The following is a 112,233-nucleotide window of genomic DNA, read 5'->3' as shown; positions in this document are numbered from 1 at the left end:
GCCGGGCCGCGATGTCCTCGAGTTTCGCCGCGTTCCGCCCGACGAGCACGGGCCGCAGCAGGACGCGTCCGCCGTCCGACAGCGTGACCCCGCCCTGCTCGTTGATCGCCAGCACCGATCGGACCAGGTGCTGCCGGTAGCCCATGCGCCCGGTCACGCCGTTCATGGCGACGCCGAGGGTGTGCATCGGATCCCCTCTCGTTTGGGAAAGCGCTTTCCGCTCATGGACCGTACGGCCGGGGGCGTCGCCGCGTCAACCGGCGGTCGCGGGGGCGCGCTCCCGTTCAGGCGGCCGGGCAGGCCATGATGAGGACCATGGGTGCGGGTTCGAGGGCCGGGCGATGACGGAGGCGCGGCGCGGCGCGGCCACGCTCGAGGACGTGGCGCGCGAGGCGGGCGTGTCCCTCGCCACGGCCTCCCGGGCGGTCAACGGCAGCACGCGCAACGTCAGGCCGGAGATCCGCGAGCGGGTCGAGCGGGCGGCCCGCGCGCTCAACTACACGGCGAACGCGCAGGCCCAGGCCATGGCGCGGGGCCGGACCAACGTGGTCGGGCTCGTCGTGCAGGACATCGAGGACCCCTACTTCTCCTCGATCGCGGCCGGCGCCATGCGGGTGGCCGAGGCGAACCGGCTCATCGTCAGCATCGCCAGCACCCAGCGCCGGCCGGACAAGGAGATCGAGTACGTCGCGTCGCTGCGCGGGCTGCGGGCCGCCGCGATCGTCATCGCCGGGTCGCGCACCGACGACCGGGAGGCGCTCGGACGGCTCGGCGAGGAGCTCGCCGCGTTCGAGCGGTCGGGCGGCCGGGTCGCCCTGATCAGCCAGCGGCGGCTGCCGGTGGACACGGTCGTCGTCGCCAACCGGGCGGGCGCCCGCGATCTGGCGGCCCGGCTGGCCGGGCTCGGCTACCGCAGGTTCGGCGTGCTGGCCGGCCCGCCCGGGCTGCTCACCGCGGCCGACCGCCTGGACGGATTCGCCGAGGGGCTGGCCGCGGCCGGCCTGTCCGTGCCGCCGGACGCGGTCGCCCGCGGGGACTTCAACCGCGACGGCGGGCACGCCGCGATGCTCCGCCTGCTCGACCACGGGCCGCGGGTGGAGTGCGTGTTCGCCGTGAACGACGTGATGGCGGTGGGGGCCATCGCCGCGCTGCGGTCGCGCGGGCTCGACCGCGGCGTGGCCGTCGCGGGCTTCGACGACATCGTCACGCTGCGGGACGTCACGCCCGCGCTGACCACGGTCCGGCTGCCCCTGGTCGAGATCGGGGAGGCCGCGCTGCGCATGGTGCTGTCCGAGCCCGCCGCCCGCCCGCGGTCGCGGCGGATCCAGGGCGAGGTCGTCGTGCGGGAGAGCACGCCCGGCGTCCCCTCCCGCTGACGGCCCGTCTCACATCCGCGCGCCGGCGGGCTCGGCGGGCGAGAGCGTGTGCACCCGGACGGCCTGCCGTACGCGCAGCTCGAGCTCGTCGAGCTCGGCCGCCGTGGGCGCGTCGATGAGGAACGACACGGCGCGGTCGTCGGAGCTGTGCAGCGGTCCCAGCAGGTCGCCGGGGTCCTTGGTGACGAGGACGGCGCGCAGGGCGGGCGGGTCCTCGGGGGCGCCCGGCTCGATCTCCGGCCACAGGCCGCCCTCGCCCACCCACTGGGGGACGATCCCCGGCCAGTCCACGGTGACGTCGGCGAGCAGGCCGGGCTCGTGCTCCAGGTAGACCTGCCGGGCGTACCGCCGGGGCGCGGGGTAGTCTGCGGGCTCCCCGAGCGCGATCCGGACGATCGCGGGTTCGAGCGGGACGCCGGTGGCCAGCAGGTAGAGGATCGACAGCCCGTCGCCGGGAGTGCGGGCGGCCACCTCCATCAGGTACGGCCGGCCGGAGGCGGCCACCCGCCACTCGGCGTGCGCGATGCCGTTCCGGAACGCCAGGGCCTCCAGCATCCGCCGGTTGGCGTCGAGGATCACGTCGTCCACGCCCTCGATGTCGTTGGGGACCGAGTGGGCCAGCTCGACGAAGCAGCGGGTGCCCGACTCGGTCGTCTCCTTGCGGGTCACCGAGGCGAAGAAGAGCCGGCCGTCCTGCACCAGGCTCTCCACGGAGAACTCCTGGCCGGCCACCTTCTCCTCGACCAGCACCGTCTCGTGCGGCAGGTACGAGCCGAACTGGGCGCGCAGCTCCGCCGCGTCGGCCACGGTCTCGACCCCCGAGCTGGAGTGCCGGCCGGTGGGCTTCACGACGACCGGGTACCGGACGGCGTCCGCGTCGAACGACTGCCTGCGGGCCGGCGGGACGACCGTGGAGGCCGGGCTGAACTCGGGCAGGTACCACCGCTGGAGGTACTTGCTGCGGCAGGCCCGGGTCGCCCGCAGGCCGGGTGAGGGCAGCCCCAGGGCGTCGGCGAGCAGCCCGGTCGGCTCCACCAGCGTCTCGCCCACGGCGTAGACGCCCCTGATGGCGTAGCGCTCCCGCCAGTCGCGGACGCTCGAGATCACCCCGGCCGTGAACGAGTTCTCCGTGTTGACGTCGCCGTCGACGAACGCGACCTCCGTGATGGCCGAGGCGGGGTGGTCCGGGTCGGCCGTCTGGACCAGCGCCTGCTCGCGCCAGACGGAGGGGGTGACCACGAGGATCGTGAGCCCCCGGCGGGACAGCTCCTGCAGGTAGAGCGGAGCGCGGCAGATCACCAGGAACGAGCCGGTGAGGACGAACGCGTCGGGCTTCATTTCGACACCGCCACCTTTCACGTGCATTCGCGGCTCCGATTTCGGCGAGCGCCTTTCGCGTTCCCGTGCCGCACCGTTTTACCGACTGGAGGCTACGATTCCCCGCCTCGGCGGGTCAACGGATTCCGGTGCCGTGCGGGCCCTTTCGAGGGCCTACGACCTGCGGTGCAGGGGTCGACTGGGGGTGCGGAGGGGTGGTCCGGTGAATCGGCGGGCCGACGGACGGCGCCCTTTCCGGACGGATTTCCACGGCTATTCATGTGGGGTCGTTAGGGGTTGTGACACCACCTCCCCGCTGCGAATTCTTGAATCGCCGGAACGTGACGGCGATCCATTCGACTCCGTTCATTGGAGGGTTGGTCAGATGGCTGGCAACGGTGCCGGAGACGGCGGCCTGGAGACGCTCCGGGCGACGCTCGACGGAATCGACGAGTCGCTGCTCGACCTGCTGCGCAGGCGCATCGAGTGCTGCGTCGACATCGCGCACGTGAAGCGCGAGCACGGCGTGCCGATGATGCAGCCGCACCGGATCGGCGTGGTCCAGCAGCGGGCGGCGCGGTACGCCGGCGAGCACGGGATCGATCCCGGATTCCTGCGCCGGCTCTACGACCTCATCATCGCCGAGACCTGCCGCGTCGAGGACCTGGTGATCGGCGATGTCACCGCCGTGTAGCGGCGCGCACCCAGCTATCCACCCACGGCATGGAGGGCAGCCAGGAATGAGAACGATCCTGATCGACAATTACGACTCGTTCACCTACAACCTCTACCAGCTTCTGGGGGAGGTGAACGGCCGGCCGCCGGTCGTGGTCCGCAACGACACCGACTGGTCGCAGGTGCCGATCGAGGAGTTCGACAGCGTCGTGATCTCCCCGGGACCGGGCCGGCCCGACCGGGCCCGCGATTTCGGGGTGAGCGCCCGCGCGATCCGCGAGAGCGGGCTCCCGGTGCTCGGCGTCTGCCTCGGCCACCAGGGCATCTGCCACCTGTTCGGGGGGACCGTCACGCACGCCCCGCAGCCGATGCACGGCCGGATCTCCCAGGTGATCCACACCGGTGACGACATCTTCGCCGGCCTGCCCTCGCCGTTCTCCGTGGTGCGCTACCACTCGCTGGCCGCGACCGAGCTGCCCGAGGAGCTGGAGGCGATCGCCTGGACCCAGGACGGCGTGATCATGGGCGTCCGGCACCGCACCGAGCCGATCTGGGGCGTGCAGTTCCACCCCGAGTCGATCAGCAGCGAGCACGGCCGGGAGCTGCTGGCCAACTTCCGCGACCTCGCCTTCGCCCACCGCGCGTCCCGGTCCGCGAGCGGGGCCGCCGCGCAGACGCCGCCCGCGCAGGCCCCCGCGCCGTACCAGGTGCACGTGCGCACGCTGCCGGTCCTGCCGGACGCCGAGCGGGCCTACCGGGAGCTGTTCGCCGGCGGCGAGCACGGCTTCTGGCTCGACAGCAGCGCGGTCATCGACGGGCTGTCCCGCTTCTCCTTCATGGGCGACGGCACCGGCCCCCTCGCCGAGTACATCACGTACCGGGTGGCCGAGGGGGCGGTCCGGGTCCGGCGCTCCGACGGCACCGAGGAGCGGGTCGAGCGGCCGTTCTTCGAGTACCTCGACGAGCAGCTCAGGCGGCGGAACGTCCGGGCGCCCGAGGGCCTGCCGTTCGACTTCAACCTCGGGTACGTCGGCTACCTGGGCTACGAGCTCAAGGCCGAGGCCGGCGGGTCGGACGCGCACACGGCCGAGGAGCCCGACGCGGCCATGCTGTTCGCCGACCGGATGCTCGTCCTCGACGACGTCGAGGGCGTCTCCTACCTGCTGGCGCTGACGGAGGGGCCGGACGCCGGCGAGGCCGTGGCCTGGCTCGACGACACCGCGGCCCGGCTGCTGTCCCTCCCGCCGAGCGAGCCGTCGGAGCCCGCGCCGTTCTCCGGGGTCGGCATGAACGACCCGTCGGTGGCCGGCACGGTGGAACTGCGGCACGACAAGGACGGCTACGTCCAGCGGATCGGGGAGTGCCTGGAGGAGATCTACCACGGCGAGTCGTACGAGATCTGCCTGACCAACGCCGTGACCCTCCAGGCCGTGATCGACCCGCTGCGCACCTACTCCCACCTGCGGCGGATCAGCCCCGTGCCGTACGGCGCGCTGCTGGACTTCCCCGACGTGGCCGTGCTCAGCGCCTCGCCCGAGCGGTTCATGACGATCGGTCCCGACCGGGTCGCCGAGTCCAAGCCGATCAAGGGCACCCGCCCGCGCGGCGCCACGCCGGATGAGGACGAGGCGCTCCGCCACGACCTGCTGAGCCGGGAGAAGGACCGCGCCGAGAACCTGATGATCGTCGACCTGATCCGCAACGACCTCAACACGGTCTGCGAGGTCGGCTCGGTGCACGTCCCGCGGCTGTTCCACGTCGAGACGTACGCGCCGGTGCACCAGCTCGTCTCCACGATCCGCGGGACGCTGCGTCCCGAGGAGTCGGTCGTCACCTGCGTGCGGGCCGCCTTCCCTGGCGGTTCGATGACCGGCGCCCCGAAGATCCGCACGATGGAGATCATCGACCGGCTGGAGGAGGGGCCGCGCGGCGTCTACTCCGGTGCGCTCGGCTGGTTCTCCCTCAGCGGGGCGACCGACCTCAGCATCGTCATCCGCACGCTGGTCGCCACCCGCGACCGGGTCAGCTTCGGCGTCGGGGGCGCGATCGTGGCCCTCTCGGACGCCGAGGAGGAGTTCGAGGAGACGGTCGTCAAGTCCCGCGCCATGGTCACCGCGGTGGTCGCGACCGCCGCCCAGGTCGTGGGGGCCTGACGATGGACGCGCCCGGAGCCCTGAGGCGCTGCGTGGTGGTGGGCGGAGCCGGCGCGGTCGGCGGGCTGTTCGCCGACCGGCTGCTCCGGTCGGGCGCCGACGTGCTCGTCGTCGACGCCGCCGCGCCGCTCCCCGGGCGCCTCCCGGGGGCGCGGTTCCTCAAGGGGGACGTCACCGCCCCGGACGGCGGGCTCGCGGCCGAGTTCGGCCGCGCCGACCTCGTCCTGCTGGCCGTCCCCGAGCCGGTGGCGCTGACGGCGGCCGCCGGGGTGGCGGCGGCCATGCGGCCGGGCGCGCTGCTCGCCGACACGCTGTCGGTGAAGGGCCCGATCGTCCGGGAGGTCCGGGCCCGCGCCGCGGCCGTCGAGGCGGTCGCGCTGAACCCGATGTTCGCCCCCTCTCTCGGGTTCGAGGGCCGTCCGGTCGCGGCGGTCGTGGTCCACGACGGCCCCCGCGCCCGCACGCTGCTGGACCTGGTCGGGTCGTGGGGCGGACGGGTCGTCCTCGTGAGGGAGGACGAGCACGACCGGCTCGCGGCGGCCACCCAGGCCCTCACCCACGCGGCCGTGCTGGCCTTCGGGCTGGCGCTGGACCGGCTCGGGGTCGGGGTGGCGGAGCTGGCCGCCGTCGCCCCTCCGCCGCACGCCACCCTGCTCGCGCTGCTGGCCCGCATCGCGTCCGGGACGCCCGAGGTCTACTGGGACGTCCAGGCCGCGAACCCGCAGGCGCCGGCGGCCCGCGAGGCGCTCGCGGCCGGCGTCCGCGACCTGTCCGCCCTCGTCGAGGGGGAGGGGGAGGAGCGGTTCGCCGCCGCCCTCGGCTCGCTGCGTGAGCTGCTCGGCCCCGATCTCGGCTTCTACCGCGACATGTGCGCCCGGATGTTCGGCGGCATGTCCTCCTACGACCCCGACGCCCTGTCCACACACGTTTCTGAACCGTCAGTAATGACCGAAAGGTGAGAACGATGACCCTGTCCCACGAGACCGTCCTCACTCCGGAGCAGCGCGCCAGGCTGGCCGCCGACCCGGACCTCGGCGGCGGCAACCTGCTGACCAAGGCGATCGAGGCCAACCCGCACCCCGAGCTGCCGTTCATCCACCTGGGCCGCCCGCTGACCGTTCCCAGCGGCGAGCAGCGGACCGAGCTGAGCCTGCTCGACCTCGACGAGCTCGTGCAGAGCTGGTCGGTGTGGTACCTCAAGCAGGGCGTGCGGCCCCGCGACCGGGTGGCCATCTACCTGCACGACTCGTTCGCGTACTCGGTGCACTTCTACGCGCTGGCGCAGATCGGCGCGGTGGCGGTGCTCGTCAACAGCAAGGCCTCCCGGTACATCGCGACCGAGCTGTGCCGGCAAACGAACCCGGTCGGCGTCTACACCGACCTCGACCACCTGGAGATCCTCGGCGAGGAGTTCCACCTGCTGCCGGGCCTGCGGTGGACGCAGGTGGCCGAGGAGCTGCCGGCCCCCCCGCCCGCAAAGCTCCCCCAGGAGGCCCGGTTCCGCCACGTGGACGAGGACCCGGTCTCGATCCTGCACTCGTCCGGCACCACCGGGCGGCCGAAGCCGGTCATCCAGACCCACCGGTCGTGTGTGGCCGGGCCGCGCTTCCGCCTCGTGGACCACCACGAGCAGCCCGGCGCCATCATGATGACCGCGCTGCCGCAGTCGCACCTCGGCTGCATCGCCTACTCCACGTACGCCGTGCTGGGCGGCACCCCGCTCGTCCCCTGGTACGACACGAGCGGCCCGGAGCTCGCCAAGGCCGTGGAGAAGTACCGCCCCACGACGGTCATGGCCTTCGGCCACGCGTACGCCGAGCTGGCGGCGGCCGACCTGCCCGCCGGCGCGATCGACTCGGTCAACGTGTGGATCTCCATCGGCGACGCCGTCCACGAGAAGCACATCAAGACGATCCTCGGCATGCGCAGCGCCGACCGGGCGCCCGCCTCGTTCTTCGACCGGCTCGGCACCACCGAGCTCGGCTGGGGCGTCCTGCTCAAGGTCCGCACGCTGGCCGACGAGCGCAACGACCGCTGCGTGGGCAAGCCCGTCGGCGTCGCCGAGGTGGCCGTCCTGCGCAGGGACGGCACGGAGGCCGACGTCAACGAGGTCGGCCTGCTCGGCGCCAAGGGCCCGGCCATCACCGCGGGCTACTGGAGCGACTCCGACACGACCTACCGCAGCAAGCTGTCGGGCTTCTGGCTCACCGGCGACATGGCCTACCGCGACGAGGCCGGCAACTACTTCCAGGTCGACCGCGCCGTGGACGCCATCGAGACCCCGACGGGCACCGGCTACTCGGTCTTCATGGAGGAGCTCATGCTCAACGAGCTGCCCGAGGTCCTCGACGTCGCCGTCGTCGCCGGCATCCACCGCGGCCGCACGGCCCCGGTGGCGGTCGTCACCTCCAGCGCCGCCAGGCCGGACGCGCAGAAGCTGCTCAACGAGGCGAACGAGGCCCTGCGGGCCGCCGGGCACCCCGAGCTCACCATGCTCGAGGTCGCCAGGAGCGAGGAGGACTTCCCGGTCGGCGTCACCGGCAAGGTCCTCAAGCGCCGTCTCCGCGAGAAGTACAGCTCGCTGTCGACCTACATCCGCGAGGGCGGCGGCAAGTCCATCGGCACGATCCTCAACGACGTGTTCGTGTGATCGCCCGCCCGGGCCCGGCGGCGACGCCGGGCCCGGGTCCCGCCCCCGACAACGACCCGATGCCCTCACACCGATGCGGAGAGGATTCCCATGAGTGACGCCGAGCTGCTGCTCGTGTTCGATTCGAAGGTCGACCGGTCCGGCATCGACGGGTGGACACAGCACTTCGACTCCACCGGTACGACGGCCACGACCTACCGGCTGGGAGCCGTGGACGTGATGGTGGCCCAGGGCCCCGCCACCCTGCTCCCGGCGCCGGAGGACCTGCCGCGGCCCACGCATACGGTCCGCGCGAGCGGCGGCTTCCGGCTGGGCAGGCGCGAGCTGGTCCCGTCGGGGACCCGGGTGTCCATCGGCTCGGCCGTCATCGGGGACGGGGACATCGCCGTCTTCGCCGGCCCGTGCGCGGTGGAGAACCGGGAGCAGATGCTGTCCACGGCCAACGCCGTCGCCGGCCACGGCGCGGTCGGCCTGCGGGGCGGCGCGTTCAAGCCCCGGACCACGCCGTACTCCTTCCAGGGCCTCAAGTGGGCCGGGCTGGAGCTGCTGGCCGAGGCCAGGGAGGAGACCGGGCTGCCGATCCTGACCGAGGTGGTCGACCCCCGGCACGTGGACCGCATGGCCGAGGTGACCGACGCGTTCCAGATCGGCACCCGCAACATGCAGAACTTCTCCCTGCTCAGCGAGGTGGGCCGCACCGGGATGCCGGTCGTGCTCAAGCGCGGCTTCGGCTGCTCGGTCGAGGAGCTGCTGACGGCCGGGGAGTACATCCTGGCCGAGGGCAACGACCAGCTCGTGCTGTGCGAGCGCGGCATCCGGACCTTCGAGGGGTCCACCCGGTTCACCCTCGACCTGTCGGCGGTGGCGCTGCTCAAGCGGCGCACCCACGTGCCCGTGATGGTCGACCCCAGCCACTCTCTCGGCGTGCCCGAGCTCATCGAGCCGCTCACGCTGGCCGCCGTGGCCGCGGGCGCGGACGCCCTCCTCATCGACGTGCACGTGCAGCCGCAGCAGGCCCTCTGCGACGGCAAGCAGGCGCTGCTCCCGGCCGACTTCGGCCGGATCATGGGGCGGCTGGACTCGCTCGCGCTCGGCCTCGGCCGCCGCCTCGGCATCGGCCCGGCCGCCGACTACTCGCAGATCCACGACGTGCTGACCGGCGACGTCGTCTGACCGCCGCAGCACCCCACCGGACCCCGCCTCCGGCTCGGCCTTCACGCCGCGCCGGAGGCCGGTTCGCCCTGTTCGCCCGGCCCCCGCCCGATTTCGCCGGACCGGAGGTGAGTCCGATGCGCACGGCCCCGCTCCCCGTGGTCGCCGCGTCCGCCGCCCGCGACCCCCGCCCCGACAGGTCCATCGACGTCCCCACCGACTCGCACTGCCCGTACTGCGCGCTGCAGTGCGGCATGTCCCTGTCCCCGGCCGGGCGCACCTCGGTCCGGGTACGTCCCCGGGACTTCCCGACGAACGGCGGCGGCCTGTGCCAGAAGGGCTGGACCTCGGCCGCCCTGCTGGGCTCGCCCGCCCGGCTCACCACCCCGCTCGTCCGCTCGGGCGGCGTCCTGCGGCCCGCGAGCTGGGACGAGGCGCTCGGCCTCGTCGCCGGACGGCTGCGGGAGATCGTCGACGAGCGGGGGCCGGACGCCGTCGCGCTCTTCGGCGGCGGCGGGCTCACGAACGAGAAGGCCTACCTGCTCGGCAAGTTCGCCCGGGTGGCCGTGGGCACCTCGCAGGTGGACTACAACGGCAGGTTCTGCATGTCGTCGGCCGCCGCCGCGGCCAACCGGGCCTTCGGGCTCGACCGCGGGCTGCCGTTCCCGGTCACCGACCTGGACGGCGCCGACGTCGTGCTGCTCGCCGGGGCCAACCCGGCCGAGACCATGCCGCCGTTCCTGTCCCACCTGCGCCGGGCGGCCGAGGCCGGCGGCCTGATCGTCGTCGACCCCCGGCGCACCCCGACCGCCGAGCGGGCCGCCCTGCACCTGGCGCCCGCCCCCGGCACCGACCTCGCGCTGGCCCTCGGCATCCTGCACGCCGCCGTCGCGGACGGGCATCTCGACCGCGACTACGTCCGGGACCGCACGGCCGGGTTCGACGACGCGTGGCGGCTCGCCGCGGCCTGGTGGCCCGAGCGCGCCGAGCGGGTGACCGGTGTGGCGGCGGCCGACCAGCGGCGGGCGGCCGCCCTGCTGGCCGGGGCGTCCGGCGCGTACGTGCTGACCGGCCGCGGCGTCGAGCAGCACGCCACCGGCGTCGACACGGCCGGCGCCTGGATCAACCTGGCCCTCGCCCTCGGACTGCCGGGGCGTCCCGGCTCCGGCTGGGGCTGTCTCACCGGGCAGGGCAACGGCCAGGGCGGCCGCGAGCACGGGCAGAAGGCCGACCAGCTGCCCGGCTACCGGCGGATCGACGACCCGGCCGCCCGGGCGCACGTCGCCCGCGTCTGGGGCGTCCACCCGGACGCGCTGCCGGGGCCAGGCCGCTCGGCCTACGAGCTGCTCGACGCGCTCGGCACGCCCGGCGGGCCGTCCGCGCTGCTCGTCTTCGGCAGCAACCCCGTCGTGTCGGCCCCGCACGCGCGTCGCGTGGCCGACCGGCTGGCGGCGCTCGACCTGCTGGTCGTGGCCGACATCGTGCTGTCGGAGACGGCGCTCGCCGCCGACGTGGTGCTGCCGGTGACTCAGTGGGCCGAGGAGGACGGCACGCTCACCAACCTGGAGGGGCGCGTCCTGCTGCGCCGCCGGGCGCTGCCGCCCCCCGCCGGGGCGCGGACCGACCTGGAGGTGCTCCACGGCCTCGCCGTACGGCTGGGGCAGCCGCCGGAGCGGTTCCCCGCCGATCCCGAGGCGGTGTTCGCGGAGCTGCGGGCGGCCTCGGCCGGCGGGCCCGCGGACTACTCGGGCGTGACCTACGACCGGCTGCGCGCGGGGGAGGCCCTGCACTGGCCGGTCCCCGCCGAGGACCATCCCGGGACGCCCCGGCTGTTCCTCGACCGGTTCGCCCACCCCGACGGCCTGGCCCGCTTCGCGGCCGTCGACCACACGGGTCCGGCCGAGCCGCCGGACGCCGAGTTCCCCCTGCACGCCGTCACCGGCCGGGTGCTCCAGCACTACCAGTCCGGCGCGCAGACCCGGCGGGTGGAGGAACTGCGGGCGGCCGTCCCCGAGGGGTACGTCGAGGCGCACCCCGACACGGCCGGCCGGGCCGGGCTCGCCGACGGCGCCCTGGCCGCGGTCACCTCGCGGCGCGGGAAGGTCGTCGTCCGGGTCCGGTGCGTCGACTCGCTGCCGGCCGACGTGGTGTTCCTGCCGTTCCACTTCCCCGGCGACCAGCGGGCCAACCTGCTGACCAACCCGGCGCTCGACCCGGTCAGCCGGATGCCCGAGTTCAAGGTCTGCGCCGTACGGCTCTCGCCCGCGAGGGAGGCCCGGTCATGAGACGGCGAACGGTGCTGATCGCGGGGTACGGCATGGCCGGCGCCCGGCTGGCCGAGGAGATCCGCCGCCGCGACCCGCGGGGGGACCGGCTGGCCGTCGTCGCGGCCGGCCGGGAGCCCCACCTGCCGTACAACCGGGTGCTGCTGTCCGCCGTCCTGGCGGGTGCGATGTCGCCCGCGTCGGTCCGGCTGCAGGACGAGGCGTGGGCGGCCGGGCACGGCGTCGACCTGCGGAGGGGCCGCGACGTGGTCGCGGTCGACCGCGACCGCCGGGAGGCGCTGCTGGACGACGGGACGACGGTCGCCTACGACGTGCTCGTCCTGGCCACCGGGGCCCGCGCGTGGGTGCCGCCGGTGGAGGGGCTGCTCGCCGACGACGGCGCGCCCGCGCCGGGCGTCGAGACGTTCCGCACCCTGGACGACTGCGCGCGGATCGAGGCGGCGGCGCGCGACGGCGCCGAGGTGGCCGTGCTCGGCGGCGGGCTGCTCGGCCTGGAGGCGGCCCGCGGGCTGGCCGGCCGGGGCGTCCCCGTCACCGTGGTCCACCCGGTGGCCCACCTCATGGAACGCCAGCTCGACCGGGGAGCCGGTGACGTGCTCGCGCGCACGCTGCGCGGGCTCGGCGTCCGGGTGCGGCTGAACGCCCGGGCGGTCCGCTACCTCCCCGGCGACGGGCTCAAGCTCGACGACGGCCTGGTGCCCGCCGACCTGGTCGTCGTGTCGGCCGGGGTGCGGCCCGAGACCGGCCTGGCGGAGGCCGCCGGGCTGGAGGTCGACCGGGGCGTCGTCGTGGACGACGAGCTGCGGACGAGCGACCCGGCCATCCGCGCCATCGGCGACTGCGCCCGGCACCCGGGCACGGTCTCCGGGCTCGTCCAGCCGGCCTGGGAGCAGGCGGCGGCGCTCGCGGGGCTGCTGCTCGGCGAGGCCACGCCGTACCGGGGGACGTCGGTGGTGACCCGGCTCAAGGCGAGCGGGGTCGACCTGGCCGCGCTCGGCGACGTGCACACCGCGCCGGACGACCCGGACACCGAGGTGCTCTGCCTCACCGACGCCGCGAGAGGGCGCTACGCCAAGCTCGTGGTCCGCGACGAGCGGGTGGCGGGCGCCATCGCGCTCGGGCTGCCCGACGCCGCCGCCGCGATCACCCGCTTCTACGACGGCGGCATCCCGGTGCCCGCCGACCGGCTCGCGCTGCTGCTCGGCCGGGCCCTCCCCGACGGCGCGGCCGGGGGCGGCGGCGCGGACCCGGCGACGCTGCCGGCGTCGAGCGTGGTCTGCCGGTGCAACTCCGTGAGCAAGGAGCGGCTGGTCGCGGCGTGGCGGGCGGGGGCGGCGGACGTCCCGGCGCTGGCCACGGCGACCCGGGCGACGACCGGCTGCGGCACCTGCCGCGACACGGTGGCGGGCGTCGCCCGATGGCTCGCCGCCCAGCCCGCCACGGCCCGATGAACACCCATGAAGGACTGACGGACCCGACCGACGAGGAGATCGGCATGGACACGACGACGGCGGCCGCCCCGCGCGGCCGGAGGTGGATCGAGCGCTGGGATCCGGAGGACGAGGAGTTCTGGGAGACCACGGGGCGGCGGGTGGCCCGGCGCAACCTGGCCTTCTCGGTCTTCACCGAGCACATCGGCTTCGCCATCTGGGTGCTGTGGTCGGTGGTGGTGCTCAGCCTGCCGGCGGCCGGGCTGCCGATGAGCGTGTCGGAGTCGTTCTGGCTGGTCTCGCTGCCGAACCTGATCGGCGCGGCCATCCGGATCCCCTACACGTTCGCCGTGCCGCGCTTCGGCGGCCGGGCCTGGACGACGGTCTCGGCGGCGATGCTGCTGATCCCGACCTCGCTGCTGGCGTTCGTCGTGCCGAGCGGCTGGCTGGCCGCGCAGCCGCACGGCACCCAGTTCGCCGTGCTGCTCGCCTGCGCGGGGGTGGCCGGGGTCGGCGGCGGCAACTTCTCCTCGTCGATGGCGAACATCTCGTTCTTCTATCCCGAGCGGCGCAAGGGCTTCGCGCTCGGCCTGAACGCCGCCGGGGGCAACCTCGGCGTCGCCGTGGTGCAGCTGCTCGTCCCGCTGGTCGTCATCGTCGGCGTGCCGAAGGCGCTGGTCGGCAAGCAGGTCCACCTGGCCTACGCCGGTCTGATGTGGATGCCGTTCATCGTGGTCGCCGGGGTGTGCGCGTGGCTGTTCATGGACAGCCTGACGGAGGCGAAGGCCGACACCCGGGCGTACGCGTCGGCGCTGCGGCATGGGCAGACGTGGATCGTGTCGGCGCTGTACATCGGCACGTTCGGCTCGTTCATCGGGTTCTCGTTCGCGCTGCCGCTGGTGATCAAGACGACGTTCCCCGAGTTCCTGGCGCAGCACGCGTTCATCCGCGACTACCTCGCGGGGCTCGGCTTCGCCGGGGCGCTGGTCGGCTCGGCCGCCCGGCCGTTCGGCGGCTGGCTGTCCGACCGCTTCGGCGGCGCCCGGGTGACGCTCGCCGTGTTCGCCGGGATGGTGCTGGCCACGATGGCCGCGGCCGCCGGGGTGCAGCGGCACCAGTTCGCCCTGTTCTTCGGGGCGTACATGGTGGTCTTCGCCTGCTCGGGCGTCGGGAACGGTTCGACCTACCGGATGATCCCGGTCATCTTCGGCGAGCTCGGCCGCAAGGAGGCGGCCGCCCGGGGGCTCGACCCGGCCGAGACCGTGACGGCCTTCAAGCGGCGGGCCGCGGCGGTCATCGGCATCGCCGGGGCCATCGGGGCGTTCGGCGGCTTCCTCATCCAGCAGGCGTTCCGCCTGGCCAGCCTCGACGTCGCGGCGGCCATGAAGGGCAAGGCCGGCCCGGTGGCGGCCCGCGTCGCCCAGGAGCACGCGAGCTGGTCGCTGCCCGCTCTGTGGGTGTTCGCCGGGGCGTACGTGCTGCTCGCCGGCGTCACCTGGTGGGTCTACCTGCGCCGCGCCCTGCTGGTCCGGCGCGCGCCGAGCCTCGCGTACGCCGAGGTCTGACCCGCTCAAGGAGGGACTGCGATGACCAGCGGGACGTTCTCCCGGCTCGGCGAGACCCTGCCGGCCCTGCGTGTGGAGCCCGTCGACGACGGCCCGGCCCTGCGCCGGTACCCCGGCCTCGTCACCTGCCGGGACCTCATCGGCGGCACCACCCTGCTGGACGTGCCCTCCCCCGAGGGCGGCGCCCGGATCGTCGCCAAGTGCGAGTTCGAGAACCCGGCCGGGTCGATCAAGGACAGGATCGCGTACGGCCTGCTGTGCCAGGCGATCCGCGACCACGACGAGGACGGGCCGCCGCTGCGGATCCTCGGCTGGTCGTCCGGCAGCCTGGCCCGGGCGTTCGGGTACCTGCGGGCGTTCACCGGCATCCCGATGCGGTTCGCGCTCCCGGCCTCCGTCCCGCCGAGCTGGCTGCGCGCCATCCAGGCGTACGGCGTCCGGGTCGACCTCGTGGACGACGCGGCCGGTGAGGCGGGTCTCGCCGGCCGCGCCCTGGAGATCGCCGCGAAGGAGCCCGGGTGGACGCACATCCACATCCACGACCTCCCCGTCGTGGCGGTCCACCGGTACGGGACGGGGGAGGAGATCCTCCGCGAACTCGGCGGGCGCCGGCCCACCCACTGGGTCGGCGGGCTCGGCTCGGCCGGCGCCCTCGCCGGGGTGGCGCTGGCCCTGCGCCGCCGCTTCCCCGACCTGGCCGTCGTCGCGGTCACCCCCGCCGACATGCCGTACGGGACGGAGGAGGGGCCGGCGCCCCCGGCGGGCGACGGGCGGGGGGACGGCCTCCCGCATCCGTTCGTGGAGGCGTTCGTCCCGGACGCGGTCCACGTCTCGGTCACGGCTGCGGACGCGTTCGCGGCCATGCGGCGCTTCCTGCGCCTCACCGCCATCCGCGTCGGCGGCGCCTCGGCCGCCAGCTGGCTGGCCGCCTGGCGCCTGGCGGCGACGCTGCCGCCCGACGCGCTCGTCGTAACGGTCCTCACCGACAGCGGGCCGCCCGAGGAATGGGAGCGCGCGAACAATTCGTAGCGCTTTCGCATAACGAAAGTTGTAGGCCGGATGTCCCTTCGTTATCCGGGCCGGTCACAAGGGTTACCCGTCATTGTGTGGCATCTCGTCCGTGCTTAATCTGCTGGTCAGAGGGCCAGTATCAGCGGCCGGACGGTAATGGGAAGGACAGTGAAATGGCTCAACAAATAAGGGTGGAAAAGCCCAGGAAGCCGAAGCCGAATTCGCTTGACCTGCGCACTCCGTCCGGCCGCCGGCTTCCTTACTGATGCCGGACAACGGCCCCGGGACGCACCACACCACCACCGGAAGGGAGGGATCCCGGTGAGCAACCTGGTCATGGTCATGCCGTACCGGGCCTTCGTCATCAAGGCCCGGGAGGAGGGGCACCGGATCTGCGCGATCTGGGACCCCACCCTGCAGACGGCCGACTATCTGCACGGCATCGCCGAGCTCGCCGACGCGTTCGTGCTCACGGACTTCTCCGACCCCGTCGTCTTCGACCGGGCCGTGCGGCGGGCCGCGCAGGACTTCGACGCCGACGCGATCTATCACATCGGGGCCGAGGACAGCATGCTCGCGACCTATCGGATCGCCGAGGAGCTGGGCAAGGCCGTCAACCCGAGCCGCTCGATCGAGCTGCTCAACGACAAGCTCGCCATGCGCCGGCTGCTGGCCGAGCACGGCATGTCGCCGGTGCGCTTCGCCACCGCCGACCGGTGGCAGGACGTGCCGGCGCTGCTCGGCGCCTTCGAGCTCCCGGTCGTCGTCAAGCCGACCGAGCTGGCCGGCAGCCGCGGCGTGTACCTGCTCCACCACGCCGGCCAGGTCGAGGAGTGGGGGCGGCTGCTCGACTCCTGCGACTACCGCGGCCCGGTCCTCGTGGAGGAGTACCTGCGCGGGCCCGAGTTCAGCGTCGAGACGCTCAGCGACGGCGGACGCCACCAGGTGGTGGGCGTGACGCGCAAGGTCCTCGGGCCGCCGCCGCTGTTCGTCGAGGCGGGCCACGTCCACCCGGCGCCGGACGGCCCGGACACCCGGGCCATCGGGGAGCTGGCCGTGCGCCTGCTCACGGCCGCCGGCTACCAGACCGGGCCGGCCCACACCGAGGTCATCTGGACCTCGTCCGGCCCCCGCATCGTCGAGTCGCAGGCACGGCTCGGCGGCGACCAGATCCCCCGGCTGGTGCAGCTCAGCACCGGGATCGACATCGAGCGGGCGGTCTTCCGCATCCTCGGCGGCCGCGCCCCGGGCCCCCGCGAGCGGCGGCGCGTCGCCCACATCGCGTACTTCTCCTTCACCCCGGGGCTGGTCAGGTCGGTGCAGGGCGTGGAGGAGGCGCGGGCCCTCGGCTTCGTCGACATGCTGGAGATGCCCTTCCAGCCGGGCGGCCGGGTGCCGGTGACCGTCGACTGGCGCACCCGGCACGGCTTCGTCGTCGTCAGCGGCGACACCGAGGAGCAGGCGCTGGCGCGGGCCCGTCACGTCCAATCCGTCGTCCGCGTCGAGGTCGAGCCGGACGAGGTCGCGGCGCGGGTGCCCGCCGGGGCGGGCGCGCCGTCATGAGGCTCGCCGCGCTCCACCCCAACCTGCGCGTCCGGATCGCCGTCGGCTTCGTCCAGCGGCTGCTCGACAGCATGGTCATGTCGTTCATGGCCGTCTACCTCGCCTTCCAGTACGGCGTGGCGGTCGCGGGCGTCCTGGTCGTGGCCGTCATGGCGCTGGGCGTCGTCGGGACCCTGGCCGGCGGCCACATGTCCGACGCGCACGGCAGGCGGCGGACGCTGCTGCTCGGCGAGCTGGGCGTCTGCCTGACGTTCGGGGTCATGGCGGCGGCCGACGCGTGGCACGCCCCGATGGCCGTCTACGCCGGCTACGTCGTCAACAAGTTCGCCGCGAGCTTCGCCATGCCGGCGAACGACGCGATGATCCTCGACGTCACCGGCCCGGAGAGCCGCAAGCTCGTTTACACGATCAACTACTGGTCCATCAACCTGGCCCTGGCCTTCGGCGCCCTGGTCGGCGGCTTCCTCTACAACGGGCACTTCACCCTGCTGCTGGGCCTCGCCACGGCGGGCACGGTGGGCATCGCGGCCGCCACGTTCGTCCTGATCGCCGAGACCCGCCCCGACACCCCCGTCCAGGAGACCCGGCAGTCGATCCTGCGGGACTTCGCCTCCGGCTACCGGCTGGTCCTCCAGGACCGGGCCTTCGGCCGGCTGCTCGTCGCCGCCACCCTGTTCATGTCGATCGAGCTGCAGCTCATCAACTACATCGGCGTACGGCTGGCCAGGGACCTGCCCCGGCAGGACCTGATACCGGCCGCCCCGTGGACCGTCCGGGTCGACGGCGTCGAGATGCTCGGCATCCTGCGGGCCGAGAACACCGTGCTCGTGGTGGTGCTCGCGCTCGTGGCCCACGTCGTGCTGCGGCGCGTGCCCGACCGCGTGCGGCTCTACGCGGGGGCCGGGCTGTTCACCGCCGGCTACATGGTGCTGGCCGTCAGCGACACGGGCTGGGTGCTGCTGCTGGCCGCGCTCGTCCTCACGATCGGCGAGCTCATGGACGTGCCGGTCCGGCAGACGCTGCTCGCCGACATGGTGCCGGACGGCGCACGCACCCGCTACATGGCCGTCTACAACCTCAACATCCGGATCGCGCTCGTCGTCGCCTCGGCGTGCATCACGGTCGGGTCGGTCGTCCCGCCGTGGGGCATGGCCGCCCTCTACGGCCTGTTCGGCCTGGTGATCATCTCGCAGTACCGCGCGATCCTCGCCCCGTCCGCCACCCGTCCCGCGCTCGCGCGGGCCTGACGGGCGGCGGACCGCCCACCCCGTCCCCGCCCCCGTCCACGACGCCGCCACAGCAAGGGAGAGTCCGATGAACCTGACAAGGCACGCCTCCGGCGCCGTGCTGCGCGCCGCCGAGCTGGGGTACCGGCAGTACGGCGACTGCTGGGTGAGCCGGATGGTAGGCCCGGAGATCGGCGCGACGTTCGCGAGCGTCGACGCCGTCAAGATCCCACCCGGCCGCCAGTGGGCACCCCCGGACGTCCAGGGGGCCGAGCAGGTCGCCGTCGTGCTGTCCGGCTCCGGCGTCGGGACGGTCGACTTCGAGATCTCCCCGATGCGCGGGGCGTCCGCGCTGTACTCGCCCACCGGGAGCACGTACTCGGTCTCGGCGGGCGACCGGGAGATGACGGTCTACGTCTGGACCAGCGTCCTGCCGGAGGGCGCGCGCCGGGGGACCAGGCCCGCCAGGTTCCGCTCGCTGTGGAACAGCGAGACGCGGCTGGCCGGCCTCCCCGGGATCGGCCGCGCGCCCCGGCGCACGGCCGCCACGAACGTCCTGTTCTGGCCGGGGGCGGGCAGCGCCCGGCTCTGCCTGCACTGCGTGATCATGATGCCGGAGGAGACTCTCGCCGTCCACACCCATCCCGGGAGCGACGAGGCGTACTTCGTCTTCGAGGGCAGCGGCCAGTTCTACCTGTACGACCGCTGGGTGGACCTCGGCCCCGGCGACGGCGTCTTCGCCCCGCCGGACGTCCCGCACGGCGCCCGCAACCCGTATTCCGGCCACCGCGCCGACCGGTTCGTGGCGTTCGGCGGCCCGGCCCCGTTCGACCCCGAGCTGTACGGCGTCGCCGGCGTCTCCGCCGAGGTGCGGTGACGCGCGTCGCGCCTTCTGCACTTCATCGCAAGGAGAGTGTGAGATGCCCGTCTCCACTGGTCTGACCGCCTTGAGACAGGGTTCGCTGTCGGACCTGTTGTCCGTCCTGGAGGCCACCGCCTCCGCCGCCGACGAGTACGGCAGGCCGGCCGGGGACGCGCTGGAGGCGCTGCGCGCCTCCGGTGTCCTGGCCGCGGCCGTCCCCGTGCGGTACGGCGGGTTCGGCGGCGACGCCCTGGACACCAACCGGCTGGTGACGCGGGTGGCCCAGGCGGACGCCTCGATGGCCGTCGTGCTGTTCCAGCACTTCGCGGTCACCGCCCGGCTGGCCGAGCACGGGACCCAGGAGCAGCGTGAGCGGCTCCTGCCCGCCCTGGGGACGGGCCGCTGGCTCGCCGCGTCCGCGTGGAGCGAGGTCGGCGCGGACGAGGACGACCCGTCCATGTGGGCCGTCCTCGGGGACGGCGGCGTGTGGGAGCTCGACGGCCTGCAGGCGTACGTGACGGGGGCCGGCCTCGCCGACCTCTACCTGGTCCTCGCCCAGGCCGGCGGCGCGGATGGCGAACCGGCGGCCGGACCCACGTTCTTCCTGGTCGAGGCGGGCAACCCGGGCCTGGCGAGCACCCCGCCGATGGACCTGGTCGGCGTGCGCAGCTCGGCGACCGGCGGCATCGCGCTGCGGCGCTGCCGCGTGGGCGACCGGGACCGGCTCGGCGAGGTCGGGCGGGCCGCCCGCGTCATCGCGGCCGTCCGCGAGTGCGGCGCCACGCTCGGCGCGGTCAGCGCGGGGATCGCCGAGGCCGGCTACGCCCATCTCGTGGCCGGGCTGCGCGCGTCCGGCGGGCTCGGCGACCCGGCCGTCCGCCGCCGGCTGGCCGACCTGGCCACCCGCGTCGAGGCGGTCCGGGCGATCGTCGAGCGGGCCGGCCGGCGGGACGCCCCCGACCCGGGGACGGCCGCCCTGCACAGCAAGCTGTTCGCCTCCGAGGTGTCCGAGAGCGTGCTGGCGGAGGCCGCGCGGCTGCTCGGCGGCGGCGCCTTCCTCCGGTCGCACCCGGTCAACCGGCTCCAGCGGGACGCCAGGGCCGTCGCCCTCATGGGGCCGTCGAACGACCTGTGCCGCGATCTTGTGGGCGCGCAGTGGGCCGGCTGACCTGCCTCGCCACCCCGCACCTGGCGGACCTGCTGATCAGGGACGCCCTGATCGTCACGCCGGACGGTGTGACGCCCGGCGGCGTCCTCGTGCGCGACGGCCGGATCGCCCGCCTCGTGCCGCCGGAGGCGCTGCGGGACGGCTCGCTGCCGCCCACGTGGTCGGTGCTCCACGCCCGCGGCCGGTACGTGCTGCCCGGCCTGGTCGACTCCCACGTGCACATCGGCGGCGGAGGGCCCGGCCACGAGGACTGGCGCCGCGCCGGCCGCGCCGCCGCCGCCGGGGGCGTGACCACGGTGATCGACATGCCGGACACGGTGCCCCCGCCGCTCGACCCGCCGGGCGTGGCGGCCCGGGCCGAGCTGGTCCGCGGGGAGTCGCTCGTCGACTTCCGCTTCCATCTCGGGGTACGGCCGGACCGGGTGGACCTGCTCGCGGACGTGGTCCCGGCCGCCGCAGTGAGCGTCACCGCGTTCCCCGCCGCCGGCGGCCCGGACGCCACCCGCGACGCGGAGGTCTTCGCCGCCTCCGCGAGGGCCGGGCTGCGGCTGCTGCTGCACGTGGAGGACGACCCGGCCGTCCGGTGCGGCGCGCCCCCGTCGTCCCGTACGGACGTGCGCGACCGGCGGCACGGCGACGCCGACGCGGTCGGGCGGATCGTCGAGCTGGTCCGGCGGCACGGCACGGCCGTCCACGTCGTCCACGTCGCCACGGCCGGGGAGGCGGGCCTGCTCGCGGCGGCCGCCGGCCAGGGGCTCCCGGTGACCTTCGAGGTCACGCCGCACCACCTGTCGTTCACGGAGGCCGACGCCGGCCGGCTCGGCCCGCGGGCGCGACCGTGCCGGGCCGTCCGGTCGGAACGGGACCGGGAGCGGCTGTGGGACGCCGTGTGGCGGGGGGAGGCCGCGACCATCGGCGGCGGCGACGCCCCTGACGTCCCGGGGGAGCGGCGCGCCCCCGCCGACGCGCCTCACGGTCCGCCCGGCGTGCGGGAGTTGCTGCCGGCCGTCTACGCCGGCATGCGCGCCCGGCGGCCGGCGGCCGGCCCGGGGGAGCTGCTCCGGCTGATCGCCCGGCTGTGCGCGGACAATCCCGCCCGGCTGTTCGGGCTGGCCGGCCGCAAGGGGCGGATCGCCCCCGGCATGGACGCCGACCTGGTCGTCTTCGACACGGAGGAACGATGGACATCCGGTTCGGCCGAGGCGTACGGCAGGTGCGGCCCGACGGCCAGGGACGGCAGGACGGTCGGCGGGCGTCCCGTGCTGACGCTGCGCCGCGGCCAGGTGATCTGGGACGCCGGGATGGAGGCCTTCGGGCCGCCCGACGGCGTCTTCCCGCCCGCGGAGCGTCCGGCCGACCTGGCCGTCCGGCGGCCCGGCGGACACCCGCCCTTCTCCCGCTCGCCGTCGAGAATCAGCCCTTATATCTCTCCCGGTTTGCCGGATTTGCAGCGCGAACGGTCCTAGAGATAGGGGAATATAGGGGTAGAAAAATACGACTGGCCCAATATACGACTGGTATTGGGGCGAACCGCTACGACCACCTCGTGGACCGTCCGCGATTCCCGTACACCCATTCCCCTCCCTGGTGTTGTGAAGTGATTGAGGAACACGTAATCACCGGTTTGCCGCCCGGGCGCCCCTCCGCCGCGGGGGCGACGACATGCGGCGCGTGACACTGGGCTCCCGGGGGCCCGAGGTCGCGGGCCTCGGGTTCGGCTGCCTGTCGGTCGCCGGGGTGTACGGCGACGCCGATCCCGACGAGTCGCTGCGGGTGGTGCGCAGGGCCCTGGACGCGGGGGTGTCGCTCATCGACGCCACCGACATCCACGGGGACGGGGAGGTCGAGCGCCTGGTGGGGAAGGCGGTCGCGCACCGGCGGGAGGAGGCGGTGATCGCGACCTCGGCGCGTCAGCGGCCAGGCTCGCGCCCCGGCGACCTCGTGAGGTGCTGCGACACCGCGCTGTCGCGGCTCGGCGTCGACCGCATCGACCTGTTCTACGTCAACCCGGCGGCCGGCCGCGCCTCCGTCGAGGAGACGATGGGGGTCGCCGGAGAGCTCCTGGCCGCCGGGAAGATCCGCCATGTCGGGGTCCGCGGCGTGACGGCGGGCCAGCTCCGCCGCGCTCACGAGGCCGTACCCGTGACCGCTCTCGCTGTCGAGTACTCGCTGTGGCGCAGGGAGGCCGAACGCGAGCACCTGCCGGCCGCCCGGGAGCTGGGCGTCGGCGTGGTGGCCTGCCGCCCCCTCGGACGGGGCTTCCTGACCGGCAGGATCACCACCTCCGCCCAGCTCGCGCCCGGCGACGTGCGGCTGCGCGACCCCCGGTTCGCCCCGGAGAGCCTGGCGCTTGAGCTGGGCCGGCTGCGCGAGGCCCAGCGCGCGGCGGCCGACCTCGACGTCGGCGTGGGCAGGCTGGCCATCGCCTGGCTGCTCGCGCAGGGCGACGACGTGGTGCCGGTGCCCAGCACGCGCGACCTGGTCCACCTGGAGATGAACCTCGCCGCGGCCGGCATCGTCCTTTCCGAGGGGGTCAGGGCCCGCCTGGCCGAGACGTTCCCGCTAGGGGAGGGTCCGCTGGCCCTTGGCGACTGACCCGCCCGGACGGGAGCGGGGCGTGGGATGGTCGCGCCGGGGCGTGATCAGCGAGGCCGCCAGCGCCTTGTTGACCGCGTCGATCCGGGACACCGCCCCCAGCTTGGTGAAGATGTTGTGCAGGTGCCGCTTGATCGTCGCCTCGGTGAGCGTGAGCCGGGTGGCGATCTGGTAGTTGCTGAGCGCCTGCGCGGCCAGCTCCAGGATCTCCCGCTCGCGGTCGCTCAGCACCACCGACGACCCGCCCTGCACCTGTGCGAACGAGTCGCGGGAGACGGCCAGCACGAGCCGGTCAGGCTCGGTGCGGACGCTCCGCACGGCCGAGACCAGCTCCTGCCGGTGCACGCTCTTCAGCAGGTAGCCGCGGATGCCCGCCGACAACAGGCGGCTCAGCAGCTGGGGTCCGTCGTACATGCTCAGGATGATGATCTGCGACTCGGGCGAGATGGCCCGCATCCTTGTCACGGTCTGGGTGGCGTCGTCGCCGGGGATCTCGACGTCGAGCAGCACCACGTCGGGGCGCTCCCGCTCGACCAGGGACACCGCTCCCTCGGAGTCGCCGGCCTCGCCCACCACCCGGAAGTCGTCCTGGGCCTCCAGGATCTCGCGCAGCCCCTCGCGGAAGAGCGCGTGATCGTCGACGATGGCGATGCTGATTCCCCCGCCCGCCGCGCTCATGCCTGGCCTCTCGTCATCGCTCAGCCCCTCGTCCGTCCACCGGAACGGCCCTCGCCGCCGTCCCGACGACTCATGTGATGCGCCCGAACGGCACGTACAAGTCCACCCGGGTGCCGTGGCCGGGCCTGCTCGTGATCGTCGTCGTGCCGCCGATGATCGCCGCGCGCTCGCGCATCGACAGCAGCCCCACGCCGTCGGACATGGGCCGGCTCCCGCCGCCCGTCGTCTGGTCGAAGCCGCGGCCGTCGTCGTCCACGGACGCCCGCAGCTCGTGCGGCGCGAAGTCGACCCGGATCAGCACCTTGCTCGGCAGGCCGTGGCTGAGCGCGTTCCGCGTCGCCTCCCGCAGGATCAGGAACGACTCGTCGCGCACCGCGGGCGCCGCCCACGTCTCGTCGCCGCTCACCCGGAGCCGGATGTCGACGTGGTCCATGTCGACGGTCTCCAGGTAGTAGACGAGCGCCTTCTCCAGGCTGTTGAGCGGTTCGTGCGGGTGCAGCTCCGAGGTCACCGCCCGGAGGTTGAGCATCGTCTCCTGGATGGCCTGGTGGGCCGTCTCGACCTTGGCGGTCGCGGTGGCGGGCTTGCCGGTGCGGTGCAGGTCGTACAGCTCGAGCTGGCGGTGGGCGACGCTGAGGCCGTGCCCGATCCGGTCGTGCAGCTCGCGGGCGATGCGCCGGCGCTCCTCGATCTGGGCCTCGTGGACCTTGTTGAGCAGGAAGCTCGAGTAGCTGGCGGCCGACTCCCGGATCCGCGCCGTGATGCTGCGCTCCAGGCCCAGCACGACGAGCGTGAGCAGGCGGACCGACTCGGGGTCCCCCGGCATCCGTTCCATCAGGCAGGTCACCACGGCCTGGAACCACACGGAGGCCGCGCGGAGCGACTCGTCCGGGTGGACCCCGCTCGCGGCCCGGGAGGCGCCCACCTCCCAGGCGATCAGCTTGTGCGACTCCCCCACTCGAACGTTCCCTGCCCGGAGCGTCTCGGCCACGTCGTCGAGGATCTGACCCGCGTTGTCCATCGCCTGGCGGAGGGCTTCGGGGTCATGCGTGATCGGGCTGTCCAGAGCCGCGAGGTTCGTCGCGTACGCTTCCAAAATCTCGGTGCGATGTGCTTCGAGGAAACCCTCGAAGTCCACCGGGGCTGTCCACCCCTGTTCTACATCTCCCGCCAATGGACCCTCCGGGAGGAAGCGGACGAGTGCCTCCATCCTGGACTAAGGTGCACGCCCAGACAATAAGAATTGTGATACTACCGGAAGAAGCACAGCTAAATGTAGGGCGTATTGCGTGGCCATGAACGCTCTGTAGGGACGGCGCCGGCGGGCCCGGGTCCCCCGCGAAAGCGACGTATGGGTGAGAACGACCACGATGACGGCACCCGCCAGCATGGCGAGCGGCGCCCCGCCCACGGGGAGCTCGAATATCCACGTGAGCACGGCGAACGTGAGTGCCAGAGCCGCGGCGACGCCCGACATCATCACCCGTACGGCGAATTCCCCGTGGCTGACGGCCAGTGTGGCGCGTCCGGCGGCCGTGTCGCCCGCGATGTCCGGCAGGTCCTTGGTCAGTGTGCCGACGAGGCCCATCCACAGCGCGGCTGCGACGGCGAACGCGGGCAGGGCGACGCTGCCGCGCGGCGGCAGGCCGTCCCCGTGGACGGCGAAGCCGGCGTAGTAGGTGAGCAGTCCCGCGACGCCCCCCACGACGACCGTCGCGCTCGACCACCGCTTGAGGTACAGCGGGGGGCCCGAATACAGGTAGCCGAGCACGAGTACGGCTGTGACCAGCCAGATCGTCGGCCCGCCGAGGAGCAGGGCGCCGAGCAGGGCGAGGGCGGCCGCGATGACGGAGACGATCAGCGCCACGTCGGCGTCGAGGTCGCCCCGCGCGATCGGCCGGCGTGACCCGTTCACGCGGTCCTCGCGCACGTCCATGACGCCGTTGAACAGGTAGACGAAGAAGATCGCGCACTGCCAGACCAGGGCCCCGAAGGCCAGCCGGAGCGGGTCGGCGGGCTCCGGCCCGGCGTCGAGGGCGGCGCCCGCGACGAATCGCAGGAAAAAGATGGCCAGAACGCTCGGCCGGGCCTCGGTCACGCACATTCCGAGGATTCGGAGGGGCCCAATGGAAATTCGTCCCGCGGTGGCTCGGCTTCTCATCATGATCCGGAGTATGTGCCGGTTTTCAGGGGTCGGTAAGGGGGCCCAACGGGAGGTTGTAGCGGTAATACAACTTTCGATACCCCTACCGATCGTCCGGGTCATCCGGGCAGCACTCTAGTTGCTTCTTCCTTGCCCCCTGACCAGCGCAGTTGTAGCTTCAGCGATGTGCCGGTCAACGAATCACCAGTTTTTGGAACAGCCAGTGAGGGGCGGTTCCCAGGAATTGGCGGGGATCGTGGGGCGGCTCCAAAAATGGCCGGTTGCAAATCCGGACGGGCCATGCCGCGTCACCGCCGAGAAAGGAATTCGTCATCATGGGTGCCACTCCTTCCGTTCAGCGTTACTCGGCCTTCACCCCCGTCCGGCTGCCCGACCGCACCTGGCCGGACCGCACCATCGAGGCCGCCCCGCGCTGGCTGTCCACGGACCTGCGCGACGGGAACCAGTCCCTGGTCAACCCGATGAGCCCCGCCCGCAAGCTCGCCATGTTCGAGCTGCTGGTCCGCATGGGCTACAAGGAGATCGAGGTCGGCTTCCCGGTCGCCAGCCAGGACGACCACGACTTCGTCCGGATGCTCATCGAGGAGGACCGCATCCCCGACGACGTCCGGATCTCCGTCCTCGTGCAGGCCAGGGACGAGCTGATCCGGCGCACGGTCGAGAGCCTCGCCGGCGCGCCGCGGGCCACGATCCACCTCTACAACGCGACCGCCCCGCTGTTCCGCCGCGTGGTGTTCGGCATGACCCGAGAGGAGTGCAAGGACCTCGCCGTCGAGGGCACCCGGCTCATGATGAAGTACGCCGAGGCGACGCTGGCCGGCTGCGACCTCGGCTTCCAGTACTCGCCCGAGCTGTTCAACGAGACCGAGCCCGAGTTCGCGCTCGAGGTCTGCGAGGCCGTCATGGACGTCTGGCAGCCCGAGCCCGGCAGGGAGATCATCCTCAACTTCCCGACCACCGTCGAGCGCTCGCTCCCGCACGTCTTCGCCGACCAGATCGAGTGGCTCGACCGGAACCTGTCCCACCGCGAGAACGTGTGCCTGTCCATCCACCCGCACAACGACCGCGGGACCGGCGTGGCGGCCTCGGAGCTCGCGCTGCTGGCCGGCGCCCAGCGCATCGAGGGCTGCCTGTTCGGCAACGGCGAGCGGGCCGGCAACGTCTGCCTCGTCACGCTCGGGCTGAACATGCTCACCCACGGCGTGGACCCGAAGATCGACTTCTCCGACATCACCGAGATCCGGCGGACTGTCGAGTACTGCAACGAGATGCAGGTCGCCCCCCGCCACCCGTACGGCGGCGACCTCGTCTACACGGCCTTCTCCGGCTCCCACCAGGACGCCATCAAGAAGGGCTTCGACGCCCTGGCCGTCGAGGCGGCCGAGGCGGGCGTGGAGATCGACGACATGCCCTGGCGCATGCCGTACCTGCCGATCGACCCCAAGGACGTGGGCCGCACGTACGAGGCCGTCGTCCGCATCAACAGCCAGTCGGGCAAGGGGGGCGTCGCGTACATCCTGAGCGCCTGGCACGGGCTCAACCTGCCGAAGGGCCTGCAGGCCGACTTCGCCCAGGTGGTGCAGGGCCGGGCCGACGGCTCCGGCGGGGAGATCACCCCCTCGGAGGTGCGCGCCATGTTCGACGACGAGTACCTGTCCAGGACCGAGCCGACCGTCCCCCTCGGCATCGGCGGCCGTCCCATCGCCACCACCCTGTACGTCGACGGGGCGCGCTTCCGCGTCACCGGCGCCCGGGCCGACGCGATCCGCACGCTCGGCGCGCGGCTCGCGGTCTGGAACGTCGACGTCCAGGTGGTCCACCGCACCGGTGTCGAGACGGGGGCCGAGGAGCCCGCGGGCGCCGAGGTGGCCGTCTACGCCGAGTGCTCCATCGAGGGGCGGACCGTCTGGGGCGCCGGGCTCGACGCCGACGTGGTGGCCGCGTCCTTCGCCGCCGTGCGGTCGGCCCTGGCCCGCGCCGGCCAGAGCTCCGTTCGGGAAATAGCGCTCGCGGGCTGACCCTCTGACTTATCTGACTTACTTACTGCAAGTCAAGCGCAATTGTGAGACAAGACCAGGCGGGCGGCCGGGCCGAATCCCGCCACCGCCGGTCGGAATGCCCCATCGAATTCACGGGAGGCTCATTATGGCCCTGGTCGAGCGAGAAGAGGTGTTGGCCTCCCTGGAGGACCTGCTGGCCGACGCCGTGACAGGCAGAGGGAAGATCGCGATCGTCAGCGGCGCGGTCGCGAGCGGCAAGACGGCCTTGCTGAACACTCTGGTCGAGGACGCACTCGAACACGGGGCGCTGGCGCTGACCGCGTCGTGCTCCCAGTCGGAGACGGGCCTGGCCCTGGCCGTGCTCTCCCAGATCCTGCACAACGCGCCGCTCACCCCGGACGAGGAGGAGCGCACCCGCAACCTGCTCCACGAGGGCGCCCGCTGCGCCATGTCGGCCGACCCGCTGGCCGACCACGTGGACCAGGTGGACGCCCACATCGTCCACGCCCTGTGCATGGTCCTGCTCGAACTCGCGGAGCGGCACCCGCTGATGATCGTGGTGGACGACGTCCAGCACGCCGACCGCGCCTCGCTGCTCTGCCTGGCCTACCTCGCCCGCCGGCTGCGCTTCGCCCACATCCTGGCGATCTTCAGCCAGTCGGAGGAGACGTGGAACGCCCCGACGCTGTTCCAGACCGAGCTGCTGCGCCAGCCGCACTGCCGCCGGTTCCAGCTGTCGCCGCTGTCCCGCGAGGGCGTCGAGATCATGACCTCCGACGTCGTGGGCGACGGCCTGGCCCGCCGGCTGGCCTCCGACTGGCACGCGGCCAGCGGCGGCAACCCGCTGCTGGTGAACGCCCTGCTGGAGGACCACACGGCCGCCGCGCGGCCCGATCAGGAGCCCGACGAGATCGCGGTCGGCGACGGCTACCGCCAGGCCGTGCTGTCGTGCCTGCGCCGGGCACACCCCCGGCTGTCGCGGGTCGCCCGCGGGCTCGCCGTGCTGGGGGAGCCCGACTTCCTCGACCGGCTGCTCGACCTCGAGGCCGGCTTCGTCGTCCAGGCCCTCCACTCGCTCCAGGTGGCCGGGCTGGTCGGGACCGACCTGCGGTTCCGGCACGAGGAGGCCCGGGCGGCCGTCCTCGCCGACCTCGACGTCCCCGACCGGGTCGACCTGCACCGCAGGGCCGCCGAGATCGCGTACGGCCAGGGGGCGGCGGCCTCCGTCGTCGCCGAGCACCTGCTGACCGCCTCCCACAACGGCGGCCCCTGGGCCGTGTCGGTGCTGGAGGAGGCCGCCCGCCAGGCGCTCAGCGAGGGCCGGGTGGAGCCGGCCGTCGACTACCTGCGGCTGGCCGACCGGGCCTGCACCGACGACCAGCGGCGGGCCACGATCAAGACCACTCTCGTACGGGCCGAGTGGCGGCTCAACCCGAGCGCCCCGGCGGCGCACCTCGACGCGCTGACCGACGCCATGCACAAGGGACACCTGCGCGGCTCCGACGCCGTGGTGCTGGCCAAGGCGCTGCTCTGGCACGGCCGCTTCGACGACGCCCGCGACGTGCTCGACCACATCGGCAGGATCGGCTCGATCATGGACGCCGAGACGGTGGCCGAGATCCGGGCCGCTCGCCCGTGGCTGCGCTGCTCCTACACGCCGTTCCTCGCGCACATCCCCCGGGTGACCGACGTGAGCATCCAGTCCCCTCCGTCGTCGGCCGTGATCGGTCGGCTGGAGGCCGCCACCGCGCTCGCCGGGGTGCTGACCAAGGGCCCGCGCCCGGAGACGCTGGCCGACGTGGAGCGGATCCTGCGCTCCTCGCGGCTGGACGACATGTCGATGGACGCGGTCGAGTGCGCGCTGCTCGCCCTGATCTACGCCGAGCGCCCGGACAAGGCGGCGCCCTGGTGCGACCTGTTCATCGAGGAGGCCGGCACCCGCCGCGCCCCCAGCCGCCAGGCCCGCCTCGCCGCGCTGCGCGCGGAGATCAGCCTGCGGCAGGGCGACCTCGAGGGCGCCGAGAGCCTGGCCCAGATGGCCCTGCGGCTGATCCCCGCGTCGAGCTGGGGGGTGGCCGTCGGCGGCCCGCTGTCGGTGCTGCTGTCCGCCGTCGTCGCGATGGGCCGGCTCGACGAGGCGGTCCAGGTGGTGGGCCACCCGGTGCCCGAGTCGATGCTCCAGACCCGGTACGGCCTCCACTACCTCAACGCCCGGGGGCGGTACCACCTGGCGACCGGCGACCACGTCATGGCGCTGCGGGACTTCCAGACCTGCGGCGAGCTCATGGGTTCCTGGAGCCTCGACAGCCCCGGGCTCGTGTCCTGGCGGACGGGCGCGGCCGAGGCCCTCGTCGCGCTGGGCCGTCCCGAGCGCGCCCGGCCGCTGCTGGAGGAGCACCTGGCCAAGGCGACCCCCGGGCCGTCCCGGAGCCGTGGCATCGGCACGCGTCTGATGGCGGCGGCGAGCGAACCCCGGCAGCGTCCCCCGCTGCTGCGCCGCGCCGCGGACATGCTGCAGGCGAGCGGCGACCAGTACGAGCTGGCCCGTGCGCTGGTGGACCTAGCCGACGCCTACCAGGCGGTCGGCGAGCTGCGCCGGGCCCGCACCGTGGCCCGTCAGGCCCAGCGGATCGCCGAGGAGTGCGAGGCCGTCCCGCTGGTCCGGGCGCTGTCCCCGGACGAGCAGGCCGAGCCCGCCCAGCCGGCGCGGACGACGGCCGAGGCCGGCGCCGCCCTCAGCGAGGCGGAGCGCCGGGTCGCGGCGCTGGCGGCCGTCGGCTACACCAACCGCGAGATCGCCGACAAGCTGTACATCACGGTCAGCACGGTCGAGCAGCACCTGACCCGGATCTACCGCAAGCTCAACGTCACCCGCCGTTCCGATCTGCCCGCCGGGCTGGAGTTCAGCGTCTCCGGCTGACCGGACGGCGCGGTCGACCTCTGTCAGGCACGTTCCCCCCACCCCTTCCGGAAGGTGAACGCACATGGCACGGACGCACGTCACCCCCGCCGGCCGCCTCACGGTGGCCCAGGGCACCGCCATGTACGTCGGTGCGGTGCTCGGCACGGGCGTCATCGCCCTGCCGGCACTCGCCGCCCAGGCCGCCGGGCCGGCGTCGCTGCTGGCCTGGCTGGGCCTGGTGGTCCTGTCCGCTCCGCTGGCCGCCGCCTTCGCGGCGCTCGGCGCCCGCCACCCGGACGCGGGCGGCGTCTCCACCTACGCCCGCCTCGCGTTCGGGGACCGGGCCGCGACCGTCGTCGGCTGGTGCTTCTACTTCGCCGTCCCGCCCAGCGCCGCCGCGGCGGCGCTGTTCGGGGGCGAGTACGCGGCCTCGGCACTCGGCGGGGGCACCGGCGTCGCCACGCTGACGGCGGCCGGGCTCATGGTGATCGTGACCGTCTCGAACGCGTCGGGGCTGCGGGTCACCGGGCGGGTGCAGCTCGCCCTGGCCGGCCTGCTGGTCGCGCTGCTGGTCGTCGCGGTCGCCCTGTCGCTCCCGCACGCGCGGCTCGACAACCTCCGTCCGTTCGCCCCCCACGGGCTGGGGGCGGTCGGGTCGGCGGCGGCGCTGCTCGTGTGGAGCTTCGCGGGATGGGAGGCCATCACCCACCTCGCCGGCGAGTTCCGCCGGCCGGCCAGGGACCTGCCCCGGGCCACGGCGGCCGCGGTCGTCCTGGTCGGCCTGCTCTACCTGTCGGTGGCGTTCGCGACGGTCGCGGTCCTCGGCCCGGCCGCCGCGGACGCCCGGGCGCCCCTCGGCGACCTGCTCGCCCTGGGGATCGGCGGCAGCGCGCGGCTGCTCGCCGCCGTGGCCGCGCTGCTGCTCACGCTCGGCGCGATGAACGCCTACTGGGCGGGGGCGGCCAAGCTCGGCGCCGCCCTCGGCCGGGACGGCGCCCTCCCCGCGTGGCTCACCCGGGGCAGCGTCGCGGGCGAGGTCCCGCGGCGCAGCCTCGCGGTGGTCGCGGTCCTGTCGTTCCTCGCCCTGGCCGTCGTCTACGTCGTCGGGACCGGCATCCGCCCGCTCGTGCTGATGACGAACGGCTCGTTCGTCGCGGTCTACGCGGTCGGCGTGGCCGCGGCCATCCGCCTGCTGCCGCGCGGGCCGGCCAGGACGGCCGCCCTGCTGGCGCTCGCTGCGGTCGTCCTGCTGGTGGCGGCGTCGGGGGTCTACCTCGTCTGGCCGCTGCTGGTGACCGTCGCCGCGCTCGTGTACGTCCGGCTCGCCCGGCGCAGGGCCGGGCTGGTGCTTCCGGCGGGCGCCGTCTCCGAGCCCTGACCGGCACGACGGCGTGCCCGGCGCGATCGTCGCGCCGGGCACGCCGTCACAGGTCGTCGTCCGTCGTCGGGGTCTGGGAGAGGATGCGGTCGGCGGTCGCGGTGACCACGGCTCCGGCCGCCGAGATCTCCCGCAGATACTCGGCAGGCAGGCCCCGGAGAACCCGCTCCAGCCCCTCCAGATCCGCCTGGAAGGCCGCCCCCATCGCCGCCTGCGCCTTGGCGGTGCGGCCGGCCTGCTGCACCGCCTTCCCGAGGGCGCGGCCCGCCTTCTCGACGGCCGCGCCGAACTCCCGCGCCGCCAGTTCCGCCGCCCTCTCCAGGTTCCTCGCCCAATCGGTCTGATCGTCGCTCATGGCATTCCTCTGCGTGCGCGTTCGGGGGCGCGCTCCCGGCGGCCCGAACGCGGTGGTGGTGGATGGTGTGCACGTCCCCGTACGACGTGTGTCCGATCCGGGGTTAGTGCCCGCCCTGAGCGGCCTACACCTGCCGCGGGTCTCGTTTCGGCGGCCGATTCCGCGGCACGGCGCGCGGCTCCAGGAGCCCGCCGTCCTTGCGGCGCGGCCCGAAGGCGCGGTAACAATGGTCCGAAACGGGTGATTAGCGCGCAAGATATGGGGGCAGGAACGCCGTCGTGGCAGGTGGATGGATCTCCCGCTGGCCGGTGGTGCGCCAGCTCCAAGGAGAGGACGGCAGGCGGGAGGCGGCGCGTTCGCGGCGTACCGACGCCCTGCGGCCGCGCGTCGAGGAGGCCGACACGGTCGCCCGGTCCGTCTGCCCCTACTGCGCGGTCGGCTGCGGCCAGCTCGTCTACGTCAAGGACGGCAAGGTCAGCCAGATCGAGGGCGACCCCGACTCCCCGATCTCCCGCGGGCGTCTGTGCCCCAAGGGCTCGGCGAGCAAGCAGCTGGTCACCCATCCCGGCCGTCAGACGCACGTCCTCTACCGGCGGCCGTACGGCACCGAGTGGGAGCGGCTCGACCTCGAGACCGCCATGGACATGATCGCCGATCGCGTCGTGCGCACGCGCAGGGAGACCTGGGAGCAGACGCACGACGGCAAGGAGGTCAGGCGCACGTTGGGCATCGCCAGCCTGGGCGGGGCGACGCTCGACAACGAAGAGAACTACCTGATGAAGAAGCTGTACACCGCCCTCGGTGCGATCCAGGTCGAGAACCAGGCGCGCATATGACACTCCTCCACCGTCCCCGGTCTGGGGACCAGCTTCGGTCGCGGCGGTGCGACGCAGTACCAGCAGGATCTCGCCAACGCTGACTGCATCGTCATCCAGGGCTCCAACATGGCCGAGTGCCACCCGGTGGGGTACCAGTGGGTGATGGAGGCGCGCGAGCGTGGCGCGAAGGTCTTCCACATCGACCCGCGCTTCAGCCGCACCAGTGCGACCGTCGACCGCTACCTGCAGATCCGCGCGGGCACGGACATCGTCCTGATCGGCGCGCTGATCAACCACGTGCTGACCAACGGGCTCGACTTCCGCGAGTACGTCCTGGCCTACACGAACGCGGCCACGATCGTGTCGGAGGAGTTCCGCGACACCGAGGACCTCGACGGCCTGTTCTCGGGGTACGACCCGGAGAGCGGCCGGTACGACACCACGAGCTGGGCGTACGAGGGGGACACGGGCAAGACCGAGGAGATGAGCGAGGGCGACCCCCGCCACGCCGAGGCGGCCGGGTCCGACTCGTACGGCGCCCGGGGCGCGGGGAGCACGGCCACGCCGCCGACCGACCCGACGCTCAGCCATCCCCGCTGCGTCTACCAGATCCTCAAGCGGCACTTCTCGCGGTACACGCCGGAACGGGTGGCCGAGCTGTGCGGGATCTCCCCGGAGCAGTTCGCCGAGCTGGCCGAGGCGGTCACGGCCAACTCGGGGCGCGAGCGGACGACGGCCTGGGTCTACTCGGTGGGCTGGACGCAGCACTCGGTCGGCGTGCAGTACATCCGGTCGGCCGCGATCCTCCAGCTCCTGCTCGGCAACATGGGCCGGCCGGGCGGCGGCATCATGGCGCTGCGCGGCCACGCGAGCATCCAGGGCTCCACGGACATCCCGACGCTGTTCAACCTGCTGCCCGGCTACATCGCGATGCCGCACGCCCACCGGCACGACGGGCTCGACCACTACCTGGATCGCGAGGGCGGCGACACCGGCTGGTGGGGCAACCGCAGGGCCTACGTGGTCAGCCTCCTCAAGGCGTGGTGGGGCGACGGCGCGACCGAGGAGAACGACTACCGGTTCGACTACCTCCCCCGGCTGACCGGCGACCACGGCCACTACGCCACGGTGATGGGGCAGATCGACGGGAAGGTCAAGGGCTACTTCGTCGTCGGGGAGAACCCGGCCGTCGGCTCCGCCAACGGCAAGGCGCAGCGGCTCGGCCTGGCGAACCTCGACTGGCTCGTCGTCCGCGACCTGATGGTGGTCGAGACGGCGTCGTTCTGGAAGGACGCCCCCGAGATCGAGACCGGGGAGCTCCGCACCGAGGACATCGCCACCGAGGTGTTCTTCATGCCGGCCGCGAGCCACGTGGAGAAGGAGGGCACGTTCACCAACACGCAGCGGCTGCTGCAGTGGCGGGAGAAGGCCCTCGACCCGCCGGACGACTGCCGCAGCGACCTGTGGTTCTACTACCACCTCGGCAAGCTGATCAGGCAGCGCCTGGGCGGCGACGGCATCGACCGTCCGGTGATGGAGCTGACCTGGGACTACCCCGAAGAGGGCAGGCACCGGGACCCGTCGGCCGAGGCCGTCCTGCGGGAGATCGGCGGCGTGGACGCCGACGGCCGCCCGCTGGCGTCGCTGCGCGAGCTGAAGCCGGACGGCTCGACGAGCTGCGGCTGCTGGATCTACTGCGGCGTCTACGCCGACGGCGTCAACCAGGCGGCGCGGCGCAAGCCCCGCGGCGAGCAGGGGCCGGTGGCGCCGGAGTGGGGCTGGGCGTGGCCCGCCAACCGGCGCATCCTCTACAACCGCGCCTCCGCCGACCCCGAGGGCCGGCCCTGGAGCGAGCGGAAGAAGTACGTCTACTGGGACGCCGAGAAGGGCCGGTGGACCGGCCCCGACGTGCCCGACTTCGAGGAGGACAAGCCCCCGTCGTACCGGCCGCCTGAGGGGGCCAAGGCGCAGGACGCGCTCGCCGGCACCGACCCGTTCATCATGCAGTCGGACGGCAAGGGCTGGCTGTACGTGCCGAGCGGCCTGGCCGACGGCCCGCTGCCCGCCCACTACGAGCCGCAGGAGTCGCCCATCCGCAACACCCTGTACGGCCGGCAGTCGAACCCGGCCCGCAGGACGATCGACCGGCCGGAGAACCCGTACAACCCGCCGCTGTCGTCGCGCTTCCCGTACGTGTTCACCACGAGCCGGCTCACCGAGCACCACACGGCGGGCGGCATGAGCAGGCCCCTGCCGTATCTGGCGGAGCTGCAGCCCGCGCTCTTCTGCGAGGTCTCGCCGGAGCTCGCCGCCGAGGTCGGCCTGGAGAACGGCGGCTGGGCGACGGTCGTGACCGAGCGCACGGCCATCGAGATGCGGGTGCTGGTGACCGGCCGGGTCAGGCCGCTGCGCCTCGGCGGCACCACCGTGCACCAGATCGTCATGCCGTACCACTGGGGCTACGGAGGCGGCGGGCTGGTCACCGGCGACGTGGTGAACGACCTGTCGCCGATCGTGCTCGACCCGAACGTCTACATCCAGGAGAGCAAGGCCGGCACGTGCGACATCCTGCCGGGCCGCCGCCCGAGGGGGCAGGCGCTGCTCGCGCTGATCGAGAGGTACCGCCATGGCTGAGCGGATGGGCTTCTTCACCGACACCACGCTCTGCATCGGGTGCAAGGCCTGCGAGGTCGCCTGCAAGGAGTGGAACGACGTGCCCGACGACGGGTTCGTCTTCCGGGCCACCTCCTACGACAACACCGGCGCGCTCGGGGCCGACACCTGGCGGCACGTCGCGTTCATCGAGCAGGACAGTCGCTGGCTCATGTCGTCCGACGTGTGCAAGCACTGCACCCACGCCGCCTGCCTCGACGTCTGCCCGACCGGCGCGCTGTTCCGCACCGAGTTCGACACCGTCGTCGTGCAGTCCGACGTGTGCAACGGCTGCGGCTACTGCGTGCCCGCCTGCCCGTACGGCGTGATCGACCGCCGGGAGCGGGACGGCCGCGCCTGGAAGTGCACGATGTGCTACGACCGGCTGCGCGGCGGGCTGGAGCCGGCCTGCGCGAAGGCGTGCCCGACGAAGTCGATCCAGTTCGGCCCGCTGGAGGAGCTGCGCGTCCGGGCCGAGGAGCGGGTCGAGCGGCTGCACGCGGAGGGCATGACCGAGGCCCGCCTGTACGGCGAGGACCCGGACAACGGGGTCGGCGGCGCCGGCGCGTTCTTCCTGCTGCTCGACGAGCCCGAGACGTACGGACTGCCCCCGGACCCGGTCGTGACGACCCGGGACCTGGGCGAGATGTGGCGCTGGGCCGGCGTCGCCGCGTTCGGCCTGGCCGGCGCGCTGGCCGCCTGCTTCCTGAGGAGGTCCTGATGCCGAGGCGCCGGGACGAGATGGTGCCGGACGCCGAGTTCCGGTCGTACTACGGCCAGCCCGTCATCAAGCCGCCCATCTGGCACGAGCCGCACATGCCCACGTACCTCTATCTCGGCGGCCTCTCGGGTGCGGCGTCCACGATGGCCGCCGTCGCCCGGTTGAGCGGCGACCGCCGGCTGGAGTTCTCCTCGCGGCTGATCGCGTTCGCCGGGGGGACGGCCGGGGCCGCGTTCCTCGTCGCCGAGCTCGGCCGGCCCGAGCGGTTCCTCAACATGCTGCGGGTGTTCAAGACCAGCTCCCCGATGAGCGTCGGCTCGTGGACGCTGGCCGCGCAGGGCGGGCTGACCGCGGTCGGCGCCGCCTCGGCCGTCACCGGCGTGCTGCCCCTCGTGGGCGACGCCGCGTCCCTGGCGAGCGGCGTGACCGGCACGCTCATGGCCACCTACACGGCCGTCCTCCTCGCCGACACCGCCGTGCCGATCTGGCACGAGGGGCGGCGCGAGCTGCCGTTCCTGTTCGCCGGCAGCGCGATGGCGTCGGCGGGCGGGATGGCCATGCTCACCACGCCGCGCGCCCAGGCCGGCCCCGCGCGGGCCGCCACCGTGCTCGGCGCGGCCGTGGAGACGGCCGCCGGCGCGATCATGGAACGGCGGCTCGGCATGCTGAGCGAGCCGTACCACTCCGGGAAGGCGGGCCGGCTGATGCGGGCCTCGCGCGTCCTCACGGCGGGCGGCGGCCTGCTCGCCGCGGTCGCGGGACGCAGCCGCGCGCTCACCGCCCTGTCCGGGCTGGCGGTCACGGCCGGCGCCCTGTGCACCCGGTTCGCCGTCCTGGAGGCCGGCCGGGTCTCCGCCGTCGACCCCAAGTACACGGTCGTCCCCCAGCGCGAGCGTCTCGACGCCGGCCGCCCCGCCTCCGTCCCCGGCCGCTGAGGCCTGTCCGCAGCCGCCACCGGCCGAGCGACTGGAGCGTGCCGGCGGGTCAGCGCGTCGTGGGGAATGCGGTGCGTGGTCCCGATCCGTTGAGGATGAAAGCGACCGCGACCAGGGGCAGGACGCCTATGGCCTGCATCACGGCGTACCACATCGGGCAGATGCCGGGGATCAGGTCGATACCGATGACCGCGATCGGCATGACGGTGGTGACGGTACGCATGCGCTCGAAGCTGCGCCGCGCTCCCTGTGCAGCACGAACGGTCAGCCGGTGGAGCACCGGGGCGACGGCGAGCAGTATCACTGCCCGGACCCATATGAACGTGGTCCCCATGTGTCCGCCGATCGTCACCACGGCGACCGTCGCGAGTGTGATGGTGCAGATCGCACCGTAGAGAGTGACGCACTTCTTCGTCATGTCGAAGGCCTCGTGGGTGCGGGCGTCGCCGATGGTGGTCATGTCCTTCTTCCTCCTCGTCGTGGTCTCGACGCTACGGAGCGGTTGGGCGGCGCGGTATGCGTCTGGACGTACGGAGGGGTGGGGCCAGACCTACTCCGGGGCCGATCAGGTGGGCGCCGGGCTGCGCGCGGTACACAGTGGAACCAGCACGCCGTACCGGCCGGACCGGCGCATCGCTGGACACTTCGAGAAACAAGGGCATGGAACGCGAAGGAAGGATCATGCGGCAACTGGTGTCGTGGGTGGCGAGTGCCGCCGTGGGGTTCGTGCGAGCGTGCGTCGTGCTGGTCGTCAGCATGCTGGTCCCGGCAGTATGGGCCGCCGCCGCGGGTCTGTGGATCTGGTGGTGGGGCGGCAACCCGTGGCCGGGGACAGTGCCGTTGCTGTGGGCGTGCATCGGTACGCTCGCCCTGTCTCGCCCGGTCTGCCGAATGGTCCGCGCTGTCGTCGCCAAATGGACGGGCACCGTCATTCCCGCCGGATATCGGCAGGCCACGCCGGTGGTGCGCATGTCGACCGGATACTGGTGGAACGGATACTCCTACGAGCGCACCAGCCGGGATGCTCACCGGGACCAGAGGATGCGGCTCTGGTGGAGCGATCCCGCCACCTGGTGCGACCTGCGGTTCGTGGTGGTCGCACCTCTCACGATGGGGGCAATCGCGGCGGTCCCGCCGGCCGGAGTCGTGGCGGCGATCGTCGGGTTCGGCCACGCAGGGTTCCTCATGCGTCTCATCGGGGTGCTCGGCGTGGCCGTGGCGATCGGCACCGCCCCGTACGCCTGGCGGCCGGCCGTGCGGGTGGCCGTCCGTTTCCTGCGGCCGTCGCCTGCGATGGCGCTGGCGGACCGGGTGGATGAGCTGACGGCCCAGCGCGCGGACACGACGGTCGCGCAGGCCGCCGAGATCCGCCGCATCGAACGGGACCTGCACGACGGAGCGCAGGCGCGCCTGGTCGCGCTCGGGATGTCCTTGGCGACCGTGGAGAGGCTGATGGAGACCGACCCCGACCGGGCCAAGGGGCTGCTGCGGGACGCGCGAGCCGGGGCCGCCACGTCCCTGACCGAGCTCCGCGACCTGGTCAGGGGAATCAGCCCGCCGGTGCTGACCGAGCGAGGGCTCGTCGACGCCGTTCGCGCTCTCGCCCTGGACAGCTCCCTCGAAGCCGCTGTCAGCGCCGACCTTCGGCTGCGCCTGGATCCGCCGATCGAGTCCGCCCTGTATTTCGGAGTCGCCGAACTGCTCACCAACGCGGCCAAGCACGCCCGCGCCACCCGCGCGCAGATCTCCATCGCCCGCGACGGCACCGGCACCGGCATCGTCGTCGACGTTGAGGACGACGGCAGGGGCGGGGCCGACGTGCGCGCCGGGGGCGGACTCGACGGGCTGCGCCGCCGGCTCGCGGTCTTCGACGGCACTCTGGTGATCACCAGTCCGGCGGGCGGTCCGACCCGCGTGAGAATGGTCGTGCCATGCGAATCGTCGTAGCCGAAGACCTCTACCTCCTGCGCGACGGGATGGTCCGCCTCCTCGAGGCGTACGGGCACCAGGTGGTGGCGACGGCGACCACCGGGCCTGAGACGCTCGACGCGCTGCTGACACACCGGCCGGATGTCGCGGTCGTCGACGTCCGCATGCCGCCGACCCAGTCGGACGAGGGTCTGCGGGCCGCTCTCGACGCCCGCCGCCGGCTGCCCGGACTGCCGATCCTGATCCTTTCCCAGCACGTCGAGCAGCTGTACGCCCGCGAACTCCTGGCCGACGGCACCGGCGGCATCGGCTACTTCCTCAAGGAGAGCGTGTTCGACGCCGATCAGTTCGTCGAAGCTCTGGAACGGATTGCCGGTGGCGGGACCGCCATGGACCCGGCCGTCATCGCCAAGCTGCTGTCCAGCGGGTCGTCGAACCTGCGGCTCGAACGGCTCACGGAACGCGAACACGACGTGCTCGGCCTCATGGCGGAAGGGTTGTCCAATCAGGCCGTCGGCCGGCGGCTCTTCCTCAGTGAGAGCGCCATCAGCAAGTACACGACCTCCATCTTCGGCAAGCTCGGCATCACCGACGACGGCGACAACAACCGCCGGGTCCTCGCCGTCCTCACCTATCTGAACAAACCCTGACGTGCTCCTTCAGGCCGGCCGGGGGCGGGCGTTGCGGAGGCGGATGCCGCTCCAGCCCAGGGAACTGGTGGTCACCGCGTCCCAGAACGGCCAGAGGTTGTCCAGCAGCCTGAGCTGAATGCCGGCCTCCTCGTGCAGGCGCAGCAGGTCGCCGACAGGGTCGGGCGGCCCGAGGGGTTCGACGGACTCGGTCGCGACCACCGCGTTCGGCACCGGCTCTCCGAACGGGACGAACTTCTCCGCAGGGAGCCGGTAGGCGTACAGGCGGACGGTCAGGAACGCCTCCAGCCAGCCGTACTCGATGGCGTGGACCCGCTCGCCGCAGCCCGGTCCGACGATCCGTTCCCGGTCGTCGTCCGTGGTCGCCGGGGTCGTCCACGCCATGGCTCGCGGACACTGACGGGGGAACCAGTAGTCGGGACAGCGCTCGGCCGTCACCGCCCAGACATACGCCTCCGGCTGCCGCGCCGTGGCCGCCACATGCGGAACGAATCGGGTGATGTCGGGGTCCTCAGAGAAATGCAGCACCTCGCCGGGCTCAGGTCGCATGTCCCGGGTCTACCACCTCGCCGCGACCGGTGCCGAGGGCCTCAGGCGAGGCGGAGGGCGGCTGCCTCGCGCGGGACGAGCTCGCCGACGACCGGCGCGCCGGGGACCTCGCCCGCGACCAGCAGGCCGCCCGACGTCTGGGCGTCGGCCAGCAGGAGCAGGTCCTCCTCGCGGAACCGGCCGGGGTCCAGGTGGGGCTCGACCCAGGCGAGGTTGCGCCTGGTGCCGCCGCTCACGTAGCCGTCCCTGACCGCCTCGCGGGCCCCGTCCAGGTACGGCACGGCCGCGACGTCGACCACCGCGGTGACGCCGCTCGCGCGGGCGAGCTTGTACAGGTGGCCGAGCAGGCCGAAGCCGGTGACGTCGGTGGCGCAGGAGATCCCGGCGGCCAGGGCGGCCCGGGAGGCGTCCCGGTTGAGGGTCGTCATCGCCGCGACGGCCTGGGGGAACACCTCGCCGGTCGCCTTATGCCGCGTGTTGAGCACGCCCACGCCCAGCGGCTTGGTGAGGGAGATCGGCGTCCCGGCCCGGCCGCCGTCGATGCGCAGCAGCCGCTCGGGGTCGGCGAGCCCGGTGACGGCCATGCCGTACTTGGGCTCGGGGTCGTCCACGCTGTGCCCTCCGGCGAGGTGGCAGGCCGCGGCCCGCGCGACGTCCAGGCCGCCCCGGAGCACCTCCGTGACCAGGTCCATCGGCAGGGTGTCCCGGGGCCAGCCGAGCAGGTTGACCGCCACGACCGGCTCGCCGCCGACGGCGTAGACGTCGGACAGGGCGTTCGTGGCCGCGATGCGCCCCCAGTCGTACGGGTCGTCGACGACGGGCGTGAAGAAGTCGGCCGTCGCGACGACCGCCCGGCCGCCCTCGATCCGCACCACGGCCGCGTCGTCGCCGTCGTCGAGGCCGATGACCAGGTCGTCCCGGGCGGTGTCCGGTGTGATCAGCCCGGCCACGATGCCCTCCAGCTCGCCCGGTGGGATCTTGCAGGCGCAGCCGCCCCCGTGGGCGTACTGCGTCAGCCGTATCGCGGTCCGCTCGCTCGTCTCGGTCATCCCGCCCTCGCCTCTCGCCGTCCCGGGCACGCCGCGCCGCCCGTGGGGCCCGACGTCTCAGCATTACCCCGTACAGGCTAGGTTTCTCACGGAGGCGTGTGGGCGCCTGGTGGCCCCCGCGGTCTTCAAAACCGACGAGGCCGAGGTCCTCGGCCTGGCGGGTTCGATTCCCGTCCGCCTCCGCTTTCCCCGTCAGCCCGGCGGCGCCTCCCAGAGCGCCGACAGCGGCACGGCCCGCATCCCGTCGCCGAAGGGCAGCGCCTGCCGGCCCGTGTAGAGGACGAACCCCGCGATCAGGCGATCACCCAGCCTGCGCCGCAGGTGGCGCAGACCTTTGAAGTCCTCGGCGCGGACCGTCTCGGACGCCTTGACCTCGATGCCGACGACCTCGCCCGAGGCTCGCTCGAGAACCGCGTCCACCTCGATCCTGTCCCGGTCCCGATAGTGATAGAGCCGGACCGGCTCCTCCGACCACGTGAGCTGACGGGCGAGCTCTCCGAGAGCGAAGTTCTCCAGCAGGGGCCCGACGGGTGCCGTCACGTCGGTCATCCGGCTCGGGGTCAGACCCGCGAGGTGGGCACCCAGGCCGGAGTCGACCAGGATCAGCTTCGGCGTGGCGATCGCGCGCGTGGTGGCGTTGGACGACCAGGCCGGGATGCGCCTGATGACGTAGACGAGGTCGAGCAGGTCCACATACCTCTTGACCGTCGTCCGGGGCAGGCCCAGATCGGCGCTGACGTTGTCGAGCACCGCCAGACCTCCCATGCGGCCGGCCAGGACGTTCAGCAGGCGGCGCATGTCCGAGGGATGCTCGATGTCGGAGACCTGCTTCACGTCCCGGTTGATGAGGTCGGAGATGTAGGACTCGAAGAAGCGCGCTCTTCTCCGATGGGTGGCGCGGTGGACCGCCTCCGGGTAGCCGCCCCGCAGAGCCCGGTCGAGGTAGTCGGACCTGCGGAGATCGGACGTCGGGAACACGGCGTCCGCACCGTGCGCGAAGACGGCGTCGATGAACGCGTCCGGGCTCCGCTCGATCTCGCCCTGGGACAGCGGCCATAGCTCGATCGTCTCGGTCCGTCCGGGAAGGGCGTCGGGCAGATCGCGGAGACCCAGCAGACGAGCGGAGCCGGTCAGGAGGAAGCGTCCCGGGCGGGGGTCGGCGTCCACCTCCCGTTTGATGGACAGGAGCAACTCGGGCACGCGCTGGATCTCGTCGATGAGCAGCAGCCCCTCTCGGTGGACGAGGCCGTCCGGGTCCTGCTGCGCCGCCGCGCGCACGGCCGCCTGGTCGAGGTACAACTCTGACGAGTCGGCCCGCTCCCGGGCGATGGACTGCGCCAGAGTGCTCTTGCCGACCTGACGGGCCCCGTTGATCACGACCACGCGCGTGTCGGCGAGCGCCTCTCTTGTCATGTTCAAAGCGCGTCGGGGAATCAGCGCCAGATCGTCCACGTCCACGCATCGATCCTAGGCCCGGCTGGCTGCTGATTCAGTGCTCTCCCGGGACGATCAGTGGTGGATCTGCCGAAGGGTTCGTGGTGGATCTGCCGTAGGTTGCGTGGTGGATCTGCCGTGCCCTGGGTGGTGCCGCTGGAGGGGCTTCGGGCCGCGCCGGACGGGTGGCGGGCGGGGCGGCACTATAAGTTGAAGTGTGGACCGACGAAGGCGCGTGCCGCGCACGGACGCCGTGCTGGCCGACCCCCGGCTGGAGGGGATGGCGGAGCGGCTCGGGCGCGGGGTGGTGAAGGACGCGGTCGGACGGGCCCAGGAGCGCGTACGGCGGGGCGAGATCGAGCCGGAGGACGTGGCGGACGCCGCCCTCGCGGCGCTCCCCGCGCACGCGGCGACGATCCGCCCGGTGATCAACATGACGGGCGTGCTGCTCCACACCAACCTGGGCCGCGCGCCGCTGTCCGCGGCCGCCGTCGACGCGGCCGTCGCAGCGGCCGGCGCCACCGACGTGGAGTTCGACCTGGCGACCGGTGTACGGGCGCGGCGCGGCCGGGGTGCCATGGAGGCGCTGGCGCGGGCGGTGCCGGCGGCCGAGGCCGTCCACGTGGTGAACAACAACGCGGCCGCCCTCGTGCTGGTGGCCACCGTCCTGGCGGCCGGGCGGGAGATCGTGATCAGCCGCGGCGAGCTCGTCGAGATCGGGGACGGCTTCCGCATCCCCGACCTGCTCGTCTCGACGGGGGCCCGCCTCCGCGAGGTGGGCACGACGAACCGCACCTCGCTCGCCGACTACCGGGACGCCGTGGGCCCGGACACCGGGTTCGTGCTCAAGGTCCACCCCTCGAACTTCCGCGTCGAGGGGTTCACCGGCTCGGTGGAGGTGGCGGAGCTGACCGGGCTCGGCGTCCCGGTGGTGTCCGACATCGGCTCGGGTCTGCTGGAGCGCGAGCCGCTGCTCCCGGACGAGCCCGACGCGGCGAGCGCGCTCAAGGCCGGCGCCGACCTGGTCACCGCGAGCGGCGACAAGCTGCTGGGCGGGCCGCAGGCGGGCCTGCTCCTCGGCCGCCGCGACCTCGTCGAACGGTGCCGCAGGCATCCGCTCGCCCGCGCGCTGCGCGTGGACAAGCTGACGCTGGCGGCGCTGGAGGCGACGCTGCGCGGACCCGCCACACCCGTCCACAGGGCGCTGCACGCCGACCCCGCCGTCCTCCACCGGCGGGCGCGGGCCATGGCCGAGGCGATGGCGGCCGCCGGGATCGAGGCGAAGGCGGTGCCGTCCCAGGCGACCGTGGGCGGCGGGGGAGCGCCGGGCGTGACGCTGCCCAGCGCGGCGGTGAGCCTGCCGGAGGGCCTCGCCGCGCCGCTGCGCACCGGGGACCTCCCGGTCGTGGGGCGCGTGGAGGGCGGGCGCCTGCTGCTCGACCTGCGCACCCTTCCGCCCGACCGGGACGGCGAGGTGGTCAAGACCGTGATCGCGGTGAGCGGCTGATGCACGTCGTCGCGACGGCCGGGCACGTGGACCACGGCAAGTCCACGCTGGTGCGGGCGCTGACCGGGATGGAGCCCGACCGGCTCGAGGAGGAGCGGCGCCGCGGGCTGACGATCGAGCTCGGGTACGCCTGGACGGCCCTTCCCTCCGGGGAGCGGGTGGCGTTCGTGGACGTCCCGGGGCACGAGCGGTTCCTCGGCACCATGCTCGCCGGGGTCGGGCCGGTCCCGGCGGTGATGTTCGTCGTCGCGGCCGACGAGGGCTGGATGCCGCAGTCGGAGGAGCACCTGGTCGCGCTGCGGACCCTCGGCGTACGGTTGGGCCTGCTCGCCGTGACCCGGGCCGACCTGGCGGACCCGGGCCCGGCGATGGCCGAGGCCCAGGCCCGGCTGGCCAAGGCCGGGCTGGGCGACGCCGAGGCCGTGGCGGTGAGCGGGCGTACCGGCGTGGGGCTCGACCGGCTGCGCGCGGCGCTCGACCGGCTGGTGGTGGCGCTGCCCGCGCCGGACCCGGGCGCGCCGGTGCGGCTGTGGATCGATCGGGCGTTCAGCGTCCGGGGCAGTGGGACGGTCGTCACCGGCACGCTGCCCGCCGGACGGGTCCGGACCGGCGACGAGCTGGAGCTGGACGGCGAGCCTGTGCGGGTGCGCGGCCTGGAGTCCCTGAAGGAGCACGTCGAGGCGGTCACGGGCGTCGCCCGGGTGGCCGTCAACCTCCGCGGCCGGGTCGCGGCCGAGCGCGGCCACGCCCTCGTGACGCCGGGCGCCTGGACGCGCACGGACCTGGTCGACGTCCGGCTGACCCCGGCCGAGGGCGCCGAGGGACCAGATGGGTCCGGAGGGGCCGCGGGGGCGCTGCCGCCCCGGCTGACGGTCCACATCGGCTCGGCCGCCGTGCCGTGCGAGGTGCGCCCGCTCGGCCCGGACGCCGCCCGGCTCCGGCTGGCCCGGCCGCTGCCCCTGCACCTGGGCGACGTGCTGCTGCTGCGCGACCCGGGGAGGGATCCCGGGCGCGATCGCTCCGTGCTGCGGGTGCTCGCGGGCGCCGCCGTCCTCGACGTACGGCCGCCGGGGCTGGCCAGGCGCGGCGCGGCGCGGGACCGGGCGGCGGCGCTGTCGCAGGCCGCCCCGGACGCCGCGTCCCTGCTGCGCGCCCACCGGCTGCTGCGGACGGCCGACCTCGTCGCGATGGGCTGTCCCCCTTCGGGACGGCCTGTCCTGGGCGACTGGCACGCCGACCCCGGATACTGGGCCGGGCTGGAGGCGCGGCTGCCCGAGGTGGTCAGGCGGCACGCCGCCCGCGATCCCCTGGAGCCCGGCATGCCACTTGAGGCCGCCCGCCACGAGCTGGGCCTGCCCGACCGCCGCCTGGTCGCGGCGCTGGTCCGGCCGCCGCTCGCCGTCGCCGACGGCCGTATCGTCGCGGGGCCCGCCGGACTGCCCGCGCCCGTGGCCGGCGCCGTACGGCGGCTCGCCGCGGAGCTGGCCGAGCGGCCGTTCCTCGCCCCGGACGCGGGACGGCTGGCCGCGCTCGGGCTGGGCCCGCGCGAGCTGGGGGCGGCCGTGCGGGCGGGGGCCCTGCTGCGGATCGCCGAGGGGGTGGTCCTGCTCCCCGGGGCCGACAGGCGGGCGGCGGCGGTGCTGGCCGGGCTGCCCCAGCCGTTCACGGTCAGCCAGGCGAAGACGGCCCTGGACACCAGCCGCCGGGTCGCCGTGCCGCTGCTGGAGCACCTGGACCGCGCCGGGCTGACCGAGCGCCTCGACGACGCGCACCGCCGCTGCCCTCCCCGCTGAACCGCCGCCGCCCCGCCGGGTTACCGTGAAGGGGCAGGTCAGGGGGCGTTTTATGCCGGGCAACAGGGCGGTCGCCTATCAGGGGCCGGGAATCGTCGAGCTCGTCGACGCGGGCTATCCGGAGTTCGTGCTGCAGGACGGGCCGGGGGTCCCGCCGGAGAACGCGGGACGGCCGGTGCGGCACGGCGCGATCGTCAGGCCGATCGCGACCAACATCTGCGGCAGCGACCAGCACATGGTGCGCGGCCGCACCACGGCGCCGCCCGGACTCGTCCTCGGCCACGAGATCACCGGCGAGGTCGTCGAGGTGGGTCCCGACGTGGAGGTCGTGCGGATTGGCGACCTGGTGTCGGTGCCGTTCAACATCGCCTGTGGCCGCTGCCGCAACTGCAAGGCGGGGGACACGCACATCTGCGAGCGGGTCAACCCGCAGCAGCCGGGCGGGGCGTACGGCTACGTCGACATGGGCGGCTGGCCCGGCGGGCAGGCGGAGTACGTGCTCACGCCGTACGCCGACTGGAACCTGCTGAGGTTCCCCGACCGCGAGCGGGCGATGGAGAAGATCCTCGACCTCGCCATGCTGGCCGACATCTTCCCCACCGGCTACCACGGGTGCGTCACCGCGGGGGTCACCACCGGGTCGACCGTCTACATCGCCGGGGCGGGCCCGGTCGGGCTGGCGGCCGCCGTCTCGGCGCAGCTCCTGGGCGCGGCCGTGGTGATCGTCGGCGACCTGAACGAGCAGCGCCTGGCCCAGGCCCGCGGCTTCGGCTGCGAGACCGCCGACGTGTCCACGGGCGACCCGGCGGACCTGGTCGAGGCGATCCTCGGCGTGCCCGAGGTGGACTGCGCCGTCGACGCCGTGGGGTTCGAGGCGCACGGCCACGGCGCCGACGCCGGTTCGGAACGGCCGGCGAGCGTCCTCAACGCGCTGATGGAGACCACGAGGGCGGGCGGCAGGCTCGGCATCCCCGGCCTGTACGTCACCGGTGATCCGGGGGCCGGGGAGGAGGCGGCCCGGCACGGGTCGCTGTCCATCCGGTTCGGCCTGGGCTGGGCCAAGGCGCACTCCTTCTTCACCGGCCAGTGCCCCGTCATGCGCTACCACCGCAGGCTCATGGAGGCGATCCTGAACGACCGCGTCCGGATCGCCGACGCGGTCAACGCCACCGTGCTGCCGCTGGAGGAGGCGCGGCGGGGGTACGAGGAGTTCGACAGGGGCGCCGCCCGCAAGTACGTCCTCGACCCCCACGGCCTGATCCCGTCCTGAGGGGCCGTTCAGCCCTCCCGGGCCGGGACGTCCCGCTTGCCCGAGGCCGGGTTGCCGGGGTCCACGCCGAAGCTGATGATCCGCCGGGGGTGGACGCGGATGACGGGCCCGCCGAGCGGGGCGGCCGACCCCTTCGGATCGTCGAGGGCCTCGCCGTACCCGCGGATCTCCAGGCAGCGCACCTGCCAGGGGTCGACGGACGGCACGTCGTCCACGACGAACGCGACGCGCCCGTTGTCGCGCACGTTGCGGAACTTCCGGCTGGCCGCCATGTTGCGCCCGCTGATGTCGATGGTCTCCAGCTCCGGGTTGTACCGGAACCCGACGGGGCTCACCTGGAGCGTCCCGTCGGGCTGGACGGTCGCGAGCCGTCCGAGGCGCTGGCCGTCGAGATACGCGATCTCGCGCTCTGTGAAGATCATGCCCTCATGCTAGACGATGGTTCAATCGTCTGATTGACATTTGTCACCCAACTGATTGATGGGCTAGCGTGCCGGACATGGTCTCATCGGATCGGCCCCGTCGCGCGCCCGAACGGGAGGAGCGCGGCAGAGCCGCCGAGCGGACGTGCGAGCGCATCCTGCGGGCGGCCGTGGCGGAGTTCGGCGCGAAGGGCTACTCGGGGGCGCGGACGGCGGGCATCGCCGCCCGGGCCGGGGTGAACCAGCAGCTCATCTCGTACTACTTCGGCGGCAAGCGCGGGCTCCTCGACGAGCTGCGCCGCAGGTGGGCCGCCGAGCAGGCCGCCGTCACGGCTCCCGGTGCGACGTACGTGGAGAGCGTGGCCGCCCATCTCGACGCGACCCTCGACCGGCCCGACTGGGCCCGCCTGGTGATCTGGCAGGCGCTCGGCGACGGCCGGCCGCCCGCGGACGGAGACGGGCAGGCAACCGGCGACGCGGACGGGCAGGCGGCCGAGGGTGCGGACGGGTCGGCGGCCGCTCACGAGGACGGGCCGGCGGCCGCTCACGAGGACGGGCCGGCGGCCGGCGAGGGGGAGGGGCGGGCGGCCGGCGGCGGGGACGACTGGGAGGAGGCCCGGCGGGCCCGGCTCAGGGACGCCGTCGAGCGGACGCGACGCCGTCAGGAGGCCGGCGAGATCACCGGCGAGCTGGACGCCGAGTTCCTGCTCCTGCTCGCCTACGCGCTGACCTTCGCGCCGATCGCCCTGCCCCGGGTCGTGGAGGACGTCTTCGGCGTCGACCCGCTGTCGCGGGAGTACCGGGACCGGGTTCTCGGCCAGCTCGCCAAACTGGCCGCCCCCCGGCCGGTCAGGCCCTGAGCTCGCCGCCCAGCGGGCGTGGCGGGTAGCCCCGCACCGGCGCCGGGGACCGCCACGGCTCGTGGACCAGGTCGTCCGGCAGGGACGCCAGCTCGGGGACGTACCGGCGGACGTATTCGCCGTCCGGGTCGAACCTCCTGGCCTGCCGCAGCGGGTTGAGCGTGCGGTAGGGGCGGGTGTCGTTGCCCGTGCCGGCCACCCACTGCCAGTTGCCGCAGTTGTTCGGCATGTCGCCGTCGAGCAGGAGCTCGGCGAAGTGGTCGACGCCCACCCGCCAGTCGATCCTGAGCCGTTTCGTCAGGTAGGAGCCCACGATCAGCCGGACCCGGTTGTGCATCCAGCCCTCCCGCCGGAGCTGGCGCATGCCCGCGTCCACGATCGGCACGCCGGTCACCCCCTCCCGCCAGGCCGCCGCCGCGTCCCCGTCCCCGGCCCAGTCGAGGTCGGCCCGCGGCCGGTAGTCGCGCCGTCCGAGGTCGGGGAAGGCGTAGGCGACCTGGTAGTAGAAGTCCCGCCAGCAGAGCTGCCGGACGTAGTCCTCCGCGTCCGGCCGCGCGCACGCCAGCTCGACCAGCTCGGTGGGGGACACGCAGCCGAAGTGGAGGTACGCGCTGAGCATCGACGTGCGCCCGGCCACGTGGTCGCGGGTGCCGGCGTACCGGGCCAGCCCGGCGTCCACCCACTCCGCCATGCGCCGCCGCCCCTCGGTCTCGCCGCCCCTGACGACGCCGAACGGCTCGGACGACGGCTCGGGCAGGTCGCCGGGGTCCAGGCCGTCCGGGAGCCGTACGCGCTCGGGCGGGCCGAGCACCGGACGCCTCGGCGTCGCCGACCAGGCCCGCCAGTACGGCGTGAACACGCGGTAGTGGTCGCCCCCCGAAGGGGTCAGGGCGGCGGGCGGCACCACGGTCACCCCCGGGAACAGGCGGAACTCCAGCCGCCGGGCCCGGCAGGCCCCGGCCAGCCGGCCCTCCCGCCGCCGGGCGAGGGAGCTCACGTCGCCGCCGGCCCAGATCCGGGTGGCGGAGGTCTCGCCGGCCACCCGGACGGCCTCCTCCGCCGGATCCCCCCGCCGTACGACGAGGTCGCCGCCGCGGGTTCGCAGAGACGACCGCAGGTCGTGGAGGGTCTCGTGCAGGAAGTCCCGGCGATGCCGCGCCTCGATGGCCGGGTCGAGCACGAACAGGGGCACCACCCGCCCCGCCCGCGCGCAGGCCTCCGCGAGCGCCGGATGATCGTGCACCCGCAGGTCCCTGTTGAACAGCACGACGATGGTGTCCACGCCTGTTTCTTCGGTGGCCGCCCACCGCGCGGTTGCGCGCTTTCCGATGTGGAAACGGAAAAGAATGATTATCTGATGAACGGCTCTCCGGGTGCGTGGGAGAGATCGGCCGGCCGCTGCGTCTCGGCATCGGCTGTGCGCGTGCTGTAATGCCGAGAAAGCATGGGAAATGGCCCCACCGCCCGAGTCTTTCCCAGATATGAAGGATATTCACCTCGATGTGCCCACAAGGTGGCCGGACAAAGTCCGGAACGGAAACGGCGCCCTCGCCGGCGATCTTCTGATATCCGTGTATCCGCAGGTAAGTATGCGTATGGCGGCCGTGAATGCCATCCTCTGCAGAGAACTCGGCGCCGTATCGGCCGCCCTGTCTGGGTCCCTTTCGGCTGACCGGATAGCGGTTATTTGCGGCTTATCATCAACCCATGATTTCTCTGGTTCTTTTCCTTCCCAACACAACGGAGTCAGTCTAAGATCTCGTTCTATGTATCGGTATGCATCAGATTTTCCAGTTAGGCAAGGGCGACCCCTTGGCCGCAGTGATGCGCTGTCCGAACATGACGCCGATCCCACCCTCGCCCCGCCTTCCCGCGCATGACCCCGCCCACCGGGACCGGGGACGTCGAGCTCGACCCCGGCCGGGGGATGGCATGGGTCGACGAGCACGGCGCCCACCTTGTCGACTACGCCTCCTTTCACCTGGAGCCCTCGCGCGTGCTCGGGGCCGCCGGTGCGGCCCTGGAGGCGTGCGCCGTCCAGGCGAAGCCCGGGAACGTTGCAGACCGCGCGTGGCTGCTGTCCGCGCTGCGCCGGGAGTGCGGCCCTGGCGCCGTCCGGGGTGACGGCTTCCGCCCGGGGCCGGGCCCCGGCGTGCCCGACGACCGGGCCGTCCGTCGCGCCTGGTCGCTCGTCGATCCCGTCGGCGCGGAGACCTTGCGGCTGCTGTACCGCCATGAGTTGCAGCTCAGGGACCTCGCGTACGTCCAGGCGCTGGCGGTGAAGGAGGCCGCACGGCTCGTCGCCCGCACACAGGACATGGTGGAGATCCTGGTGAGCGGGCTCGACGGCCTGGCGCGCGGCCGCCCGCTCTGCCCCGAGATCGCCGCACTGGCCGGGGCCGTCTTCCCCGAGGGCGGGCCGGCCGACTTCGGGGCCCCGCGTACGGCTCTGCTGACGCACATCGTGACGTGCGTGGTGTGCAAGCGGCCCATCAACATCCGCTACACGGTGCCGCAGATCCTGTCGCGGCCTCCGCTGGCCCCGCTCACCTCCGACGCCCGGCGGCGCCTGGTCGAGGCCGTCACCGTGGCCGCGCCCCCCGCGGGCGCGTCGGCTCACCGGCCGCCGACGTCGTTCGGCCTGCCGCTCGCGGCGCCCGTGGCGACGGACCACGACCTCCCGGCGCCCTCCGCTCGACCGCCGGCGGCTCCCGCCGGAACGCCTGCGGGTCCCGCTCGACCGCCGGTGTCCGCCGCACAGTCGCCCGCTCCCGCCGGGCTCGTCCCTGGGCAGGTGCCGTCCACTCCCGCCGGGCCTGTTCCCGGGCAGGTGCCGCCCGCAGCCGCGGCCGGGCCGGCGAGCCCGGCCGTGCCGCCGCAGACGCGCAGGCATCCGCACGCCCCGCTCGACAGACGCCGGCATCCGCACGCGCCGGTCGAGCCCCGGCCGCAGCGGCCCGAGACCAGGCCCGGCGCCGCTCCCGGCGGCCCGGCCCTGCCGCGTACGGACGCCCCGGCCGGGCCGGTCATCCCCGGGCCAGTCACCCGCGGCTCGGTCGCCCGCGACCCGGCCGCCCCCGGGCCGGTCACCGGCGGCTCGGCAACCCGTGGCCCGGTCGCCCGGGGCGGCGGGGACGAGCAGAGATCCGCCGCGCAGGACACCCCGCTCTACGACGCCCTGCTCTCGCAGATCCAGGCGAGGGAGGCGGCCCGCGCGCGATCCGCCGTGCCGTCCGGAGCGGAACAGGACGACGTGCCGGAGGACCTGCTCGCGGACGCCGTGGAGGGACGCGTCGCCGGGGCGCAGGTCAGGATCGTGCGCGTGCTCACCCGGGTCGGCTCCCTCGTGCGGGCCACGGCGTTGCGGATCGTGATCGTGGTCGTCGCCGGAGCGGCGGGAACTGTCACGGGCATCAACCTCCTGGCGCCCGCCACCCATGGCGAGGACCCGGCGCGCTCGCTCCAGACGGACGTGACCACGGCCACGGTGGACGCCGCCGCCGTTCCCGCCGCCGGCACCGGGCCCGGCCCGGTCGACCCGTCGCCCCAACTGGTGTCGGCGGGCGGGATCGGGGTGCCGGCCACGCTCGCGCTCGACGACTTCGGCCGGGGCCGTCTCACACTCACCGCCGGATCCGGCGCCACCCTGCGGTGGCGGATAACGGCGCCGGGCCTGTCCGTCACGCCGTCCAGCGGAACGCTCAAACCCGGCCAGACCGGTGTGATCAGCGTGCGCGCCCTCCGCGTCCGCTATTGGTGCGGCGTCCCCGCCCCTGTCACAGCCCCCCTCGAACTGCACGGACCGAAGGGCACGGCCACGACGACGGTGCGCTGGCGCACCTGCTGACCGTCCCCTCCCGATCCCCCCTCGGTGAAAGGACCACGGCCATGACCGACACGCACACTCCGCTGCCCGTTCCCGCCGGGCAGTACCCGGAGTCGGTGCCCCTGACCGCGGAACACCTGCTGACCAATCGGCGCAGCGAGCCCACCGGCGGCTGGCGCCGGCTCGTCTACCAGCTCTCGGGCGGCCGCGTCATCCCCGCGGAGTCGGCGGCCGAACTGGAACGGCGTACCCTGATCGCGCATGCCCAGACCCCCGTGGCGAGCGGCCATCACCGGATCGCCGTCATGAGCCTCAAGGGCGGCGTCGGCAAGACCACGACGACCGCCGCGCTCGGGAACACGCTGGCGTCGCTGCGCGGCGACCGTGTGATCGCGATCGACGCCAACCCCGACCGCGGGACCCTCGGCATCAAGGTGAAGTCGGAGACCGCCGCCACGATACGGACGCTGCTGGCAGAGGCGCCGCACGTCGTCCGGTACGCCGACGCCCGGGCGTTCACCTCGCAGTCGCCCGCCCGGCTGGAGGTGCTGGCCTCCGACACCGATCCCGCGGTGAGCGAGGCGTTCGACGCCGAGGACTACCGTACGGTGGCCGGGCTGATCGAGCGGTACTACTCGATCTGCATCACCGACTGCGGCACCGGCCTGCTCCACGGGGCCATGGGCGCGACGCTGGAGATGGCCGACCAGATCGTGCTGGTCACGCTCGTCGCCGTGGACGGCGCGAGCTCCGCCGCGGCCACCCTCGACTGGCTGACGGCCCACGGCCACGGCGAGCTCGTGAAGAACGCCATCGTCGTGCTCAACGCCGTCGAGCCGAAGTCGCACGTCGACGTCGACCTGCTGGAACGGCACTTCTCCAACCGCTGCCGCGCCGTCGTGCGGGTGCCGTTCGACCCGCATCTGAAGGAGGGCGCCGAGGTCGACCTGACCCGGCTGCGCCCCACCACCCGCGGCGCGTACCTGCGTCTCGCGGCGGCGGCCGGCCAGGCCTTCGGGCAGCGCCCCGGCCGGAGCGAGTAGTGGGGGCGATCATCCCGGACCCGGTCCTCGACTGGGACCTGGGGCCGCCCCGGCGGTGGGACCCCCGCCACCTCCTGCTGGTGGTCGTCGGGGTGATCACCGTCGTCGCGGTCGCGGTCATCGTGCTGGAGACCAGGGGGCCGGGCCCGGCACCCGTTCCGAAGCCGGTCGCCGCGCCCGCGATCGCCCTGGCCGCCCCGTCGGGCCACGAGGGCGAGGGCGGCTACCCCGTCGGCTTCCCCCGTACGGACCTGGGCGCCGCGTCGGCGGCCGCGGCCGCGCTGGAGGCCGCGTGGACGCTCGACAGCGCCCAGGCGGAGCAGGCCGCGGCCCTGTACGCGCCGCCGGACCAGCGGCAGGCGGCCAGGGACGGCGCCCGCGCGGCCGTACGGGGCTGGCGGGAGACGCTCGGCCTCCCCGCGGAGGGCGACCTGCCGGACGGCGCCGCGCTGCGCACGCAGACGATCGGCATCCAGTGGACGGCTCGGTCGGAGGACCAGATCCAGGTGTCGGTGCTGGTCCAGGTGACCGCCTCCAAGGGCGCCGGCGGGACCGGCCCCCTCTACTCCAGCCCGTACGCCATGAGCCTGCTCATGGCCTGGGCCCCCGACATGCGGGGCGCGGGAAAGGGCGACTGGGTCAACGTCCCCGACCCGACGCCGCCCTCGGTGCCTCCCGCCGCGCTGCCCGGCACACCCGAGTTCGCCGCCGCCGGCTGGAAGTCCCTGACCGCTCCCCGGCCCACCCCATAGATCAAGGAAGAGCCCCCTCATGACACGCATGTCATCCCGGCGCGCCACCCTGGTCTCCGGCCTCCTCCTGGCCGCCGTCTCCGCCACCGCCGGGGCCGTCGCGTCCCAGCCCTGGACGGCGATGGCCGACCCCGGCGCCGACACCGTCCCGCCCCTGGACGCCGCCGCCTCCGACGCCGTCCAGCCCGTCCCCGCCCCGTCGGACGAGGAGCCCTCGTCCGCCGGGTCGGACCCCGCGGCCGATTCCGGCTCCGGCTCCAGGTCCGACTCCGGTGCCGGGTCCGATTCCGGCTCGCGCTCCGATTCAGGCTCACGTTCGGACGCGTCCGGTTCCGGGTCCTCCGCCACGGGCCGCTCGTCCGGAGACTCCGCTTCCGACGAGACCGGGTCGCGGGGATCCGCGTCCGGAGGGTCCGGCTCATCCGCCGACCGCCCGGACCCGGGCGGCGGATCCGGCGCCGAGGATTCCGCCACCGAGAGCGGCTCCGGAACGGACACCGGCGGCCAGGGCTCGGGGTCGGCCGGCGATTCCGGCGCCGGAGACGGCTCCGCGACGGATCCGGCCCGCGACGCCGCCGCCCCTGACTCCGGGTCCGGCTCGGGCTCGCGGGGTACGGCCGACAGTACGAGCGCGTCGCGCGACTCTGGGTCCGGGTCCGGCTCCGGCTTGCGGGGTACGGCCGACGGCGCCGGCGCGTCGCGCGACTCGGACACCGGGAGCGGAGCCGCCTCCGACACGGCTCAGGACACGGCCCGGGACACGGCTCAGGACACCGCTCGGGACACGGCAGGCGGCACCAGGACGGGCTCCCACCTGTCCGGATCATCGGGAGGCGCGGTCGCCGGCGGCGGGACCGCGAACCAGACCCACACGGTGACCCCCTCGGCGAGTGCGGCCCCCGGGACGGCCCGGCTGCACCGCCCCCACCACCGCCCCACCGGTACCCCGACGGCTCACCCGACCGCCTCCGCCGTTCCCACCGGCGATCTCCGGCCCACCGGCGCTCCTTGGCCGTGGGGGGCGGTCCCGCCTCCACCGACCGACACTCCATCCGCCAACCCGGCCGGGGTTCCTTCCCCGACGGCGACCGTCACGGTCACCGCGACAGTGACGGCGCAGGGGACGCCCACCCCCACGCCGTACCCGCTGCCCTCCCCGACGTCGTCGGGGTCCGCGCCCACCGGTGCTCCGGCTCCGACGGCAGCGCCCACCGGTCGCGGGATTCCGCCCGTTCCCGGTCACCCGCGCTGGCGTCCGCCGGGGCACGCCCCGTGGCGTCCGACGGCGCGGCCGACGGGTCACGGATGGCCGACGAGCACCGCGAGCGCCCAGCCGGCGCCCACGGCGACCGTCACCGTGACGCCCACCGCCGCCCCCACGGCGAGTCCTACGGCGAGTTCCACGGCGGCGAGCCCCACTCCCACGGGCGGCGCCGGCGCGTCCGCGTCGCCGACGGCGTCCCCATCCGCCGCCACCCCCACCGTCACCGCGTCCGCGTCGCCCACCGTGACACCCTCGACGACGGCGGGCGTGACGGTCGCGCCCGTGCCGAGCGGCAGCGGATCGCCGAAGCCCAGCACGTCACCCAGCACGTCACCCAGCGCGTCGCCGACCGCCGGCGCGTCGGCCACCCCGAGCGCCGGCGCCTCGCCGACGCCCAGCCCCACGGGCAGCGCGTCGCCCAAGCCGAGCCCGTCCGCGAGCGCCTCACCGAAACCGAGCCCGTCCGCGAAGCCGAGCCCGTCCGCCAAGCCGTCGCCCGCGCCCTCGGCCAAGCACCGGCCGCCCGACCACAAACCCCCGGCGCCCAGGCCGAGCCCGCCGGCCCCGCCGAGACCGCCCGCCCCCAGCGCCACGGCCACCGCCCCGGCCGGGGTGCCGAGCGCAGGCGCGGGCGTGAGCCCGACCCCAGGCCCCACGACAGGTGCGACGGAAACCCCGACCACCGCCCCGAGTGCCGTCCCCGGCGGTCTCACGCCCTCCGGGACACCCTCGTGGACGCCCCCCAACGAGATCGCGCCGCCGCCCGTGGGCGACGGCCCCCGGCCCGAACCGCGGCCGTCGTTCGTGATCCCGCACTACCTGCCGCTGCCGCCGCTGGTGACCGGGTCGTCCCCGGACTCCTGCGGGTACGGCGGGCCCGGCTGCTGGAGCCTCGCCCCCTGGCGTAGCCGGACCGTCGGCTCGCCGGGCTCACCGGCGATCCCGTACGGGACGGGAGCGCACGTCCCGGGGTACGCCGCCCCGCCGCCGGCGTCGCCGCACTGGGCCTTCGCGCCTCCCGCGGGAGTGGTCTCCAAGCCGGCCGCGGCGCTCGTCCCCCCTGGGGTGTTCGTCACCCCGACGGGCTCGGCGGCCTGGCACGCCGCCGCCGACCGCGCCGGCTGCTGGGCCTTCGGCCCGACCGCCCCCTGCGCCCGGACGGAATGACCTTGGCGGCCTTCGTTAGGTAACGGACAATCCGGGCATGCGGCTGCCATGAGGGACGAGCCGGATGACCTGGTGACGGTGACCCCGTGCGAGGACGGCCCCCTGCTGCTGAGGGGGCCGTTCACGCTGGTCACGCAGGACGGGCGGACGATCGACCCGGGCCGCGCCACGGTGGCGCTGTGCCGGTGCGGCCGGTCGGGGACCAAGCCGTTCTGCGACGGCTCTCACAAGCTCGTCGGGTTCCGGGCGGCGAGCGAGCCGGACCCGCCGGCCTGACGGCGCTCCCGCAGCCATCGGACGGAGTGGGCGGCCACCCGCAGACGCCGCCCGGCGTACGGGACACCGCCGCTCAGCCGTGCCGCCAGGGCCGCCCAACTGCAGACGGCCCGTTCGAGCACCCAGACCGGGGCGAACAGGGTCGCCGTGAACGGGAACACCCGGCGGCCCCCGGCCCGGCGGCGTCCCGCCTCCGCGAGAGCGGCCACGGCTGCCGCGCCGGCCGCGACGACGGCCGGACGCCGCCGCAGGAGGGCCACCCCGACGCCGGGCAGCACGGCCAGGAACGCGGCCATGCGCGGCGGCTGGGCCAGGTCGTCGTAGGCCTGCCGTACGCGCTGGTTCCAGAAGCGGCGCGGCCGGGGCGGCAGACGCCGCACGTAGAGGTCGAGCGGGCGGGCCTCACGGCCGCCGTGGGCCCGGACCGTACGGATCAGCTCCAGGTTCTCGAACAGGACGTCGCCGTCGTAGCCGCCCGTCCTCGCGAACACCTCGCGGCGGACGCCGAAGGTCCCCGGATAGTCGGCGCCCACGCTCCGGTTGAGCAGCGTGCGGGCGGTGTCCCAGCGGGCGTGCCAGGGCATCGGGTCGAAGTAGTTCTGCGGCCGGACCAGGTCGGCGCGGCCCAGCCAGGCACGCATCCGCGCCAGCCCCTCGGCGTCGTAGCGGACGTCGTCGTCGGCGATGACCACGTGCTCGGCGGCGGCCCGCCGCATGCCGGTGAGGACGCCGGCGACCTTGCCGTTGGCGGCGTCCACGTCGGGGTCGGGCGGCAGGTGTGTGACGATCCCCGCCCAGCGGCGGGCGTGCCCCGCGAACAGCGGCTCCGCAGACCCGTCCACGACCACGACTCGGGCGTGCCTGGCGAGTTCGCGCAGGTAGGCGGTCAGCTCGTCGAGATCCTCGTCGTCGTCCCACCGCAGCGGGAGGACGTAGTCGAGCCCGCTCACCCGCGCCCCGCCCCGGCCCCGGACGCCGCCGCCGCGACGGCGTCCGGCAGCGGCGACCGGAGGGACGACAGGCCCTGCCGCCAGCGGTCGAGCACGTGCCGGGCGAAGAGCCGGTCGAGGGCGAGCGCGCAGGCCGCGCCGTACAGGATGTCCCCGGTCAGGTGGGGCTGCCCGGCGGCCAGCCCGCCGCACAGGTCGTGGGCGGCGATCTGCTCGTGGACGGCGTCGGCCTGCACGTGCTCGTCGTAGTACCGGCGGGCGGCGGCGTCGCCGCCGAGGCGGCGCAGGCCCTGGCTGTAGCGGAGGTTGGGCCGCGAGGAGGTCATCTCGAACGCCGCGAGGTGGCCGGCCAGCGCCCCGCGGCGGCGGCGGTGCAGGCCGAACAGCGACATCGTGGTGCTGATGGCGAGTGTGACGGCGGGAACCCGGTCGAGGTGGGCGCCGTACGAGTCGTCGAGGCCGAGCCCGCGCATGGTGGCCCGGAACAGCTCCGCGTGCATGCGTCCAGGACGGCCCCCGCCGTACTCGTCGGCCTGGATCTCCACGAGCGCGGCCTTCGGCCGGCCGAGCAGGCGGGGGATCGCCCAGGTGTGCGGGTCGGCCTCCTTGAGCTGGTAGATCGACCGGTGCACCACGAACTCGCGGAAGCGCCCGAGGTCGGCCCGGCTCCGCAGGAAGGCCGACAGCGAGGGCCCGTCGTCGTACTCCTCGACCAGGGCGGCGAGCGCCCGGGGGACGTCGCGCGGCGCCGGGACCGGCGGCCGGGGGACCATCCGCGCCAGCGCGCGCTCCAGCCGCTCTTCGAGACGTGCCCGCAGGGCGAGCAGCGAGGGCTCCCACTCCCAGCCGTCGTCCACCCCGTCGAAGCCCTGGTAGTGCAGCTCGTAACAGACGAACAGGGCCAGTTGCAGGTCCTCGTCGTCGATCGCCGGCTCGCCGGACCACGGGGGCGGCGCGTCCAGCGGATGCGGCGGCCGGACGAGCTCCTCGACGAGCCGGGCGGTGACCGGCCCCCTGGGTTCGGGCAACTGCATCGGACTCTCCCTCACGGCACTGCGGATCACGGCCGGCGGTAGACGGAGACGTGGCCGCGGCTGTCGTCCGTGAACGGGGAGCACGACCAGTCGGCCCAGCGGTGCTCCAGCTCCAGCTCCGCCAGGCGGGCCATGAGATCCAGCTCGGACGGCCAGGCGTACCGGTGGTTGGCGGGCAGCAGGCGGACGCCCTCCGGGGTCATCCGAAGCTTGGTCGTGCGCATCATCTGCGTCGCGGGGAACAGCCGTCCCGCCTCGACGACGACGCGGTCCTCCGCGAGGGCCACCAGCCGCAGCGCCGAGCGGTCGCGGAACGCCCCCGGGTCGGGCACCCACGCCTCGACCACGAACCGCCCTCCCGGCGCCAGGTGCGCGGCCGCGTTGCGGAAGCAGTCCACCTGCGCGTCCTGCGAGGGCAGCGCGAAGATCGTGTTGTACGCGATGAGGACGAGCGTGAACGTCCCCGCGACCCGCAGGTGCGAGAAGTCGCCCACGCTGACCGGGATCCGGTGGCCGCCGCGCTTGCCGTGCAGCACCTCGACCATCTCGGGCGAGCCGTCGATCCCGGCGACGGACAGCCCGTCCTCGGCCAGGGGGAGGGCCAGCCTGCCGGTGCCGATGCCGAACTCCAGCACCGGGCCGTCCCCGGCCAGCTCCCGGATGAGCGCGACCGCGGGCCCGGGCGGCCTGTCCTCGACCGTCAGGTCGTAGATGTCGGCGATGGCGCGCCCGTACGCGGACGGGTCGAACCCGGTCATCCGCGCGCCCCCGTCCGCGCCCCCACAACCGCCCGCGCGGCCGAGGCCGTCCGAGCGTCCGGTCGCGCCCTCGCACTCGCCCGCACGGCCGAGGCCGTACGCGCGTCCGGGAGGCAGGTGGCCTCCGTGATCGGAGCCGGTACGGCGGGATTCTCTCCGAGCGCCGGGACGCCCGGGGGCACCGGGGGCACGGTCACGCGCCGAGGTCCCTGACCACGCTGTCGAGCCGGTCCGCGAGCCGGCCGAGCTGTCCGTCGTCCAGGTCCTCGCCGCCCACCTCGTCCTCCAGGTCGCGGCGGCTGGCGATCACCAGGCCGTCGGCGGCGTCGCCCGGCACGACCTCGCACCGGCCTTCGACCACAACCAGAGTCGCGTCGGGGACGGGGGACTCCAGGAGCCTCCGGACATCGTCTCTCTCGACTACTGCCATGAATACTCCCCAGCGCGTCGAATAGGTGGTTTTGCCCTACCCGTCTCGTTCGGCCGTACACACGGGTCAGTCCGTCGGCAGTAGGGTCCCGAGCGGGCCGAGATCGAGGTTCAGATCGCTGGGAGACAGGCCGAACCGGTCGCAGAGGTCGGTCATCGCCTCCTCCAGCCGCATCAGCGTCAGGCCGAGCGTCTCGATCTGCTCGTCGGACAGGTCGCCCTGCTCCATCCTGCGGATGGACTGCCGTTCCACGAGCTGCCGCAGGAGCTCGACGAGCGTCAGCACCAGGCGGCTGAGGTCGCGCTGGACGGTCTCGGGGTCGGTGTTGAGGCGCCACTGGCCCGATCTCGCGGGGTCGAGACGCAGGCCGATCCCCTCGCGCGCCTCCTCCTCGGGCCCTTCGGGCGCCCGGACCTCGTCAGGGCCAGGACGGCTCATCGTCGCCCTCCTCCTCGTCGGCGTCCCGCACCGAGGCCAGCAGCGCTCGCAGCGAGATGCGGACCAGTTCGATGTCGGCGATGGACAGAACCAGCTCGCCGGTCACGACCACGCCGCCCGCGAGCAGCCGGTCGAGCAGGTCGACCAGGGCCACCCGCTCGGCCGGCAGGCGTCCCTCGGCGGCGAGCGCCCTGCCCCTGGAGCCGTCGATCGTCACCGCGTGCCCCCTCCGCGGTCGGAGCCCAGATCGAGGGAGGTGAACGAGTAGGGCGCCCACGGCCCGGTCAGCTCCACGTCCATGCCCTCGCCCCGGAACGCGTCGAGGGCCGCGGCGAACTCCCCGTCCCGGTCCGGGTCGACCAGGTACGCGCCGTTCAGCACCATGACATCGCTCCGGCCGGACAGCTGGGGGTCCTGGGGCCGGTGCCGCCGCCCGGCCACGGCGATCTCGCCGAGCGCCGCGTGCAGGCGCTCGGCACGCTCGGCCGCCGCGCGCCACACGTCCTCCCTGCTGCGCAGGCTGGCCTTGCGACGCTGGAGGTACGCCGTGCCGGGGCTGGCCGAGCCGCGGCCGGACGCGGGGACGGCCGGGGGCGCCGGCGGGGCAGCCCGGGTGACGTACGCCTTGACGCCCCATTCGTGCCGCCCGGCCACCCGCGCCAGCAGGTCGGCGAAGTCGTCGCGGCGCCGGTCGAGCAGGTCGCGGATCTGGTCCTCGCCGGTGTAGACCGTCACCAGCCGGACGGGGGCGACGGGGCCGGCCGCCGCGAGGGCCTCGACCACGTGGTGATGAGCCCGGGCCACCCCCTCCACCCAGTCGAGGTCCTCCAGCAGCCGGCGCAGCGGCCCCTCGCCGAACTGGTCGAGCGGGACCTCGCCGACGTGGGCCACCAGCCCGGCGTGACGGATCGGGCGGACCGGCCCGCCGAGCACGCCGTGCAGCCGGGCCGTGCCGCCACCGGGACCGGGGCCGGTGCCCCGCCTCGTGTCCCGGCTGACGTCCGCGGCCCTCTCCGGGCGCGTGCCGGGCCCGGCGCCCGCGGTCGTGCCTGTGGCCTCGTCGGGGGTCGTGCCTGCGGTCGCGTTCCCGCTGACGTCCGGGGTCACCGCGTACAGGTAGATGCCGTACTCACTCACGGCGCCTCTCCGTTCCGCGCCGCCGCTGCGCGGCCGCCTCGTCGGGGGCGTGGTCGCCCGCCTCGACGGCCTCGCGCTCGACCAGCCGCTCCTCGACGGCGGCCAGGCGCTCGCGCAGCCTGCGGTTCTCGTCCTTGAGCTCCCTGTCCCGGCCGCTGAGCCACGGGTCGTGCTCCCACCAGTCGATCCCGAGCTCGCGGGCCGTGTCGACCGACGCGATGACGAGCCGAAGCTTGATCGTGAGGAGCTCGATGTCGAGCAGGTTGACCCGGATGTCCCCGGCGATGACCACGCCCCGGTCGAGGACGCGTTCGAGGATGTCGCCGAGGTTCGTCGACTCCCTGCCGCCCATGGGGGCCGGAGGGGCGTACGACTCGCGCATCACCGGGCGCGATCGGGGATCGGTCATCGTCCGTACCCTCCGCCGAGGTCGCCCGCGCCGCGCCGGTAGCGGCGCGTGCGGCGGTACGACAGCAGGTTGCCCTCCTCGTCCATCTGCGCCTCGTAGAGCGCGATGATGTCGCTCGATGAGGGGATGCGGTGGTCCTCGACGACTTCCACGTCGACGACCCAGCCGTTCTCCACGGGCTGGACCAGCGTGACGGCCTCCGGCTCCCGCGCCGTGAGGTCGGCGATGTGCCGCAGGCCGGCCCGGCCCGCCGAGGTCGCGGTGAGCGGACGCCGGCGGGGCCGCTGCGGCTCGGCCTGGACGACGACCGAGTCCCGGCGCGGCCGCCGTCCGGCGACGGGGCGCCCCTGGACAGGAGCCCCCTCGTCGCCGTCGTCCCCGGCGTACCGCTCCTCGTCGTACTCCTCCTCGTAATAACGGTCGTCGCCCTCGTCCGGGCGGTCCCGTCGCCTGGGAGGCACCCGTCGTCACCCTCTCCGTGTGCCGGTCATCGTCCGGAGGACCTCCTCGACCGCCCGGGCCTCCTCCTCTTCGGAGATCCGGCCCGAGCGCCTCGCCTCCTCGATCGCCTCCAACCGGCGCCGTACGGCCGCGGGGTCGCGCATCTCGCGCTCGACCTGCTCCTGGATGAGCTCGCCGAGCCGGATGACGCCCTTGACGGGGGCGAGCGGCCAGCCGAAGAGCAGGCTCAGCAGTCCCACGGCACCTCCCTAGCGCTGGGTCACCACGAAGTCGTACGGCGCCATCGGCCCGAGCAGCCGGATCTCGGCCCGGTCGGCCCAGTCGCGGCGCAGGTCCTCCACGCAGCGGTCGAAGTCGGCCTGACGCTCGTCCTCCACGAGGAACGCGACGTGGGCGGCGTCCCGCTCGTGGGTGGGCTCCCGGACGACGGCGGCCGCCGTGCAGGAGGCGAACCGGTCGACCACGTCCTGACTGTCGGCCTCCCGTTTCGCCGAGATGGCGTACGTGATGATCTCGCCGAGCCGGATCCGCTCGTTGCGCGTGGCGTCCTCCGGCAGGTCCCTGATGCGGTCGCGCAGATGCCCGGCCTCCGGGTTCTCCGACAGGACCTCCATCAGGACGGGCCGTTCGAGGTAGCGGGCCTTGAGGACGTACTGCGTGCGGCCCTCGATCTCCTTCAGCGCCGCCGCGAACTGGTCGTGGTGGGGGGCCAGCAACTCCTCGACGACCGCGTCCGCCGTCGTCACGACCGCCCCGAAGCGCAAAGGCAGCACCGGGACCTCCGCGGCCGCCGCGTCGAGCAACTGCTCGTGGGCCACCAGGTCCTGCGCCCGGCCGAGCGGGCGGTCCACGTCGACGTCGCTGATCAGCGCGGCGATCTCGCCGTGCCGGACCAGCTTGATCCGCCCGGGCGGCTCGCCGACCCCCACCGCGTCCTCACTGATCTCCACGTCCTCCGGGACGATGCCGTACACGTAGCAGGCCGTCGTCCCGCCGGGGCCCGCCGCTCCGGTGGCTCCGGACGCCTCGGTGAAGCTCGACATGGTCAGTCCTCCCGCCGCCGCCGCGAACGGGGAGCGGGCTCTTCCGCGTACCCCGACATGAGGTCCTGCAGCTTCTCCCCGGCCGCCTCCAGGACGCCCTTGGCCACGCCCTTCGACTTGTTGTGCGCGACCCCCTGCGTCATGTCGCCGATCAGCTCGGGCAGGCCCTCCTGGGTCTGCGACAGGTCGAGGCGGTTCACCGCCTCCGCGAACCGGAGATAGGTGTCGACGCTGGCCACCACGACGCGCGCGTCGATGGTGAGGACCTCGATGCCGACGAGAGAGACCCGGACGTAGGCGTCGATGACCAGACCCTTGTCCAGGATCGTGTCGATGACGTCCGCCAGGCCCGAACCGGTGGAGCGGCCGGGCAGCCCGCCGCCCCCCGATGGTACGGCTACGGTCATTCGCTTCTCCTCCTCCTGCCACTCACGGTGGACTTCGTCTCGGTTCCGCCACTCGTCCGGCTGCCGGCTGAGGCGGACGGGCCGCGCGGCGGCTGCCGCCACTCGTCCGGCGGCCGTCCGCGGGCTGCGTCACTCCTCCGGCGGCGTCCGCTGCCGTCCGCGGCGCACGAGGCGCGCGCGGCGGCTGCCGTCATTCCTCCGGCGGCCGTCTGCGGCGGACGGGCCGCGCCGGCTCCTCGGCCGGCGGCCTGCGCCGCCGCACCGGGCCGCGCGGGCGCTCGCCGCCCTCGTCCTCCTCGCCGCCGCTCTCGCGGGCGCCGCCCCGCTCCTCCGCGCGGCCGGTCCGCGGCTCCTCCGCGCGGGGCTCCTCCGCCCGGCGGGCCGGAGGACTCCTGCGCGCCGTCCCGCTCGCCGTCCGGGTTCGGCTCCCCGCTCCGGCCGTGGCGTACTCGCGCGGCCGGGCCCGGGCGGGCTCTTCCTCGGGCTCTTCCTCGGGCTCCTCCTCGCCTTCGGCCTCCTCCTCGGCGGGCTCCTCTTCCTCTTCCTCTTCCTCCTCGTACGGCTCCTCTTCGGCGGCCTCCCCCTCCGGGATCTCCTCTTCGGCGGCCTCCTCCGGCCTCTCCTCCCCGGGTTCCTCGCCGCGCTCGCGCGCCTCCCGTTCCTCGCGCTCCCGCTCCTCGCGCAGGGCGGTCTCGTGGTCCTTCACGACCTGGCTGTCGCGGATCTCGCCCCGCCAGCCCTCGATCTCGTCCGGGTGCAGCAGGGCGTTCGTCATCACGTGCCGCCGGAAGTGCTTGAACTCCAGCCGCGCCCGCCGGCCCTGAGCCCGCCACAGGTTCCCGGTGTGCTCGAACAGGCCATGCGGGTAGTACTCGAGCACGAGCAGCACACGGGTCATCTCGGGCGACAGCTCGTGGAACGTCACTGCCCCGTTGACGTACCCCTTGGGCCCCTGCGACCGCCAGATGATGCGGCTGTCCGGGACCTGCTCGATGATCGTGGACTCCCAGTTCCGGTGGGACAGGAACACCTGGGCCCGCCATCCGAGCTTCTCGTCGGACTTCTGCTCGACGGTCTCGACCTTCTTCATGAAGCCCGGCCAGTCCTCGAACTGGGTCCACTGGTTGTAGACGAGGCGCAGGGGGGCGCCGATGTCGAGCGACTCGACGATGTTGGTGAGCTTGAGCTTCTTGCCCCGGCCCCCCTTGGCGCCCTTTCCTCCTCCGCCGCCGAAGACGCCCTTGATCTTCTCCTTGGTGAAGGCCATGAGGGCCGCCCGGACCGGATGGCTCCCGCCGCCGTCGCCGCCCGTCAGGGCCCCGAGGATGCCGCCCTCGTCCCCGCCCGTGAGCCGCTCCGCGAGGCCCTTGAGCACGCCGCCCCCGTCGCCGCCGGTCAAACGGCCGGCGAGCGTGCCGAGCAGGCCGCCGCCCTGGGCGCCGCCGCCGGCCAGCCGGCCGGCCGCGGCCCTGAGCCGGCCGCCGCCGCCCTCCTTGCCGGTCACCGCGCTCAGCAGGTCGGTGCCGCCGTGCTCCACGTAGTCGGTCAGCCGTCCTGCCAGGGCGTCCACCCGGTCGGTGACCGACGCGAGCGCCCGCTCGGCCACCGCCGTCGCGAGGTTCTGGAACTCCTGAGTGAGCCGGTGCGTGGGCAGCGCCGCGCCCTCCGGTCCCGGTGCCTGCCGCCGTTCCTCCGTCATCGGACTCACCTCCGCGAGCGGGTCACCGGTCGGGTCGGCCGCGGACGGGGACGGGGCCGCTCCTCAGGCTCCGGCTCCTCTTCCTCCTCGCCCTCGTCGTACGGCTCCTCGTACTCCTCGTCCTCGTCGTACTCCTCGGCGGGCTCCGGCTCGCGGGGGGCGGGACGGCGGGCGCCGGGCCGGGGGACCCGCCGGCGGCCCTCCTGCGGCTCCTCTTCCTCCTCCTCGGCACGGCGGGACTTCGGCTGCCGCAGCGCCTCGGCCCGCTCGTGCAGCCTGTCGCTGAGGGAGTCGATCTGCTTGCTCGTGGCGCGCATGGCCGCCGCCTTGCCGATATCGAGCAGGTCGCCGCGCACACGTTCGGTGATCTTGCCCAGCTCGGGGGAGCTGCCCAGGATCTTGGTGCCCTGCTCCAGGATGGTCCCGACGGCTCCCTCGCCCTTCAGCCGCCCGGCCAGGATCGCCAGCGCCAGCATGAAGGCGAAGCGCAGCTTGTGATGCCGACCGAGGTAATAGCCTGCGATGACTGCCAGGGCCACCTTCAGTCCGTCTTTCATGATCGCCCCTCCTCGCCGGGTCGCCCTGTTAGCGCCGGTCAGGCCGCGGGGGCGGCGCCGCTGTGACGGTGCGCTCCCGATCGAACGGTATGCATGCCCTAGAGGTGGACATAAAAACTCATACACGCCCATAACGGACAGATTTGGGGCGGGCTAAGCAGTGATTTAGGGCCATCTGTTCGGCGGAATCGCCGAGATCGCGGGTCCGTGCCGTCCTTCGTCAGGCTTGAGGGTTTCGAGGGTCTCCGGTGACCCAACCTCGCCCGAACAGGAATGATTACTCTACGCAAACCGGGTATCACGGGCGTGAATCGAGGGGAAGCGCCTCCTCAACCGCAGGGTCGGAGCGGGGGAGTCACATGACGGAGACCAACACGCCAACCGCGGGGGGCGTGACTGTCCAGGAGAAGCGCGACCGGCCGGGGTTCGGCGGTTCGCACGCGTCGCCGTCGCAAACGGGAAAGGGCCTGGCCACCGAGCGGGGCCGCACGGTCATCGCGGACGAGGTCGTGGCGAAGATCGGCGGCATGGCCGCCCGCGAGATCGAGGGCGTGCACGACTTCGGCACGGGCACGGCCCGCGCCATCGGCGCCCTCAAGGGCCGGCTGGGCGCGGAGGACGGGGTGACGCGCGGCATCGACGTCGAGGTCGGCGAGCGGCAGGCCGCCGTGGACATCCACCTCGTGGTCGAGTACGGCCTGGCCATCCCCGATCTCGCGGAGGCCGTCCGCCGCCACGTCATCGACGCCGTCGAGCGCATGTGCGGGCTGGAGGTCACCGAGGTCAACATCGCCGTCGACGACGTGCACCTGCCCCGGCAGGAGGAGCCGTCCGGAACGGACGGGGAGCCGCGAGTCCAATGAGCACGGGTCCGGCCGAGACGAGCCGGCGCGCAGAGGCGCCCGGAGCCCCCGCCGAGGGGGCGACGCACGGGGAGACCGCCACCGGGACGACGACCGGACGCCCGAAGGACGTCTCCGCGGCGGACGTGGCCGCGCGGGTGGAGTCGTGCCCCGACGTGGTCCGCCTGTCGCGCGGGCCGTTCGGGGCGGTGGCCACGTACCTGCCGGGAGGGCTCGTCCCCGGCGTGGTCGTCAGGGACGACCGGATCGAGATCCACATCGTGGCGCGGTACGGACGGCCGCTGCCGGAGATCGCCGAAGCCGTACGGGACGCCGTCGCCGACCTGGCGGACGGCCGGCCTGTCGACGTGATCGTCGCCGACGTGGAGAGCGCCGGCGGCACGCGAGAGGAAGGTTGATCATGGAGGAGTTTCCCGTATGGGCCCTGGCCGGGCTCCTGTTCGGCACGGTGCTCGGAGTCGTGGGCGCGTTCGGCGGGCTCAACGCGTTCCTCATCGTGCTGGTCCTCGGAATCGTCGGCTTCTTCGTCGGCCTGATCCTCGAAGGCGGCGTCCACATGCCGACGACGATGCATCCGCGGCGGCAATGACCGTGCCCGGGACGCGCGGGACGACGTCGATCTCGGACCGCGCGTTCATGAAGATCGCCGAAGAGGTGGCCAGGGAGGACGACCAGGTCGCCGGCAGGCCGCACGCCTCCGGCTCGCTCAGCGGGTCCGTCGCCGCGGTGCGGTTCGACCTGACCGTCCGCTACCCGGCTCCCGTGCGCGGGATCGCCGCGCACATCCGGGAGCACGTGCGGGAGCGGGTGCGCGAGCTCACCGGCGTCTCGGTGGAGAACGTCGACATCGACGTGGTGGAGCTCGTGCCGGCGCAGCGTCCCGCGCCCCGGACCCGCGAGGAGGATCGGCCATGACGCCCGGTCACGGCCCGTCGGAGGGCCCGCGGTTCTTCGTCCCGGCCCGCCGCCCCGAGTCGCGGGGGGTGGCCCGGGCCTTCCGGCCCACCCGCGCGGGCCCGGCCGGCATCGTGGCGCTCGTGCTGCTGGCCCTCGGGGTCGTGACCGCCGTGCAGGTCATCACGACGCTCCTGGGCAACCCGGTCCGCATCGTGCCGTACGACCAGGTGGCGCGGTGGCTGCGGACCACGACGTGGGACGACGGCCGGGCGCTCGCGGTGGCGAGCGCGCTCGTTCTGCTCGGCCTGCTCCTCCTGCTGATCGCGCTGGTCCCGGGCCGGGGACGGATGGTCACGCTGACCACCGGCGACCCCGATCTGGCGGTGGGCGTCCCGCGCCGGACGCTGTCCGCCGTGCTGACCGCGGCCGCCTCCCACGTGGACGGCGTGCGGCACGCGCGGGCCCGCGTGCACGGGTGGCGGGCCGACGTGCGGGCGGACACCGACCTGCGCGACACGGCCGGCGTGGGGGAGCGCGTCCGGGCCGCCGTCGAGCGGGAACTCGACCGGCTCGCCCCGGCCCACCCCATGTCCGTGCGGGTGCGGACGCACGGGCCGTCCTGAGACGCGGACGTACGAAGGAGAACCGCCGTGAAGCGAAGCGGCAACCGGACGGGCCTCGCCCTCGTCGGGCTCGTCCTGCTCGTGGTGGGCGGGCTGGCGCTCGCGCGTGGACTGGGCGCGTTCGGAGCGTCGGCCGCCCGCCGCCCACTGCTGGAGCCGGGCGCGGCCGCGCTCGCGGCCACCCGGCCGTGGTTCTGGCCCGCGGTCGCGGCGGCGGGGGTGGTGCTCGCGATCATCGGGCTCGCCTGGCTCGTCTCGCTGCTGCGCCTGGACCGGCTGCGGCGGCTGCGCCTGGAGTCGGGCATGTCCGGGGTCACCGAGGTCGACGGCGGGCCCGCGAGCCACGCCGTGGCGGGCCAGGTGATGGGCTATCCGGCCGTCCGCCGGGCGCGCGCGGTGCTACGCGGCCGGCCCGACGCGCCGCGCCTGGACCTCGGCGTGTCGGCGCGGGAGCCGGCCGACCTCGGCGCCCTGGTGACCCGGCTGCACGACGAGGCCGTGCCCGATCTGCGCACCACGCTCGGCCTGCGCCGTCTCCCCACGCTCGTCCGGCTGAGCATCGTGCCCGGCAAGCGCACCCGCGCGGTCCACTGAGAACACGGCCGCCCCCGTCTCTTCTCAGGACGTCTCTTCTCAGGACGGCTCGTTCAGGACCTCGGCGAGCACGGCCGCGTGGCTGTGGCCGGCGTCCCTCGTCGCGGTGAGCAGGGTGACCTGGCCGTCCGCCCGGAGGCGGCGCAGTCGTTCCAGGGCCTCGCGGCGTCCGGGCTCGTCGAGTTCCGCCAGGTAGCGGCCGTGGAACTCGCCGTACTTCGCGGGCTCGTGGCCGTACCACCGGCGCAGGTCGGTGGAGGGCGCCACGTCCTTGAGCCACTCGTCGAGATGCGCGGCGTCCTTCGTCAGCCCGCGGGGCCACACCCGGTCGACCAGCACCCGCGTCCCGTCGTCGGGGGACGGGGGGTCGTACACCCGGCGTACCGTCACCGATCGCATGCGTGCTCCCTCCGATCGTCTCACCGGTGCCCCGCGTCAGGCCGTCCCAACCCGCCGCCGTCCGGGGGCGCGGCCGGGAGGCGCACGACGAACCGGGCCCCGAGCTCGCTGTCCTCGATGCGGAGCGTCCCGCCGCTCGCCTCGGCGATCTGGCGGGCGATCGGCAGGCCGAGCCCGCTCCCCCCGGCGTCTCTGCTGCGCGCGGCGTCGAGCCGGGTGAAGCGCTGGAAGACCAGTTCGCGCTTGTCCGGTGCGACACCGGCCCCGTCGTCGTTCACCTCGAGGACGGCCGTGCCGTCCGGGAAGGCGGGGGTTGCGGCGTCGAGCCGGACGATGACCGAGATCGCGTTCGCGGCGTGCCGTTCGGCGTTGTCGAGGAGGTTGGCGAGCAGGCGGCCGAGCCGCAGCCGGTCGCCGACGACCACCACCCCGGCCTGGAGCGAGCACGTCAGGCGCTCGTCCGGGGGCGGCCGGTGCCGCAGCTCCGCCTCGACGAGGTCCGCCAGGTCGACCCGGTCCTCGGCCCCCCGCAGGTCCGCGTCGAGGCGGGCGAGGGTCAGCAGGTCGCCGACGAGGGCCTGCAGCCGGTCGAGGCTCCGCAGCATCACGCGGGCCAGCACGGGAACGGTCGTGCTCTCCGGCGAGAGGAGGGCGTCCTCGGCCTCCGCCCGCATGGCCGTGATGGGAGTCCGCAGGTCGTGCGACGCGTCCGTGGCGAACCGCCGCTGCTGCTCCAGCGCGGCCTCCAGCCGCGCCAGCGTGCGGTTCACGCCCACCGCCAGATCGTGGATGTCGTCGCCGCCCGGCGGGACCGGCACCCGCCGCTGCGGGCACGTCGCGTTGATCTCGTCGAGCTCGGCCCGGATCGCCCGTACCGGTGCCATGGCCGTGCGCGCGCCGCGTACGGCCAGCCACTGCGTCACGCCGACCAGCAGGGCGGACCCGCCCACGACCAGGGCGGCGAGCGCGGGGTGGGTCCAGAACGGGACCCGCGGCGCGGCGGCGTAGACGACGCGCGGCCCGTCGGGCCCCCGGGCCCACTGCGCGACCACGATGTGGCAGCCACGCCGCGCGAAGGCGTCCCCGCAGACGGTGCCGTCCGCGATCCCGTGGTAGCCGGCTGGCCGGAGCGACGCCATCGCCGGCCTGCCCCGCAGGGCGGCGGTGGCGGCGACGACCCGGCCGTTCTGGTCGACGACCTGGATGTCGCCGACCGGACCCGGGGTGATCGGCCGCACCAGCCGGCCCGACTCGACCTCCGCCACGACCCGCCCGCCGACGCCGACGAGCTCGTCCTTGACGTAGCCGTTGGTCAGGAACTGGACGGCCGCCAGGATCACCACCGCCAGCAGCGCGCAGAGCACCGTCACCAGGACGCCGGTGAACAGGGTGATGCGCCTGGTGACCGACAGCCTCCGCCTGCCGCCCATCTCCCGGTCGCCGGACGCCCCGGAGTCAGTCCTTCGGCTTCAACGCGGAGGGCTTGTGCACGGCCTGCCTGCCGCTCTTCTCACTCTCGACGAGGAACTGGGGGTCGTCGGGCGAGGCGTCCACCGTGCGCCCGGCCTCCTCGGTCCTCTTGGTGATCTTCTTCTTGACCTCGCCCGAGGCGGTCGAGCCATGGCTGCGCCACGTGACCTCGTCACCCACGGCCGGCTCGTCCTTGTGTCGTTCGGCCATGCCCCGCCCGTACCCACCCCTAAAACCGACAAGCAGCTACATATCACCATAAATATCCAAAGAAATGGCCCGCCAGGAACGGTCACACCCCGTGCTCGGCATGATCGTCCAGGTGAAACTTTCACCTCAGGGAGGGACGTCCGGCCAGGCCAGAGGGCCTTTCGGCCGGGCGGCCCGACGGCGTCGTGTCGCCCCGGGAGACGCCCTGCCTATCGTCCGGATATGAAGATGCGAATGATCACGGCGGGCCTGGTCATGCTCGGCTCCGTCGCCGCCTCGCTCGTCGTCGGTCAGACGGCCCGGGCGGACACGACGATCTGCGAGAAGTACGGCTCGACCACCATCCAGGGCGGCAAGTACGTCGTCATGAACAACGTGTGGGGAGCCTCCACGACGCAGTGCATCAACGTCACGAACACCGGGTTCACGGTGACGCAGGCGAACCACAACAACACGGGCGGCGCCCCGGCGGCGTACCCCGCGATCTACGCCGGCTGTCACTACGCCAACTGCTCCTCCGGTAGCGGGCTGCCGATGCAGGCGTCGAACAGCCAGTTCAACTCGGTGCAGACGAGCGTCAGCATGAGCTACCCCGGCTCGGGCGTCTACGACGCGGCGTACGACATCTGGTTCGACCCGACCCCACGAACCGACGGCCAGAACACCGGCGCCGAGATCATGGTCTGGCTCAACCACACCGGATCCGTCCAGCCGGTCGGCTCGCGCGTCGGTACGGCCAGCCTGGCCGGCGGCACGTGGGACGTGTGGGAGGGCAACATCGGCTGGAACGTCATCTCCTACGTGCGGACCTCGCCGACGAACTCGATCAGCTTCCCCGTGCGCACCTTCTACGACGACGCCGTGAGCCGCGGCTACGCCCAGCGGTCGTGGTACCTGACCAGCGTCCAGGCCGGGTTCGAGCCCTGGGTGGGCGGCGCCGGGCTCGCGGTCAACAACTTCTCCTACAGCGTCGGCGGCACGGTTCCCAGCCCCACGCCGACCCCGACGCCCACGCCTCGCCCGACCCCCACGCCGACCCCGACGCCGGGCGGCGGCGGCGCCTGCCGGGTCTCCTACAGCAAGCAGGAGTGGCAGGGCGGCTTCACGGCCAACGTCACCGTCACCAACACCTCGTCGAGCGCGGTCAACGGCTGGACGCTCGGCTTCACGTTCCCGAACGGCCAGCAGATCACCAGCGCCTGGAACGCCACCGTGAACCAGAGCGGATCGTCCGTCACGGCGAAGAACCTGTCGTACAACGGGTCGATCCCCGCCGGGGGGAACACCTCCTTCGGCTTCCAGGGCACCTGGAACGGCTCGAACGGCACCCCGTCGAGCTTCAACCTGAACGGCACCGCCTGCTCGGTCGGCTGACCGGGCTTCCAGTAGACGGCGGAAGGCGCCGCCGGAGGACGAACCTCCGGCGGCGCCTCAGGCGTTCCTCGCCTCCTACGGGTTGACGGTGATGGTGAAGGTCGACGTGGTGTTCCTGATGTCCTGAGCGTTGTCGCTCAGCTTGAGGTTGTTGAAGGTGACCGAGCCGACCGCCGGGCCCTGGCCCGCCTCGGGCATCTCGTTCGCCCAGAGGCCGAAGCCCGACTTGGCGTCGAACGCGTCACCGCTCTTGTGCGCGCCCGAGATCGAGATGTTGGTGAGGACGGTGTCCTTGATCGGGTTCTGCGGCTGACCGCCGACGTAGTTCGTCTGGAACATGATCCCGGAGTAGGTCGGGTCGACGATGTCGACGTTGCTGATCCGGATGCCCTGGAACACCTTCGAGGCCGAGAAGAGCCAGATGGCCGGGAAGGTCTGGGCGCCCCAGAAGTGACCGCCCGCGCGGACGATCGAGATGTTGTCGAACTGCGTGGGCGGGCTCGCGCCGAAGCCGTTCATCGGGTATCCGAAGTCCAGCGAGCTGATCGTGATGCCCGAGTAGGTGAGCGTGTCGGCGATGTAGATGTTCTTGAACGTGTTGGCGTACCCGCCGTACACCGCGACGCCGGCCGCGCGCCAGGGGAGGATCGCGGTCAGGTTCTGGTACACGTTGTTCTTCTCGTCGGCCCCGCCGGCGTCGATGGCCGAGAACAGCGCGAAGCTGTCGTCGCCCGTCGTCCTCGCCTCGTTGTTCGAGACCAGGTTGTCGGTGCTGCCGTTCGTCATGTTGACGCCGTCGGCGAACGTGTCGCGGATCCGCGAGTTGGTGATCGTCATGTTGTCCGTGTTCGCGCCCCAGTACATGCAGACCTGGTGCTCGACCCAGATGTTGTCGATCGTGATGTTCGCGACGTTGGAGAAGTCGAACACCTTGCCCGGCCCGTCGATTCGGGAGGTGTAGTTCCCGAAGTAGGCGAAGCCGGAGAAGGTCGACCCGTTGGCCGAGGACTCGGCCCGGAACCCGACGTCCGTGTTCTCCTGCGTGGACGGCGCGTAGAACCGGGTGTACCAGGGACCGGCGCCGACGACCTTGACCGGCTTGCCGTACACCTGGAACTTGCCCGACGTCTGGTAGTCGCCCGGCGGCAGGTAGACGCCGACGAGCGTGCCGGTGGTGTCCATCCGGACCTTGTCCAGGGCGTTCTGCACGTCCTGGTGGGTGAGGCCGGCGGGCACCGTGTACGTCGCGGGATCGGGGTTGGCGATGACGTTCGCCTGCTCGAGGCTGACGAAGTCGATCGCGTAGGTGGAGGTGTTGGCCGCGTCCTTCTGCAGTCTGATCTTGTGGCCGGCCGCGACGGTCGTCCCGAGCAGCACGTTGGCCTCGTCGTAGATGTGCCGCGGGCTGCCGGCGCTCGGGGAGTTGCCCGGGCCGGTCTCGTTGCCGTACAGCCACGCGTACTTCGAGGTCAGGTTGACGGCCTTGAGGAAGGTGCCGTCGACGTAGACGTCCAGGGTCGCGTCGGTGCCGCCGCCGCCCGCCGAGTCGGGGATGGAGAAGCGGGTGACCAGCGTGTTCGTCGGCGCCTTGGTGGTCCACTCGACGTAGTTGCCGGTGGAGGTGAGCCGCACGGCCTTGCGGCCGGACGCCTCGCCGGCGAGGTCGCCGATGGTCCGGTTCGGGCCGACGACCGTCGCCCCGCCGCCGACCACGCCGTCCTCGGCCTCGTAGGTGTCGTACGGCATGTTGGCGCCGCGGCCCACGAAGAACGGCTGGTTGGTGGTGTTGTTGGCCTGCTTGACCGGGAGTTCGTTGGCGTCGTTGGCGATCACGGTCTTGACCGTGTACCTGCCGTTCGCGGCCGTCCACGTGCCCAGGTTCATCGGGCTCGTGGTGGATCCCGCCGCGATGGCGCCGCTGTAGGAGCCGGTCAGCGTCTTGACGACGGTGCCCGAGTCGTTGGTGATCGTGAGCGTGACGCCGTGGGCGCCGCTCGCGGAGGCGACCGTGCCCTGGTTCTTGATCGCCACCGAGAACGTGACCGTGCTGCCGTTCGCGGGGTTGCCCGGCGACCAGCTGACCGGTGAGGCGATCAGGTCGGAGCTGTCGACCGGCCGGACGACCAGCGGCGAGGAGGCCGCGAAGTCGTTGTTGGTCTCGTTCTGCTCGATGACGGCGCCGGACTCGTCGGCCTTGGCGCTCAGCGCGTAGCTGCCCGCGTCGCGGGGGCCGATGCCGGCGGAGACGGTGGCCGACGCCCCGGCCGCCAGCGCGCCGACGGCGGCGCTGCCGACCTTGCTGCCGCCCAGGAAGAAGGCGACGTTGGTGGCGCCGGAGGCCGCCGTGCCCGCGTTCTTGACCGTGGCCGAGAGCGTGACGGAGTCGGTCTCGACGGGCGCGGCCGGCGACGCCGACAGCGCCGTGACGGTGAGGTCGGGGTTGGGCGCCGGGACGCCGATGACCTGGAACTCCGCCACCTGGCCGGCGGGGGCGCCGGAGTTGGCGGTGAACGTGAGCCGGACGTCCGCCACCGTCGCGGACACCGGGATCGTCACCGTGTTGCCGGACGACGGGTTGAAGGTGTACGTCGCCGGGCCCGAGATGCTCGTGAACGACGACGCGCTCTGCTCGCGGCCCAGGACCTGGATGGTCTGGGTGCGGGTGCTCCAGGCGGGGTCGGGGTTCAGCTTCAGCACGATCGAGTTGACGACCGCGTTGGCGCCGAGCTGGACGGTGAGCGTGTTCGGGTAGCTGCCGCCCGCGCCCTCCCAGTAGGTCGTCACGTCGTTGTCGTCGGCGTTCGCGGCGACGTACGTGAAGGTGTACGACGAGGCCGTGATGGGCTTGCCGACGGCCATGTTGGAGCCGCCGCCCCCGGTCCCGTTGCGGGTGACGGTGGTGCTGGCGATCGACTGGTTCCCGGCCGCGTCCTTGGCCCGCACGTAGTACGACACGGTCGCGGTCGTCGGCTGGGTGTCGGTGTAGGTGAGGACGTTGCCCGCCACGCTGCCCCGCAGGGCGTTGTTGGCGTAGACGTCGTAGCCGGTGACGCCGACGTTGTCGGTGGAGGCCGTCCAGGTCAGCTTGATCTGCCCGGCCGTCTGCTCGGTGTAGGCGAGGTCCCCGGGCGCGGTCGGCGCCTGCGTGTCGCCCGTGGCGCCCTGCCGGGTCACGGTGTTGCTGTTGCCCGACTGGTTGCCCGCGGCGTCGCGGGCGCGCACGTAGTAGGACACCGTGGCGCTGTCGGGCTGGGTGTCGGTGTAGGTGAGGACGTTGCCGGCCACGCTCGTGCGGAGCTGGTTGTCGGCGTAGACGTCGTAGCCGGTGACCCCGACGTTGTCGGTGGAGGCGCTCCAGGTCAGCTTGATCTGGCCGGAGGCCGGCTGGGTGTACGCCAGGTTGGACGGCGCGCTCGGCGGCTGCGTGTCACCGGTGCCCGACGGGCCGTAGACCTCGAGCTCCGACACCTGGCCCGCGGGCCAGCCCGTGTTGGCCGTGATGTTCACCCGGACGTACCGGACGGTGGCGGCGGTGAAGGTGATCGTCACCGTGTTGCCGGAGGAGGGGGTGAAGCTGTAGCCGGCCGACGCGACGAGCGTGGAGAAGTTCGTGCCGTCGGTGCCGCCCTGGACCGAGAGGGTCTGGGTGCGGGCCCCCCAGCCGCTCGGCAGCTTCAGCACGACCTTGTTGACGCTCACCGAGGCGCCGAGGTCCACCTGCAGCCACTGCGGGAACGCGTTGTTGACGCTCTCCCAGTAGGTGGCCTGGTTGCCGTCGGTGGCGTTGGAGGAGGCGTAGACGTCGGAGTGGCCGCTCTCCTTCGTCGGCTTGCCCTGGGCGAGGTTGCCCGACGCCGAGGCGGCGCCGTAGACCTCGATCTCGGACAGCTGGGCGGCCGCCCAGCCGGTGTTCGCGGTGATGTTCACCCGGACGTACCGGGTGCTGGTGGCCGCGAAGTTGATCGTCACCGTGTTGCCCGAGCCCGGGCCGAACGTGTACGACGTGGAGCCGACGACGGTGCTGAACCCGGAGCCGTCGGTGCTGCCCTGGACGGACAGGGTCTCGTTGCGGGCCTCCCACGAGGAGGGGAGCTTGAGCACGACCTGGTCGACGCTGGTGGTGCTGCCGAGGTCCACCTGGGCCCACTGCGGGAACGAGCTGCCCGAGCTCTCCCAGTAGCTGCCCTGGTTGCCGTCGTTGAGGTTGCCCGCGGTGTAGGGGCTGTTGGAGCTGCTCGCGGTGGCCGTCTTCCCGGCCGCCAGATTGGGCCCGCCCGCCGCCTTCGCGGGGGAGAGCGGCCCGGCCACGACGAGGAGGCATGCCGCCGCCACCGCCGCGACCGAGCGTACGAACTTCCTGTCTGACATTTGCGTTCCTTCGTCTCCGGAATCCGACCGACGGCCCCGATCCGCGGGTCTCACTCCGCATTCCGCTGGGGGGTGGGGAAAAGCCGTGGTCAGGGCGGCGACCGGTTGCCCAATGCCGTAGCCGACATCACCTCGTTGACCTCTCTGGAGAAGGTGACGGTGGCGGGCGCGCACGGACGCAGTGCATTCCTGCCGGAGCTTGCGTGGAACTGCAAAAATCTGATGGTTAAGTTGCAAGATCCTTACATCGAGTTGCTCAGATGTTACATAGGCAGCACTCCACCGTCAACGGGGCTGACAGGTCCGGTGACAGGGCAGTCTCCGCAGGCCGCAGGGGGTCGAAAGTTTCAGGCGCAGGACCGGTTCTGACCGTCGGCTTTATCCCAGGAAAACGCCTATTGACCGCGCACTGGTACGCCTCTAACGTACGTCGAAAGTTAGGGCAAGATATCGAAAACTTTCGGCCCCCCTCCGGAGGATCTGAGATGTCCTATCGACACGCGCTCGCCGCGCTCACCGCCGCCGCGGGCCTGGTGCTGGCGTCGGTCCCGGCGTCCGCCGCCACGGCCGACGGCCACGGCCCCGGCAGGACGCTCGGAGAGCTGGCCGCCGCCACACACCGCTACTTCGGCTCGGCCACCGACAACCCCGAGTTCACCGACCAGGCGTACCTCGACATCCTCGGCCGCGAGTTCGACTCGACCACGGCCGGCAACGCGCTGAAGTGGTACGCGACCGAGCCCCAGCAGGGCGTCTTCGACTTCACCCAGGGCGACCAGGTCCTCGACTTCGCGCGCAGGCACAACATGTCGTTCCGCGCCCACACACTGGTGTGGCACAACCAGCTCCCCGACTGGCTGACCAGCGGCACCTGGACCGCCGACCAGCTGCGGGCGATCCTCAAGAACCACATCACCCAGGAGGCGCGTCACTACAGGGGCAAGGTCTACTCGTGGGACGTCGTCAACGAGGCGTTCAACGAGGACGGCACCTACCGCGACACCCTCTTCTACCGGACCCTCGGCCCCGGCTACATCGCCGACGCGCTCCGGTGGGCCCACCAGGCCGACCCCCACGCCAAGCTCTACCTGAACGACTACAACCTGGAGGCCGTCGGCCCGAAGAGCGACGCCTACTACGCGCTGGTGAAGTCTCTCAAGGCCCAGCACGTCCCGATCGACGGCGTCGGCTTCCAGGGTCATCTCGCGCTGCAGTACGGGTATCCGGACACCCTGCGGCAGAACCTCCAGCGCTTCGCGGACCTGGGGCTCGACGTGGCAATCACGGAGCTGGACGTCCGCATGATCCTGCCCGCCGACGCCGAGAAGCTGGCCACCCAGGCCAAGTGGTACGCCGACGTGACGAAGGCCTGCCTCGCCGTCCGCCGGTGCGTCGGCATCACGGTCTGGGACTACACCGACAAGTACTCCTGGATCCCGGCCGTCTTCACCGGCGAGGGCGCCGCCCTGCCGTACGACGAGAACCTCGCGCCCAAGCCGGCCTACTACGCCATCAGGGACGCGCTGAAGGCCGCGGGGCGGTAGGCCGCGGTCGCGGCGGGGGACCGGAGGGTCGTCCTCCGCCGCGGCCGATCGCCTTCGCCTCCCTGTGACGGCGGGGATCCGCGGGGGTTGTCCCGGTGGGGGCGCCGGGACCCCGCGGCTGCCACTCCCCGCTCGCGGCGCCGGGCCGGTGGAACCTCCCGGCCCGGCGCCGATCTAATTTCACGCCTTTTACTAAGGTGTTGACTCTTGGCGGAGAGCCGGTGGTACTCTCGCCCGAGAGAGCGCTCTCTTACCAGAGTTCGACCGATCCGTCCCTGTGGCCCGCGCGGGCCACAGTCCGGCGCCCCCTTCTCCTCCCTGTTCCCGCGGTCCGGAGGGCGTGCCGGCGCGCCCCGCGCGTCACCCCCCCGGCGGACCGGTCCTCGATCAAAGGGAGAACCCATGTCAGGAACGCGCGAACGCGCGGACGTGGGAGGCAGCGCCCGTCGTCTGGGCCTGCGTCTCAAGGCAGGTGCCTCTGCCGTCGTCCTGGCGCTCGGCACTCTCGGAGTCGCGACGGCCACGGCCGTCGCCGTCCCCGGAACCGCCAACGCCGCCGTCCCCGCACCCCCGGCCGGATTCACGCTCACCTGGAGCGACGACTTCAACGGCGCCGCGGGCACGGGTGTGGACACCGGCACCTGGAAGTACGACACCGGTCCGGGCAGCAGCTTCGGCACCGGTGAGATCGAGACGATGACCAACAGCACGGCGAACGTCTTCCAGGACGGGAACGGGCACCTGGTCCTCCGGGCGCTGCACTCCGGCACCAACCCGTCCTCCGGCTGGACGTCCGGGCGCATCGAGACCCAGGCGGCCACGTTCGGGGCTCCCGCCGGCGGCGTCGTCCGCATGGAGTCGTCGATCCAGCAGCCCAACGTCACGACGGCGAACGGCGCGGGCTACTGGCCGGCGTTCTGGATGCTCGGCGCGCCCCTGCGGTCCGGCATCTCATGGCCGACGAGCGGTGAGATCGACATCCTCGAGGACATCAACGGCCGCAGCTCGGTCTTCGGCACCCTTCACTGCGGGACCAACCCCGGCGGGCCGTGCAACGAGTCGAGCGGCATCGGCAGCGGCGAGCGCGCCTGCTCGGGCTGCCAGACCGGCTACCACACCTACGCCGTGGAGATCGACCGGTCCGTCTCGCCCGAGCAGATCCGCTGGTACCTCGACGGGACCAACTACTTCACCCTGCCGGCCAACCGCGTGGACGCCACCACCTGGGCCAACGCGGTCGACCACCCGTTCTTCATCATCTACGACCTGGCCATGGGCGGCGGGTTCCCCGCGGCCTTCGGGGGCGGCCCCAACGCCTCCACGGTCTCCGGCGGCCAGATGAACATCGACTGGGTCGCCGTCTACAACAAGGGCCCCGGCAGCGGCGGTGGCGGTGGCGATGGCAGCAACATCGCCCAGGGCAAGACGACCACGGCGTCCTCGTCCGAGAACGGCACCCTCGGCCCGGCCAACGCCACCGACGGCAACACCGGGACCCGCTGGGCGAGCGGCTTCAGCGACCCGCAGTGGCTCCAGGTGGACCTCGGCCAGTCGTACACCATCAGCCACGTGACGCTGAACTGGGAGGCCGCGTACGGCAGGGCGTACCAGATACAGACGTCACAGGACGGCGCCAACTGGACGACGATCTACTCCACCACCACGGGTGACGGAGGGACCGACGACCTGGCGGTGACCGGCACGGGCCGGTACATCCGGATGTACGGCACCCAACGGGCGACCGCGTACGGCTACTCGTTGTACGAGTTCGCGGTGAACGGCACGCCCGGCGGCGGGGGCGGCGGCGGCACGCTGCTGTCGCAGGGCCACCCGGCCACCGCGTCGTCGACCGAGAACGCCGGCACCCCGGCCTCGGCCGCCGTCGACGGCAACACCGGCACCCGCTGGTCCAGCGCGTTCAGCGACCCGCAGTGGCTCCAGGTCGACCTCGGCGCCACGCACACGATCAGCCGGGTCGCGCTGAACTGGGAGGCCGCCTACGGCAGGGCCTTCCAGATCCAGACGTCCGGCGACGGCACCACGTGGACGACCGTCTACTCCACGACCTCGGGTACCGGAGGAAACCAGAACCTGACGGTCTCCGGCTCGGGGCGGTACGTCCGGGTGTACGGCACGCAGCGGGCCACGGCCTACGGCTACTCGCTCTACGAGTTCCAGGTCTACGGCAGCTAGCTCCATCGGGGTGCCGGGGCGGCCGCCCCGGCACCCTTTGGCCGTCGGATCGGGTGAGAGCGCTCTCACCCGACGCGCTTTTCCCGCTCGGAAATCTGTCAAGAACGCTTTACCGAATGAGGCGCCTCGGTGCCCGCGACGGGTCAGGTGAGGCGGCCGACGTGGGCGAGAGCCTGCTTGAGAAGCACGCCCTGGCCGCCCGTCATCTCCTGCTGGACGAGCGGCGAGGCGGCCTCCTCGGGGGTGAACCACACGAGGTCGAGCGCGTCCTGGCGGGGACGGCAGTCGCCGGCGACCGGGACGATGTACGCCAGCGAGACCGCGTGCTGGCGCGGGTCGTGATACGACGTGACGCCCGGGGTGGGGAAGTACTCGGCGATCGTGAACGGCTGGGGCGAGATCGGCACGTGGGGAAGCGCCACCGGCCCGAGGTCCTTCTCCAGATGCCGCAGCAGCGCGTCGCGGACCCGCTCGTGGTAGAGGACGCGCCCGGAGACGAGCGCGCGGCTGACGGTGCCGTCGGAGCCGATCCGCAGCAGCAGACCGACCCGGGTCACCGTGCCGGTGTCGTCGACCCGCACGGGCACGGCGTCGATGTACAGGATCGGCATGCGTCCCCGTACCGACTCCAGCTCGTCCGGAGCGAGCCATCCGGGCACGGTTTCGGTCTTTTCCGTCATCCCGCGATCGTACTTCGCGGCCCGATCTCGCCGCGCCGGCGACCCGGCACGGTCGTCCGCTGGTCAGACGTAGTAACCCTCGACCGGCCGGCGGGCCTCGTCGTACAGCGCCGGGCCCTCCAGCCGTACGGCCGGCGGCCCGGCGGGCGGCTTGAGGTCGCTGAGCTGCCCGGCCGACAGGGCGAACACGACCCGGCCGAGGCCCGACCGCTCGATGGCCCCGGCGCACATGCCGCAGGGCTGGCAGCTCGTGTACATCGTGGTCGCCGCGGCCGTGGCCGGGTCGAGCTCCCGGGCGGCCCACCTGGCCAGCTTCAGCTCCGGGTGGGCCGTGATGTCGGCGTCGCGGATCGTCGTGTTGCGCTCCTCGGCGAGCACGTCGCCGTCCGGGCCGACCAGCAGCGACCCGAACGGCGGGTCGCCGCCCTCCCGGGCGGACGCCGCCAGCTCGATGGCCCTGCGGAGGAAGCGTTCGTCGTCGGTCACGTAATCTCCGTTCTCGATTGGCGCCGGGCGCCGGTCCATGCCGCGTGCACGGTCGCCAGCCGCCGCCACGCGATCTCGGGGTGGCACGTCTCGCGCGGGTCGTCGTCGAACGGGTCGAGCACGACGGTGCCGGCGCCGAGGCGGCGCAGGCGGTGAAGGTCGTCCAAAACCTGGTCGACCGTGCCTTCGCCGGCGAGCCTGCCGGGGGAGGTGACGGGGGAGTCGGTGAGGCGCAGCGCGATCCGGGGGGCGAGACCGGGCACGGGCCGCCCCTCCTCTCCGGCCATCGCCCGAATCCGGCCGACGGCCTCCTCCAGCCACGGGAGCGTGGTGCGCAGCGGATGCCAGGCGTCGCCCAGCCGTACCGCCCGGCGGATGCCCGCGTCGCTGTTGCCGCCGATCCAGATCGGTATCCGCCCCTCGCCGTAGTCGTCGCGGTCGTCCCAGGCGGCGCGCAGCGTGGTGACCAGGTCGTCCGTCAGCTCCCCGCGCCGGTGGAACGGCGCCCCCAGGGCGGCGAACTCCTGCCGCGCCCACCCCACGCCGACGCCGAGGACGAGCCGCCCTCCGCTGATCCGGTCGAGGTTCGCGGCCATCCGGGCGACCAGCAGGGGATGCCGGTACGGTGCGATCAGGACCGTCGTGCCGAGCCGGACGCGCTCGGTGACGCCCGCGAGCCAGGCGAGGGTCGTGAACGGCTCGAAGAAGGGCGGCGGATACTGCTCGGCGACGTCCGGCGTGATCACCACGTGGTCGGAGACCATCAGCAGGTCGAAGCCGAGGGACTCCACCAGCCGGGCCCACCGGAGGAGCACGCCCGGGTCCGTGCCGGGACCGAAGTTGGGGACGTTGACGCCTAACCGCACCGGTTCAGGCTATCCAGGTGGTACGGGCCGCCTGAAGGGAAATATCACGGGATGGACGGGGATCGGCCGTGGAAATCCCGGTACGGTGACACGATGACCGGGAATCTCGACGCGATCGACTGGGCGATCCTCGCCGAGCTCCAGCGGGACGGCCGCATCACGATCACCGAGCTGGCGCGACAGGTGAACCTGAGCCCCTCGGCCACGACGGAGCGGGTCAGGCGGCTGGAGGCGAACGGGGTCGTCATCGGCTACCGCGCGGAGGTCGACCTGGAGAAGGCCGGCTTCGCCGTCCTCGCGATCGTGCGGCTCAAGTATCCGGGCAGCCGTCACGAGCCCCTGCGCCGCCTGCTCGCCGAGCGGTTCGAGATCCTGGAGTGCCTCAGGACGACCGGGGACGACTGCTACACCCTCAAGGTGGCGGCGACCTCGATGGCTCACCTGGAGCGGATCGTGGACGAACTGGCCCAGTTCGGCAGCACGACCACCAATATCGTCTACAGCTCGACGCTCCCCTATCGGGGGCCGCGGGCTCCTGAGCCCCCAGCCGGCGGCTGAACCCCTGCGGGAACAATTCCGCGCTGCATGCGGTATACAGTATGGAGAGCGATGCGCCGACAGGCGAGGGGGACGTCGTGGTCGATCGAGTCCGTTGTCACGCGCGTGCGCCGGGTCGTCCGAGATGGCCGGGCACGATCCGCGGGCGGGTCACCGCCCTCGTCGCCGTCCTGACGATGCTCCTCCTGCTGCCCGCGAACGCGATGGCGAGCGAAGCCGAGCAGCGGGCGTTCCACGGCACGCTCCGGCTGAGCGACCGGGGGCAGAACGCCCTCGTCGCCGCGGCGCTGCGGGCCGGGGCGCTCGCCACCCCGATCGTCCCGAAGGTCGCGGGCGTCGACCTGGTCCAGGTGGTGGCGCTGGGTCACCGGGTGCTCGACGCGGCGAGGGACGCGCGGGGGCTCCCGCCCCCCGCCTCGGTCCGGCCACCGGGGGACGGCCCCGAGCAGGACGTCCGGATCCACGGACGCGCGCCTCTGGTACGCGTACGGCTCGCCGCGCTGGGCGTCGGGACGGGGCCCCGCACTGCCGTGATCTACGCGGGCCGGCTGGGCGCCCGGCTCACCCCCGCCCTCGTCTTCACCAGGTTCCTGGGCCTCCAGGAAGCTCTCCTGACGACCCTGGCCGCGCTGTCGACCTGGTGGATCACCGGGCGAGCCCTCAGACCGGTCGAGGACATCCGCCGGCGGCTCGCCGCGATCGACATGGACGAACCGGGCGCGCGGGTGCCCGAGCCGGGCGGAGACGACGAGATCGCGCGTCTCGCCCACAGCGTCAACGGCGCGCTGAGCCGCATCGGGGACGTCAAACGGCGCAGCGACCATGTGCTCCGCGAGCTGCGGCGGTTCGCGGCCGACGCCTCCCACGAGCTGCGGACCCCTCTCGCCGGACTCCGGGCGGAGCTGGAGGAGTGCCGGCTGTACCCCGAGGATACGGACGTGCCCACGATGATCGACTGTGCGCTGTCCGACGTGGACCGGCTGGAGGCCATCGTCGCGGACCTGCTCCTGCTGACCCGGGTCGAGGCCGCCGACGGCGCCGGGCGGGCCCCGGTGGACCTGCCGGAGCTGGTCCGGCACGAGGTCTCCCTTACGGTCGGCCGATGGCCGGTGCGCACGCGGCTCGACGAGGGACTCCTGGTCCGCGTGGTACGTCCGCAGATCGCCCGCGTGCTCGCCAACCTGCTGGACAACGCCCAGCGGCACGCCGCGGCGTCGGTGGAGGTCCACCTGCGGCGGTGCGGGGGGTTCGCCGAGCTCTCCGTGTCCGACGACGGAGCCGGGATCCCCGTGGCGGACCGGGAGCGGATCTTCGAGCGGTTCGCCCGGCTCGACGACGCCCGCAGCCGGGACCGCGGCGGCACCGGGCTCGGCCTGGCGATCGCGAGGGAGATCGCCCACGCCCACGGCGGGACGCTGGAGGTCGGCGACGCGCCCAGCGGTGGAGCCCGCTTCGTCCTGCGAATCCCGCTCGCCTGACGGGCGGCCGGGCGGCCCAGATCGCCTTGAGGACCGGCGGTGCGGCCCGGCGGCGCGGCTCGGCTTGCGGATGAGCGCCCGGTTCGCCTGACGGGCGGGCGGGGTCGCCTGGCAAGCGGACCTTGGGTCGATGAGGGGGAGGAGCGCGGTAATCAGGGTCTATCGCCTAAAGTCACGCGAATGGCCCCGAATCCGTCCCGGCTCGCCTGGCTCGACGCCCTGCGGGGGCCGGCCGCCCTGGCCGTCGCGCTCCACCACTCGGCGTGGACGTTCATCCCCGGGGCATGGGCGGCCGTCGACCGCAGGATCGACGTCGGCACATGGGGCGTGTTCGTGTTCTTCCTGGTCAGCGGCTACATCATCCCCGCGTCGCTGGAACGGCGGGGAGACCTGCGGGCGTTCTGGATCGGCCGGGCGTTCCGCCTGCTGCCGCTGCTGCTCACCGCGGCCGCCCTGGCCCTCCTGCTCGGGTACGCCGGGGCGTTCGCCCTCCACCCGGGCCTGGGCCGGCGACCCCTGTCCGTCGTCGTGCTCGGCAACGTGACGATGCTGCAGGAGCTGCTGGGCGTCCCGGCGGTCATCAACGTGATGTGGACGCTCTCCTACGAGATGGCGTTCTACCTGCTGACCGTGGCCCTGTACGCCACGCGGCAGGCGCACCGGTCGGCGCCGATCGCCGTCGTCCTGGCGGTGCTCGGCGTGCTCCTCGGGGCGTTGCTGCCCCGGCCCGTCATCAGCGGGCGGGCCGACCTGCTCGCCGCGCTCCTCGCCCTGGCGGCGGCCGCGGTCGTGGTCGCGACGGCACGGGCGCGGGGTGGGACGCGCGCTGCCGTCGCCGTCGCGGGCGGGCTGCTGGGGCTGGCCCTGGTCGTCCTGGGCAGCCGGATCGGCGCCTGGCAGGGCCTCGTCATCCTCGCCGCGATGTTCGCGGGCACGGCCGTGCACCGGGCCGAGCAGGGGACGATCCGGTGGCGCTGGGCCGTGGCCGCCGTGCTCGCCGTCCTGGTCTGCGGCGTCCCGGCCAAGGACGATCCTGGCTGGGCGCCCGCGCTCGTGCTGGCCACGGCGTTCTTCGCGGCGGCGTTCGCCCTGCGGCACCGGTCGTTCCCCCGCTGGCTCAGCCATCTGGGGGTGATCAGCTTCTCGCTCTACCTCCTCCACCCGCTCCTGCTGCGGCTGAGCCCCAACCTCCCGTTGTTCTTCCTCATCCTGGTGCCGCTCGGCTACCTGACCCACCGGCTGATCGAGGCTCCCGCGCAGCGCCTCGGCCGGCGACTGTCGGGGCGCGGGAGCCCCCGGCCTGTCACGCTCCGGGATCCCGCAGGGACGTGAGGCGGGCCATCTCGTCGTCCGTGAGCCGGAGCGCGCCCGCCGCGACGTTCTCCGTCAGGTGATCGGGGTCGCCCGTGCCCGGGATGGCCAGCATGTGGGGCCCGAGCTGGAGCGTCCAGGCCAGCCGTACCTGCGCGGCACTCACCCCGTGCGCGCGGGCGACGTGGAGCACCTCCTCGGCGTCGTCCCCGCTCGCGCCCGACACGCGCCCCTGCCCCGCGACGGCGAAGAACGGCGTGAACGCGACGCCCCGCTCGCCGCACAGGCGCACGAACGCGTGGTCCTCCTCCGCCGCCCCGATGCCGAACCGGTTCTGCACGCAGACGACGGGCGCGATGGCCTGCGCCTCGGCGAGGTGCCCGGGCCGGACGCCGGAGAGGCCGAGGTGCCGGATGAGGCCGGCCTCCCGCAGCTCGGCCAGGGCGCCGAAGTGCTCGGCCACCGAGTCGAGCCGCATGACGCGGAGGTTGACCAGGTCGAGGTGGTCACGGCCGAGCTGCCGGAGGTTCTCCTCGACCTGGCCGCGCAGCTGGTCGGGGCGTGCCATGGGCAGCCACGCGCCGGACGGGTCGCGCCCGGGGCCCACCTTCGTGGCGATGACGAGACCGTCCGGGTACGGCGCCAGCGCGCTGGTGATGAGCTCGTTGGCCGAGCGCAGCGGGGAGAAGTAGAAGGAGGCCGTGTCGATGTGGTCGACCCCCAGGTCGACCGCGCGCCGGAGCACAGCGATGACGCGGTCGCGGTCGCTCGGGGGATCGCGGTGGAAGGGGCGGCCCCCCGTCAGCCGCATCGCGCCGAATCCCATCCGGTTGACCGTCAGGTCGCCCAGCGTCCAGGTGCCCGCCGCCGCGGCGGTGATGCTCTGCGAAGTCACCGGGGAAGTGTGCCACGACGCCCCGGCCCCGACGTCCCCTCCGGAGGCGCCCTGTGGACGGCCGCGCGCGATCGCCCCTCGCCGAGCGGCGTCGGCGGCCGCGATCGTCTCTGTGAGGATGTCGGCGTGATCGTGATCAGCGTGTGCCCCCCGGACGACCCCGGCCTGCTCGCCCTCGTCGACGCCATGACGGCCGAGCTCGTCCCGCTGTACGGCCTGCCTCCCGACGCTGAGCCCGCGCCCCTGGCCCCGGACGCCCGCCACCTCCTCGCGATCGACGGCGGGAAGGCGGTCGGCTGCTGCGCGGTCCAGCCGCTGGGCCAGGGCGTGTGCGAGCTGAAGCGGATGTACGTCGACCCCGCCAAGCGGGGGAAGGGGCTGGCCGTACGGCTCCTGGAGCGGGCGGAGCGGACCGCGCTGGACCTCGAGGCGGAGCGGATGCGGCTGGAGACCGGGATCCGGCAACCGGCGGCCGTCCGCCTGTACGAGAGGGCGGGCTACCGGAGGATCCCCAGCTACCCCCCGCACGACCGCGACCCGGAGTCGCTGTGCTTCGAGAAGACCCTGCGCCCGCGCTGAGGCCGTCCGGGCGCGGCCGTGTCAGAGCGAGAGCCAGTAGTAGCCGTGGCCGGACAGCGTGAGCGGATACATGGCCTCCTCCACCCGCAGGAAGCGTCCTCCCCCCAGGAGCTCCGTCGGGATGCTGCCCAGATAGCCGCGCAGGTCGAGGCGCGCGGCCTGCGGATGCCGGGAGAAGTTGGTGACGCACAGGACGTGCGCGCCCTCGTGCACCCGGACGAACGCGAGGACGGCCGCGTTGGTCGTCGTCACCAGCCGGAACTCGCCTTCGGCGAAGGCCGGGTTGAGCCGCCGCACCTCGATGAGCCGGCGGAGGAAGCGCAGCAGCGACCTGCTGCGGCGCTGCGCCTCGACGTTGGTCGCCTGGTAGCCGTAGACGGAGTCCATGATGACCGGCAGGGCGAGGCGTTCGGGCTCGCTCGCGGAGAAGCCGGCGTTCCTGTCGGGCGTCCACTGCATGGGGGTTCGCACGCTCTGGTTCCCTGACAGCGCCAGGTTGTCTCCCATGGCGATCTCGTCGCCGTAGTAGATGAAGGGCGCGCCCGGCATCGACAGCAGCAGCGAGAAGGCCAGCTCGAGGTGCGCGCGGTCGTTGTCCAGCAGCGCCGCCAGCCGCCGGCGGATGCCCAGGGACGTCCTCATGCCGGGGCTCGGCGCGTACGCCCTGAGCAGGCGGTCGCGCGCCTCCTGGTCGATCCCGGTCAGCGACAGTTCGTTGCCGTTGCGCAGGAACAGGCCCCACTGGCAGTCGGGCCGGAGCGGCGGGGCCTGCCGCAGCACCTCCGACAGAGGCGTGTGGTTCTCCTGGCTCATTGCCAGCAGCAGACGGGGAACGAGGGAGTCGTACTGGACGACGTGGCATTCCCTGCCCTCGTCCGGCCCGCCGAAGTAGCCGGCCGCTCCCCGGGGCTCCGAGCCGACCTCCGTTATCAGGATGCGGCCCGGATAGACCTTGTCGATCTCCTCGCGGATCCGCCGGATGTAGTCGTGGGTCTCGCTGAGGCCTTCTCCGTCGCCCTCGCGCTCGTACAGGAAGGGCGCCGCGACCAGGCGGAAGCCGTCGACGCCGAGCTCCAGCCAGTAGCGGACGACCTTGAGCATGCTCTCCTGGACGGCCGGGTTGTCGAAGTTGAGGTCCGGGCTGTGCGGCTGGAAACGGTGCCAGTAGTACTGCCGGCGTCTCGGGTCGTAGCGCCACTGAGCGGAGGCCGTCTCGCTCGCCGGGAGGTTCAGGTCGTCGCTTTCCGCCGTGTCCCGCCAGACGTAGAAGTCGGCGTACGGCCCCTCACGGCCGGCCCGCGACTCCTGGAACCACCGGTGGTGGTCGCTGGTGTGGTTCACCACGAGGTCGAGGACCACGCGCATGCGCCGCCGATGGGCCTCGTCGACGAGTTCGACGAGGTCGCCGATGGTCCCCAGGCCTGGGTGGATCGCGGTGAAGTCGCTGACGTCGTACCCGTCGTCCCTGAGCGGAGAGTCGAAGATCGAGGACAGGACCAGGCAGTCGACGCCGGTCCACTGCAGGTAGTCCAGTCTGCGGGTGAGCCCGCGCAGGTCGCCGACCCCGTCGCCGTCGCCGTCCGCGAACGACCGGACGCGGATCTCGTAGAACACGGCCTTGCGGTACCAGTAGGGGTCGGCCGACGCCGTGCTGACCGGTTCGAGGCTTGCCGCGACGCTCCGCCCGGCGAGCGCACGCCGGGAGGCGAGCCGGACCTGTTCGTCCTGGTCGGCGCGGAGGGCGACCAGGGCGGCCTCGGCCGCCGCCGTCTCGACGCCGCCCCCCTCGGTCAGCAGCGCGACGAGCTCGTCGACGACGGCCAGCCGCGCCCGCGGGTTCGGGCTGTTGACCAGGTTGGCGACCTCCTGCGGGAGCCCGCTCGTCCTGCGGGGTGAGCGGGACAGCCAGAAGTCGCCCGTCACCGTTCCGGCCATCTTGGGCGTCTGCTCGTGGCCGCTCGTCCTGACCTTCTCCACCGCGTGGTCGAAGGCCTCGCGGACGCTGGTCCAGCCGTTGCCGTCGAAGTCGGCCGCGCCCGACGCGATGCCGTCGAAGAAGGCGGCGCCGAACACCGACGGCTTGGGCCCGGCCGGGCCCGGCGCGCCCTCGTGCGCGAGCTGGACGGCGCTGGTGGAGACGATGACCACCCGCTCGACGTCTCCCCGCGGGCGGATGCTCGCGAGGAAGCGCCCGGCGTAGCAGCAGTCGAGCACCACGACGACCCTGCCGGCCGGGCACCCGTGCAGGCAGTCGGCGAGCCACTCGGCGGAGATCGCGGTCAGCGGCGCGCGCCGGGGATCGGAGTCGGCCATGACGAGGAAATAGCGATTGTGCTCGTCGACGAATCCGTGGCCGGAGAAATAGGCGAAAAGGAAGTCGTCCGGATCCGCGTTGGCGAAGAACTCGTAGATGCTTACTTCGGCTTCCGCCCGGGAGGGATCCAGGAGAAGCCGCACCGAATCGAAGCCGCCGAGATCCTCGTCGGTGAGCACCCGCTCCATCGCTTTCGCGTCCTCGACGGGCGAGGCGAGGGCGGGAAAGGCGGGATCGCGATAACGGCCGACCGCGACCGCTATCGCACGACGGGCGCCGTGCCTCCCGCGCAGGTCATTCTCGGGCGTCATCGGCGCCGTTGTTCTCCTGTGCCCGGCGGGGCTCGGTGCGGATCATGATGCGTTCGGCGAGCTGGAGACTGGTCTTATCGTCGTAGCCGACGATGGCGGCCTGGAACCTGCCGTCCTCGTGCTCCTCGATGCTCACCTTCTTCTTGTCGTGCCTGCGCAGCCAGTCGCGGATGATGGAGGCCACCGGCCGCACGCCGTAGGCGTACAGCAGGATCACCATGGCCCCGTCGGCGATCACGGCGCCGACCCGGGTGCCCGGCGGCGGCTCCTTCGTCACCCGCTGCACGCGGACCACCCCGTTGGCCTCGCGCAACTCCGCGGCGAGTTGCTGGAGGCTCTCGTCGAGCCGTTCCTTCTCGCCGGGGTCGTCGCTCATCACCCATATCGTGATCGGCTGCGCCTGCTCGGGGGAACTCATGGCAGAAGTTTGCCCGAAGCCTCCGTCAAAACCCAGATCTTTGCGCGTTCCGTGCGGATCTCCGGCCTCTGGGATGAAGCCGGGCCTCGTGAAATGGACGACGCGCCCGCGTGATGGGCTCCCCTCGGGCGTGCGTCCCATAAACGCAGCACCTGAAATGCCGTTTACGGTGAACCGCCGGGCGTCGCGGTGCAAGGTGGAGGGCATGAGGATCTCGCGGATCGCGCTGCCGCCGCCGGCGGCCCTGCCCGTCCTGGCCGTTCTGCCCCTGCTGGCCGTCCTGACGGTCATGGCTCCCGCCGGGGCGGCGGCCGCGCCCAGGAAGCCGCTCGTCGCGTTGCGGGAGGAGGGCGGCTTCGCCGGGCTCGACAACCGCGTGACCGTCTACACCGACGGCTGCGCCGCCCTGAGCCGCCGTACCGGCCCGACCGTCCGCACCTGCCTGACCGCCGCGGAGTGGCGCGGCCTGCGCGGCTCGCTGAAGCACCTGCGCCTCGGCCGTTCCGAGGCCCGGCCGCCGGGGGCCGACTTCATCCGGTACGGCCTGTCCTACAAGGGCCACCGGGCCGTCCGCTACACCCTGCCCGCGACCTGGAAGCCCGTGGTGAGCAGACTCGAGAAGATCCTCGTCACGCATCCGGCCCGCTGACTCCCGCATGGCCGACGGGCCGTCGCCCGGTCACGGCGTCCATCTGCCGCCGGCGACGTCGATCGTGAGGCCCGTCAGCCAGGAGGACGCGTCGGAGGCGAGGAAGGCCGTCACCTCGGCCACATCGAGCGGGGTTCCGAGACGGCCGAGCGGATGTTCGGCGAGCACCCGATTCCTGAACTCCTCCGGCATCCGCCCCTCGAGACGATCCGTCATGATCGTCGACGGGGCGACGCAGTTGACCCGGATGCCGTACGGGCCGAGCTCGTGCGCCAGTTGCCGCGTCAGCGCGACGACCCCGGCCTTGGCCGCCGTGTAGGCCGCCGAGGCGGGGGTCGGCGTGCGGGCGGCGAGCGACGACATCGTGATGACGGAGCCGCGGCCGCGCTCCCGCATGCCGGGCAGGAAGCTCTTGACGACGAGGAACGCCGAGGTCAGGTTGGCGTCCAGGGTGGCATGCCATTCCTCCTCGCTCGTCTCGTCGATCGGTCGCGGCCGCCCGGTGCCGCCCCCGGCGAAGATCGCCAGTACGTCGACCGGGCCCAGCTGCCGTTCCGTCTCCATCCGCATCGCCTCGGCGGCCGCGAAGTCGGTGGTGTCCGCGGCCAGGCCGATCGCCGTACCCTCGACGCTCTTCACGACGGCGTCGACGGCGCCGGAGTCCCGCCCGTTGACCACCACCCCCATGCCCTGCGCGGCCAGGACCCGGGCGGTCTCACTCCCGATGCCGCCGGATCCGCCGGTGACCACAGCGACCTTGCCCAGAAGGTCCGGATAGCGCATCGTCATGCCCGCCTCCCTGTCCATGTCCTCCACGATCTCCGGCAGGGGGCTCGCGCGGATCCCCCGCAGGGCCGGTTCTGCCGTACGCCATCGGGAGACCCCGGCGGGGGCGGCGCTACTCCGCGCGCGGTACGTCCGCACCTGGCGGGGAGCGATGCCTTGACCGACGAGCGGCGGGCGGCCAAGGATCGGCTCATGGCGGCCTCCCCACGCCCGATCCCGCCCCGGTGGGTCTCCCTGCTGCGGCTGGTCGTGGTGACGCTCGTCCTGGGCGCCGCGATCGGCGCCGGCGTCTGGTGGGCGCTGGCGCTGCTGTGGCACGCCATCTGGGGTGAGGGCCCGATGTGGCTTCCCGGTTAGCGCCGGCGTCCCTGTCACGCCGGGCCTTTCCGCGTACGTGGCCGTCGCTTGGCCGCGGGACTCGGTGGCGCATCGCCCGAGCGGGTACTGCGCACGTGTGAGTTTCGCGGAGTACCAGAATGAGCTGTACGCCCAGGGGCAGACCGGCCATCAGCCGCAGTACCCGATGACGTTCGCGGAGCTGGAGGAGAGGGCGTCGGCCGCGATGCCGCCGAAGGTCTGGGGGTATGTGGCCGGCGGCGCCGGCGACGAGCACACCCAGCGGGCCAACTGCGAGGCGTTCAGGCGGTGGGGCCTGTATCCGCGCATGCTCGTCGCTCCGGCCACGCGCGACATGTCGATCGAGCTGTTCGGGATGACGCTGCCCGCGCCGGTGTTCATGGCGCCCATCGGGGTGATCGGGGTGTGCGCCCAGGACGGACACGGCGACCTCGCGTGCGCGCGGGCCTCCGTCCGTACGGGCGTCCCGTTCTTCGCGGGGACCCTGTCGGCCGATCCGATGGAGGACGTGGCCGCGGCGCTCGGCGGCACTCCCGCCTTCTTCCAGCTCTACACGCCGTCCGACCGCGACCTGGCCGCGAGCCTGGTGCACCGCGCCGAGGCGGCGGGTTTCAGGGGCATCGCCGTCACCCTCGACACCTGGGTCACCGGCTGGCGGCCGCGGGACCTGCGCGGCTCGAACTACCCGCAGGTGCCGAGCGGATGCCTCAGCAACTACACCAGCGACCCCGTGTTCCGCCGGGGACTGCGACCCGGCGAGGACGCCACCGAGGCGGCCGTGCGCGAGCTGCCCATCTTCGGAGGACCGTTCAGGTGGGACGACCTCGACTGGCTGAGGTCGCAGACCAGGCTGCCGCTGATGCTCAAGGGCATCTGCCACCCCGACGACGTCCGCCGCGCCAAGGACCACGGCGCCGACGCCATCTACTGCTCCAACCACGGCGGACGGCAGGCCAACGGGGGACTGCCCACCTTGGAGTGCCTGCCGGACGTGATCGAGGCCGCCGACGGGCTGCCGGTCCTGTTCGACTCGGGTGTGCGCAGCGGGGCCGACGTCATCAAGGCGCTGGCGATGGGCGCCACCGCGGTGGGCGTCGGCCGCCCGTACGCGTACGGGCTGGCGTTGGGCGGGGTGGAGGGCGTCGTGCACGTGCTGCGCTCCATGCTGGCCGAAGCGGAGCTCATCATGGCGGTCGACGGGTACCCCGCTCTCAAGGACCTCACGCCTGAGGCGCTGCGCCTCGTGGGCTGACCAGTGCCCCCGGTTCGTGTGGATGCACGACATGTCCCGTGGCCAGCAGCCAGAGCGCCAGACCCCACAGAACGGCGAAGAACAGCAGGAGGAGCACCTTCCTCCGCCTCGTGGCGTGGCCGCTCAACGTCGAGGACTCCCGGACGAGAAGCAGCGACACAGCGAAGGTCGTCGGCAACAGGAGCAGGGACAGGAACTGCCCGGGAATGTCCCGCCGCACCACGAGTGGAGGCCACCATGACGGCGGCCACCACCAGACGGCCGGCGCCGGCCACGACCACGACAGGTCCACGAGCCGGAGGAGGGTGAGCAGCGCCGCCGCCGTTCCCGCGATGACCAGCCAGTGTGCCCGGCGGATGAAGTGCGCGGGCCGGAGCGGGCATTTGACCCAGACGCGCTCGGGGCGTCTCCTGCTGCCGGAGTAGGCCGAGAACAGCTCGTCGGTGTTGTAGAGATGGTCGACGACCGCGCGTTCTGTGAGGTTGCGGCTTTCCCCGTGGAGTTCGCACTTGCCGAGCTCGACGCTGGTGTCGGTGACCCTGATGTTGAGGTGGCTCGACACGGCGTCCTTGAACATCACCCACTCCCAGGCGGTGGAGCTGCTGAACCACGGTTTCTGCAGCTCCCGTCCGCCCTTGCGCGGGTGCGAGAAGTAGATCGCCCGCCGATCGGACATCGTGATGATGAACGAGTCGTCGAGGGGCACGACACACTCCGCGAACAGCTCCCAGCGACGTCCGTACCCCGCGTAGGTGGCGACGAGCCTGCGGGCCGCGGCACGCGCTCCGGGGTCGGCGGTGCACGCTCTCCGGTCGGCGGCACGCGTTCCGCGGCAGGCGCCACGCGCTCCGGGGTCGGCGGTGCGCGCTCTCCGGTCGGCGCCACGCGCTTCGCCGTCGGCGGTGCGCGCCGAGGGCCTCTCGCCGGGGGGCGACGCGGAGACGTGCGGCTCCTCACATCGTGGCTGCCGGGGTCTCGCCCGCAGCCGCCGTTCGACGAGGCTCCACTGGGCGCGCCTGCGTGACCAGAAGGTGGTCGTCTCGATGTCCGCCGCCTTCCGCACCGCCTCGTCCAGCACCGTGCGAAGGTTTTCGAGCAGGACGTTCACCTCGTCTTCCAGGCTCCGGCACTTCTCCTCGAAGGTCTTGCCCGGATCCGCGGCGGTCTTCACCGCACGTGACAGGCCGCCGTGCTTGACGAAACTCGGCAATGCGATGAGCGGATTCTCCGCGACGCTCTCATTGTGCGGCGCGACCTCCGTCCTGACGATCCTGCGAATGTCCGCCGCCTTTCCGCACCAGGTCCGGTACATGTCGTACGTCAGGTACCAGTGCAGTTCGCAGTCCTTGAGGCCGTCCAACAGGTATCTGTACAGCCGCGGCCACTCGGTGAAGAAGTACGCGCACGCGTTCCCGAGCTTGTGCCGGTATTTTCTGATCCGTCGTTGGCCGTATTTCCCGGTCCGGGCGAGGAAGCCTATCCACGGGCCCGGGGCGAGCCCGAACATCTCCGCGAGGAACTCCCGCAGCTCTCCGAGCTCCGCCTCCGCGTCGCGCCCCTCGGACGTACGGCCCGGCGCGACGCCCGCCTCCTCGACGAGATGAAGGATGTACTCGGCCTGCAGCTCACCGGCCAGACCGCCGGAAACGCGGTACACCGGTGTCCCGGCGACGGTGATCGAGAGATCGATCAGCGGGATCTTGGGCAGAAGGGTAATCGGGAGCACCAGTCGCACCGAATCGTCGCCGGTCACCCCGAAATCGGCCAGCACGGCTTTCAGCGGCTTCACGTCGATTTCCCGCTCCCGCTCGGACCACAGAGCGCTGGACAGCTCTATGTGCTCGATCGAGCGCTGACGCCACTCGCCGGGGTTGTCCATCAGGAAGAAGAGCACGCGTTTGTAAATGTCCTCGTTCTCGTCCAACGTCAGATCCAGCATCGGGCTCGACCTCCCGGCGGCTCTCCGCGCTCTCGAGCGCTCTCGGCGGAAAGCCGAATGCGGGCCGGCGACATCGTTGATGTCTTCCCTGCCCGTCCGCGTCAACGCCCGCCCATGGGGGCCGTACGAATGGTGCGGGCAAAATCTTGACAAGGCTCGGGGAAAGAGGTGTTCCGCCACCCCGGGATCGAGATCGACGCGACGGGCGCACGGGGGCCTCCCGTCGGTCGTGGTGCGAAGGCCGTCGATCAGGGGCCGGCGGGATGCGCCGGGCGGCGTTGAGCTGCGGTTTCCTATCCTGCTGCTGTGCCCAGGCGGATGGACTGACGTAGCCCCGGAGGGAGTCCTCGCAGTGCACATCATCGACCTGACCTTCGTCGGGCGGGGAATCCACGAGGAACTGGTCGCCTATGTCGCCGACCAGCAGAACTACTACGAGCAGGAGGGGGTCCACGTCGCCCTGCGCGACGGATGCGCCTGGGACGGCGAACGGGTCCGGCGGACCGCCACGATCGGCCTGGCCCGGGCGGTGCTGTCGCGCATCACCGACGGCGTCCCGTGGACGGTCCTGTGCGTGAACACCCACCGCCCGCTGTTCTGGCTGCTCGCCCGGGACGTCTACGCGTCGGTCGAGGAGCTGAGGGGCCGAAGGATCGGCATCCACCCGCCGGGGACCGCACCCGGGTGCCTCTCCCGGATCGTGCTCAGGAAACACGGGCTCGATCCGGACCGTGACGTCCGGCCGGTCGTCATGACACCCGGCGACTACGGCCGCCACCTCCGCCGGCTCGCCGAGGGCTCCCTGGACGCGGCCTTCGTCGGCAGCACCCTGGCCCCCGAGGTCACGGTCCGGGAGAACGGGCTGCGGCTGATGGCCTTCGTCGGGGACCACTTCAGGACGCCCACCGTGGGGATCGCCGTGGACCCCACCCACACACCGGTGGACGACCCGGCGGTCCAGGCCCTCGTACGGGCCAACCGCCGGGCCCTGCGCACCATCCGCGACGAGCCGGATCTCGCTGTGCGGTACGTCAACGCCCTCATACCGAGCCTCAGCGAGACGGAGGCCCGCCGGCACTACGAGCGCTACGTCGCACCGTACTTCACCATCGACGGTCGCCATGATCCGCGCGTCGCGGCTTCGGCGTTGTCGAGTCTGGCGGAGGAACTGGGCGTGTCCACGGTGCCCGACGCGGCCGACATCTACCGGACGGAACCGGCCGAGGGTCCGTCGTAGCGCCGATCCCGTGTGGGTCTGGGCGGGTTTGGTCAGACGGCCGCGCCGGGGCCTGGCAGCGGGTCGACGTCGCCCGCGTGCATCGGCTCACCGCAGTGGGCGCAGCGCAGGTCGACATGACTGATCTCCCCGCACGCGTGATGGCGGTAGAGCACGGGCGGCCCGGCCTCTCCCGCGAGCCACCGGTCCCCCCAGGCGGCCATGACCATGAGCAGGTCGACCAGCTCGGTGCCCTTGGCCGTCAGGTGGTACTCGTAGCGCGGCCGCTGGTCGTAGGGGCGGCGCTCGAGCACGCCCTGGTCCACGAGGTGGCTGAGCCGCTCGGTCAGCACCTTGCGCGAGATCCCGAGGTCGGCCTGGAGCTGGTCGAACCGGCGCATGCCGACCCACACGTCACGCAGGATCAGCGGTGACCACGGCTCCCCGATCACGTCGAGGGTGCGCGCGATCGAGCAGGCCATCTCCCCGAACTTCGTGCGTTGCATGAGAGCAGTCTAGCAATTGGGGTTCCCTCAGGGAACTCCGACTGTTATGGTCACAGAGTCTCTTCAAGGAACCCCAAAAGGAGTCGGCACGATGAGCAAGGTCTTCAGCGCCCTCGCGGTGTCGGTGGACGGATACATCACCGGGCGCGACCCGGGCGCCGGGCGTGGCCTGGGCGACGGAACGACGCTGTTCGACTGGTACTTCGACGGCGACACGCCCAGCCGGGTGTCCGGCGGATTCAGGCTGAGCGGCCCCAGTGCCCGAGTCTTCGACACCCTCGCCGCCCGGGTGGGCGCGGTCGTGGCAGGGCGCAACACATACGAGGACTCCGACCGTTTCGCAGGCGGCAGCCCGCACCCGGCGGCCCCGCTGTTCGTCGTCAGCCATCGTCCGGCGCCCGAGATCAGCGCGACGCAGACCCTGATCACCACCGGCATCGAGGACGCGATCTCCGCGGCACGCGAGGCCGCGGGGGGCAAGGACGTCGCCCTCATGGGCGGCGGCGTGGTGACGTCCGCGCTGCACGCGGGCCTCGTCGACGAGGTGGTCCTCCACCAGGTGCCCGTTCTGCTGGGCGGCGGTCGCAGGTTCTTCCAGGAGCTCCCGAAGCACGTGCGCCTCCGTCTGCTGGAGGCCGTCCCGGCCCCCGGCGTGACCCACCTCCACTACGAGGTGGCCCGGTGACCCTCGTCACCGGAGGGCTGGGCATGATCGGCGCCCACACCACCCGCATGGACCTCGGAGTACCGCCCGCTGACACCCCCCGCTGAAGGAGTACACCCATGCTCGACCCCGCCGTACGCCGCGTCCTCGACGGCACGTCGATCGCGCACCTCGCCACCGTCCTCCCGGACGGCTCGCCCCACTCGGCTCCCGTCTACATCGGCACCCTGGGCGACCGGATCGTGTTCTTCACCGGCCCGGATGTGCGCAAAGCTCGCAACCTGCGCCGCGACCCCCGGCTGGCGCTGTCCATCGCGCCCGTGGACAACCCGTTCGAGCCCGTTGTCGTCCGCGGGAAGGCCGTCGAATGGATCGAGGGCGACGCGGCCTGGGAGATCATCGACCAGCTCGCCATGAAGTACGCCGGTGTGCCCTACCCCCGAGGGCAGGAGCGGATCGTGATCGTGATCGAGCCCGAGCGCCAGACCGTCGGCGTCGGCTGAACAGCCCCGAGCGGCGCGGCCGGAACGGTATGGGGTTGGGCGTGACGATGCCCGCCTGTCCACGGCGATCGATTGGCTGCGTTCCTGGGCTACGCAGGTAGCCGCAGGTGACATCCCTGCGCGACCGGGCACACCGCCACCGACCTGATCAGGTCGTACCTCACCTATCTATAGACCGGCGACGATGAGCAGCTCTTGACGATCACCCGGAGCCGGAGCGCTCCCGCCGGAGGCCTGCTCGTAACTCAGGTCTGCTGTGGTGTTCAGAGAGACATCCAGCAGTACAGGTGATGTTCGTGCTGCCTGGCTCGCACCGCCAGGTCACGCAACTCGTGAAGTACCTCGCTGAGTTCCGCCGGGTCTGCGTTGCCCCAGAACTCCTCTGTCTGCGACCAGGGGTGTGCCACGGCTCGGATCTGGTCATCGCCGGCGATGGCGAGTGCCGTGGTGAATTCGGGGGGTGGCGGCCTTGCGACGCGGGCCGCTGCTCGGGTCTCCGGACCTCATCCCGCGGCGTGGCCGGGGACGGATCCGAGCTTGTCGGGATTGCTGACCACGTAGATGTTGCGTACCTGCTCCCCGCCGGCATCAAGGTCGAGCACCATCACCGCGAGGGGTGCGCCCTCTGTGAAGATCAGCACCGAGGGGTCGCCGTTGACGTGGTGGTACCGGACGTCCACGCCGCCGCGTGCGTTGGCCGCGACCAACCGGGCGACCTTGTCGCGGCCGCGGATCGGACGCGGTCCACCCGCCGCCGATTTGCCTCCGCCGTCGGGCCACAGGACGACGTCGGGCGCGAGCATCTCCATCAGCGCGGGCAGGTCGCCGCCGAACGCCGCCTCGACGAAGCGCTCCGTCACCTCCCGGTGCGTACGCCGGTCGACCCGGGCGCGCGGGCGCCGCGCCTGTACGTGTTCGCGTGCCCGGTGGGCGATCTGCCGGATCGCGGCCGGGCTGCGGTCCAGCATGGCGGCGATCTCGGTGTGCTGGTAGGCGAACACCTCGTGCAGGACGAACACGGCCCGCTCCAGCGGGGTGAGCGTCTCCAGGACCACCAGCAGCGCGATCGACACCGACTCCGCCCGTACGGCGGGCTCCGCGGCGTCGGGGTCGGCGACCAGCGGTTCCGGCAGCCACGGGCCGAGGTAGGTCTCCTTGCGCCGGCGCAACGCGCTCTGGTGGGCGAGGGCCTGATTGACGGCGACGCGCACCAGGTACGCACGGGGGTTGCCGATGCCGGCCACATCTCGTGCCGCCCACGCCAGCCAGGTCTCCTGAAGCACGTCCTCGGTGTCGCCGACGGTGCCGAGCATGTTGTAGACGATGGAGAACAACAACTCGCGGTGGCCGGCGAACACCTCGGAGGCGTCGGCGGCGGGGGTTTCACACATCATGCGACTCCTTGCCGGTACGGATACTCGCGCAGCACGAGGGCGGGATCGAGCGCCAGTGTGGCGACCGCCAGGCCGAGGAACACGATCGCCAGGTAGAACTGGGGTGAGAAGTCGCCGACGCGCAGATGGGTGTAGAGGGCGCAGACGAAGTAGAAGACGAGGCCCGCGGCGGCGGCGGTCCCGAGGAGGGGCACGCCGAGCAGCCCCAGCGTGAGTCCCAGCGCGCCCAGGGCCTTCAGCGCGCCGATCGGCCAAACCAGCCACGATTCGGGCACGCCGGCTCGGGCGAGCGCGGGACCGAGGGTACGCATGATCGGCGCGAACCGGGTCATGGCCGCGAATCCGGAGAACGTGTTGAAGGCGATGGTCACCAGAGCGGTGACGACATAGGCGGTCGGCATCGAGGGCTCAACCGCGGAGACGAGCCGCTGGACGACGGCTCGCTCGCTGTACGCGTACGGGAACGGGAACGGGAACGGGAACGGTCATGCCTCCTAAGAGAACCTTCGGAGAGGAAGTGTGACGTCCCGGCCGGAACACGGACAGCGAGCCAGAAGGGCGGCGAGGAAGCCACGCTCCGCGCCGTGACATGCGGGTCCACACTCGTCGAAACCGGCTCGCCCCGTTTGTGTCGTATCCAGCTGACCGACGGGCAGGCCACGCCAACACCCGTGTAGAGGGTCGTGAAGCTGAGCGGGAAGCGACGCCGTAGGCGCCCTCGGTCTCGGAGTCGAGCACTACCCCGAGATAGTGGCGTTGTCGGTCACTGAGAAGGGCCCGGGCCGGGGACCGTACGTCCGGGTGGTGGAGCGGTCGGCGGCGGTGGGATACCTGGTGAAAGACGGTCGATGAGCTGATGAAGTCTTAGGAGCACACCCGAGGCCATAAAGCCCAAGCCGATGAGACCGATCCCAAGCCCCTGAAATCCGTGCGGAAGGCGGGGAAGGGCGCAGGCACTACCTCCTCCATAAAGTACGAGTGCCCATCCGATGAACAGCAGGGTATTGGACGCTCCGCGGCCGCCTTCGGGGCGGAATGATGGGGTCGGATGTTAATCCGGTGAACCAGATTTGGGTCAAGAGGGCTCGGCGTTGGCGCGAGCTGATGGCGGCCGGAACCGATCCCCAGCCCGCTCGCCCGGACGGCGTCCCGCGGTGCCACCCCCGTGATTTCTATGAGTTCGATTCGGCAAGTTGCGCTCCGTAACGCCGAAGGGTCTTGTCGGTTGAGCGGTTGGCGGGACGCAAGCTGCGGTTGCGGGTCAATCGCTTGATACGGACGGAGCGCAGAGTCCCAAATGGGATTTCGTATGTCTTGTCGCGGACCGATACGACGATACGCCCCTCGTGGAGTTCGACGAGGTGGGCCGCATGGCGACGTGCTGCGATACGCGGCATCGAGTGTGAGGTGTAGGTCAGGCTGAGCGGGATCGCCATTCTGAGGTCTAGCGGCACACCAAACAGCCTGATCAAGCCGGCAGCGGCAAGCATGGTGACGGGGGGCGTCACCAGTTCCCAGAACAGTTGCCTTCGAGTTGGACGAAGCCGGTACACCAACTGATTGGACGCGAGGACATTTTCGCTTGAACTCGAGTCCAGTCGCGTCCGGCCGTGTTCGGCGACGTAGCCGTCAGTCGCCGTCAGCACGTCGGGCGCGCGTCCTGCCGGGAAATGTCATCGGCTGGGGTTACTGTCGCTGCCATGCCGGTACCTGAGCTGATCCCCATCTCGTACGAGCCCGACTACCACACCGACACCATCGGCGCTCACGCTGGAGGCTTGTTCTTCGGAGGGGTGTGCAGGGGATGGCCGGTCGGGGTTCACGAAGAGGTGGGCGAGTGGCCCTGGCGTGATGAGAATGGTGAGCCGATGCCGGGGCCATGGTTCGCGATCCTTCACCTGTTCGACCGCGATGGCCGGCACCTCGGCTCTGAGATCAGTCCGTTCGTGGACGGTGCCGAGGCAGAACAGGCGTTGCAACGGATGCTGGCCCGCTTGCAGGACGTCGAGTACCGGGACATCGCCGTTCGTCTCTTCCGCGTCGACGCCCACGACTGCATCTTCGGTCTCGTAGACGAGACGGACAAAGCCGAAGACGGCGACGGCCACGTCGAGTACTACCCCAACCACATCGGGTTCTACGAGCCCTGGGATGGCTCCTACGACACCTGACGCCAGCGGAGCGAAAGGCGCTCGGGGGAGTCGGAACCGTGTCAGACTCAACGGGCGCGATCAGGGCGCCTTCCCCGACAAAAGGCAGGAAACCCGATGGCAGCCGACGCCCACCCTCCCGTGATTTCGCTGATGCTCGCCGTGCCTGACGCCTCAGCCGCGGCGCGATGGTACGCCCAGGCGCTCGGGGCCGACGAGCTGTGGAACCTTGGCGGCGTGGTGGGACTTACCGTCGAGGGCGCCCCGTTCTTTCTCGGTGAACCTGCGAACAACAAATGGGACACCCCTGCCGTCCTTGGCTCCAGAACGGTACGCGTCGAGGTCTTCGTGGATGATCCCGACAGCTTCATCGAGCGCGCCGTCGCGGCGGGAGCGGACGGCGGTGTCGACGAGATCCGCGATCACGAGGCGCCATGGGGCGTTCACCGCCAGGGCGGCTTCATCGACCCGTTCGGCCATCTGTGGCTTGTCGGCGACAGATCCCCGCTCAGGAGACACGACATCCGGAAGGGCTGACTTGTGATCCAGCTCCTCCACGGCGGTTACCCGGCGTCGGAGCCAAGGACGTCCCGGATCTGGTGGCGGGCGGTGACCCCGAGGAGGGGGAAGGACCGGTAGAGGTGGGAGCCGACGGTCCGGGGCGAGAGACTGAGCCGTTCGGCGATCTCGCGGTTGGTCAGTCCCTGGGCGGCGAGGCGGACGATCTCGCGTTGTTGCGGGGTGAGCTGCGCCAGGCCGTCTGACGTGGCGGCTCCGGGGAGGGTGACTCCGGAGGCGCGGAGCTCGGTTTCGGCCCGTTGGGCGTAGGGCTTCGCTCCGATGCGCCGGAACACCTCCACGGCTGAGATCAGCAGAGGTTTGGCCTCGTTGATCCGCCGCCGTCGCCGCAGCCATTCGGCGTAGTCCAGCCGCAGGGAAGCTCGTTCGAAAGGCCACTGCTCACCCGCGGGGTCGGCGAGCGCGCGGGTGTAGTGCTCTTCGGCCTGGTCGCGCCCGGACAACAACGCGCGCGTGTGCGCGACCAACTGCTCGAGACGTGGCGACATGTCCCCGTCCACCTGGCTCACCGCGTGTTCCGCGATCGCTCTGCACTCGTCGACCTGGTCCGTACGGACCGCGGCGGAGGCGAAGTCCACGAGCGCGAAATATGAGGCGTGGTAGTGGAGCGGGACGCCGTCGTCGCCGAGGGCCTGGCGGAGGATGGTGCAGGCCGCCTCGAAGCGTCCCTCGACCAGAGCGATCAGCCCCGTCACCCGGCGTTCTCGCGCCGCGATGAACGGGACGTCGGCCGGGTCCACGGCGGCGACCGCCGTGGCGACGAGGTCGCGCGCGCGGAGCGTGTCGCCGCGAAGGGCCGCCAGCGTGGCGGCGGTGAGGCTGACCCCCGCGGTGACGATCTCCATCCCGTAGGCCGCGGCCAGTTCGGACGCCTCCGCACACGCGTCCAGTGCCTCGTCCCATCGGGCGGTGTCGAGGCAGGCCCAGGCGAGCCCCATCATCATGGCGCCGCTGGCCCCCTGGATACCGGACTTGTGGAGCCTCTCGCGCGCCTCCGAGAGCCCCATGACCATGGTGCCGCCGGCACCCTGGATGCCGAGTTTGCGGAGCCTCTCACGCGCCACCCGGAGAATGCGCACCGCCAGATCCGACTCGTCGAGCACCCAGGCAGCCGGGCCTGCCGTCGACAGGCCGAGGATGTCGAGCTCGCGCTCGGTGATCCGGCGAATGTCGGCCAAGGCCGCCGCCCGTCCCTGGTAGGGGCTGGTCGCCGTGTGCGTGAACAGCCTGACGGCGTCCGCCCAGTCCGGGGCACCGGGGTGGATCGCGGCCTCCCGCGGGGAGAGCCGGTCCACCACCTGACGCACCGCGGTCCGTCCGGCGGGCGCTCCCAAGTGGTAGGCGACGCTCGCCGCCGGCCCCAGGGTGCTCCAGGCTATGAGCGGGGCCCACGCCGCCGTCCCCTCGCCGAGCGTGACGAGCGTTCTGAGCGCCTCGGCCTGATGTTTGGTCCAGGCAAGCGCCCACCCGATCGCCCGGTTCGCCTGCGCCCTCAACGTGGGGTCGGACGTGGCGGCCGATGCCCGGGTCGCGAGGTCACGCACCCATGTGGCCTGTCCCGTGGTTGTGGCGTAGTCGGCCGCGATGACGAGCCGTCGTGACCGGTCCTCGGGGTCCGGACTGAGCTCCGCCGCCCGTTCCATGGCTAGGGCGGCGGACACGCAGCCGCCGCGTCGCAGAGCCTCGGCCGCTGTCTCCTCCAGGAGCAAGGCCACACTCTCGTCGGGATGGAGTGTCGCCCTCGCCAGATGCCAGGCCCGGCGATCCGGCTGCCGTGTCAGGACGCCGGCCAGCCGGCGATGGGCGTCCGCGCGATCGGCGAACGACGCGGCGTGGTAGACGGCCGAGCGCACCAGAGGGTGTGAGAAGGCCACTCCGGCGGCGCTCACCGTGATCAGGCCGGCGTCCTCGGCGGGTTGCCAGATCTGCGCCTCCAGGCCGGGAAGGCCGGCGCCGGCCGCCTCCGGCAGCTCGGACGGGCCGGCCGCCGCGGCGATCAACAAGGCCGTACGGCAGGCCTGCGGCAGGGCGCTCACCCGTTCACCGAACAGACGCTCCAGGCGCTCACTCAGCGGAAGCGGGTCTTCGAGCCGGTATCCGCCCCATGTTCTGTCCGTCGCGATCGCCCTGCTCAGCTCGACCAAGGCCATCGGGTTGCCCTGCGCCTGGGCGAGGACGGTCGACCGAGCCAGGCCGCGAGGGGGGTGCGGCTGCGCGTCGAGCAACCGGTTGGCGTCTGTTTCGGTGAGCGGCTCCAGCCGCAAATGGGCGACGTCGTGGCCGAACGGCGATGGCGGTGTCTGTTCCCGGGTGCTCACCACCATCACGATCCGCTCGTTCCTCAGGCGTCTCCCGACGAAGGCGAGAACCTCGCGTGAGTTGTAGTCGAGCCACTGGGCGTCGTCGACGACGAGGAGCAGCGGGGACCGCTCCGCGACCTTGATGAGCAACGTCACAGTCGCTATGCCGATCAACAGGCGGTCGGGAGCCGTGAACTCCTGCGCCAGGCCGAAGGCGGCCAGCAGCGCGTTCCGATGAGGTGGCGTCAGGTCGGCCACGGGGGAGCCGGACGAGCTGAGGATCGGGTTCAGCAGTTGGTGGAGTCCGGCGAACGCGAGCTGGGTCTCGGACTGGTCGCCCACGACCGACAGGACGTTCACCTTCTTCTCCCGGGCCTGTTCGACGAACCGCGACAGGAGGCTGGTCTTGCCGATGCCTGCTTCGCCGAGGAGCGCCAGCGCCTGGCTCGATGGCGAGTCGAGCAGGCCGATGAGCCGGTGAAGTTCGGTATCCCGGCCGATGAGCAGCGACGACGTGCGTACGGACATGCTGGCTGGGCTTTCCGTTCGGGTCTGCGGACAGGACAAATTGGACTGTAACCCGGCACGGGAGGGGGGCCTGGCCGGGGGTGCAGTCATGCTTCGGATACCGCTCGCGGACCCCGCTCGGGAGACTGGTCAGGCCACGCAGCCTGGTCCTGTGAAAGGAGCGGATGTCCGTCCATGAGCACCCGAACTCAGCGAGGCAGCCTTGCTCCTGGGTCGTGAGGAGGAACGCGCGCAGGTGGAGGGCCTGCTCACGGCCGCCCGTGAAGGGGCCGGCGGCGCCCTCGTGCTCAGGGGGCAGGCGGGGATCGGGAAGACGGCGCTCCTTGACCACGCCGTACGGGAGGCGCGCGGCGCCCGGGTGGTGCGGGTCGCGGGCATCGAATCGGAGACGGAGATCGGCTTCGCGGCACTGCACCAGCTCCTGCTGCCCTTCCTCGGCCGCCTGCCGGACCTGCCGCCCCCGCAACGATCGGCCCTGGCCGCTGTCTTCGGCCTTCGTCAGAGCGAGGAGCCCGAGCGCTTCCTCGTCGGGCTGGGCGCACTGAGCTTGCTGGCCGACGCCGCCGGGGAGCCCCTGCTGTGCGTCGTCGACGACGCGCAGTGGCTCGATCAGGAGTCGGCGCAGGTGCTGGCGTTCGTGGCACGCCGTCTCCAGACCGAGCGTCTCACCATGCTGTTCGCGGTCCGCGAGCCCACCACCCGGATCCTGCCGCTGACCGGGCTTCCCGACCGCGAGGTCCGGGGGCTCGCGCCGCACGCGGCGGCCGAACTGCTGGCCTCGGCGACGCCCGGCAGGCCGGACGACCGGATCAGCGAGAGAATCGTCGCCGAGACAGGCGGCAACCCGCTGGCCCTCATCGAGCTCGCCCATGAGCTGGATCCCGGGCACCTGACCGGTGCGGCCCGGTTGCCTGACCCGCTTCCGATCGGCCAGAGGCTCGGGGCGCGGTTCGTCCGCGAGATCCGCGACCTGCCGGCGAGCACGCAGACGATGTTGCTGACGGTCGCCGCCGAGCAGACGGGCGACCCCGCGGTGTTGTGGCGCGCCGGGGCCGAGCTCGGCTTCGGGTGGGACGCGGGCGCGGTCGCGGAGGCGCGACAGCTCCTGGAGCCGGGCACACGGGTGAGGTTCCGTCACCCGCTGATCCGCTCGGCGGTCTATTACGGCGCGTCCAGTGGTGAGCGTCAGAGGGTCCACCAGGTGCTCGCGGCCGTCATCGATCCCGACCGGGACCCCGACCGGCGCGCCTGGCATCTCGCCGAGGCGGCCACGGGGCCGGACGAGGTGCTGGCCGTGGCGCTTGAGGACGCCGCCGGCACGGCCAGGTCACGCGACGGGTGCGACGCCGAGGTCATCATTCGGATGCGCGCGGCCGAGCTGACCCCCGAGCCCGCTCGCCGGGCAGGGCGCCTGGTCGCCGCCGCGCAGGCGGCTCTGACCGCCGGCGCCTTCTCCCAGGCGGGGTCACTGGTCGACTCGGCCGAGTCGGCCCTGGTGGATCCGCTCACACGCGCGCTCGCGGCGGAGATACGCGGCAAGATCCAGATGCGGGCGGACGGCTCGGCGGCCCGGCTTCCCGAGCTGTTGCTGACGACCGCGCGCGCCTACGAGCACGTCGACGTACGGCGTCGCCGGGAAAAACTCCTTGAGGCCATGGACATGGTCTTCACGGTCCGGCAGGGCGCTCTCCAGGTCACTTCGCTCGAGATCGCGAAGGAGGCGCTCACGCTCGCGCCGCCGCCGGAGGGTGAGGCGACGCCCGACGACCTGTTGCTGGAAGGCTGTGCCACGCTCATCGCGATCGGCTACGCCGAGGCCGTGCCCGTGCTCCATGCCGCCCTGGCCGCCCTGCCCGATCACGCGGACCAGCGGGCGCCCGGCACGCTCGCGGTCGCGGCCGCGCAGGCCGTGTGGGATGACCGCTTCGCCGACGAGTCCGCCGACGAGCGGGTCCCGTTGGTCGCGGGCCCTTCCGAGGCGCTCGGGCGTGGCCGTTACCGCGACGCGTTCGAGGCGGCCCGGCACCTGTGCGAGCTGGACATGGTGAATCTGGCTCATCAGCGCCTGCCCGACCTCATCGAAGCCGGTGTCCGGTGCGGTGAGCGCGACCAGGCGCAGTCGGCGTTGTCGCGTCTCAGGGCGAGGGCCGAGGTGGCCGGCACTCCCTGGGCGCTCGGGCTGCTCGCGAGGTCGGAGGCGCTCTTGGCGGAGCCGGCCGACGCGGAGCGTTTCTACCTGCTGGCGGTGGAGCACCTGGAGCGCACGCGCATGACGGCCGATCTGGCCCGCGCGTACCTGCTCTACGGCGAGTGGCTGCGCCGGCACAGGCGCAGGAACGACGCCCGCGCGCGGCTGAGCATGGCCTACGACATGTTCGTAGGGATGGGCGCGGCGGCGTTCGCGGATCGATGCCGGATCGAGCTGGTCGCGGCCGGCACGCGCCGCGGCGCGTCCGCGAACGCGTCCGATGACCTCACGCCGCAGGAGAGGCAGATCGCCACACTGGCGGCCGGCCGCGCGACGAACCAGGAGATCGCCGCGCAGCTGTTCATCAGCCCGAGCACCGTCGACTACCACCTCAAGAAGGTGTTCAGGAAGCTCGGAGTCACCTCGCGCCGCCAGCTCAAGCTGAGGAAGTCGTGAGGGGGGCGGTGCGGTCGAGTGCCCGCACCGCCCGGCGCTCAGCCCTCGGTGGAGGCCGCCTTCTCGATGAAGCTCGTGACGGTGCCAGGCTGGGAGATGATGCCCAGGTGGGAGGCGTTGAACTTCTGGGTGCGTGCGCCGGCGTGCTTGGCCATGGCGACCTGCTGCGCCTCCGGGATGATCTTGTCTTTGGTGCCGATCAGGTCCCATGAGGGGATGGTCTCCCAGGCCGGAGTCCCGGAGGGCTCGCCGAGTGCGATGAGGGACGTGGGGGGCTGGGAGGCCGCGAGCTGGGCGCCGGTCGCGGGGGACAGGTCGCCGGCGAAGCCCCGGACGAACACGTCCGGCAGTACGTACGTGTCGTACACGCCCTTCGGTGCGCCCGGGTAGTTCACGAGCGTGAAGACCGATGTCGGGCTGGTGACCGCCGGTGCGAGCGCGGAGTCCTTGCCGCTGAGGTCGGCGACGGTCTGGGTCGCGTCCGGGAGGTAGGCGTCGATGTAGACCAGGGCCTTGACGTTGGCGTTGCCCGTCGCGGCGTTGGTGATGACGGCGCCGCCGTACGAGTGGCCGACGAGCACGATCGGCCCGTCGATGCCCGCCAGGTAGTCGCGCAGGTAATCGGCGTCGCTGGACAGGCCCCGCAGCGGGTTGGGTGCGACGGCGACGGTGTAGCCGTCGTGCTGGAGGCGGCTGACCTCGCCGGACCAGCTCGATCCGTCGGCCCAGGCGCCGTGGACGAGGACGATCGTGGGTTTCGCCGCGCGGTGGGTGGCCGTGGTCGTGGCGGTCGCAGCGGTCGCCGACGTCAGTCCGAGGGGAAGCAGGACCGCTGTGGCCGCCGCCGCGGCCGTGACGGCCGTGGCGTAGCGGATCCGGTGCACGAGCATGGACTTGCCTTTCTTCAATGCGGTGTGAGGATGAGACGTGATCAGGCGAGGAAGTCGAGCAGGGCCGTGTTCACCTGGTCGGCGTGGGTCCACGCGATCGCGTGGGGCCCGCCTTCGATCACGATGTATTCGAGGCCGTCGACGAGCTCGCGCAGCCGCTCGCCGGCGACCTCCTTGGGCAGGATCCGGTCCTGGTCACCTGTGATCACCAGGATCGGCACGTCGAGCTTGGCCACGTCGGGCCTGAAGTCGGTCAGCCAGGTCGGGATGCACGCCACCGCGGCGATCGGCGAGCCCGCGACCGCGATGTTCCAGCTCGACTGGAACTCCTGCTCGCTGACGAGGGTGCCGCCGTAGACGTCGTAGTTGTAGAAGTTCTGGAGGAACTGCTTCAGCCACAGTGGCCGGTCGGCCTTGGCCGTCTCGATGAAACCGTCGAACAGGCCCTGCGGAGCGCCCTCGGGGTTGTCGTCGGTCTGCAGCAGGAAGGGCGGGATCGGCGAGACCAGTACGGCCTTGCGCACGCGGGCACTGCCGTAGACGCCCAAGTAGTGGGTCACGTCGCCCGTGCCCATCGAGTGGCCGACGAGCACGGCGTGGTGCAGGTCCAGCTTCTCCATCAGGGCGTTCAGGTCGGCGGCGAAGGTGTCGTAGTCGTAGCCGGTGGCCGGCTGGCTCGAGTTCCCCCAGCCCCGGCGGTCATAGGTGATCACACGGTGCCCGGCGCTGATCAGCGCGGAAACCTGCTTCTCCCACGCCTTCCCGCTCAACGGGTAACCGTGGCTCAGTACCACGGGTGTCCCCGCGCCGTGGTCCTCGTAATAGATGTCGATCGGTAGTGAGTTCTCCGTGCCTACGTTCACGTAGGGCATGGTGGTTCTCCATCTCACGCGGCTTCGGATTCGTCCGCGGCAGACGCTAAACCTGAGCACTGATGCCGGGAATCATGTGAACCTCATAGTCCGGCTGCGACCCCACGCACCAGACGGCGCCTACGCTCGCGAACAAACACCCGATCTGGGCGACGTGCACGTGCGAACGCCTGTGATCAGCCGCATGGGATGGCTACGTGTTTCACGGGATGTCGAGGTGCTTCGCCCGCCACGGGGCCGAGGTGATGTCCCGCCGGCACGTCGACGACTGGCCGGAACGTGATCGTCCATCCTTCACGCCGGCCTGCTGCTTGGTGTAGGCCACGGCGTGGACCTTGAGACCGGCGGGGTCGACTGATGCCCGGGGGTGAGGTCAGGGCTGTCGGGCAGCGTGTACTGGCACGACAACGACATCCCAGTGGTCAAGGCGTCCGCCGGTGTTTTGGGGTGAAAGGGTTACTGCTCGGCCGTACCGGGTTTCCCGCTGATGGACTCCTGATAGACGTCCGAGTAGGTACGCGAGTCCTTGATCAGGTCGTCGCAGAAGGCGGCGACGTCGTTGCCGATGAGTTCCAGGACTCCCTTGCCTGCGGCGACGCCCTCCTCGAAGAAGTCGACGATCCCCGAGAGCAGGGACCCGTCAGCCAGTCCGACCGGCCCGACCTTGAAGAAGTACCGCTGAATCTCCTTGTAGACGATCTGGTAGTCCGACGGAAGCGCCTTGAACCGCGCCATGTGCGCCCGCCACTGCTTCTTGCCCTCGATGATGTCGTGAATGCCCACCTCAGCCTCCCAACCGGCCCAGTTTCCGAGCGACGTTCCTGTTCAGCTGCTCGCGCCACCGGTCGCGATAGGTCCGAGCCCCTTGCCCGCCGGCCAGTGCCGCGCAGAAGCCGGGGATGTCGTCACCCAGCACCTCGTGAATGCTCTGCCCATCGGACGCCGTCTCTTCGAGCAGCCCCAGAGCACCATCGAGAATCGGCATCAGGTTGCGGCCGGTGAAGTCCCCATAGGGAAAGAGGTGGGCGATGATCTGTCCCCACGCCGCCCGGTAGTCGCCCGGCAACGCCTCGGCACGGGCTTCGAACGCCTTCCAATCCCTGGTGAGATCGCTGCCGGTAATGGTCTCCCAGAAGTTCATCTCCCGCCCTCCTTGAGCTTGTCGATCCGCGATGTGATGTACTCCCATTTCGCCCAGAATGTCGCGAGTTCTTTGCGCCCCGCGTCGTTCAGGGCGTAGAACTTGCGCGGCGGGCCCTGTTCGGACGGTCGTTTCGTCACCTGGACGAGCCCGTTCTTCTCCAGCCGCAGCAGGATGGTGTAAACCGTCCCCTCGACGACGTCGGCGAAGCCGAGTTCGTTCAGCCGACGCGTGATGGCATACCCGTAGGTCTCCTCGCTGCCGATGATTTCGAGCACGCAACCCTCGAGCGTGCCCTTCAGCATCTCCGTCAGGTTGTCCACAATGAGTCCTCTTCCATTCCCCTTAGTACTCAGTGGCACCAGGTACTGTTATACGGTAGCGAGTCGAGGAAGCGCTGTTCTCTACAGGGCGACCGTGCTGCTCCCTAGGAGATCTTGCGGCGGTAGGTGTTCATGGCGAAGACGTAGGCGACGATGAGGATGCCGATGCACCAGGCGAGGGCGATCCAGATGTCGGTGCCGACCGGCTGCTGTGCGAACAGGTTGCGGATGGCGTTGACGATCGAGGTCACGGGCTGGTTGTCGGCGAACACCCGCACCACGGTGGGCATGGTTGCGGTGGGCACGAACGCCGAGCTGAGGAACGGCAGGAAGATGAGCGGGTAGGAGAACGCGCTCGCGCCC

The 112,233-nt window shown here is 72.5% G+C and carries 104 protein-coding genes, 1 tRNA gene and 2 pseudogenes (1 of these 107 only partly in view); 57 read left to right on the top strand and 50 right to left on the bottom strand.

Going from position 1 to position 112,233, the window contains the following annotated elements:
* Positions 1-187: the 5' portion of a Gfo/Idh/MocA family protein gene (locus Mco01_RS20010; protein ID WP_239103754.1), read on the bottom strand. The gene continues 959 nt to the left of window position 1, outside the view; 187 of the gene's 1,146 nt are visible here — the first part of the coding sequence; its start codon is at positions 185-187; its stop codon lies beyond the left edge, outside the window.
* A gap of 154 nt (positions 188-341) precedes the next feature.
* On the opposite strand from Mco01_RS20010, the gene Mco01_RS20005 reads away from it, so the two are divergent.
* Positions 342-1,376, top strand: coding sequence for a LacI family DNA-binding transcriptional regulator (locus Mco01_RS20005; protein WP_204058419.1), 1,035 nt, complete (start codon positions 342-344; stop codon positions 1,374-1,376).
* A gap of 9 nt (positions 1,377-1,385) precedes the next feature.
* Here Mco01_RS20005 and Mco01_RS20000 read toward each other — a convergent pair whose 3' ends face one another.
* Entirely contained in the window at positions 1,386-2,714 is a 1,329-nt protein-coding gene (locus tag Mco01_RS20000) for an ATP-grasp domain-containing protein (protein WP_204058418.1), read from the bottom strand.
* Between the two features lie 364 nt (positions 2,715-3,078).
* Here Mco01_RS20000 and Mco01_RS19995 point away from each other — a divergent pair, with 364 nt between their 5' ends.
* The 15 genes from Mco01_RS19995 (at position 3,079) to Mco01_RS19925 (ending at position 23,028) form a co-directional block, all read left to right on the top strand.
* Positions 3,079-3,387 carry a chorismate mutase family protein gene (locus tag Mco01_RS19995; RefSeq protein ID WP_204058417.1) on the top strand — a complete coding sequence of 103 codons (309 nt, stop codon included), beginning with the start codon at positions 3,079-3,081 and terminating at the stop codon, positions 3,385-3,387.
* Positions 3,388-3,433: 46 nt separating this feature from the next.
* Positions 3,434-5,521, top strand: a complete 2,088-nt coding sequence (gene pabB, locus Mco01_RS19990; protein WP_204058416.1) for an aminodeoxychorismate synthase component I — start codon at positions 3,434-3,436, stop codon at positions 5,519-5,521.
* A 2-nt stretch (positions 5,522-5,523) separates the two neighbouring features.
* Positions 5,524-6,480 (top strand): prephenate dehydrogenase/arogenate dehydrogenase family protein, encoded by a 957-nt coding sequence (locus Mco01_RS19985; protein WP_204058415.1) that lies wholly within the window; start codon positions 5,524-5,526, stop codon positions 6,478-6,480.
* Between the two features lie 5 nt (positions 6,481-6,485).
* Complete coding sequence (locus Mco01_RS19980; protein WP_204058414.1) at positions 6,486-8,171, top strand: class I adenylate-forming enzyme family protein; 1,686 nt, start codon at positions 6,486-6,488, stop codon at positions 8,169-8,171.
* A gap of 90 nt (positions 8,172-8,261) precedes the next feature.
* On the top strand, positions 8,262-9,344 hold the full coding sequence (gene aroF / locus Mco01_RS19975; protein WP_204058413.1) for a 3-deoxy-7-phosphoheptulonate synthase: 1,083 nt from the start codon (positions 8,262-8,264) through the stop codon (positions 9,342-9,344).
* A gap of 233 nt (positions 9,345-9,577) precedes the next feature.
* Positions 9,578-11,608 carry a molybdopterin oxidoreductase family protein gene (locus Mco01_RS19970; protein WP_239103761.1) on the top strand — a complete coding sequence of 677 codons (2,031 nt, stop codon included), beginning with the start codon at positions 9,578-9,580 and terminating at the stop codon, positions 11,606-11,608.
* Positions 11,605-13,059, top strand: coding sequence for an FAD-dependent oxidoreductase (locus tag Mco01_RS19965; protein ID WP_204058411.1), 1,455 nt, complete (start codon positions 11,605-11,607; stop codon positions 13,057-13,059). The genes Mco01_RS19970 and Mco01_RS19965 overlap by 4 nt, the downstream gene beginning before the upstream one ends.
* A gap of 44 nt (positions 13,060-13,103) precedes the next feature.
* Positions 13,104-14,603: an MFS transporter gene (locus Mco01_RS19960; RefSeq protein ID WP_204058410.1), complete on the top strand. Its 1,500-nt coding sequence runs from the start codon at positions 13,104-13,106 to the stop codon at positions 14,601-14,603.
* A gap of 21 nt (positions 14,604-14,624) precedes the next feature.
* Positions 14,625-15,632, top strand: coding sequence for a pyridoxal-phosphate dependent enzyme (locus Mco01_RS19955; protein WP_204058409.1), 1,008 nt, complete (start codon positions 14,625-14,627; stop codon positions 15,630-15,632).
* Between the two features lie 303 nt (positions 15,633-15,935).
* The gene (locus Mco01_RS19950) at positions 15,936-17,177 is read left to right on the top strand and encodes an ATP-grasp domain-containing protein (protein WP_204058408.1); all 1,242 of its coding nucleotides are present in this window, start codon (positions 15,936-15,938) and stop codon (positions 17,175-17,177) included.
* On the top strand, positions 17,174-18,424 hold the full coding sequence (locus Mco01_RS19945) for an MFS transporter (RefSeq protein ID WP_204058407.1): 1,251 nt from the start codon (positions 17,174-17,176) through the stop codon (positions 18,422-18,424). The genes Mco01_RS19950 and Mco01_RS19945 overlap by 4 nt, the downstream gene beginning before the upstream one ends.
* Positions 18,425-18,491: 67 nt before the next feature.
* Complete coding sequence (locus tag Mco01_RS19940; protein WP_204058406.1) at positions 18,492-19,280, top strand: cupin domain-containing protein; 789 nt, start codon at positions 18,492-18,494, stop codon at positions 19,278-19,280.
* A gap of 43 nt (positions 19,281-19,323) precedes the next feature.
* A complete protein-coding gene (locus Mco01_RS19935; RefSeq protein WP_204058405.1) occupies positions 19,324-20,433 on the top strand; it encodes an acyl-CoA dehydrogenase family protein in 1,110 nt (369 codons plus the stop codon).
* A complete protein-coding gene (locus tag Mco01_RS19930; RefSeq protein WP_204058404.1) occupies positions 20,421-21,899 on the top strand; it encodes a dihydroorotase in 1,479 nt (492 codons plus the stop codon). The genes Mco01_RS19935 and Mco01_RS19930 overlap by 13 nt, the downstream gene beginning before the upstream one ends.
* A 196-nt stretch (positions 21,900-22,095) precedes the next feature.
* A complete protein-coding gene (locus Mco01_RS19925; protein WP_204058403.1) occupies positions 22,096-23,028 on the top strand; it encodes an aldo/keto reductase in 933 nt (310 codons plus the stop codon).
* Here the strand turns inward: Mco01_RS19925 and Mco01_RS19920 are convergent.
* The 3 genes from Mco01_RS19920 to Mco01_RS19910 all read right to left on the bottom strand — a co-directional run bounded on the left by Mco01_RS19920 (position 22,996) and on the right by Mco01_RS19910 (position 25,804).
* Positions 22,996-23,706, bottom strand: a complete 711-nt coding sequence (locus Mco01_RS19920; RefSeq protein ID WP_204058402.1) for a response regulator — start codon at positions 23,704-23,706, stop codon at positions 22,996-22,998. The genes Mco01_RS19925 and Mco01_RS19920 overlap by 33 nt on opposite strands.
* A 70-nt stretch (positions 23,707-23,776) precedes the next feature.
* Positions 23,777-24,844 carry a sensor histidine kinase gene (locus Mco01_RS19915; protein WP_204058401.1) on the bottom strand — a complete coding sequence of 356 codons (1,068 nt, stop codon included), beginning with the start codon at positions 24,842-24,844 and terminating at the stop codon, positions 23,777-23,779.
* Between the two features lie 78 nt (positions 24,845-24,922).
* Positions 24,923-25,804 carry a UbiA family prenyltransferase gene (locus Mco01_RS19910; RefSeq protein WP_204058400.1) on the bottom strand — a complete coding sequence of 294 codons (882 nt, stop codon included), beginning with the start codon at positions 25,802-25,804 and terminating at the stop codon, positions 24,923-24,925.
* Positions 25,805-26,184: 380 nt separating this feature from the next.
* On the opposite strand from Mco01_RS19910, the gene leuA reads away from it, so the two are divergent.
* From leuA to Mco01_RS19895, 3 genes are all read left to right on the top strand, one after another.
* The gene (gene leuA / locus Mco01_RS19905; protein WP_204058399.1) at positions 26,185-27,888 is read left to right on the top strand and encodes a 2-isopropylmalate synthase; all 1,704 of its coding nucleotides are present in this window, start codon (positions 26,185-26,187) and stop codon (positions 27,886-27,888) included.
* Between the two features lie 127 nt (positions 27,889-28,015).
* Complete coding sequence (locus tag Mco01_RS19900) at positions 28,016-30,790, top strand: helix-turn-helix transcriptional regulator (RefSeq protein WP_036324284.1); 2,775 nt, start codon at positions 28,016-28,018, stop codon at positions 30,788-30,790.
* A 64-nt stretch (positions 30,791-30,854) separates the two neighbouring features.
* Positions 30,855-32,150, top strand: coding sequence for an APC family permease (locus tag Mco01_RS19895; protein ID WP_204058398.1), 1,296 nt, complete (start codon positions 30,855-30,857; stop codon positions 32,148-32,150).
* 46 nt (positions 32,151-32,196) lie between these two features.
* Here the strand turns inward: Mco01_RS19895 and Mco01_RS19890 are convergent, their stop codons facing one another.
* A complete protein-coding gene (locus Mco01_RS19890) occupies positions 32,197-32,505 on the bottom strand; it encodes a hypothetical protein (protein ID WP_204058397.1) in 309 nt (102 codons plus the stop codon).
* A gap of 278 nt (positions 32,506-32,783) precedes the next feature.
* Between Mco01_RS19890 and fdh the strand changes: the two genes are divergently transcribed.
* From fdh to nrfD, 3 genes are read left to right on the top strand one after another with little or no spacing between them, the layout of a single operon-like run.
* Entirely contained in the window at positions 32,784-35,957 is a 3,174-nt protein-coding gene (gene fdh, locus Mco01_RS19885; protein ID WP_239103753.1) for a formate dehydrogenase, read from the top strand.
* The gene (locus Mco01_RS19880) at positions 35,950-36,696 is read left to right on the top strand and encodes a 4Fe-4S dicluster domain-containing protein (RefSeq protein ID WP_204058396.1); all 747 of its coding nucleotides are present in this window, start codon (positions 35,950-35,952) and stop codon (positions 36,694-36,696) included. Before fdh ends, Mco01_RS19880 begins: the two co-directional genes overlap by 8 nt.
* Positions 36,696-37,631 (top strand): NrfD/PsrC family molybdoenzyme membrane anchor subunit, encoded by a 936-nt coding sequence (gene nrfD / locus Mco01_RS19875; protein ID WP_239103752.1) that lies wholly within the window; start codon positions 36,696-36,698, stop codon positions 37,629-37,631. The genes Mco01_RS19880 and nrfD overlap by 1 nt, the downstream gene beginning before the upstream one ends.
* Positions 37,632-37,680: 49 nt before the next feature.
* Here the strand turns inward: nrfD and Mco01_RS19870 are convergent, their stop codons facing one another.
* The gene (locus tag Mco01_RS19870; RefSeq protein ID WP_204058395.1) at positions 37,681-38,091 is read right to left on the bottom strand and encodes a hypothetical protein; all 411 of its coding nucleotides are present in this window, start codon (positions 38,089-38,091) and stop codon (positions 37,681-37,683) included.
* 221 nt (positions 38,092-38,312) lie between these two features.
* On the opposite strand from Mco01_RS19870, the gene Mco01_RS19865 reads away from it, so the two are divergent.
* Together Mco01_RS19865 and Mco01_RS19860 are read left to right on the top strand one after the other, a co-directional pair.
* The gene (locus Mco01_RS19865) at positions 38,313-39,578 is read left to right on the top strand and encodes a sensor histidine kinase (protein WP_204058394.1); all 1,266 of its coding nucleotides are present in this window, start codon (positions 38,313-38,315) and stop codon (positions 39,576-39,578) included.
* Positions 39,563-40,210, top strand: a complete 648-nt coding sequence (locus Mco01_RS19860) for a response regulator transcription factor (RefSeq protein WP_204058393.1) — start codon at positions 39,563-39,565, stop codon at positions 40,208-40,210. The genes Mco01_RS19865 and Mco01_RS19860 overlap by 16 nt, the downstream gene beginning before the upstream one ends.
* 9 nt (positions 40,211-40,219) lie before the next feature.
* On the opposite strand, the gene Mco01_RS19855 is transcribed toward Mco01_RS19860, so the two are convergent.
* The gene (locus Mco01_RS19855; protein ID WP_204058392.1) at positions 40,220-40,759 is read right to left on the bottom strand and encodes a DUF6886 family protein; all 540 of its coding nucleotides are present in this window, start codon (positions 40,757-40,759) and stop codon (positions 40,220-40,222) included.
* Positions 40,760-40,800: 41 nt separating this feature from the next.
* A complete protein-coding gene (gene selD, locus Mco01_RS19850; protein WP_204058391.1) occupies positions 40,801-41,808 on the bottom strand; it encodes a selenide, water dikinase SelD in 1,008 nt (335 codons plus the stop codon).
* 90 nt (positions 41,809-41,898) lie between these two features.
* Between selD and Mco01_RS19845 the strand changes: the two genes are divergently transcribed.
* Positions 41,899-41,992 (top strand) — tRNA-Sec (locus tag Mco01_RS19845).
* A gap of 8 nt (positions 41,993-42,000) precedes the next feature.
* Here Mco01_RS19845 and Mco01_RS19840 read toward each other — a convergent pair.
* Entirely contained in the window at positions 42,001-43,266 is a 1,266-nt protein-coding gene (locus Mco01_RS19840; RefSeq protein ID WP_204058390.1) for an ATP-binding protein, read from the bottom strand.
* Between the two features lie 193 nt (positions 43,267-43,459).
* Between Mco01_RS19840 and selA the strand changes: the two genes are divergently transcribed.
* The 3 genes from selA to fdhA are packed head-to-tail and all read left to right on the top strand — an operon-like array spanning position 43,460 to position 47,812.
* A complete protein-coding gene (gene selA / locus Mco01_RS19835) occupies positions 43,460-44,749 on the top strand; it encodes an L-seryl-tRNA(Sec) selenium transferase (protein WP_204058389.1) in 1,290 nt (429 codons plus the stop codon).
* Positions 44,749-46,542 (top strand): selenocysteine-specific translation elongation factor, encoded by a 1,794-nt coding sequence (selB, locus tag Mco01_RS19830; RefSeq protein WP_204058388.1) that lies wholly within the window; start codon positions 44,749-44,751, stop codon positions 46,540-46,542. Before selA ends, selB begins: the two co-directional genes overlap by 1 nt.
* A gap of 52 nt (positions 46,543-46,594) precedes the next feature.
* Complete coding sequence (gene fdhA / locus Mco01_RS19825) at positions 46,595-47,812, top strand: formaldehyde dehydrogenase, glutathione-independent (RefSeq protein WP_204058387.1); 1,218 nt, start codon at positions 46,595-46,597, stop codon at positions 47,810-47,812.
* Between the two features lie 8 nt (positions 47,813-47,820).
* Here fdhA and Mco01_RS19820 read toward each other — a convergent pair whose 3' ends face one another.
* Positions 47,821-48,234, bottom strand: a complete 414-nt coding sequence (locus Mco01_RS19820) for a PPOX class F420-dependent oxidoreductase (protein ID WP_204058386.1) — start codon at positions 48,232-48,234, stop codon at positions 47,821-47,823.
* A 77-nt stretch (positions 48,235-48,311) separates the two neighbouring features.
* On the opposite strand from Mco01_RS19820, the gene Mco01_RS19815 reads away from it, so the two are divergent.
* On the top strand, positions 48,312-49,094 hold the full coding sequence (locus Mco01_RS19815; protein WP_204058385.1) for a TetR/AcrR family transcriptional regulator: 783 nt from the start codon (positions 48,312-48,314) through the stop codon (positions 49,092-49,094).
* Here the strand turns inward: Mco01_RS19815 and Mco01_RS19810 are convergent.
* Positions 49,084-50,376: a cryptochrome/photolyase family protein gene (locus Mco01_RS19810; RefSeq protein ID WP_204058384.1), complete on the bottom strand. Its 1,293-nt coding sequence runs from the start codon at positions 50,374-50,376 to the stop codon at positions 49,084-49,086. The genes Mco01_RS19815 and Mco01_RS19810 overlap by 11 nt on opposite strands.
* 594 nt (positions 50,377-50,970) lie before the next feature.
* On the opposite strand from Mco01_RS19810, the gene Mco01_RS19805 reads away from it, so the two are divergent.
* Genes Mco01_RS19805 through Mco01_RS19795 form a run of 3 tightly spaced genes read left to right on the top strand, consistent with a single transcriptional unit; the run spans position 50,971 to position 54,715 of the window.
* Positions 50,971-52,941 (top strand): hypothetical protein, encoded by a 1,971-nt coding sequence (locus Mco01_RS19805; RefSeq protein WP_204058383.1) that lies wholly within the window; start codon positions 50,971-50,973, stop codon positions 52,939-52,941.
* 41 nt (positions 52,942-52,982) lie between these two features.
* A complete protein-coding gene (locus Mco01_RS19800; RefSeq protein WP_204058382.1) occupies positions 52,983-53,963 on the top strand; it encodes a MinD/ParA family ATP-binding protein in 981 nt (326 codons plus the stop codon).
* Positions 53,963-54,715: a hypothetical protein gene (locus Mco01_RS19795; RefSeq protein ID WP_204058381.1), complete on the top strand. Its 753-nt coding sequence runs from the start codon at positions 53,963-53,965 to the stop codon at positions 54,713-54,715. Before Mco01_RS19800 ends, Mco01_RS19795 begins: the two co-directional genes overlap by 1 nt.
* Positions 54,716-56,014: 1,299 nt before the next feature.
* On the opposite strand, the gene Mco01_RS19790 is transcribed toward Mco01_RS19795, so the two are convergent.
* Positions 56,015-56,635, bottom strand: coding sequence for a hypothetical protein (locus Mco01_RS19790; RefSeq protein ID WP_204058380.1), 621 nt, complete (start codon positions 56,633-56,635; stop codon positions 56,015-56,017).
* Between Mco01_RS19790 and Mco01_RS19785 the strand changes: the two genes are divergently transcribed.
* Both Mco01_RS19785 and Mco01_RS19780 read left to right on the top strand, forming a co-directional pair.
* Positions 56,613-57,146 carry a hypothetical protein gene (locus Mco01_RS19785; RefSeq protein ID WP_204058379.1) on the top strand — a complete coding sequence of 178 codons (534 nt, stop codon included), beginning with the start codon at positions 56,613-56,615 and terminating at the stop codon, positions 57,144-57,146. The two genes, Mco01_RS19790 and Mco01_RS19785, sit on opposite strands and share 23 nt — an antisense overlap.
* Before the next feature lie 48 nt (positions 57,147-57,194).
* Positions 57,195-57,422 carry a CDGSH iron-sulfur domain-containing protein gene (locus tag Mco01_RS19780; RefSeq protein WP_204058378.1) on the top strand — a complete coding sequence of 76 codons (228 nt, stop codon included), beginning with the start codon at positions 57,195-57,197 and terminating at the stop codon, positions 57,420-57,422.
* Here the strand turns inward: Mco01_RS19780 and Mco01_RS19775 are convergent.
* From Mco01_RS19775 to Mco01_RS19710, 14 genes are all read right to left on the bottom strand, one after another.
* A complete protein-coding gene (locus Mco01_RS19775) occupies positions 57,371-58,372 on the bottom strand; it encodes a glycosyltransferase family 2 protein (RefSeq protein ID WP_204058377.1) in 1,002 nt (333 codons plus the stop codon). The genes Mco01_RS19780 and Mco01_RS19775 overlap by 52 nt on opposite strands.
* Positions 58,369-59,406, bottom strand: a complete 1,038-nt coding sequence (locus Mco01_RS19770; RefSeq protein WP_204058376.1) for an iron-containing redox enzyme family protein — start codon at positions 59,404-59,406, stop codon at positions 58,369-58,371. Before Mco01_RS19770 ends, Mco01_RS19775 begins: the two co-directional genes overlap by 4 nt.
* A gap of 26 nt (positions 59,407-59,432) precedes the next feature.
* Positions 59,433-60,164, bottom strand: coding sequence for a class I SAM-dependent DNA methyltransferase (locus Mco01_RS19765; RefSeq protein ID WP_204058375.1), 732 nt, complete (start codon positions 60,162-60,164; stop codon positions 59,433-59,435).
* 193 nt (positions 60,165-60,357) lie between these two features.
* Positions 60,358-60,594: a hypothetical protein gene (locus Mco01_RS19760; protein WP_204058374.1), complete on the bottom strand. Its 237-nt coding sequence runs from the start codon at positions 60,592-60,594 to the stop codon at positions 60,358-60,360.
* 66 nt (positions 60,595-60,660) lie between these two features.
* Positions 60,661-61,032: a gas vesicle protein K gene (locus Mco01_RS19755; protein ID WP_204058373.1), complete on the bottom strand. Its 372-nt coding sequence runs from the start codon at positions 61,030-61,032 to the stop codon at positions 60,661-60,663.
* A complete protein-coding gene (locus Mco01_RS19750) occupies positions 61,013-61,249 on the bottom strand; it encodes a gas vesicle protein (protein ID WP_204058372.1) in 237 nt (78 codons plus the stop codon). Before Mco01_RS19750 ends, Mco01_RS19755 begins: the two co-directional genes overlap by 20 nt.
* On the bottom strand, positions 61,246-62,169 hold the full coding sequence (locus tag Mco01_RS19745) for a GvpL/GvpF family gas vesicle protein (RefSeq protein WP_239103751.1): 924 nt from the start codon (positions 62,167-62,169) through the stop codon (positions 61,246-61,248). The genes Mco01_RS19750 and Mco01_RS19745 overlap by 4 nt, the downstream gene beginning before the upstream one ends.
* Positions 62,162-62,578: a gas vesicle protein gene (locus Mco01_RS19740; protein ID WP_372444881.1), complete on the bottom strand. Its 417-nt coding sequence runs from the start codon at positions 62,576-62,578 to the stop codon at positions 62,162-62,164. Before Mco01_RS19740 ends, Mco01_RS19745 begins: the two co-directional genes overlap by 8 nt.
* On the bottom strand, positions 62,575-63,039 hold the full coding sequence (gvpO, locus tag Mco01_RS19735) for a gas vesicle protein GvpO (protein ID WP_204058371.1): 465 nt from the start codon (positions 63,037-63,039) through the stop codon (positions 62,575-62,577). The genes Mco01_RS19740 and gvpO overlap by 4 nt, the downstream gene beginning before the upstream one ends.
* Before the next feature lie 6 nt (positions 63,040-63,045).
* Entirely contained in the window at positions 63,046-63,279 is a 234-nt protein-coding gene (locus Mco01_RS19730) for a gas vesicle protein GvpG (protein ID WP_036324258.1), read from the bottom strand.
* A gap of 9 nt (positions 63,280-63,288) precedes the next feature.
* Positions 63,289-64,083, bottom strand: a complete 795-nt coding sequence (locus tag Mco01_RS19725) for a GvpL/GvpF family gas vesicle protein (RefSeq protein WP_204058370.1) — start codon at positions 64,081-64,083, stop codon at positions 63,289-63,291.
* A 2-nt stretch (positions 64,084-64,085) separates the two neighbouring features.
* Positions 64,086-64,490 (bottom strand): gas vesicle protein GvpJ, encoded by a 405-nt coding sequence (gvpJ, locus tag Mco01_RS19720; RefSeq protein ID WP_204058369.1) that lies wholly within the window; start codon positions 64,488-64,490, stop codon positions 64,086-64,088.
* A gap of 190 nt (positions 64,491-64,680) precedes the next feature.
* Positions 64,681-66,189 carry an SRPBCC family protein gene (locus Mco01_RS19715; protein WP_275410527.1) on the bottom strand — a complete coding sequence of 503 codons (1,509 nt, stop codon included), beginning with the start codon at positions 66,187-66,189 and terminating at the stop codon, positions 64,681-64,683.
* Positions 66,190-66,194: 5 nt separating this feature from the next.
* Entirely contained in the window at positions 66,195-66,746 is a 552-nt protein-coding gene (locus Mco01_RS19710) for a hypothetical protein (RefSeq protein WP_204058368.1), read from the bottom strand.
* Positions 66,747-67,105: 359 nt separating this feature from the next.
* Here Mco01_RS19710 and Mco01_RS19705 point away from each other — a divergent pair, with 359 nt between their 5' ends.
* The 6 genes from Mco01_RS19705 to Mco01_RS19680 are packed head-to-tail and all read left to right on the top strand — an operon-like array spanning position 67,106 to position 69,723.
* Positions 67,106-67,609 carry an Asp23/Gls24 family envelope stress response protein gene (locus Mco01_RS19705; protein WP_036324254.1) on the top strand — a complete coding sequence of 168 codons (504 nt, stop codon included), beginning with the start codon at positions 67,106-67,108 and terminating at the stop codon, positions 67,607-67,609.
* Complete coding sequence (locus Mco01_RS39155; RefSeq protein ID WP_239103750.1) at positions 67,606-68,007, top strand: Asp23/Gls24 family envelope stress response protein; 402 nt, start codon at positions 67,606-67,608, stop codon at positions 68,005-68,007. Before Mco01_RS19705 ends, Mco01_RS39155 begins: the two co-directional genes overlap by 4 nt.
* Positions 68,008-68,009: 2 nt before the next feature.
* Positions 68,010-68,198, top strand: a complete 189-nt coding sequence (locus Mco01_RS19695) for a hypothetical protein (protein WP_036324251.1) — start codon at positions 68,010-68,012, stop codon at positions 68,196-68,198.
* Complete coding sequence (locus tag Mco01_RS19690; protein WP_204058367.1) at positions 68,195-68,524, top strand: Asp23/Gls24 family envelope stress response protein; 330 nt, start codon at positions 68,195-68,197, stop codon at positions 68,522-68,524. Before Mco01_RS19695 ends, Mco01_RS19690 begins: the two co-directional genes overlap by 4 nt.
* Positions 68,521-69,129, top strand: a complete 609-nt coding sequence (locus Mco01_RS19685; protein ID WP_204058366.1) for a DUF6286 domain-containing protein — start codon at positions 68,521-68,523, stop codon at positions 69,127-69,129. Before Mco01_RS19690 ends, Mco01_RS19685 begins: the two co-directional genes overlap by 4 nt.
* A gap of 27 nt (positions 69,130-69,156) precedes the next feature.
* Entirely contained in the window at positions 69,157-69,723 is a 567-nt protein-coding gene (locus Mco01_RS19680; RefSeq protein ID WP_204058365.1) for a hypothetical protein, read from the top strand.
* 39 nt (positions 69,724-69,762) lie between these two features.
* On the opposite strand, the gene Mco01_RS19675 is transcribed toward Mco01_RS19680, so the two are convergent.
* Genes Mco01_RS19675 through Mco01_RS19665 form a run of 3 tightly spaced genes read right to left on the bottom strand, consistent with a single transcriptional unit; the run spans position 69,763 to position 71,802 of the window.
* Complete coding sequence (locus tag Mco01_RS19675; RefSeq protein ID WP_204058364.1) at positions 69,763-70,122, bottom strand: DUF488 domain-containing protein; 360 nt, start codon at positions 70,120-70,122, stop codon at positions 69,763-69,765.
* Positions 70,123-70,142: 20 nt separating this feature from the next.
* Positions 70,143-71,552: a sensor histidine kinase gene (locus tag Mco01_RS19670; protein WP_204058363.1), complete on the bottom strand. Its 1,410-nt coding sequence runs from the start codon at positions 71,550-71,552 to the stop codon at positions 70,143-70,145.
* A 25-nt stretch (positions 71,553-71,577) separates the two neighbouring features.
* On the bottom strand, positions 71,578-71,802 hold the full coding sequence (locus Mco01_RS19665) for a hypervirulence associated TUDOR domain-containing protein (protein ID WP_204058362.1): 225 nt from the start codon (positions 71,800-71,802) through the stop codon (positions 71,578-71,580).
* Positions 71,803-72,024: 222 nt separating this feature from the next.
* Here Mco01_RS19665 and Mco01_RS19660 point away from each other — a divergent pair, with 222 nt between their 5' ends.
* Positions 72,025-73,176 carry a glycoside hydrolase family 12 protein gene (locus Mco01_RS19660; protein WP_204058361.1) on the top strand — a complete coding sequence of 384 codons (1,152 nt, stop codon included), beginning with the start codon at positions 72,025-72,027 and terminating at the stop codon, positions 73,174-73,176.
* Positions 73,177-73,251: 75 nt separating this feature from the next.
* Here the strand turns inward: Mco01_RS19660 and Mco01_RS39810 are convergent, their stop codons facing one another.
* Positions 73,252-77,544 (bottom strand): discoidin domain-containing protein, encoded by a 4,293-nt coding sequence (locus Mco01_RS39810; protein ID WP_204058360.1) that lies wholly within the window; start codon positions 77,542-77,544, stop codon positions 73,252-73,254.
* Between the two features lie 485 nt (positions 77,545-78,029).
* On the opposite strand from Mco01_RS39810, the gene Mco01_RS19650 reads away from it, so the two are divergent.
* Together Mco01_RS19650 and Mco01_RS19645 are read left to right on the top strand one after the other, a co-directional pair.
* The gene (locus Mco01_RS19650; protein WP_204058359.1) at positions 78,030-79,088 is read left to right on the top strand and encodes an endo-1,4-beta-xylanase; all 1,059 of its coding nucleotides are present in this window, start codon (positions 78,030-78,032) and stop codon (positions 79,086-79,088) included.
* 402 nt (positions 79,089-79,490) lie between these two features.
* On the top strand, positions 79,491-81,281 hold the full coding sequence (locus Mco01_RS19645) for a discoidin domain-containing protein (protein ID WP_204058358.1): 1,791 nt from the start codon (positions 79,491-79,493) through the stop codon (positions 81,279-81,281).
* A gap of 143 nt (positions 81,282-81,424) precedes the next feature.
* Here Mco01_RS19645 and Mco01_RS19640 read toward each other — a convergent pair whose 3' ends face one another.
* The 3 genes from Mco01_RS19640 to Mco01_RS19630 all read right to left on the bottom strand — a co-directional run bounded on the left by Mco01_RS19640 (position 81,425) and on the right by Mco01_RS19630 (position 83,313).
* Positions 81,425-81,961: an NUDIX hydrolase family protein gene (locus Mco01_RS19640; protein WP_036324238.1), complete on the bottom strand. Its 537-nt coding sequence runs from the start codon at positions 81,959-81,961 to the stop codon at positions 81,425-81,427.
* Between the two features lie 63 nt (positions 81,962-82,024).
* Complete coding sequence (locus Mco01_RS19635; protein WP_239103749.1) at positions 82,025-82,447, bottom strand: nucleoside deaminase; 423 nt, start codon at positions 82,445-82,447, stop codon at positions 82,025-82,027.
* Entirely contained in the window at positions 82,444-83,313 is an 870-nt protein-coding gene (locus tag Mco01_RS19630) for an LLM class flavin-dependent oxidoreductase (protein WP_204058356.1), read from the bottom strand. Before Mco01_RS19630 ends, Mco01_RS19635 begins: the two co-directional genes overlap by 4 nt.
* 93 nt (positions 83,314-83,406) lie before the next feature.
* Between Mco01_RS19630 and Mco01_RS19625 the strand changes: the two genes are divergently transcribed.
* The 4 genes and pseudogenes from Mco01_RS19625 to Mco01_RS19615 all read left to right on the top strand — a co-directional run bounded on the left by Mco01_RS19625 (position 83,407) and on the right by Mco01_RS19615 (position 86,681).
* On the top strand, positions 83,407-83,871 hold the full coding sequence (locus tag Mco01_RS19625) for an Lrp/AsnC family transcriptional regulator (RefSeq protein WP_204058355.1): 465 nt from the start codon (positions 83,407-83,409) through the stop codon (positions 83,869-83,871).
* 41 nt (positions 83,872-83,912) lie between these two features.
* Positions 83,913-84,887, top strand: a pseudogene (locus Mco01_RS19620) (histidine kinase dimerization/phospho-acceptor domain-containing protein); the annotation flags it as partial.
* 93 nt (positions 84,888-84,980) lie between these two features.
* A pseudogene (locus Mco01_RS40470) lies at positions 84,981-85,349 on the top strand (sensor histidine kinase); the annotation flags it as partial.
* Positions 85,350-85,529: 180 nt separating this feature from the next.
* The gene (locus Mco01_RS19615; RefSeq protein WP_204058353.1) at positions 85,530-86,681 is read left to right on the top strand and encodes an acyltransferase family protein; all 1,152 of its coding nucleotides are present in this window, start codon (positions 85,530-85,532) and stop codon (positions 86,679-86,681) included.
* Here Mco01_RS19615 and Mco01_RS19610 read toward each other — a convergent pair.
* Entirely contained in the window at positions 86,653-87,555 is a 903-nt protein-coding gene (locus tag Mco01_RS19610) for an aldo/keto reductase (RefSeq protein WP_239103748.1), read from the bottom strand. The two genes, Mco01_RS19615 and Mco01_RS19610, sit on opposite strands and share 29 nt — an antisense overlap.
* Before the next feature lie 126 nt (positions 87,556-87,681).
* Between Mco01_RS19610 and Mco01_RS19605 the strand changes: the two genes are divergently transcribed.
* Positions 87,682-88,134 carry a GNAT family N-acetyltransferase gene (locus tag Mco01_RS19605; protein WP_204058352.1) on the top strand — a complete coding sequence of 151 codons (453 nt, stop codon included), beginning with the start codon at positions 87,682-87,684 and terminating at the stop codon, positions 88,132-88,134.
* 21 nt (positions 88,135-88,155) lie between these two features.
* Here Mco01_RS19605 and treS read toward each other — a convergent pair whose 3' ends face one another.
* Together treS and Mco01_RS19595 are read right to left on the bottom strand one after the other, a co-directional pair.
* Positions 88,156-90,759, bottom strand: coding sequence for a maltose alpha-D-glucosyltransferase (gene treS, locus Mco01_RS19600; RefSeq protein WP_204058351.1), 2,604 nt, complete (start codon positions 90,757-90,759; stop codon positions 88,156-88,158).
* Complete coding sequence (locus Mco01_RS19595) at positions 90,743-91,177, bottom strand: hypothetical protein (RefSeq protein WP_204058350.1); 435 nt, start codon at positions 91,175-91,177, stop codon at positions 90,743-90,745. The genes treS and Mco01_RS19595 overlap by 17 nt, the downstream gene beginning before the upstream one ends.
* A gap of 205 nt (positions 91,178-91,382) precedes the next feature.
* Between Mco01_RS19595 and Mco01_RS19590 the strand changes: the two genes are divergently transcribed.
* The gene (locus tag Mco01_RS19590) at positions 91,383-91,826 is read left to right on the top strand and encodes a hypothetical protein (protein ID WP_204058349.1); all 444 of its coding nucleotides are present in this window, start codon (positions 91,383-91,385) and stop codon (positions 91,824-91,826) included.
* 30 nt (positions 91,827-91,856) lie between these two features.
* Here Mco01_RS19590 and Mco01_RS19585 read toward each other — a convergent pair whose 3' ends face one another.
* Positions 91,857-92,633, bottom strand: a complete 777-nt coding sequence (locus tag Mco01_RS19585; protein WP_204058348.1) for an SDR family NAD(P)-dependent oxidoreductase — start codon at positions 92,631-92,633, stop codon at positions 91,857-91,859.
* A 135-nt stretch (positions 92,634-92,768) separates the two neighbouring features.
* On the opposite strand from Mco01_RS19585, the gene Mco01_RS19580 reads away from it, so the two are divergent.
* Positions 92,769-92,969 carry a hypothetical protein gene (locus Mco01_RS19580; RefSeq protein WP_204058347.1) on the top strand — a complete coding sequence of 67 codons (201 nt, stop codon included), beginning with the start codon at positions 92,769-92,771 and terminating at the stop codon, positions 92,967-92,969.
* Between the two features lie 97 nt (positions 92,970-93,066).
* A complete protein-coding gene (locus Mco01_RS19575; protein WP_239103747.1) occupies positions 93,067-94,221 on the top strand; it encodes an alpha-hydroxy-acid oxidizing protein in 1,155 nt (384 codons plus the stop codon).
* On the opposite strand, the gene Mco01_RS19570 is transcribed toward Mco01_RS19575, so the two are convergent.
* Positions 94,190-96,160 (bottom strand): hypothetical protein, encoded by a 1,971-nt coding sequence (locus tag Mco01_RS19570; protein ID WP_204058346.1) that lies wholly within the window; start codon positions 96,158-96,160, stop codon positions 94,190-94,192. The two genes, Mco01_RS19575 and Mco01_RS19570, sit on opposite strands and share 32 nt — an antisense overlap.
* 352 nt (positions 96,161-96,512) lie before the next feature.
* Here Mco01_RS19570 and Mco01_RS19565 point away from each other — a divergent pair, with 352 nt between their 5' ends.
* Positions 96,513-97,397, top strand: a complete 885-nt coding sequence (locus tag Mco01_RS19565) for an ABC transporter substrate-binding protein (protein WP_204058345.1) — start codon at positions 96,513-96,515, stop codon at positions 97,395-97,397.
* A gap of 32 nt (positions 97,398-97,429) precedes the next feature.
* Here Mco01_RS19565 and Mco01_RS19560 read toward each other — a convergent pair whose 3' ends face one another.
* Positions 97,430-97,882 carry a winged helix-turn-helix transcriptional regulator gene (locus Mco01_RS19560; protein ID WP_204058344.1) on the bottom strand — a complete coding sequence of 151 codons (453 nt, stop codon included), beginning with the start codon at positions 97,880-97,882 and terminating at the stop codon, positions 97,430-97,432.
* Between the two features lie 91 nt (positions 97,883-97,973).
* Here Mco01_RS19560 and Mco01_RS19555 point away from each other — a divergent pair, with 91 nt between their 5' ends.
* Positions 97,974-98,567, top strand: a complete 594-nt coding sequence (locus Mco01_RS19555) for a dihydrofolate reductase family protein (protein ID WP_204058343.1) — start codon at positions 97,974-97,976, stop codon at positions 98,565-98,567.
* A gap of 98 nt (positions 98,568-98,665) precedes the next feature.
* The gene (locus tag Mco01_RS19550; RefSeq protein WP_204058342.1) at positions 98,666-99,049 is read left to right on the top strand and encodes a PPOX class F420-dependent oxidoreductase; all 384 of its coding nucleotides are present in this window, start codon (positions 98,666-98,668) and stop codon (positions 99,047-99,049) included.
* 503 nt (positions 99,050-99,552) lie between these two features.
* On the opposite strand, the gene sigJ is transcribed toward Mco01_RS19550, so the two are convergent.
* From sigJ to Mco01_RS19535, 3 genes are all read right to left on the bottom strand, one after another.
* Positions 99,553-100,443: an RNA polymerase sigma factor SigJ gene (sigJ, locus tag Mco01_RS19545; protein WP_239103746.1), complete on the bottom strand. Its 891-nt coding sequence runs from the start codon at positions 100,441-100,443 to the stop codon at positions 99,553-99,555.
* Complete coding sequence (locus Mco01_RS19540) at positions 100,440-100,844, bottom strand: DoxX family protein (protein WP_204058341.1); 405 nt, start codon at positions 100,842-100,844, stop codon at positions 100,440-100,442. Before Mco01_RS19540 ends, sigJ begins: the two co-directional genes overlap by 4 nt.
* A gap of 771 nt (positions 100,845-101,615) precedes the next feature.
* Positions 101,616-102,089, bottom strand: coding sequence for a hypothetical protein (locus Mco01_RS19535; RefSeq protein ID WP_204058340.1), 474 nt, complete (start codon positions 102,087-102,089; stop codon positions 101,616-101,618).
* A gap of 54 nt (positions 102,090-102,143) precedes the next feature.
* On the opposite strand from Mco01_RS19535, the gene Mco01_RS19530 reads away from it, so the two are divergent.
* Positions 102,144-102,614 (top strand): hypothetical protein, encoded by a 471-nt coding sequence (locus Mco01_RS19530; RefSeq protein WP_204058339.1) that lies wholly within the window; start codon positions 102,144-102,146, stop codon positions 102,612-102,614.
* A 96-nt stretch (positions 102,615-102,710) separates the two neighbouring features.
* Complete coding sequence (locus tag Mco01_RS19525; protein ID WP_204058338.1) at positions 102,711-103,130, top strand: VOC family protein; 420 nt, start codon at positions 102,711-102,713, stop codon at positions 103,128-103,130.
* Positions 103,131-103,156: 26 nt separating this feature from the next.
* Here Mco01_RS19525 and Mco01_RS19520 read toward each other — a convergent pair whose 3' ends face one another.
* A complete protein-coding gene (locus tag Mco01_RS19520; protein ID WP_204058337.1) occupies positions 103,157-106,000 on the bottom strand; it encodes a helix-turn-helix transcriptional regulator in 2,844 nt (947 codons plus the stop codon).
* 202 nt (positions 106,001-106,202) lie between these two features.
* Between Mco01_RS19520 and Mco01_RS19515 the strand changes: the two genes are divergently transcribed.
* On the top strand, positions 106,203-108,644 hold the full coding sequence (locus Mco01_RS19515; protein ID WP_204058336.1) for a helix-turn-helix transcriptional regulator: 2,442 nt from the start codon (positions 106,203-106,205) through the stop codon (positions 108,642-108,644).
* Positions 108,645-108,682: 38 nt separating this feature from the next.
* Here Mco01_RS19515 and Mco01_RS19510 read toward each other — a convergent pair whose 3' ends face one another.
* From Mco01_RS19510 to Mco01_RS19485, 6 genes are all read right to left on the bottom strand, one after another.
* Positions 108,683-109,534 (bottom strand): alpha/beta fold hydrolase, encoded by an 852-nt coding sequence (locus tag Mco01_RS19510; protein WP_204058335.1) that lies wholly within the window; start codon positions 109,532-109,534, stop codon positions 108,683-108,685.
* 41 nt (positions 109,535-109,575) lie between these two features.
* Entirely contained in the window at positions 109,576-110,406 is an 831-nt protein-coding gene (locus Mco01_RS19505; protein WP_204058334.1) for an alpha/beta fold hydrolase, read from the bottom strand.
* Between the two features lie 456 nt (positions 110,407-110,862).
* Positions 110,863-111,189 carry a DUF1048 domain-containing protein gene (locus tag Mco01_RS19500; protein WP_204058333.1) on the bottom strand — a complete coding sequence of 109 codons (327 nt, stop codon included), beginning with the start codon at positions 111,187-111,189 and terminating at the stop codon, positions 110,863-110,865.
* A gap of 1 nt (position 111,190) precedes the next feature.
* Positions 111,191-111,547, bottom strand: a complete 357-nt coding sequence (locus Mco01_RS19495; RefSeq protein ID WP_204058332.1) for a DUF1048 domain-containing protein — start codon at positions 111,545-111,547, stop codon at positions 111,191-111,193.
* Positions 111,544-111,870 (bottom strand): PadR family transcriptional regulator, encoded by a 327-nt coding sequence (locus tag Mco01_RS19490; protein WP_204058331.1) that lies wholly within the window; start codon positions 111,868-111,870, stop codon positions 111,544-111,546. Before Mco01_RS19490 ends, Mco01_RS19495 begins: the two co-directional genes overlap by 4 nt.
* A 104-nt stretch (positions 111,871-111,974) precedes the next feature.
* On the bottom strand, positions 111,975-112,233 hold a 259-nt coding region (locus tag Mco01_RS19485; RefSeq protein ID WP_204058330.1), incomplete at its 5' end, for an ABC transporter permease.

The sequence above is a fragment of the Microbispora corallina genome (assembly GCF_016863035.1).
Lineage (GTDB): Bacteria > Actinomycetota > Actinomycetes > Streptosporangiales > Streptosporangiaceae > Microbispora > Microbispora corallina.
The sequence above is the reverse complement of the archived record's forward strand: the minus strand, read 5'-3'. Positions and strand labels throughout refer to the sequence as shown.

What these genes read in the sequence shown, in the direction of transcription:
- Mco01_RS20005 (WP_204058419.1), top strand. Translation starts at nt 342, where the DNA reads ATGACGGAGGCGCGGCGCGGCGCGGCCACGCTCGAGGACGTGGCGCGC.
- Mco01_RS20000 (WP_204058418.1), bottom strand. Translation starts at nt 2,714, where the DNA reads ATGAAGCCCGACGCGTTCGTCCTCACCGGCTCGTTCCTGGTGATCTGC.
- Mco01_RS19995 (WP_204058417.1), top strand. Translation starts at nt 3,079, where the DNA reads ATGGCTGGCAACGGTGCCGGAGACGGCGGCCTGGAGACGCTCCGGGCG.
- pabB (WP_204058416.1), top strand. Translation starts at nt 3,434, where the DNA reads ATGAGAACGATCCTGATCGACAATTACGACTCGTTCACCTACAACCTC.
- Mco01_RS19985 (WP_204058415.1), top strand. Translation starts at nt 5,524, where the DNA reads ATGGACGCGCCCGGAGCCCTGAGGCGCTGCGTGGTGGTGGGCGGAGCC.
- Mco01_RS19980 (WP_204058414.1), top strand. Translation starts at nt 6,486, where the DNA reads ATGACCCTGTCCCACGAGACCGTCCTCACTCCGGAGCAGCGCGCCAGG.
- aroF (WP_204058413.1), top strand. Translation starts at nt 8,262, where the DNA reads ATGAGTGACGCCGAGCTGCTGCTCGTGTTCGATTCGAAGGTCGACCGG.
- Mco01_RS19970 (WP_239103761.1), top strand. Translation starts at nt 9,578, where the DNA reads ATGTCCCTGTCCCCGGCCGGGCGCACCTCGGTCCGGGTACGTCCCCGG.
- Mco01_RS19965 (WP_204058411.1), top strand. Translation starts at nt 11,605, where the DNA reads ATGAGACGGCGAACGGTGCTGATCGCGGGGTACGGCATGGCCGGCGCC.
- Mco01_RS19960 (WP_204058410.1), top strand. Translation starts at nt 13,104, where the DNA reads ATGGACACGACGACGGCGGCCGCCCCGCGCGGCCGGAGGTGGATCGAG.
- Mco01_RS19955 (WP_204058409.1), top strand. Translation starts at nt 14,625, where the DNA reads ATGACCAGCGGGACGTTCTCCCGGCTCGGCGAGACCCTGCCGGCCCTG.
- Mco01_RS19945 (WP_204058407.1), top strand. Translation starts at nt 17,174, where the DNA reads ATGAGGCTCGCCGCGCTCCACCCCAACCTGCGCGTCCGGATCGCCGTC.
- Mco01_RS19940 (WP_204058406.1), top strand. Translation starts at nt 18,492, where the DNA reads ATGAACCTGACAAGGCACGCCTCCGGCGCCGTGCTGCGCGCCGCCGAG.
- Mco01_RS19935 (WP_204058405.1), top strand. Translation starts at nt 19,324, where the DNA reads ATGCCCGTCTCCACTGGTCTGACCGCCTTGAGACAGGGTTCGCTGTCG.
- Mco01_RS19925 (WP_204058403.1), top strand. Translation starts at nt 22,096, where the DNA reads ATGCGGCGCGTGACACTGGGCTCCCGGGGGCCCGAGGTCGCGGGCCTC.
- Mco01_RS19920 (WP_204058402.1), bottom strand. Translation starts at nt 23,706, where the DNA reads ATGAGCGCGGCGGGCGGGGGAATCAGCATCGCCATCGTCGACGATCAC.
- leuA (WP_204058399.1), top strand. Translation starts at nt 26,185, where the DNA reads ATGGGTGCCACTCCTTCCGTTCAGCGTTACTCGGCCTTCACCCCCGTC.
- Mco01_RS19900 (WP_036324284.1), top strand. Translation starts at nt 28,016, where the DNA reads ATGGCCCTGGTCGAGCGAGAAGAGGTGTTGGCCTCCCTGGAGGACCTG.
- Mco01_RS19895 (WP_204058398.1), top strand. Translation starts at nt 30,855, where the DNA reads ATGGCACGGACGCACGTCACCCCCGCCGGCCGCCTCACGGTGGCCCAG.
- Mco01_RS19890 (WP_204058397.1), bottom strand. Translation starts at nt 32,505, where the DNA reads ATGAGCGACGATCAGACCGATTGGGCGAGGAACCTGGAGAGGGCGGCG.
- Mco01_RS19880 (WP_204058396.1), top strand. Translation starts at nt 35,950, where the DNA reads ATGGCTGAGCGGATGGGCTTCTTCACCGACACCACGCTCTGCATCGGG.
- nrfD (WP_239103752.1), top strand. Translation starts at nt 36,696, where the DNA reads ATGCCGAGGCGCCGGGACGAGATGGTGCCGGACGCCGAGTTCCGGTCG.
- Mco01_RS19870 (WP_204058395.1), bottom strand. Translation starts at nt 38,091, where the DNA reads ATGACCACCATCGGCGACGCCCGCACCCACGAGGCCTTCGACATGACG.
- Mco01_RS19865 (WP_204058394.1), top strand. Translation starts at nt 38,313, where the DNA reads ATGCGGCAACTGGTGTCGTGGGTGGCGAGTGCCGCCGTGGGGTTCGTG.
- Mco01_RS19860 (WP_204058393.1), top strand. Translation starts at nt 39,563, where the DNA reads ATGCGAATCGTCGTAGCCGAAGACCTCTACCTCCTGCGCGACGGGATG.
- Mco01_RS19855 (WP_204058392.1), bottom strand. Translation starts at nt 40,759, where the DNA reads ATGCGACCTGAGCCCGGCGAGGTGCTGCATTTCTCTGAGGACCCCGAC.
- selD (WP_204058391.1), bottom strand. Translation starts at nt 41,808, where the DNA reads ATGACCGAGACGAGCGAGCGGACCGCGATACGGCTGACGCAGTACGCC.
- selB (WP_204058388.1), top strand. Translation starts at nt 44,749, where the DNA reads ATGCACGTCGTCGCGACGGCCGGGCACGTGGACCACGGCAAGTCCACG.
- fdhA (WP_204058387.1), top strand. Translation starts at nt 46,595, where the DNA reads ATGCCGGGCAACAGGGCGGTCGCCTATCAGGGGCCGGGAATCGTCGAG.
- Mco01_RS19820 (WP_204058386.1), bottom strand. Translation starts at nt 48,234, where the DNA reads ATGATCTTCACAGAGCGCGAGATCGCGTATCTCGACGGCCAGCGCCTC.
- Mco01_RS19815 (WP_204058385.1), top strand. Translation starts at nt 48,312, where the DNA reads ATGGTCTCATCGGATCGGCCCCGTCGCGCGCCCGAACGGGAGGAGCGC.
- Mco01_RS19805 (WP_204058383.1), top strand. Translation starts at nt 50,971, where the DNA reads ATGACCCCGCCCACCGGGACCGGGGACGTCGAGCTCGACCCCGGCCGG.
- Mco01_RS19800 (WP_204058382.1), top strand. Translation starts at nt 52,983, where the DNA reads ATGACCGACACGCACACTCCGCTGCCCGTTCCCGCCGGGCAGTACCCG.
- Mco01_RS19780 (WP_204058378.1), top strand. Translation starts at nt 57,195, where the DNA reads ATGAGGGACGAGCCGGATGACCTGGTGACGGTGACCCCGTGCGAGGAC.
- Mco01_RS19770 (WP_204058376.1), bottom strand. Translation starts at nt 59,406, where the DNA reads ATGCAGTTGCCCGAACCCAGGGGGCCGGTCACCGCCCGGCTCGTCGAG.
- Mco01_RS19765 (WP_204058375.1), bottom strand. Translation starts at nt 60,164, where the DNA reads ATGACCGGGTTCGACCCGTCCGCGTACGGGCGCGCCATCGCCGACATC.
- Mco01_RS19760 (WP_204058374.1), bottom strand. Translation starts at nt 60,594, where the DNA reads ATGGCAGTAGTCGAGAGAGACGATGTCCGGAGGCTCCTGGAGTCCCCC.
- Mco01_RS19755 (WP_204058373.1), bottom strand. Translation starts at nt 61,032, where the DNA reads ATGAGCCGTCCTGGCCCTGACGAGGTCCGGGCGCCCGAAGGGCCCGAG.
- Mco01_RS19740 (WP_372444881.1), bottom strand. Translation starts at nt 62,578, where the DNA reads ATGACCGATCCCCGATCGCGCCCGGTGATGCGCGAGTCGTACGCCCCT.
- Mco01_RS19725 (WP_204058370.1), bottom strand. Translation starts at nt 64,083, where the DNA reads ATGTCGAGCTTCACCGAGGCGTCCGGAGCCACCGGAGCGGCGGGCCCC.
- gvpJ (WP_204058369.1), bottom strand. Translation starts at nt 64,490, where the DNA reads ATGACCGTAGCCGTACCATCGGGGGGCGGCGGGCTGCCCGGCCGCTCC.
- Mco01_RS19715 (WP_275410527.1), bottom strand. Translation starts at nt 66,189, where the DNA reads ATGACGGAGGAACGGCGGCAGGCACCGGGACCGGAGGGCGCGGCGCTG.
- Mco01_RS19710 (WP_204058368.1), bottom strand. Translation starts at nt 66,746, where the DNA reads ATGAAAGACGGACTGAAGGTGGCCCTGGCAGTCATCGCAGGCTATTAC.
- Mco01_RS19705 (WP_036324254.1), top strand. Translation starts at nt 67,106, where the DNA reads ATGACGGAGACCAACACGCCAACCGCGGGGGGCGTGACTGTCCAGGAG.
- Mco01_RS39155 (WP_239103750.1), top strand. Translation starts at nt 67,606, where the DNA reads ATGAGCACGGGTCCGGCCGAGACGAGCCGGCGCGCAGAGGCGCCCGGA.
- Mco01_RS19695 (WP_036324251.1), top strand. Translation starts at nt 68,010, where the DNA reads ATGGAGGAGTTTCCCGTATGGGCCCTGGCCGGGCTCCTGTTCGGCACG.
- Mco01_RS19690 (WP_204058367.1), top strand. Translation starts at nt 68,195, where the DNA reads ATGACCGTGCCCGGGACGCGCGGGACGACGTCGATCTCGGACCGCGCG.
- Mco01_RS19685 (WP_204058366.1), top strand. Translation starts at nt 68,521, where the DNA reads ATGACGCCCGGTCACGGCCCGTCGGAGGGCCCGCGGTTCTTCGTCCCG.
- Mco01_RS19675 (WP_204058364.1), bottom strand. Translation starts at nt 70,122, where the DNA reads ATGCGATCGGTGACGGTACGCCGGGTGTACGACCCCCCGTCCCCCGAC.
- Mco01_RS19670 (WP_204058363.1), bottom strand. Translation starts at nt 71,552, where the DNA reads ATGGGCGGCAGGCGGAGGCTGTCGGTCACCAGGCGCATCACCCTGTTC.
- Mco01_RS19665 (WP_204058362.1), bottom strand. Translation starts at nt 71,802, where the DNA reads ATGGCCGAACGACACAAGGACGAGCCGGCCGTGGGTGACGAGGTCACG.
- Mco01_RS19660 (WP_204058361.1), top strand. Translation starts at nt 72,025, where the DNA reads ATGAAGATGCGAATGATCACGGCGGGCCTGGTCATGCTCGGCTCCGTC.
- Mco01_RS39810 (WP_204058360.1), bottom strand. Translation starts at nt 77,544, where the DNA reads ATGTCAGACAGGAAGTTCGTACGCTCGGTCGCGGCGGTGGCGGCGGCA.
- Mco01_RS19650 (WP_204058359.1), top strand. Translation starts at nt 78,030, where the DNA reads ATGTCCTATCGACACGCGCTCGCCGCGCTCACCGCCGCCGCGGGCCTG.
- Mco01_RS19645 (WP_204058358.1), top strand. Translation starts at nt 79,491, where the DNA reads ATGTCAGGAACGCGCGAACGCGCGGACGTGGGAGGCAGCGCCCGTCGT.
- Mco01_RS19640 (WP_036324238.1), bottom strand. Translation starts at nt 81,961, where the DNA reads ATGACGGAAAAGACCGAAACCGTGCCCGGATGGCTCGCTCCGGACGAG.
- Mco01_RS19625 (WP_204058355.1), top strand. Translation starts at nt 83,407, where the DNA reads ATGACCGGGAATCTCGACGCGATCGACTGGGCGATCCTCGCCGAGCTC.
- Mco01_RS19615 (WP_204058353.1), top strand. Translation starts at nt 85,530, where the DNA reads ATGGCCCCGAATCCGTCCCGGCTCGCCTGGCTCGACGCCCTGCGGGGG.
- treS (WP_204058351.1), bottom strand. Translation starts at nt 90,759, where the DNA reads ATGACGCCCGAGAATGACCTGCGCGGGAGGCACGGCGCCCGTCGTGCG.
- Mco01_RS19595 (WP_204058350.1), bottom strand. Translation starts at nt 91,177, where the DNA reads ATGAGTTCCCCCGAGCAGGCGCAGCCGATCACGATATGGGTGATGAGC.
- Mco01_RS19590 (WP_204058349.1), top strand. Translation starts at nt 91,383, where the DNA reads ATGAGGATCTCGCGGATCGCGCTGCCGCCGCCGGCGGCCCTGCCCGTC.
- Mco01_RS19585 (WP_204058348.1), bottom strand. Translation starts at nt 92,633, where the DNA reads ATGGACAGGGAGGCGGGCATGACGATGCGCTATCCGGACCTTCTGGGC.
- Mco01_RS19570 (WP_204058346.1), bottom strand. Translation starts at nt 96,160, where the DNA reads ATGCTGGATCTGACGTTGGACGAGAACGAGGACATTTACAAACGCGTG.
- Mco01_RS19560 (WP_204058344.1), bottom strand. Translation starts at nt 97,882, where the DNA reads ATGCAACGCACGAAGTTCGGGGAGATGGCCTGCTCGATCGCGCGCACC.
- Mco01_RS19555 (WP_204058343.1), top strand. Translation starts at nt 97,974, where the DNA reads ATGAGCAAGGTCTTCAGCGCCCTCGCGGTGTCGGTGGACGGATACATC.
- Mco01_RS19550 (WP_204058342.1), top strand. Translation starts at nt 98,666, where the DNA reads ATGCTCGACCCCGCCGTACGCCGCGTCCTCGACGGCACGTCGATCGCG.
- sigJ (WP_239103746.1), bottom strand. Translation starts at nt 100,443, where the DNA reads ATGATGTGTGAAACCCCCGCCGCCGACGCCTCCGAGGTGTTCGCCGGC.
- Mco01_RS19540 (WP_204058341.1), bottom strand. Translation starts at nt 100,844, where the DNA reads ATGCCGACCGCCTATGTCGTCACCGCTCTGGTGACCATCGCCTTCAAC.
- Mco01_RS19530 (WP_204058339.1), top strand. Translation starts at nt 102,144, where the DNA reads ATGCCGGTACCTGAGCTGATCCCCATCTCGTACGAGCCCGACTACCAC.
- Mco01_RS19525 (WP_204058338.1), top strand. Translation starts at nt 102,711, where the DNA reads ATGGCAGCCGACGCCCACCCTCCCGTGATTTCGCTGATGCTCGCCGTG.
- Mco01_RS19520 (WP_204058337.1), bottom strand. Translation starts at nt 106,000, where the DNA reads ATGTCCGTACGCACGTCGTCGCTGCTCATCGGCCGGGATACCGAACTT.
- Mco01_RS19510 (WP_204058335.1), bottom strand. Translation starts at nt 109,534, where the DNA reads ATGCTCGTGCACCGGATCCGCTACGCCACGGCCGTCACGGCCGCGGCG.
- Mco01_RS19505 (WP_204058334.1), bottom strand. Translation starts at nt 110,406, where the DNA reads ATGCCCTACGTGAACGTAGGCACGGAGAACTCACTACCGATCGACATC.
- Mco01_RS19495 (WP_204058332.1), bottom strand. Translation starts at nt 111,547, where the DNA reads ATGAACTTCTGGGAGACCATTACCGGCAGCGATCTCACCAGGGATTGG.